A 114608-nucleotide genomic window follows, 5' to 3' on the forward strand; every position below is an offset into this window, starting at 1 on the left:
AGCAAGCTCGGTTAAGCGGAGACTGCGCAGCCCTCATCGCGGGGCAAGCCCGCTCCCACGCAGTTCATCCATGCAGGTCATGGCGAGTTATCGATGCAGGTCATGGCGTGGGAGCGGGCTTGCCCCGCGATAGCAGGCTCAAACCTTGCGCAGACTTCGCCATAACGCTGCAGTCATCAAAACACTGACCCCCGCCCAGACCCAAGCCTGCTGATTGTGCAACCCTTCCCGGAACAACTGCGGCGCAACCCCTGCGCCGACGATAAACGCCAGCAAAGCCACCTCAGCCCGCCGCGCTGGCACGGGTCGCAGCAGATAGACCAAAGCGGGTAGCAGCAATGCCGCACTGGGAAAACTGCGATAGCGCGGATCAACCACCATCGCCAACATGCTCACCGCCGCAGCGAACCCTGCCGCCAGTAGCCACCAGCCAGCCCGCGCCTCAAGCCAGGTGAACAGCCGCTGGCGCCAGCCGTTACGCTGCGCCAAGGTCAGCGCAGCATGCGCCAGCACCAGCAGATTCAGCCCTGCCAGCAACACCGCCCACAGCCACTCGCCAGCAAATCGCGCGTTGGTGCGCATCAGCTCGCCCCATAGCCCCAGACTGCTGGCACCTATCGCTGCCAACAACGGCAGCAACAAGGCTGCACGCGGATCGGCCGGCCGACCAGCCAGTAGCAGCACCGCGATCAGCAACGACACACTCGCCAGCAACCACTGCGGCCACAGCGCCAGGTTACTCACAGGCCCTTCCAGCACACCTTTGTCCTGGCGATCGGCGTCATACAGCCCCCAGTAGCCACCCACCGCGCCCTCGCTGGCGCGCTTCCACGGTTGGTCGAAGGCTTCGATCAGGTTGTAGCTCCAGCCATTGCGCTCGGCCATGGCGACAAAACCACGAATGAACAGTGCTTCATTGACCCGGCTCGGCACTGCCGTCTCGCGCTGGCGCCCCTCGCTGGGCCAGCCGGTTTCGCCGATCATCACGTCCTTGGGCGCAAAACGTGTGCCGAACACCCGCCGTACCTCGGCGACATGCGCCAGGGCCTGGTCGATCCCGCTGGGGTCATCTTCCCAGTAGGGCAGCAGGTGGATGGTCAGAAAGTCCACCGCAGGTGCCACTTGTGGGTGCTGCAACCAGAACTCCCAGACATCGGCATAGGTCACCGGCACCGTCACACGACTTTTCACCCGGGCGATCAGTTCAGCCAAGCGATCTCCCGTAACTTCCTTGCGCAGCAGCGCCTCGTTGCCGACGATCACCGCCGTGACCACATCCGGGTTGGCGTTGGCCGAGGCGATCAGCAGCTCGACTTCCTTGTCGGTGTCGGCGACGTTGGCATTGACCCAGGCGCCGATCATCAGCTTCAGCCCATGCTTGCGCGCCAACGCCGGAATCGCCTCAAGACCGGTCATCGAATAGGTGCGGATGCACTGAAAGCGCTCAGCCAGCAGCGCCAGGTCGGCGTCCATGCGCGCCGGGCGCAGGCGGAACGGCTGGTCGAACGGGGATTGGTCTTTATCGAACGGGGTGTAGGAGGCGCATTGCAGTTTATGCGTGGGGCTGGCCGCATCGGGCAGCAGCACCGGCTTGCCCAGCCCGTACCAGAGCGCCCCGAGCCCGAGCAAGGCGAGCAGGCAGGCGAGGAGGTAAAGGGGCAGTAGCAAGCGGGCGGAACTGGGCATCAGGCGGTCCATCGTCAGGCGCAAAGGGCTAGATGATAGCCGCAAATGCCTGGCGCCAATGCATTGGCATGCAAGGATCGCGCAGGGCAGGGCGGGCCGATCACGCTAATGGCCAAGTGCTGTCGCATCTGGTTGGGGTGGAGGTCGCTGATAGAGCAGGTCGACCTGTGTGGCAGGTTGATGATGCAATCTCCAAGACCTGACGAGGGGATGCTTTGATGAATATGCGACGTTTCCTGGGCGTGGGATCCGCCCTGGTGTTGGCCATGAGCGCTGCGCAGGCAATGGCCAAAGAAGTGAGCATTGGTTACGTAGATGGTTGGGCCGACAGTGTGGCGACCACTAACGTGGCCGCCGAAGTAATCAAGCAGAAGCTCGGTTATGACGTGAAACTGCAGGCGGTGGCCGCCGGCATCATGTGGCAGGGGGTTGCCACCGGCAAACTCGACGCCATGCTCTCGGCCTGGCTGCCGGTTACCCATGGTGAGTACTGGACCAAGAACAAGGACAAGGTGGTCGACTACGGCCCCAACTTCAAGGATGCCAAGATTGGCCTGATCGTCCCTGAGTACGTCAAAGCCACCAGCATCGAAGACCTCAAGACCGACGACACCTTCAAGCAGAAGATCGTCGGCATCGACGCCGGCTCCGGGGTGATGATCAAGACCGAACAGGCCATCAAGGACTACGACCTGACGGGTTACAAGTTGCAGGCCAGCTCCGGCGCGGGCATGACCGCCGAACTGGGCCGGGCCTATCCCAAGCAGCAGTCGATCGCGGTGACCGGTTGGGTGCCGCATTGGATGTTCGCCAAATGGAAACTCAAGTTCCTGGAAGACCCTAAGGGCGTGTATGGCGCGGCTGAGACCGTCAACAGCATCGGTAGCAAGGAGCTGGACAAGAAGGCGCCGGAAGTGGCGGCATTCCTGAAGAAATTCCAGTGGCAGTCCAAGGATGAGATCGGTGAGGTGATGCTGGCGATTCAAGATGGTGCCAAGCCTGACCAGGCGGCCAAGGACTGGGTGGCCAAGCATCCGGAGCGGGTGGCCGAGTGGACTGGCAAATGAGGGAGTAAGGCTCAGCGGCCAATGCGCTTTCTTCGCGGGCAAGCCCGCTCCCACAGGGCCTCAATCGAGCCTTGTGGCAGCATCTTGAGCGGGTTGCCGAGTGGACTGTGAGGCTCAGCGGCCAATGCGCTTTCTTCGCGGGCAAGCCCGCTCCCACAGGGCCTGTATCGAGCCTTGTGGGAGCATCCTGAGCGGGTTCCCGAGTGGATTATGAGGCTCAGCGGCCAATGCGCTTTCTGCGCGGGCAAGCCCGCTCCCACAGGGCCTGTATCGAGCCTTGTGGGAGCATCTTGAGCGGGTTGCCGAGTGGATTGTGAGGCTTAGCGGTCAATGCGCTTTCTTCGCGGGCAAGCCCGCTCCCACAGGGCCTGTATCGAGCCTTGTGGGAGCATCTTGAGCGGGTTGCCGAGTGGATTGTGAGGCTCAGCGGCCAATGCGCTTTCTTCGCGGGCAAGCCCGCTCCCACAGGGCCTGTATCGAGCCTTGTGGGATCATCCTGAGCGGGTTGCCGAGTGGATTATGAGGCTCAGCGGCCAATGCGCTTTCTTCGCGGGCAAGACCGCTCTACAGGGCCTCCATCGAACCCTGTGGGAGCGGGCTTGCCCGCGAAAAGGGCGACTCAGGCTTATCTGTTGTTACCAAATCTGCAAAACACCGTTGCATCTAAGACTAAGGTCGTCTGGTTGGCGTCCAACGGCAGCATAAAGTTACAGGCGGGTTATCCCTAATCTGTGCTGCTAGGACAAAAACAATGAACGACAGCATTTACCTCTCGATACAGAACAGTCCGCGCTTCAAGGAACTGGTCACCAAACGCGAACGCTTCGCCTGGATTCTCTCGGCGATCATGCTCGGCCTCTACTGCGGCTTCATCCTCCTCATCGCCTATGGCCCGCAAATTCTCGGTGCCAAGCTGAGCCCGGACTCGTCGATTACCTGGGGTATTCCCCTCGGTGTCGGCCTGATCCTCTCGGCCTTCATCCTCACCGCCATCTATGTGCGTCGTGCCAACGGCGAGTTCGATGAGTTGAACAAGGCAATCCTCGAGGAGGCCAAGCAATGATCCGTCAAGCCAAAGCCCTGGCCGTCCTGGCCTGCGGCGTTTTTGCACCCGCTGTGTGGGCCGCTGATGCGCTCACCGGCGAGGTGCAGAAACAGCCGCTCAACATGTCTGCCATCGTCATGTTCCTGGCCTTCGTCCTGTTCACCCTGGGGATTACCTACTGGGCGTCCAAACGCAACAAATCAGCCTCCGACTACTATGCCGCCGGCGGCAAGATCACCGGTTTCCAGAACGGTCTGGCAATTGCCGGTGACTACATGTCGGCAGCCTCGTTCCTGGGGATTTCCGCCCTGGTGTTCACCTCCGGCTACGATGGCCTGATCTACTCGATCGGCTTCTTGGTCGGCTGGCCGATCATTCTCTTCCTGATCGCCGAGCGCCTGCGCAACCTGGGTAAATACACCTTCGCCGACGTGGCCTCGTATCGCCTCGGGCAAAAGGAAATCCGCACCCTGTCGGCGTCCGGCTCGCTGGTGGTAGTGGCCTTCTACCTGATCGCGCAGATGGTCGGCGCGGGCAAGCTGATCGAGCTGCTGTTCGGCCTGGACTACCACGTCGCGGTGATCCTGGTCGGCATCCTGATGTGCATGTACGTGCTGTTCGGCGGCATGCTCGCCACCACCTGGGTACAGATCATCAAGGCCGTGCTGCTGCTGTCGGGTGCCAGCTTCATGGCGCTGATGGTGATGAAGCACGTGGGCTTTGATTTCAACACCCTGTTCACCGAAGCGATCAAGGTGCACGCCAAAGGTGAGGCGATCATGAGCCCGGGCGGTTTGGTCAAAGACCCGATCTCGGCGTTCTCCCTGGGCCTGGCACTGATGTTCGGTACCGCTGGCCTGCCGCACATCCTGATGCGCTTCTTCACCGTCAGCGATGCCAAGGAAGCGCGCAAGAGCGTGCTGTACGCCACCGGTTTCATCGGCTACTTCTACATCCTGACCTTCATCATCGGCTTCGGCGCGATCCTGCTGGTCAGCACCAACCCAGACTTCAAGGACGCCGCGGGCGCGCTGCTGGGCGGCAACAACATGGCGGCGGTGCACCTGGCCGATGCCGTGGGTGGCAGTATCTTCCTCGGCTTCATCTCAGCGGTGGCCTTCGCCACTATCCTGGCGGTGGTCGCTGGCCTGACCCTGGCCGGTGCCTCGGCGGTATCCCATGACCTGTACGCCAGCGTCTGGCGCAAAGGCAAGGCCAACGACAAGGACGAGATCCGCGTCTCGAAGATCACCACCATCGCTCTGGGCGTGCTGGCGATCGGCCTGGGCATTCTGTTCGAGAAGCAGAACATCGCCTTCATGGTCGGCCTGGCCTTCTCCATTGCCGCCAGCTGCAACTTCCCGGTACTGCTGCTCTCGATGTACTGGAAGAAACTCACCACCCGCGGCGCCATGATCGGCGGCTGGTTGGGCCTGGTCAGTGCGGTTGGCCTGATGATCCTTGGCCCAACCATCTGGGTGCAGATCCTCGGTCATGAGAAAGCCATCTACCCGTATGAGTACCCAGCGCTGTTCTCGATGATCATCGCCTTCGTCGGTATCTGGTTCTTCTCGGTCACCGACAAGTCCAAGGCAGCTGAAAACGAGCGTGCGTTGTTCTTCCCGCAGTTCGTCCGTTCGCAGACTGGCCTGGGTGCCAGTGGCGCGGTTTCTCACTAATCCTTGCCTGTAATGCCACAACGCCCCGCTAGTCGGGGCGTTGTCGTTGGTGAATAGCTGATCCGCCTTGCAAGCCAGTTTGATGGCGTTTTGAGGTCGCTGGGAAATTTCCGAAGCCCGCTCGGAACGGTCTTACTCATCGCGACGAATCGACCCTGAATAATCTCCTTGCTGACCGGGAACCCCCGGCAGGCATTAGCCCTTCAAGGAGATCAGATTCGTGAAACGTACGTTATTCGCCCTTCCCCTGGCCATGTGCTGCGCCACCTCGGCTTTTGCCATTGACCCGATTGAGAAGCAGGTCCAGGTCACCGCTCAGATCCCGACTGGAGCGTTCTTTGTCGAGCCTGTGGGCGGCAACTGGATGAACGACCCGCAAGAGATGACCTGGAACTCCTATCAATCCAAGCTAGAACCGATTCGCAAGGAGTTGCAGGTCAAGAGCACCGTGGGGCCGATTACCGCCTACCTGGTGTCGCCTGCGGTCATTGCCAGCGGCGTCAACAACATCGGCCTGGATGTCATGGTTGCCGGCACCGTGCTCAAGACCACGCCGACCGAAGTGGTCAGTGCGGCCCTGGCTGCCACCGGCACCACCGTTGGCTTTGAAGTGCATGCCCAGGCCGCGCCTACCACCGGTTATGTGCCAGGCAGCTACCAAGGCTTGGTCAGCATGATGTTTGAAACCGCTGCGCCTTGAAGCGGGCAGTTATCGGTTAACCCATTCGTTGTTGCCCTCCTTGTCCTCCACGCCTGTCGAGGGGAGGGAGGGTATTGCCTGTAAGCGACGCTCATGCCAATCAAATACACCTCGATCGCCGTCCTGTGCTGTTGGCTGCCATTGGCTGTCTGCCTGGCCACCTTGCCCTGTGGGGCAAATGCTGCGGCGACGGCGCTGGGGCGCATCGACGGTCTGCCGCGTGAATTCGAGGCGCATTTCTTCGACGTGCCGTTGGCGGTCCGGGTCGACCTGGATGGCCGCTACCTGGGCGATGCCATGGTCGTGCTCAGCCGCGACCAACGTGTACAGCTGATCGAATTCACCGATACCCAAGAGAGCCGCGAGCCCGAGCGCGTACGTCGTCTGTGGCGTGAGCGCCTGAGCAATGCCCGGCCATTGGGAGACTGTCAGTCCGATTGTCCTGATGGGTTACGCGCCGTGCACTACAGCCTGGTCAATTCCCAGTTGTCGTTATTGACCAATCAGGCTGAAGTGCAAGCAGGGGTTGAACGCTTTCATCAACTCCCGGCACAGGGCAGTTATGGCCTGCTGTTGCGCAATCAGCTCAATCTGGTGGGGGATGGACGTGGCACTACGGGGCGCTACGCCATGCAGGGGCAAGGCAGTATCGGCAACTGGACCGCCTTGGCCGACGGCCAGTTCGACCGTGGCAGCGACAGCGAGCAAGGCACCCGTTACCGCATCGACCAGCTATACGCCGAGCGCGTGGTCGAAGCTAACTTCTACCGCCTGGGCTACTTTACCCCCAGCGCCCAAGGCCTGACCCGCCAGCCACGGCTGATGGGTACCAGCCCCGATACCACCCTCGGCCTGATGTTTGGCAGCAGCGACAGCCTGGCCATCGATAACGGCGCGCCCAGCGCCACGCCGATCTATGTCACCCCCGATCGCCCAGCGGTGGCCGAGATCTACCGCAACGGCGTGCTGATCAACAGTCAGCCTGTCCAGCCGGGCTTGCAGACGCTCGATACCAAAGTGCTGCCCGGTGGCATCTATGAAATCGAAGTGCGCCTGGTCGAGGACGGCCAGGTCACCTCGCGCAGCCAGGCATTCATCTACAAACCCAGCAACTGGCGCAGCACCGATGCGCCGTGGCGCTACAACGTCTATCTAGGCCGGCAGAGCAGCCTGCTGAGCAACTGGGAGCGCGAGCATGACGACAGCCTCAGCGCTGGCGTGTTGGCCAACTACCTGCTGCACCCACGGGCGATTGTCGGTCTGTCGGCCCAGCGTATCGACCAGATGATGCAATACGGCACCTCGCTGGACTGGGACGTGTTCGACCGCTTCAAGCTCTACTCCAATGTCTACCAGGCCCAGGACTACGGCAGTGGCTATGACCTGCAGGCGATCCACACCTATGACAGCGGTTCGTTGGTCGCCAGCCACAGCCGTTCTTGGCTGTCGCGCCCGCAGCAAGCGCGCAGCGCGGCGTTCGTACAGAGGCAGACGCAATCCTCGCTGTCGCTCAACCATCGCCTCGATCCGCGCAACACTGCCAGCCTGCGCATCTCCCACAGCAGTGGCGCCAGCGAAGGTATGGGGGTCGACCTGGGATGGTCGTATTTCGGCCGGGTGCTGGGGTCGGACGCCAACTGGCGCCTGTCACTGTTCGACCGCCCAGGCACCGTCGGCACCGGCGATGCGCGCAGCCGCGGGGTCAACCTGAGCTTGAGCATGAGCCTGGGTGGGGGCGGGCGGCGGGTGTCGGCCAGTCTAGGTACACGTACCTCACGCGACGGCGGGCGCGACGTCAACGCTACCCTGGCCTACCAGCAAGATGTCGACATCGGCCCACTGCGCAGCCTCGGCATGACCGCCAGCGCTGACCGTTATGGGGTAGGGCTGGGCGGTGACACGCAGTTTGAAAACCAGGTAGTGCATGGCGATGCCTATGTTCAGCGATCCTCTTACAACGGCGAGTTCACGGGTGGCTTGAACATGGAAAGCCTGCTTGCCGTAGGCGAAGGCAAGGCGGCCTTGAGTGGCCAGTACCTGCCGCATCAGGCCGGTTTGATCGTCGATGTCGAGACCGATCTGGATGGCCTGGAGCTGCGCGCCGACGACCCCAATGGCAGCACCGCCAACCTGCGCCCTGGGCGCAACGTGATTCCGGTAGCGGCCTACAAGGCTGGCCATGTGCAGTTCGATTTTGAAGGCAGCGAGGCGACAGCGGCAGTGATCCAACCCTCGAGCCTCGATTACCACCTCAACCGCGGTGGGATTGCCTATCGACAGTTGCGTGTGCTGCGCACGGTTACCGTGATTGGCCGCTTGATCGACGTCAAAGGTAGGCCGTTGCGGGGGGCTCAGGTGATCAATCACGCCAGCCGCACGGTGAGTGAAGCCGATGGCTTCTTCGCCGTAGAGATGAGCGAAGCGACCCCGAGCCTGGAGGTTCACCAGCATGGCGCGGCGGCTTGCCTGCTCAGCCTCGACCTGCTGGCACTGGAGCGTGAAGGCGATGTGGTGCTGGCCGGAGATCAGACCTGTAGCCCCGCGAGCCTGGCTGGGGTGGGCGATGTTGCGAGTAACCGGCGCGGTTGAGTCAGTGCCGGCCCTATCGCGGGACAAGCAACGAAAAACCCGTGGGAGCGGGCTTGCCCCGCGATGAGACCGGCACTGGCGCCCCATTCACTCAATGCAATCACCAACTTCAGAACAGTGCTTGGGAAATTTCCGAACTGGTTTTAGGACCAATCCCGCGACCTAGGCCATAGCCATCAACGCCACGGTATCAATACTCTCGTTATGTCGAAAAAGAGACCTATAAACATGACCCTTCCCAGGCTGATCCTGTTGACCCTGCTGCTCACCCCGCTGGCATCACACGCCGCGCCCGAGCTCAATGTCGGCGCCCTGTACGACTACCTCGACAGCGGCAAGAGCACCCTGCTCAAGCGCGTGCGCAACAGTGGCGACACCACCGCGTTCGTCAAGATCAGCGTCGCCGAGTTGGTCTATGACGCCAATGGCGAGCCCCGCGAGATCGATACCGATGGCCTGCCCTTGGAGCAGCGCGGCCTGGTCGCCAGCCCTGCACGGCTGATCGTACCGGCCCAGGGGATGCAGGCGGTGCGCCTGCTGTATCGCGGCGCGCGTGAGCAGGAGCGCTACTTCCGCCTGCGTTTCGTGCCAGTACTGCCGGAAAGCGGCGATGGTTTTGCGTTGAACGAGCAGGAGGCCGAGCAGTATCGCGACAGCCTCAAGGCCGGGGTCAACCTGCTGGCCGGGTATGGCTCGATCCTGTTCGTGCGCCCCGCCCAAACCCGCTTCCATACCCCTGTGCAGCGTAAAGGCGGCCGCCTCACCGTGGTCAACCAAGGCAACAGCACCGTGGTGCTCGATCATTTTCGTCAGTGCCAGGCTGCCGGGCAGGGGTGCGAGCCTGCCACCAAACATCACCTGCTACCGGGGCGCAGTCGCGACTTCGACGGGCAGTTAGGCAAGGTGCATCAGTTCGAGCTGCATGAAGGCAGTGAGCACAAAGAAATGGTGGTAGAGGGATGAGCATCTCGAACGCTTGGCAAAAGCGCCTGCGCCGTTACTGCGGCGGTTTGGTGCTGGCAATGACTGCGCTTTCGGCCTGCGCCGTGGAAACAACGCTGACGGCGGAGTATCGCGGCGGTGGTTCCGGGCGATTTGAAAACACCACGCCGCCCGCGTCCTTTTGCCTAATCTGGGCACGGCTGTGCAGAGAACGCATGACTGTAGACCTGCCGATCACCTACGCCAAACGCACGGTGCAGTCAGCACCAGACCCGCGAGACCAGTTTTACGTGAAACTCCCAGCAGCGAGGGTCGTTGATGTGTATCACGAGCAAACGGGTGAGTCGCGACGAATGAGCTTTCAGTTCAACTCCGTAGCTCAGCGGGTTGTCAGCACCATCTACAATCGCAACCCGGTGAACAGAACGACTGTCGATGGGCCATGCAGAAAAGGCGCGGGGTTGGGCTGGCAAACGTTGAAAACGTATTTCTATGTCTGGTACCTCAACGATCCGCTGTCACCGGGCGGATGCTGGTCTACCCATTACAGTCCAACGCCAGGCACGGTGGAAAACGTCCAGGTCGAGGTCACAGGGGTCACCTATACGCTCGATATTCCCCCCCCTTACCGCCTGCGAGCTGGCATCTACCGCGGCAGCGTCACTTACAGCATTGGCCCCGGTGGCGATTTCGACTTCGGTAACGACGTCTCGGCGCTCAGTGGCGATACGCTGACGATCAACTTCGAGCTGGATGTGCAGCATGCATTTCTCTTCGAGTTCGCCCCAGGCTCGGAGAAGGCCGTACTTGAGCCCAGAAACGGCTGGAGCGCCTGGCTCGCCGGGGGCCGAGCTCCAGGCCGGGTGTACCGTGACCTGCCATTTCGGCTGTGGTCGACTGGCCCGTTTAAAGTCTACAAGCTCTGCCAGTACCAGGCCGACGTGCGCTGCGCGATAGTCAATGACGCCAGCCACCAGGTGCCGGTGGAGGTCGCCTTGAGCCTGCCGCCTGGCATTCAATACCAAAGCCGACCGGTCGAACGCCTGGTCCTGCCGACCGGACCCGCCGCAGCCCTGCAACTGGATGCCGCGCAACCCACCCTCAATCGTCCCGGGCATTTGCATTTCGAGGTGGCCAAGGACGATGTCAGCACTATGCTTGCCCACCCCGGCAGCACCTACAACGGCCAGGTCACGGTGGTGTTCGATGCCGAACTCTAGCCCGGCCTGCATCACTCGCGAGGTCGCCTATGTACACAGCCTTGGTGGTTGATGATCATCCGTTCATCCGCTCCACGGTATGCCTGTTGCTGCGCCAGGAACAGGTCGAGGTGGTCGGCCAGGCAGACAACGGTATCGATGCAGTTCGCCTGGTGCGCGAACACCGCCCGGATCTGGTGATTCTCGACATCACCATGCCTGGCCTCGATGGCCTGGATGTGATTGCCAGGATCCGCGGCTTGGAGCATCCGGCCAAGACTCTGGTGCTCACTTCACAGTTGGCTGAGGCCTACTCTCTGCGCTGCATGCAGGCCGGCGCTGCGGGGTTCGTGTCGAAAACCGACGACCTTTGCGAGTTGAACAAGGCGGTACGCGCGGTGATGTCCGGCTATACCTATTTTCCGGAAGTGGCCCTGAGCTCGGTTCATAGCCAGGACCTGAAGGCCACCGAAGCCCAGTGCATCGCCAGCCTCTCCGACCGCGAGCTGATGGTGTTGCAGCAGCTGGCGCGGGGCTTGAGCAACAAAGCCATTGGCGAAGCGATGCTGCTGAGCAACAAGACCATCAGTACCTACAAGGCTCGCCTGCTGGAGAAGCTGCGGGTCAACTCGCTGATCGACCTGGCGGACTTCGCCCGCCGCAATCTGCTCATCTGAATGCCTTACTGGTGCGCCTGAATGTCCTGTTCCTGGCGGTGTGGTGTGCCTGGGTGTGGTTGCCGGTCGCCGCTGCCCCGGTATTGCATGCCCGCGCCAGCCTCGATGGCCCCCGGCCGGAACCCGACAACAGCCAACTGCGCTGGCTGTGGGAGCGGCGCCAGCTGCGTTTGGGCGTGCTCAATCGGGAGAACCCGCCATACGACATACTCGGTACCGGTCAGGTTTATGAGGGCATCAGCGCCGATTACGCAGGGCTGTTGGCCGAGCAGATGAACCTTGAGGTGAGCGTGCAGGTGTTCGCCTCGTTCGCCGAGGCGGTCACAGCATTACGCGACGGCCAGATCGATCTGCTCGCCTCGGTGACCGCCCAGCAGGCGTTGCAGGCGAACCTGCGCCTGTCGCGGCCGTATGGTGAAGACCGGCCATTGTTGATGGCCCTGGAAGAGGACTTGCGCGCCCGCATCCGTCGCGCCGAGCCCTTCGATCTGGTGATGGTCGAGGGCTATCGGACCCAGGAGCAAGTCAGTGCGCATTACCCACTGGCCCGGGTTCATCCGCATCCAAGCCCATTCAGCGCACTGACTGCGTTGGCCTTCGGTCAGGCCGACCTGTACCTGGGTAATGGCTTAGGCGCGCGCTATGTGCTGGGGCGCAGTCAATTGAGCGGGATCGAGGAAATCGGCCACGCTGCCTTGGGGCGCCAGGGCATCGGCTTTGCCATGCTGGAAGATGACTCACCCTTGCCGCACTTGGTCGATGCAGGCTTGGCGGCGCTGTCCGAGCGCCAGCATGCACGCATCCGTGAACGCTGGAGCCCGGTGTCGGCCAATGCGCATAAAGCTCAACCGCTGCAACTGAACGAGCGCGAGCTGCGTTGGCTGAGCGAAAATCCCTCGGTCAAAGTATTGCTCGATGAACAACTGCTGCCGTTGAGCTACCGCGATGCCAAAGCACAATGGCGCGGTTTGAGCCTGGATATCCTGCAGCTGATCAGCCGCCGTACCGGCCTGCGTTTCGAGGTGGAGGCGGGCGGCAGCGTGGCGCGCATGCTCGACCAGGTGCGCCAGGGCCAGGCGCAGCTGATCGCCGGCATCCCCCGCAGTGCTGCGCTGGAGCAGTACCTGGGGTTCAGCCGTGCCTATCTGAGTGCGTCACGGGTGCTGGTGACCCGTGACGATCCGCGCGCGCCGAGCAGCCTGGCGCAGTTGGCTGGAAGGCCGTTGGCAGCGGTGTGGGGGAGCGATGTGCTGGAGGAGCTCAAGCAGCATTACCCCTTGGTTGAGCCGCTGATCGTACCCGGCCCGGTGGCGGCCTTGCAGGCAGTGGCGCGCGGTCAGGCGGCCGCAGCGGTATTGACCCTTGATGACGCGCGTCCGCTGATTGCCCGCTGGTACCCAGGGCGTTTGCGCATCAGTGCCAGCTTGCCGATGTCGCCAGCGCACTTTGCCCTGGCCAGCGCCCGAGGTTCAGTTGAGTTGCAGGGCATCCTTAACAAGGCCTTGCTCAGCCTCGCCCCGCGCGAGACCGATGTACTGGTGCGGCGCTGGCGCAACCCGATGATCGTCGCCGACGGCGTCTGGCCACGTTATCGCGGCAAGATCCTGCTCGGCTTCGGCCTGGCGCTGGGGTTGCTGCTGCTGGCGCTGATGTGGATTCGCTACCTGCGCCGACTGCAAGTTCAGTTGCGCCGGGCCACCCAGCAGGCCGATGCGGCCAACCAGGCCAAGACACGTTTTCTGACCACCATGAGCCATGAGATCCGCACCCCGCTGCATGCGGTGCTGGGCATGCTCGAGCTAGCCCAGCACAAGGCCGAACAAGGCGTGCTCGACCGCCTGGCGATCGAAGTGGCAACCGATGCCGCGCGGGGTTTGCTGGAGTTGATCGGCGATATTCTCGACATTACCCGTATCGAGGCGGGTCACCTGCACCTGGCGCCACAGCGGGTGTGTCTGCGCGAGCAGGTGGCGCGGGTGGTGCAGTTGTTCGAGCAGCAGGCGCGTGGCAAGGGCCTGGAGCTGCGCTTGCAGATGCACGGCGAGGTGGATGCGCAGGTGATGCTTGACCCGCTGCGCTTCAAACAGGTGCTGGCCAACCTCTTGAGCAATGCCATCAAGTTCACCCGTCAAGGCTATGTGGCGGTCCGCCTCAACGCCGTGCCGCGAGATGGCCGGCTGGCGGTGGAGTTGCAGATCAAGGATACCGGGGTCGGCATTGCCGAGGCCGAGTTGGCTGGGCTCGGTCAGCCGTTTCGTCAGGCCAGCAACCAGCAGCAGTCGCCGCGGTGCAGTGCCGGCCTGGGTCTTGGCATCAGTCGTAGCCTGTGCGAGATGATGGGGGGGCACTTAAGCCTGCGCAGCGTGTTGGGCCAGGGCACCGAGGTGGATATCCGTTTGAGTTTGGCAGTGTTGCCCGCCGAGCCCTGCCTGGAGCCGGTGGTGCTGCCGTTTCCCGCCGACAGCGAGCGCCTGCGAGTGCTGGTGGTCGACGACTATCCTGCCAACCGGTTGTTGCTGGCCCAGCAGCTGGACTACCTCGGTCACCAGGCGCGGGTCGCCGAAGATGGCGCCCAGGCGCTGCGCCTGTGGCTCAAGGAACACTTCGACGTGGTGATCAGTGACTGCTCCATGCCGCGCCTTAACGGCCACGCCCTGGCCCGAGCGATTCGCGAGCATGAGCGGCGCAGTCGCAGGCCTGCATGTCGCCTGATCGGCCTGACGGCCAACGCCCAGGAACAAGAACGCCGGCGCTGCCGAATGGCAGGCATGGACGATTGTCTGTTCAAACCCTTGGGGCTGGAAGAACTGGTGCAAGCCCTGGCCAGTTGCCGGGCAACGGCTAGGGATGACGACCCCTTGATGCTGGATATGGACCATCTTCAACGTTTGGTGGGCAAGGATGAAGCGGCGCTCAAGGCGTTGCTCGGCGATTTGCGCACCAGTAACCGAGAAGACCTGCAACGCCTGGAACGGGTCGCTGAAGATACCTTGGAACTGGCTCAGCTGGCCCATCGGGTCAAGGGCGGCGCGAGAATCGCTCGCGTCCTGCACCTGGTGGCCCTGTGCGAGCGGGTCGAGCACAGTTGCGCTAGCCGGCCTTTGGCCCGTGAGCGCTTGAGCAGCGATGTGCAGGCGTTGCGCAAGGCCATGCAACACCTTGAGCGGCAACTGGACAACCAGGCCGCTCGCAGTGTCTGAAAGGACGGCCCCCTGGCTGAGGCCAGGGGGCTGGGTCATATCATGCCAAGCAACAACAGCACCAGCAGGATCACCAGCACCACGCCAATGATGCCGGATGGGCCATAGCCCCAGCTGCGCGAGTGTGGGAAGACGGGTAAGCCACCAATCAACAGCAGGATCAGGATGATGATGAGGATCGTGGTCATGGGCGTAATCCTTGCGTTGTTCTAGGGGAAGGGGCCTAGGAATGCTGGCCGCTTACAATTCCGACCTGCGCCGCTTGGCAAAGATTCAATTGGCGTTGCGGGCAGTGGATGTTGTTGTGTCAGTACTGGCTCTATCGCGGGGCAAGCCCGCTCCCACGGAGATCGTGCGCGGCCATGCCGGCCCATTCAGCAGCCTGATAGCGCACCAACTCGATGCAGGCCTTGGCTAGACTCGGCCCATTGCCCACCGAACAAGGCCTGCACCATGCACAACCGAATGATGATCACTGGCGCAGGTTCCGGCCTTGGCCGCGAAATCGCCCTACGCTGGGCGCGCGAGGGCTGGCGCCTGGCCCTGGCCGATGTCAACGATGCCGGCCTGCGCGAAACTCTCGAGCGGGTGCGCGCAGCAGGCGGCGATGGTTTCACTCAGCGCTGCGATGTGCGCGACTACAGCCAGCTGACTGCCCTGGCCCAGGCCTGCGAAGAGAAGTTTGCCGGCATCGATGTGATCGTCAACAACGCCGGGGTCGCCGCGGGCGGGTTCTTCGCCGAGCTGTCGCTGGAAGACTGGGACTGGCAGATCGCGGTCAACCTGATGGGCGTGGTCAAGGGCTGCAAGGCGTTCTTGCCGTTGCTTGAACGCAGCAAGGGGCGGATCGTCAACATCGCCTCGATGGCGGCGCTGATGCAGGGGCCGGGGATGAGCAACTACAACGTGGCCAAGGCCGGCGTGCTGGCGTTGTCGGAGAGCCTGCTGGTCGAATTGCGCCAGCTGGAAGTGGCGGTGCATGTGGTGTGCCCATCGTTCTTCCAGACCAACTTGCTCGACTCGTTCCGTGGGCCGAATCCGGCGATGAAGGCGCAGGTGGGCAAGCTGTTGCAGGGCTCGCCGATCAGTGCGGCGGATATCGCCGAGTACATGCATGAGCGGATTGGCGCCGGCGAGTTTCTGATTCTGCCGCATGAGGCCGGGCGCGAGGCGTGGAAGCTCAAGTGCCAGGCGCCAGAGCGGCTGTATGACGAGATGGCCGAGATGGCGGTGAAGATGCGCGCCAAGGCGGGCAGTCGGGGCTAGCGTGTGTGATGACAATGTTGCCCCGCGATGAGGCTAGCACTGTCGCCCAGTTATCCCAGATCAATCAGGTATCCTATGCGCCTTTTTCATGGGCCAAGGAGCTTGGCGTGATCAACTACTTCTGGTTCTTCCTGGCCGCACTGTTCGAGATCGGCGGCTGCTACGCCTTCTACCTGTGGCTACGCCTGGGCAAGAGCGCCTGGTGGATCGTACCGGCGCTGCTCAGCTTGACGCTGTTCGGCCTGATCCTCACCCGTGTCGAGGCCGCCTACGCGGGCCGCGCCTATGCAGCCTACGGCGGCATCTACATCGTTTCGTCATTGCTCTGGCTGGCGCTGGTAGAGCGCATACGGCCGCTGGGCAGCGACTGGCTCGGCGCACTGCTGTGCGTGCTCGGGGCAACCATCATCGTCTTCGGGCCACGCTTGCAGCAGGGCTAAAGCCAGGTATTTCTGTAGGGCGAATTACCTTTGCTAGTGGGACTCGTCTCTTTCGCTGGCGCAATATTGTGGAGCCAGATAGACCTGAAGCAGGCTCCGGTTTTCCCTTAGCGGCGAGGATCGGAGCATGCTGGTAATTGGACGCGATGTTGGCGAAGTCATCACCGTCGGCGATGACATCGAGATCAAGGTGATGGCGGTGGGCAACGGGCTGGTGCGCTTTGGCATCAGCGCGCCGCGTGACGTACCGGTGCACCGCAGCGAGGTGTACAAGCGGATCAAGGCGAAGGAGAAACAGCAGCGGGACATGTAAGCGGGGCTGCACGGGGCAACCCCGGTTGATCACTCGAGCAGTTCTCTAGGCACTTCATGCTTGGCCAGCAGCTGGCACTGTTGACTGTCCAGGTCGAACAGTATGAACGCCTGGCCCTTGGCCAGTGCCTGGCGCACGCGCAGCACGCGCGTCTCCAGCGGCGTGTCATCGCCATTGTCGGTGCCTTCGCGGGTGACGAAGTCTTCGATCAGGCGGGTCAGGGTTTCGGCTTCGAGTTGGTCGTAGGGGATCAGCATACGCAGGGACGGTCTGTAGTCGGGAGTGGCCCCATGCTACGCGAAACCCGCCACCTGCGTGTAGGCATCAGCTCTTGTTGCCGACCAGGCTGTCCACGGCCGGCACGCGGGTATCGCTTTCCATTTGCGCATCATGCTCCAGCTGGTGACTGAAGCGTTCGAGCGAAGCGCTGGCCGGGTTGGAATCGCTGGCAAATACTGGCGGGCTGAGCAGGTAACCGGCCAGCAGCCGGCTGAGGGTCGACAGGCTGTCGATATGGGTGCGCTCGTAGCCATGGGTAGCATCGCAGCCAAAAGCCACCAGCGCGGTGCGGATATCGTGGCCGGCGGTGACGGCCGAATGCGCATCGCTGAAGTAGTAGCGAAACAGGTCGCGGCGCACCGGCAGGTCTTGCTCACCTGCCAGTTTCAGCAGGTGGCGCGACAGGTGGTAGTCGTAGGGGCCTGAGGAATCCTGCATGGCCACGCTTACCGCGTGTTCGCTGGAGGCCTGCCCAGGTGCTACCGGGGCGATGTCGATGCCGACGAACTCGCTGACATCCCAGGGTAATGCACCGGCCGCGCCAGAGCCGGTTTCTTCGGTGATGGTGAACAGCGGATGACAGTCGATCGGCGGCTGCTGGCCGCTTTCCACTACTGCCTTGAGTGCGGCAAGCAATGCCGCTACGCCGGCTTTGTCATCCAGGTGGCGGGCGCTGATATGGCCGCTCTCGGTGAACTCCGGCAGCGGATCGAAGGCGACGAAATCACCAATCGAGATGCCCAGCGTCTCGCAGTCGGCACGGGTTGCGCAGTAGGCGTCCAGGCGCACTTCGACGTGGTCCCAGCTGATCGGCATCTGGTCGATCGCGGTATTGAAGGCGTGCCCGCTGGCCATCAGCGGCAGCACACTGCCGCGCAGTACACCGGTGTCGGTGAACACGCTGACCCGGCTGCCTTCGGCAAAACGACTCGACCAGCAACCGACCGGGGCCAGGGCCAGGCGGCCGTTGTCTTGCAGTTGGCGCACGCTGGCGCCAATGGTGTCCAGGTGTGCCGAGACGGCGCGGTCGGGCGAGCTTTGGCGGCCCTTGAGGGTGGCGCGGATGGTGCCGCGGCGGGTCAGTTCGAAGGGGATACCCAGTTCATCCAGGCGTTCGGCGACATAGCGCACGATGGTGTCGGTGAAGCCGGTCGGGCTGGGGATGGCGAGCATCTCCAGCAGGACGCGTTTGAGGTATTCCAGATCCGGTTCGGGGTGGTGTTTGGACATGTGCACTCCTCGGCGGGTGGGTGGTTGTCCTTGTGGGCCTGATCGCGGGGCAAGCCCGCTCCCACGTTGAGTGCTTTACCTCAAAAGAGGGCACAGCGTGGGAGCGGGCTTGCCCCGCGATGAGGCCCGCCAGGACAACACATCATTCAGGCAGGCGACCGGCTATGGGGAAACAGCAGGTCGACAAATCGTTCAGCGGTCGGTTGCGGCTCATGGTTGGCCAGCCCGACCCGCTCATTGGCCTCGATAATCACGTAGTCAGGCTGCTCGGCGTCACGCACCATCAGGTCCAGGCCCACTACCGGGATATCCAGCGCCCGCGCCGCACGCACGGCGGCATCGGCCAGGATCGGGTGCAGACGCTCGGTGACATCTTCCAGGGTGCCACCGGTGTGCAGGTTGGCCGCGCGGCGCACCGCCAGGCGCTGACCGGCAGGCAGGATATCGCTGTATTGCAGGCCGGCAGCGCGCACCGTGCGCTCGGTTTCCTCGTCCAGCGGGATACGGCTTTCACCCCCGGTGGCGGCTTGGCGACGACGGCTCTGCGCCTCGATCAGCGCCTTGACGCTGTGCTTGCCATCGCCGATCACCTGGGCCGGATGGCGAATCGCGGCGGCGACCACTTCATGGCCAATCACCACGATGCGCAGGTCGAAACCTGGGTGGTAGCTTTCCAGCAGCACCCGGCTGTCGAACCGCCGCGCCTGTTCGACCGCCTGGCTGATCTCTTCCAGGGTGGTCAGGTTGACCGCCACGCCCTGGCCTTGTTCGCCATCCACCGGCTTGACCACCACCGCGCCATGCTCTTCGAGAAACGCCAGGTTGTCGTCGGCATTGCCCGCCAGTTGCTGCACCGGCACGTGCAGCCCGGCATTGTGCAGGGCGTGCTGGGTCAGGCGCTTGTCCTGGCAGAGGGTCATGCTCACGGCGCTGGTCAAGTCGCTGAGCGATTCCCGGCAGCGCACCCGGCGCCCACCAAGGCTGAGGGTGAACAGGCCGGCAGCGGCGTCGTCGACCTGCACCTCGATGCCGCGGCGAAAGGCCTCGTCGACGATGATTCGCGCATACGGGTTGAGCCCAGCCTCGGGGCCGGGGCCAAGGAACAGCGGCTGGTTGATGCCATTTTTGCGCTTGACCGCAAAGGTTGGCAGGTTGCGAAAGCCAAGCTTCTTGTACAAACGCTTGGCCTGGCGATTGTCGTGCATGACCGACAGATCGAGGTAGGCCAGCTCTCGGCTCATGAAGTGCTCGATCAAATGCCGCACCAGCACTTCGCCGACGCCGGGGCGGCTGCAATGCGGATCGACCGCCAGGCACCACAGGCTACAGCCGTGCTCTGGGTCATCGAACGCCTTGCTGTGATTCAGGCCCATGACGCTGCCGATCACTGCCCCGGTATCTTCGTCTTCGGCCAGCCAGTAGACCGGGCCGCCCTGATGGCGCGGGGTGAGCAGTTCGGCGTTGACCGGCAGCATGGCGCGGGTCTGGTACAGACTGTTGATCGCTTGCCAGTCGGCTTCGGTCTGCGCCCGACGGATACGAAAACCGCGAAAAACCCGCTGCGCCGGACGGTAGTCGGTGAACCACAGGCGCAGGGTGTCGGACGGATCGAGAAACAGCTGCTGCGGCGCATGCGCCAGCACCTGCTGTGGCGCCGCCACGTAGAGGGCGATATCACGCTCGCCAGGGGCCTCTTCAAGCAGCGCTTGGGCCAGATCGCTGGGGTCTGGGTAGGTATGCCCGATCAGCAATCGACCCCAGCCGCAGTGTACCGCGCGCGGCTGGTTGTGGGGCTCGCTGCCGTCACCGGCCAGACGCGCTTGCAGGCGCTCGTAGGAGGGCGCCTGGCCGCGCAGCAGGCGCTGGCCATAGGCGATTTCGTGGGCTTTCATCGATCAGATTCCTTGTTCGCTGAGCCACAGGTTCAGGGCCGCCAGCTGCCACAGCTTGGAGCCGCGCAGGGGCGTGAGCTGGCCGTGCGGATTGCTCAGCAGCTTGTCGATCATCGCCGGGTTGAACAGGCCACGGTCCTGGCTTGGGTCGGTCAGCAGCTGGCGTACCCAATCGAGGGTCGCGCCTTCCAGGTGCTTGAGGCCCGGGACCGGGAAGTAGCCCTTCTTGCGGTCGATCACCTCATGAGGGATGACCCGGCGCGCCGCCGACTTGAGCACCTGTTTGCCGCCATCGGGCAGCTTGAAGCGTGCTGGAATGCGCGCCGACAGCTCGGCCAGGCGGTAGTCGAGGAATGGCGTACGCGCCTCCAGGCCCCAGGCCATGGTCATGTTGTCGACGCGTTTGACCGGGTCGTCGACCAGCATCACCGTGCTGTCCAGACGCAGCGCTTTGTCTACCGCATCGGGAGCGCCGGGGCGGGCGAAGTGCTCGCGGACGAACTCGCCTGCGGCATCGGTCTCCAGCAGCCACGGCGCTTGTACCGTGTCGCGGTACTCGGCGTGGCTGCGGTCGAAGAACGCCTCACGGTAGGCTGTGTAGGGATCTTCGGCGCCATCGACCTGCGGGTACCAGTGATAGCCGGCGAACAGCTCATCCGCGCCCTGGCCGCTTTGCACGCCCTTGCAGTGCTTGGCTACCTCGCGCGAGAGCAGATAGAAGGCGATGCAATCGTGGCTGACCATCGGCTCGCTCATGGCGCGGAACGCGGCCGGCAACTGCTCGATGATCTCGCGCTCATCGATGCGCAGCTGGTGATGGCGGGTGCCGTAGTGACGGGCGATCAGGTCGGAGTACTGGAACTCATCGCCGCGTTCGCCGCCGGCATCCTGAAAACCGATGGAGAAGGTCGACAGGTCGTCCACGCCGACTTCGCGCAGCAGGCCGACCAGCAAGCTCGAATCGACCCCGCCAGAGAGCAGCACGCCTACGTCGACCGCTGCCCGTTGGCGGATCGCCACGGCGTCGCGGGTGGCGTCGAGTACGCGGGTGGTCCAGTCTTCGAGGTCGAGCTTGTGCTCGTCCGGGTTAGGCCCGTATTGCAGCTGCCACCAGGTCTGGCGCTCGACTTCGCCGTGCCGGTCGATGCGCATCCAGGTGCCGGGTTCGAGCTTTTGCACGTTGGCCAGCAGGGTGCGCGGCGCGGGAACCACGGCGTGGAAATTAAGGTAGTGGTTGAGTGCGACCGGGTCGATCATCGGGTCGATATCGCCGCCCTTGAGCAGTGCCGGCAAGGTCGAGGCGAAGCGCAGGCGCTCGCCATTGCGCGACAGGTACAGCGGCTTGACGCCGAGGCGGTCGCGGGCGAGGAACAGGCGCTGGTTGTCGCGCTCCCAGATGGCCAGGGCGAACATGCCGTTGAGCTTGGGCAACAAGGCTGCGCCCCAGGCGTGATAGCCCTTGAGCAGCACCTCGGTGTCGCCGTCGGACCAGAAGGTGTAGCCCAGCGCTTGCAGTTCCTGACGCAGCTCGGGGAAGTTGTAGATGGCGCCGTTGAACGCCAGCGACAGGCCGAGGTTGTTGTCGACCATCGGTTGGGCCGAGCCATCGGACAGGTCCATGATCTTCAGCCGGCGGTGGCCGAGGGCGATCGGGCCCTGGCTATGGAAGCCCCAGGCATCCGGGCCACGCGGCGCCAGATGATGGGTGATGCGCTCGACCGCGGCGAGGTCCGCCGGGCGCGGGGCTTGGTTGATCGGGGTGAAGCGTAACTCTCCTGCTAATCCGCACATAAGTCCTTACCGGTTTTGCCGTTGGGGAGGGGTGCCCAAAAGTAGGGCACTTAGGAACTGACCTGTGCGGTTTGTGAGAGTTTTAGATCAATCTGTTATATGGGTGGGCGGTATTGGGGCCGCTTTGCTGCGCAGCTGCCCGAAAAATTCATGCCTTGCCGCGAATCAAAGCGCGCAAGCCAAACCGATTCGGATGACAGGCTTCGGCCACCGCCCGAGGCACCGGCAACGGCTCGCCACAGACCCAAGCAGCAATCATCTCGCCGCTCAAGGGCGCTGTGATCAACCCCCGCGAGCCATGCCCACTGTTCACATACAACCCATCCAGCCAAGGACACTCCACCGCCGGCAGCTGCCGTGCATCCTTGCGCAACATGGCATACGCTTGCGCGAACGCCTGCGCATCGGCCAGCGGCCCGACAATCGGCAAATAATCCGGGCTGGTACACCTGAACGCCGCCCGCCCTTGCAGCGCTGCCGGATCCATCCCGGCCGTGCCCAGCCGCTGCGCCAGGTCAGTGGAAATCTCATCGAGCAACGTCAAGTTGCCTTGGTGTTCGGCAGTGCTCGGCGTCAGGTCTTCATTATGAAAATCAAAGCTGGCGCCCAGGGTGTGCTCATCCCCGCGCACCGGTGCCACATACCCTTCTGCACAGACCACGGTGCTCAGCTCACGGCTACTCGCGGTGGCCGGCAAACGGGTGATCTGCCCGCGGATACGCTTGAGTGGCAGGTCGGCGCAGGGGGCAAAGCGGCGCACATCTGCCGCGCCCGCCAGCACCACCAGTGGCGCGCTGGCCAGCAGCTGTTCGCCGTCCCAGGCGTGCCAAAGCCCATCGGCCTTGCGCAGTTCGATAACGTTCTGGTGCGTCAGCAACTGAATCAGCGGATGCTGCAGTTGCGCAGTGCACAGCGCGGGTGGATGAACCCAGCCACCCTCGGGATAGAACAAGCCGCCGCTGGCCAATTGCACACCGGCGACGGCCTCAGCCTGAGCCCGATCGAGCGAGTGCAGCAGGCTGCTGTCGAAGGCCGCTGCCAGCTTGGCCTGGCGTTCGGCCTCTTTAGCATCGAAGGCCAGTTGCAGCACGCCACAGCCATCCCAGTCCTGGCCGCGCTGCAACCGCTCGAGCCAGCGACGGGTGTAGCCGAAACCCGCCAGGATCATCTGCGACAGAGCAGTGCCATGGGCCGACAACTTCAGGTACAGGACACCTTGGGGATTGCCCGAGGCTTCCTGCGCCGGGGCTTGATGGCGCTCCAGCACATTGACCTGCCAGCCACGCGCGGCAAGGCTGGCGGCCGTGGCGCTACCGGCCAGGCCGGCGCCAATCACCAGGGCCCGGCGCGGCCCTTCGAGTGCCGGTGGGCGGGCGTACCAGGGCGCTACCTTCGTACTGGCTTGGCCAGTGAACTGGCCATGCATCACCTCCCACTTCTTACCCAGCCCTGGCACCTTTTTCATGCTGAACCCGGCTTCGATCAACCCACGGCGAACCCAGCCGGTGGTGGTGAAGGTGCCTAGGGTGGTGGCCGGGTGCGATAGGCGCGCAAGCTGGGCAAACAGCGCTGGGGTCCACATGTCGGGGTTTTTCGCCGGCGCGAAACCGTCGAGGAACCAGGCGTCGATCCGCGCATCGAGTTGCGGCAGTTGTTCCAGTACATCACCGATCATCAGCGTCAGGGTGACCCGGCCGCCGTCGAAACTGAACTGCTGGAAGCCCTGGTGCACGGCTATGTACTGCTCCAGTAGCGGCTGCCAGTAAGGCGCCAGATCCGGCCATAACTGCACGGCGCGGCTCAGATCGTCGTAGCTCAGCGGGTACTTCTCGACGCTGACGAAGTGCAGCCGCGCCTGGGCAGGAGCCTGCTCGGCGAACAGCTGCCAGGCGCAGAAGAAGTTCATACCGGTGCCAAAACCGGTTTCGCCGATGACCATGCAGCTGTGCACGGCCAATGCCGCGAAGCGCTCGCGCAGACGATTGCCTTCGATGAACACGTACTGGGTCTCGTTGACGCCCTCGTTGATCGAGAAGTACACGTCGTCGTAGTGCCGCGAATGCGGGCGGCCCTGGTCGTCCCAATCGATCTGGGCATGGCGGGGGAGGTGGGTGTCGGGCATGGTCGAATTCAGCTTCAAGTTGCAAGCGACAAGCTGCAAGAAAAAGCAGATGGTGGCACGGTTCGGTTTTTCTTGCAGCTTGTCGCTTGCAACTTGTAGCTGCGTTTCCGCTAGTCTTGTCATTCCATTGAAGGAGCCAGGCAAAGCCATGTTCGAATCTGCGGAAATCGGTCACAGCATCGACAAGGAGACCTTTGAAGCCGAAGTGCCCGCCCTGCGCGAGGCACTGCTCGAGGCTCAGTACGAACTCAAGCAGCAGTCGCGCTTTCCGGTGATCGTACTGATCAACGGCATCGAGGGCGCCGGCAAGGGCGAGACGGTCAAGCTGCTCAACGAGTGGATGGACCCGCGCCTGATCGATGTGCTGACCTTCGATCAGCAGACCGACGAGGAACTGGCCCGGCCGCCGGCCTGGCGCTATTGGCGCGCATTGCCGCCCAAGGGGCGGATGGGGGTGTTCTTCGGCAACTGGTACAGCCAGATGATCCAGGGCCGGGTGCATGGCCAGTTCAAGGATGCCGTGCTCGACCAGGCCATCGCTGGCGCCGAGCGGCTGGAGGAGATGCTTTGCGATGAAGGCGCGCTGATCATCAAGTTCTGGTTCCACCTCTCCAAGAAACAGATGAAAGCGCGCCTCAAGGCCCTGCGCGACGACCCGCTGCACAGCTGGCGGATCAGCCCGCTGGACTGGCAGCAGTCAGAAACCTACGACCGCTTCGTGCGCTTCGGCGAGCGGGTGCTGCGCCGCACCAGCCGCGACTTTGCTCCCTGGCATGTGATCGAAGGCTCCGACCCTCACTACCGTAGCCTGGCCGTGGGGCGCATCTTGCTCGAAAGCCTGCAAGCGGCGCTGGCAGTCGACCCCAAGGCCAAGCACAAGAGCAACGTCGCACCGCTTGGGCGCAGTATCGACAACCTCAACCTGATCGGCGCGCTGGACATGACCCGGCGCCTGGACAAGAAGGACTACCAGGAACAGTTGGTCACCGAACAAGCACGCCTGGCCGGGCTGTTGCGTGACAAGCACATGCGTCGGCATGCGTTGGTGGCGGTGTTCGAAGGTAACGACGCGGCGGGCAAGGGTGGGGCGATTCGCCGGGTAGCAGCGGCGCTCGACCCGCGCCAGTACCGCATCGTGCCGATTGCCGCGCCGACCGAGGAAGAGCGCGCCCAGCCGTATCTGTGGCGGTTCTGGCGGCATGTTCCGGCGCGGGGCAAGTTCACTATCTTCGATCGCTCCTGGTATGGGCGGGTATTGGTCGAGCGGGTCGAGGGCTTCTGCAGCCCAGCTGACTGGATGCGCGCCTATAGCGAGATCAACGACTTCGAAGAGCAGTTGAGCAACGCCGGCGTGGTGGTGGTCAAGTTCTGGCTGGCGATCGATCAGCAGACCCAGTTGGAGCGCTTCGAAGAGCGCGAGCAGATCCCGTTCAAGCGCTACAAGATCACCGAGGAAGACTGGCGCAACCGCGACAAGTGGGATGCCTATACCGAGGCGGTGGGCGATATGGTCGACCGCACCAGTACCGAGATCGCGCCGTGGACGCTGGTCGAGGCCAATGACAAGCGCTGGGCGCGGGTCAAGGTGCTGCGTACCATTAATGATGCGTTGGAGGCAGCGTTCGCCAAGGACAAGAAGTGATGGTGTCAGCGCTGGCCTCATCGCGGGGCAAGCCCGCTCCCACGCTGACGACCTCGGCAACGTGACATCGCGTGGGAGCGGGCTTGCCCCGCGATGAGGCCGTCACGAGCAGCCATGCCCTGTGGGAATGACCTGATGAATTCTTTTCCCGCCACTTTCCCCCAGCCACGCAGTCCAAGCCCTTAGAATCCACAGACCCGAACCAAGGGCTTGAACGAGGACGCTATGCATATCACTTCCGGACGCTGGGTCCATGGCCTGCTTTTGGCACTATTGACCGCGCTGCTCTGGGGCATCTTGCCGATCAAGCTCAAGCAAGTCCTGCAGGTCATGGATCCGGTGACCGTCACCTGGTATCGCCTGCTGGTATCAGGCGGCCTGCTGTTCGCCTGGCTAGCGGCCAATCGACGGCTGCCAACCTTTGCAGGCCTTGGCCGCAAGCGTCTGGGCTTGGTGGGCGTGGCCATCTGCGGCCTGTTGGGGAACTACGTGCTGTACCTGATCGGGCTGAAGCTGCTCAGCCCCGGCACCGCGCAACTGGTGGTGCAACTTGGCCCGGTGCTGCTGCTGGTGGCCAGCGTGTTCGTCTTCAAAGAGCGATTCAGCCTAGGGCAGGGCTTGGGTTTGCTGGTGCTGCTGATGGGCTTTGGCTTGTTCTTCAATCAGCGCCTGGAAGAACTGCTGACCTCGCTGGGTGCCTACACCACAGGTGTATTGACCATTTTGCTAGCGACCAGCATCTGGGTGTTTTATGCCCTGAGCCAGAAGCAGTTGCTCACTGTGTGGAACTCGCAGCAGGTGATGATGGTGATCTACCTGGGCTGCGCCGGCTTGCTGATGCCCTGGGTGCATCCGCTGGAGGCGCTGCAGTTGAGTCCGCTGCAGGGTTGGCTGTTGTTGGCCTGCTGCCTGAACACCCTGGTGGCCTACGGCGCGTTTGCCGAGGCGTTGGCCCACTGGGAGGCCTCGCGGGTGAGTGCGACCTTGGCCTTGACGCCGTTGGTGACCTTCGTTGCCGTGGCGCTGGCTGCGTGGCTGTGGCCGGACTACGTGCATGCCGAGGACATCAATGCCCTGGGTTATGTAGGGGCGGTGACGGTGGTGGCGGGGTCGGCGATGGTCGCCCTGGGGCCGTCGTTGGTGGCCGGCTGGCGGGCACGGCGGGCGCGTTTGGCTCAGGTGCATTGATTGCCTCGCCGGCCCTATCGCGGGGCAAGCCCGCTCCCACGAATTTTGTGTGATCCCCGTGGGAGCGGGCTTGTCCCGCGATAGCGCCAGTACAGGCAATACAGCTCTTTAGCCCTTGGCCCCCGGCGCCAGCATGTTTTCCGGCCGCACCCACTCATCGAACTGCTCGTTGCTCAGGTACTTCAACTCCAAGGCCGCCTCACGCAAGGTCTTGCCCTCGCTGTAAGCCTTCTTGGCGATCTCTGCCGCCCTGTCATAGCCAATATGCGGATTGAGCGCTGTCACCAGCATCAACCCGCGCTCCAGATGCGCCGCCATCTGCTCGGCATCCGGCTCGATCCCGGCCACGCAGTGCTGCTGGAAGTTGCGACAGCCATCGGCCAGCAACTCGATCGATTGCAACAGGTTATGAATGATCACCGGCTTGAACACGTTCAACTGCAGATGCCCTTGGCTGGCGGCAAAGCCAATCGCCGCGTCGTTGCCCAGCACCTGGCAGGCGAGCATCGACAACGCCTCGCATTGGGTTGGGTTGACCTTGCCGGGCATGATCGAACTGCCCGGCTCATTGGCCGGCAAGCGTACTTCGGCAAGCCCGGCACGTGGCCCAGAGCCGAGCAGGCGCAGGTCGTTGGCGATCTTCATCAAGGCCACCGCCAAGGTCTTCAGCGCGCCAGCCAGGCTGGTCAGCGGCTCGTGGCCGGCAAGGGCGGCAAACTTGTTCGGCGCCGTGACGAACGGCAGGCCGGACAGCGCCGCCAGTTCAGCTGCCACCGCCTCGGCAAAACCGTGCGGGGCGTTCAGGCCGGTGCCCACCGCCGTGCCGCCCTGGGCCAGTTCGCACACCGCCGGCAAGGTGGCGCGGATGGCGCGCTGGGCGTAGTCGAGCTGGGCGACGAAGGCCGATACCTCCTGGCCAAAGGTGATCGGCGTGGCGTCCATCATGTGCGTGCGGCCGGTCTTGACCAGATTGATGTGGCGCGCCGCCAGCTCGGCCAGCCCTGCGGACAATTCGGCAATCGCCGGCAGCAGCTTGTCGTGCACAGCCTGCGCCGCGGCGATGTTCATCGCGGTAGGGAAGCAGTCGTTGGAACTCTGCGAGCGGTTGACGTGATCGTTTGGGTGTACTGGCACTTTGCCGCCGCGGCCCTTGCCGGCCAGTTCGTTGCCGCGCCCGGCGATCACTTCGTTGACGTTCATGTTGCTCTGGGTGCCGCTGCCGGTCTGCCAGACGACCAGCGGAAACTGCTCGTCATGCTCGCCAGCGAGCACTTCGTCAGCGGCTTGCTCGATCAGCCGGGCGATGTCGGCCGGCAGGTCGCCATTGCGGTCGTTGACCCGCGCCGCGGCTTTCTTGATCAGCGCCAGGGCGTGCAACACGGCAAGCGGCATGCGCTCTTTACCGATGGCGAAGTTGATCAGCGAACGCTGGGTCTGTGCGCCCCAGTAAGCGTCCTCAGGAACTTCGACCTGACCCAGGCTGTCTGTCTCGATACGGCTCATGCTGCGTTCACTCCTTTGTCGTCTGAATCCGCAGTTTAGGCCCTGATTCGAAAGAGCGGTTCAATCGCTCGTCGTGCCACTTGAGTACAGCGCCCAGCGCGGCGCAGAATGCTCTACTCTGAGGTATCCGCCTCCCTCTCTTGAAGGATTTGCAATGACCCGTCTCCGTGTCCTCTGTGCCGCCGTCGCGCTGGCCTGTGCCAGCGGCCAGGTACTCGCCGCCACCCCTGCTCACAACCAAGCCGCCGAGAAATTCCTGACCCTGGCCAACGCTGACAAGTTGGGCACTCCGGTGTACATGCAGGTCCAGCAGATGTTTGCCCAGCGCTTCGAGCAGACCAAGGCGCCGGCGTCCAAGAAGTCCGTGCTCGACAGCTACCAGGCCAAGGCCAACGCCGCCCTGGACAACGCCATCGGTTGGAAAAAGCTGCAGCCGAAGATGGTCAGCCTGTACACCGCGACCTTCACCGAAAGCGAGCTCAAGGACCTGGTCAAGTTCTACGAGTCGCCGCTGGGTAAGAAAGTCCTGCGCGAAATGCCGAAGGTCACCCAGCAGTCGGCCCAGCTGACCCAGCAGAGCCTCGAGCCTGCGGTGCCTGTGGTCAACAAGCTGCTCGAAGACATGACCAAGGAGCTCGACCCCAACGCTGGCAAAGCGGCTCCCGCGAAAAAGTGAGTAACACCCGATGAGCATGCAGCAACGCATCGAGCAGCAACTGGCGCCGTTGGGCACCCAGCACCTTGAGGTGTTCAACGAGAGCCACATGCACAGCCGCGGCCAGGAAAGCCACTACAAGGCGGTGCTGGTCAGCGAGCAGTTCGCCGGCCTCAACAGCGTCAAGCGCCACCAGAAGGTCTACGCGACCATGGGCGACTTGATGGGCCAGATTCATGCCCTGGCGATTCATACCTACACCCCTGAAGAATGGGCCCAGGTTGGCGCTGCGCCAGCCTCGCCGGTCTGCGCGGGCGGCGGTCACTGAATCCTTGCGGTCATTCTGGTAAACTGCGCATCACCCGTGGGAGCGGGCTTGCCCGGCAATAGCGCCAATCGACGCTATCGCCGGGCAAGCCCGCTCCCACGTGCATTTATGATTCATCGTCAAATTGTCATTCCGGTCCGCCCCTTACGAGGGTGACCACCTGGAGAGAAGTGTTCATGTCCCAAGCTATCGTCGTGGCGGCGCTGTACAAGTTCGTCACCCTGGAAGACTACGTCGAGCTGCGCGAGCCGCTGCTCAAGGCCATGCTGGACAACGGCGTCAAAGGCACCTTGCTGCTGGCCCTAGAAGGCATCAACGGCACCGTGTCGAGCACCCGCGAAGGCATCGACGGCCTGCTCGCCTGGCTGCGCAACGATCCGCGCCTGATCGACGTTGACCACAAAGAATCCTACTGCGACGAGCAGCCGTTCTACCGCACCAAGGTCAAGCTGAAAAAAGAGATCGTCACCCTCGGCGTGCCGGGCGTGGACCCCAACCACAGGGTTGGCACCTACGTCGAGCCCAAAGACTGGAACGCGCTGATCAGCGACCCCGAAGTGCTGCTGATCGACACCCGCAACGACTACGAAGTGGCCATTGGCACCTTCAAGGGCGCGATCGACCCGAAGACCGAGACCTTCCGCGAGTTTCCCGACTACATCAAGGCCAACTTCGACCCCAGCAAGCACAAGAAGGTGGCGATGTTCTGCACCGGTGGCATCCGCTGCGAAAAAGCCTCCAGCTATATGCTCGGTGAAGGCTTCGAGGAGGTCTATCATCTTAAAGGTGGCGTGCTGAAGTACTTCGAGGAAGTGCCTCAGGAACAAAGCCTGTGGGACGGTGACTGCTTCGTCTTCGACAACCGGGTCACGGTGCGTCATGACCTGACCGAGGGCGAGTACGACCAGTGCCACGCTTGCCGCCATCCGATCAACGTGGAAGACCGTGCGTCCGAACACTACTCGCCAGGTGTCAGCTGCCCGCATTGCTGGGACAGCCTCAGCGAGAAGACCCGACGCAGCGCCATCGACCGGCAGAAACAGATCGAACTGGCCAAGGCGCGCAATCTGCCCCACCCGATCGGCTACAACTACAAAGCCGAGGCTTGATGCATGTCTGCACGCCTGCTGTATGTGATGGACCCGATGTGCTCCTGGTGCTGGGGCTTTGCGCCAGTGGCGCAGGCCCTGATCGCCCAGGCGCAAGACGCCGGCGTGCCGACCCGCCTGGTAGCCGGCGGTTTGCGCACTGGCAGCAGCGCGCTGGATGCCTCGACCCGTCGCTATATCCTTGAGCACTGGCAGGCCGTGGCCGAAGCGACGGGTCAGGCGTTTCGCTTCGACGGGGCGATGCCTGACGGCTTTGTCTACGACACCGAGCCTGCCTGCCGTGCCCTGGTCGCTGGGCGCGAGCTCGATGCCGAGCGGGCTTGGGGCCTGCTGGCGCTGATGCAGCGCGGCTTCTACGAGCACGGCCTGGACGTCACCCGTGCCCCGCAGTTGCTCGAGCTGGCCGAACAGGCCGGCTTTGACCGCGAACAGTTCTCTGCCAGCCTAGTCAGCAGCGAAACCCGCGCCGCTACCGCTGCCGACTTCAGTTGGGTGCAGGACCTGGGCATTGCTGGCTTCCCGACCCTGCTGGCCGAGCGCAATGGCCAGCTGGCACTGCTGACCAACGGCTACCAGCCGCTGGAGCGCTTGCAACCCTTGCTCGGCCGCTGGCTGCAGCAGGCCGCTTGTGCTTGATCTGCCAGGGTCGCCCGACCCTGTGCCGGGGAAACCTCACGCTGTGGCCGATCGACTGAGCTGGGCGGAAATCCGCCGCCTGGCCCTGCATCACCGCAAAGCCTTGTGGAGCGCCAACCTGGTGGCGGTGCTCGCAGCCTTGTGCAGCGTGCCGATCCCTTTGCTGCTGCCGCTGTTGGTCGACGAGGTGCTGCTGGGTAACGGTGACGCCGCGCTCAAGTGGATGAACAACCTGTTGCCGACCAACTGGCAGGTAGCGGCTGGTTACATCGGCCTGATGCTGGTGGCTACGTTGTGCCTGCGCCTGGCGGCGCTGGCGTTCAACGTGGTGCAGGCCAAGCTGTTTGCCGGCTTGGCCAAGGACATCGTCTACCGCCTGCGCATTCGCCTGATCGAGCGGCTCAAACGGATCTCGCTCAAGGAATACGAAAGCCTGGGTAGCGGCACCGTGACCACCCATCTGGTCACCGACCTGGATACCCTGGACAAGTTCGTCGGCGAGACCCTCAGTCGCTTCCTGGTAGCGGTGCTGACCTTGACCGGTACAGCAGCGATCCTGATCTGGATGCACTGGCAGCTGGCCTTGCTGATTCTGCTGTTCAACCCGCTGGTGATCTACTTCACTGTGCAGCTGGGCAAGCGGGTCAAGCACCTGAAGAAGCTGGAAAACGACAGCACCGCACGCTTTACCCAGGCGCTGACCGAAACCCTCGATGCCATCCAGGAAATCCGCGCTGGCAACCGCCAGGGCTATTTTCTCGGGCGTCTTGGCCTGCGCGCTCGGGAAGTGCGCGACTACGCGGTGGCCTCGCAATGGAAAAGCGACGCCAGCGGGCGGGCCAGCGGCTTGTTGTTCCAGTTCGGTATCGACATCTTCCGCGCCGCGGCGATGCTCACGGTGCTGTTCTCGGACCTGTCGATCGGGCAGATGCTGGCCGTGTTCAGCTACCTGTGGTTCATGATTGGCCCGGTCGAGCAGTTGCTCAACCTGCAGTACGCCTACTATGCCGCAGGCGGCGCGCTGAGCCGGCTCAACGAACTGCTGGCGCGCGATGACGAGCCGCAGTACCCGGCTGCCACTGACCCGTTCAGCGGCCGCGAAACCGTGGCAATCGAGGTGCGCGACCTGCGCTTTGCCTATGCCGACGAGCCGGTGCTGGAGCATCTGGACTTATCCATTGCCCCCGGCGAGAAGGTCGCCATCGTCGGTGCCAGCGGCGGCGGCAAGAGCACCCTGGTGCAGTTGCTGCTGGGCCTGTATACCGCGCAAGCCGGCACCATCCGCTTTGGCGGCGCGAGCTTGCAGGAGATCGGTCTGGAGACCCTGCGGGAGAACGTCGCAGTCGTGCTGCAGCATCCTTCGCTGTTCAACGACACGGTGCGCGCCAACCTGACCATGGGCCGCGAATGCAGTGATGAGGCCTGCTGGCAGGCGCTGCGCATTGCCCAGCTCGACACCACCATCGCCGCCTTGCCGCAAGGGCTGGACAGCGTAGTAGGGCGTTCAGGCGTGCGCTTGTCGGGAGGTCAGCGCCAGCGTCTGGCGATTGCCCGGATGGTCTTGGCCGAACCTAAGGTGGTGATCCTCGACGAAGCGACCTCGGCGCTGGATGCCGCAACCGAGTACAACTTGCACCAGGCGTTGGCGCGCTTCCTCAGTGGCCGCACCACGCTGATCATCGCTCACCGCCTCTCTGCGGTGAAACAAGCCGATCGGGTATTGGTATTCGATGGCGGGCATGTGGCCGAGGATGGCGATCATCAGCAACTGATTGCCGAAGGTGGGTTGTATGCCAAGTTGTACGGGCATTTGCAGCAGACCTGAGTTTTTCTGTGGTTAGTTTGGCCTCATCGCACCGCGGTGACTTGTCGCGAGGAGGCCCGACTAGACGCTACAAATCTCTGTTATGGCGTTACTAAAATCCCTCCACGCAGATGGCAAATGGCCTACGCTAGTGCTTGTCTGGGTTGATTCGTGCCTTATCTGCCGCAGTGACAGGGAATCCATGAAGGGAATTCGTACTCTAGAAGCGCCAAAGCTATTGGGCATCATCTGGCCCTTTGTCGCGGTTGTCATTTTCCAGGTCTTGCTGGGCAGCCTCAGCCTCTACACGCTTTCGGCGGTACGCGCCTATGTGGCAGGGGAGAGCCTCTGGTCCAAGGCGCAAAAAGACGCCATCTATTACCTCAACCTGTACGCCGAAAGCCCAAGCGAACGCATTTTCCAACGCTATCGCCAGGCCATTGCCGTGCCACAGGGCGACCACGAGCTGCGCCTGGCGCTCGACCAGCTTAATCCTGACCTCGATGCTGCGCGGGCGGGCATCCTGCAGGGCGGCAATCACCCTGATGACGTCACCCGGATCATCTGGTTCTATCGCAACTTTCGTCACATCAGCTACATGGAAACGGCCATTTCCTATTGGGATATCGGCGATGACTACTTGCGCCAACTGGATATCCTCGCCAATGAGATGCGTACAGGGTTCGCCAGTGGTCAGCCAGATCCTGAGCAGATAAGTGCCTGGAAGGCGCGCATCGTCAATATCAACGAGGGCGTGACGCCAGCGGCCAAGGCCTTCAGTGATGCCCTGGGTGAAGGCTCGCGGGTGCTGCTCAAGGTCCTGCTGATCACCAACCTGCTCACCGCGTTGTTTCTCATCACCATGGCTTGGCGCCGTTCAAGCAAACTGCTGGCCCAGCGCCAGGCTTTCGCCAGTGCCTTGCAGGCCGAGCGCGAACGGGCGCAGATCACCTTGGAGTCGATTGGCGATGCGGTGATCACGGCCGATGTCGAAGGCAATATCGTCTTCATGAACCCGGCCGCCGAGCAGTTGACCCACTGGCAGGCCGAGCCGGCCCATGGCCTGCCGTTGACAGCCTTGTTCAGCCTGGTCGATGAACACAGCGTTGACGACGCCCGCAGTCTGGTCGAGCAAGTGCTCAGCGGTAGCCTCAAAGGCGGTGCCGAACACGCCCGTTTGATCCAGCGCCTGGATGGCAGCACCGTGTCGATCAACCTGGTCGGCTCGCCGATCGTCAGTGCTGGCAAAGTCAGCGGCATCGTGCTGGTGCTGCACGACATGACCCAGGAGCGCCAATACATCGCCAACCTGTCCTGGCAGGCGACCCACGACGCCCTGACCGGTCTGGCCAACCGCCGCGAATTCGAATACCGCCTGGAACAAGCGCTCAATAGCTTGGCGCGCCAGGCTGGGCGGCATTCGCTGATGTTCCTCGATCTGGATCAGTTCAAGCTGGTCAACGACACCTGCGGCCATGCTGCTGGCGATGAGCTGCTGCGGCACATCTGCGCCGTGTTGCAGTCGGGTTTGCGCGAGGGCGATACCCTGGCGCGCCTGGGGGGTGACGAGTTTGGTGTGTTGCTGGAAAACTGCCCGGCGGAGCAGGCCGAGCGCATCGCCGAGCATCTGCGCCAGCTGGTCCAGAGCCTGCATTTTGTCTGGAAAGGCCGCCCGTTCATTACCACCGTGAGTATTGGCCTGGTGCACATGGCCCAGGCGCCGAGCACCCTGGAAGCTTCGCTACGGGCCGCCGACATGGCTTGCTACATGGCCAAGGAGAAGGGGCGCAACCGGGTGCAGGTCTATCACGCCGATGACAGCGAGTTGTCCATGCGCTTTGGCGAAATGGCCTGGATCCAGCGCCTGCACGTTGCCTTGGAAGAAAACCGCTTCTGCCTGTATGCCCAGGAAATCGCGCCTTTGAGCTACCAGGAAGGGCCGGGGCATATCGAGATTCTGCTCAGGTTGCACGACGAGAGCGGACGCACGGTGATGCCGGATAGCTTCATCCCGGCGGCTGAGCGTTATGGGCTGATGACCGCGCTGGATCGCTGGGTGGTGCGCAATGTGTTCCAGATTATTCGCCAGTGCCTGGACGAGGACCGCGGCGGGCCGCTGGCCATGTGCGCGATCAACCTGTCCGGTTCGAGCATTGGCGATGACAAATTCCTTGAATATTTGCAGCGGCTGTTCGGCGAGTTCGACATCCCGCCGCGGCTGATTTGCTTTGAAATTACCGAAACCAGCGCGATTGCCAATCTGGGTAGCGCGATTCGCTTCATCAACGAATTGAAGGGATTGGGCTGCCGGTTCTCCTTGGATGACTTCTGCGCCGGAATGTCGTCATTCGCTTATTTGAAGCATTTACCCGTCGACTTCCTGAAGATCGACGGAAGTTTCGTAAAAGATATGCTGGACGATCCGATCAATCGCGCTATGGTGGAGGTGATCAACCACATCGGCCACGTCATGGGTAAACGGACGATTGCCGAGTTTGTCGAGACTCCATTGATCGAGCAGGCCCTGCAGGAAATCGGCGTGGACTACGCCCAGGGCTACTTGATCGAGCGGCCGCAGGTATTCACCTGCGACAGCCTGCAACGCCAGCGGATTGCTGCAAGGCCACTGCTGCAAAGGGCACCAGGAACGTTTCGCTGAAGGTCGTTCGAAAAATCACAAGGAATCAAGGAGCTGACAGTGATTGATACATTCGTTCGGATCGGGCCATTGATGGATCCCGCCAGTTACCCGCAGTGGGCGCAACAAATGATCGAAGACTGCCGTGAAAGCAAGCGGCGGGTGGTCGAGCACGAATTCTATCAGCGCCTGCGCGATGGCCAACTCAGGCCGGCGACCATTCGCCAGTACCTGATTGGCGGCTGGCCGGTGGTCGAGCAATTCTCCTTGTACATGGCGCACAACCTGACCAAGACCCGCTTCGCCCGCCATCCCGGCGAAGACATGGCGCGGCGTTGGTTGATGCGCAATATCCGCGTCGAGCTCAACCATGCTGATTACTGGGTGCACTGGTGCCACGCCCATGGCGTCACCCTGAGTGATCTGCAGGCGCAGGACGTGCCGCCTGAGCTCAATGGCCTGAACGATTGGTGCTGGCGGGTGTGCGCCACCGAGTCGCTGGCCATTGCCATGGCGGCGACCAACTATGCCATCGAGGGTGCGACCGGGGAGTGGTCGGCGGTGGTGTGTGCGGGCGATACCTATGCCCAGGGCTTCCCTGAAGAGACCCGCAAGCGCGCCATGAAGTGGCTGAAGATGCATGCCCAGTATGACGATGCGCATCCGTGGGAGGCGCTGGAGATCATTTGCACGCTGGTCGGGGAGAATCCCACCCCGCTGTTACGCGCCGAGCTGAGGCGGGCGGTGTGCAAGAGCTATGACTGCATGTACCTGTTCCTGGAGCGCTGCATGCAGCTGGAGCAGCGTCAGGCAGGGCGGACTCGGTTGGGCTTGGCGGCGGGCTGAAGGATTGCTGTTGCCTGTATAGGCCTCTTCGCGGGCAAGCCCGCTCCCACAGGGCTTTGTTGCGTAACAACAATCCTAGGAGTGTCGCCTGCGGCCCTCTCACAGGCACAGCGCAGCCAAATGGGCTGCTCGCTATCCCTGTGGGGAGCGGGCTTGCCCGCGAAGAGGCCAGTGAAGGTAGCCGAGATTACTGGGCGTTCAGCGCCTGCCCATTCACATCCTTGCTATCTGGCCCCATCAGGTACAGATATACCGGCATGATCTCTTCAGGCAGCGGATTATCCTGCGGATTCTCGCTCGGATAGGCCAGCGCGCGCATGGCGGTGCGGGTCGCCCCTGGGTTGATGCTGTTGGAGCGTACCGGCGCCACGTTTTCCAGCTCGTCGGCCAAGGTCTGCATCAGCCCTTCGGTAGCGAACTTCGACACCCCGTACGCACCCCAGTAAGCCCGGCCCTTGCGGCCAACGCTGCTGGAGGTGAACACCACCGAAGCATCTTCGGACAGCTTGAGCAGCGGCAGCAGGGTGCTGGTGAGCATGAACGTGGCATTGACGTTGATGTGCATCACGCGCATGAAGTTGTCACCCGACAGCTGCTCGAGCGGGGTGCGCGGGCCGATGATCGAGGCATTGTTGAGCAGGCCGTCGAGGCGACCAAACTCTTTCTCGATCATCACCGCCAGCTCGTCGTACTGGTGGGGCAGGGCAGTTTCCAGGTTGAACGGGACCACTACGGGCTCAGGGTGGCCGGCGGCGACGATTTCATCATAGACCTGGTTGAGATTGGCTTCGGTCTTGCCCAGCAGCAGGACGGTGGCGCCAAGGGCGGCGTAGGCCTTGGCGGCAGCGGCTCCGATGCCACGGCCAGCGCCGGTGACCAGGATGACCCGGCCTTTGAGCAGGTCGGGGCGGGCGGTGTAGTCGAACATGAGGTCTGTCCTTCGAATTCAGTAAGGCCGCACATCTGCGTGGGAGCGGGCTTGCCCGGCGATAGCATCCTGGCGGACAAGCCCGCTCCCATCCAGCTCGCGAATCCCTTTAAGAGTAATCAGCAGCCGCAAAGCGCGCTGTCGAGCACCTTGCGCAGCTCCAGCGGGTGGTCCACCACCACGTCTGCACCCCAGTTGTTGGGGTTGTCCTGAGGATGAATATAGCCATAGCGCACTGCCGCCGTACGGGTACCGGCGTCGCGGCCAGACTCGATGTCGCGCAGGTCATCGCCGACGAACAAGACGCTGGCCGGGTCCAGGTCCAGGGTCTTGCAGGCCAGGATCAGCGGCTCAGGGTCAGGCTTGCTGTTCTTCACATGGTCCGGGCAGATCAACAACGCCGAACGCTCGGCCAGGCCCAGGCGCTGCATGATCGGCTCGGCGAAGCGCACCGGCTTGTTGGTCACCACACCCCAGATAAGGCCGCCTTTTTCGATGTCGGCCAACAGTTCGCCCATGCCATCGAACAGCTTGCTGTGCACGGCACAATCTCGCTGATAGCGCTCGAGGAACTCCAGGCGCAGGGCCTCGAAGCCTTCTTCTTGCGGGTCCATGGCGAACGTCGCAGCGACCATCGCCCGGGCGCCGCCGGAGATCACGTCGCGGATCAGTTTGTCGTCAATGGCAGGCAGCCCGCGCTCGGCGAGCATGGCCTGGCAGATGGCGATGAAGTCCGGCGCGGTGTCCAGCAGCGTGCCGTCCATGTCGAAGAGTACTGCTCGCAAACGCATGCTCATTCCTCGCGCAGGGTCTGGATCATGTAGTTGACGTCAACGTCGCTGCTCAGCTTGTAGTGCTTGGTCAGCGGGTTGTAGGTCAGGCCGATGATGTCTTTGACTTCCAGGCCGGCCACGCGGCTCCAGGCGCCGAGCTCCGACGGGCGGATGAATTTCTTGAAGTCGTGGGTGCCGCGCGGGAGCATCTTGAGGATGTACTCGGCGCCGATGATCGCCAGCAGGTAGGCCTTGGGGTTGCGGTTGATGGTGGAGAAGAACACCTGGCCGCCCGGCTTGACCATGCGGTAGCAGGCGCGGATTACCGACGATGGGTCGGGCACGTGCTCGAGCATCTCAAGGCAGGTGACCACGTCGAACTGCTCGGGCATTTCTTCTGCCAGGGCCTCGGCGGTGATCTGCCGGTATTCGACTTCGACGCCCGATTCCAGCTGGTGCAGCTGGGCCACGGCCAGCGGTGCTTCGCCCATGTCGATGCCAGTCACAGTGGCGCCGCGCTGGGCCATGGCTTCGCTGAGGATGCCGCCGCCGCAGCCGACGTCGAGTACCTTCTTGCCGGCCAGGCTGACGCGTTCATCGATCCAGTTCACGCGCAGCGGGTTGATGTCGTGCAGCGGCTTGAACTCGCTCTCGCGGTCCCACCAGCGGTGAGCCAGGGCCTCGAATTTGGCGATTTCGGCGTGGTCGACGTTGCTCATTGAACAAATCCTCTGAATCTTCGATGAAAGGTGTCACATTGCGGCAGCCGCAGCTGCCGGCCAGTCATTCTTTGCCTGCGATGCGCGCGCCCCAGGTGCGGGCCATGGCGGTCAGCGCCGCTTCGTCCATGCGCGTCAGGCGGCGCTCGTCGAGCAGTTGCTCGCCGGCCACCCAGACATGCCGCGCGCAGTCGCGGCTGGTGGCGTAGATCAATTGTGAAACCGGGTCGTGGACCGGCTGCTGGGCCAGCCCCGACAGGTCGAAGGCCACCAGGTCTGCAGCCTTGCCCACCTCCAGCGAACCGATGCGCGCCTCCAGTCCCAGGGCGCGGGCGCCGTTGAGGGTGGCCATGCGCAGCGCGCGGTGGGCATCCAGCGCCGCTGCAGAGCCAGCGACCGCCTTGGCCAGCAGGGCGGCGGTGCGGGTTTCGCCCAGCAGGTCCAGATCGTTGTTGCTGGCCGCGCCATCGGTGCCTACCGCGACATTGACCCCAGCCTGCCACAGGCGCTCGACCGGGCAGAAGCCGCTGGCCAGCTTGAGGTTGGACTCCGGGCAGTGGATCACGCTGGTGTTGCTTTCTACCAGTAGCGCCAGATCGTCGTCGCTGATCTGGGTCATGTGCACCGTTTGCAGGTTGGGGCCCAGCAGGCCCAGCCGAGCCAGCCGGGCCAGCGGCCGCTCGCCATGCTCGGCCACGGCCTGCTCGACCTCGCTGGCGGTTTCGTGGATATGCATGTGCAGCGGCGCATCCAATTGGTCGGCGATCACCCGGATCTTCTCCAGGTTCTGGTCGTTGACCGTATACGGAGCGTGCGGGCCGAGGGCGATGGTGATGCGCGGGTGATGGCGCAAATCGCCGAACAGCTCGATGGCCAGGTGCAGGCCTTCGTCCGGCGTGCGCGCGCCAGGGATCGGGAAGTCCAGCAGCGGCACCGCCACCTGGGCACGGATGCCACTACGGTGGACCCGGTCGCAGGCCTCGCGGGGGTAGAAATACATGTCGGCGAAGCAGGTGACGCCGCCTTTGAGCTGCTCGGCGATGGCCAGGTCCGTGCCATCACGGACGAACCCTTCATCGACCCAGCGCCCCTCGGCGGGCCAGATGTGTTCGTGCAGCCAGGTCATCAAGGGCAAGTCGTCAGCCAGGCCACGGAACAAAGTCATGGCGGCGTGGCCATGGGCGTTGACCAGGCCAGGGCAGAGCAGGCAATCGGGCAGCTCGCGCACCTCGTTGGCCGCCGGTGCGCGCTCGCGCGGGCCGATCCAGGCGATCAGGCCGTCGCGCAGGCCCAGGGCATGGCCTTCCAGTACTACCCCGGCCGGTTCCACAGGTACCAGCCAAGCCGGCACCAGCAGCAGGTCGAGGGGAGTGGAGGGCGTGGGCATGCGTGGGCTACCTGCAACGTTTGGGCGGAACGCGCAGTATACCCGAGCGCCCGCGGCTGAGGCTCGCTATAATCGCCGCCTTTTGATCACCGAACGACGGGGAGAGGCGATGCGCGAGCGACTTTTGGCGGCGGAGAAGGTGACCGGCATCCAGTGGCGTGACGGCACCCTGCATCTGCTCGACCAGCGCCTGTTGCCGTCGCAAGAGCACTGGCTGGCTTGCGCCGATGTAGCCGACGTGGTCAAGGCGATCCAGGGTATGGCGGTGCGTGGCGCGCCAGCGATTGGCATCAGCGCCGCCTACGGCCTGGTGCTGGCCCTGCGCGATCGGCTGGCCGAGGATGACGACTGGGAAATGGCCCTGGAGGAGGATTTTCTCGCCCTGGCCGAGTCGCGCCCGACCGCCGCCAACTTGTTCTGGTCGCTCAACCGCATGCGTGATCGCCTGCAGCGCCTGCGCCCGGATGAAGATGTGCTGGCGGTAATGGAGGCCGAAGCCGTGGCGATCCATGAAAGCGACCGTGAAGCCAACCTGACCATGGCCCAGTACGGCATCGAGCAGATCCGCCGCCATCAGGGCAACGAGCAGACCCTGCTCACCCACGGCAATGCCGGGGCCTTGGCCAGCGGCGGCTTTGGCACGGCGCTGGGGGTGATTCGTGCAGCCTTCCTCGAAGGGATGGTCGAGCGCGTGTATGTCGGCGAAACCCGCCCTTGGTTGCAGGGTTCGCGCCTGACTACCTGGGAGCTGGCCCACGAAGGCATCCCGGCGACGCTCTGCGCGGATTCGGCGATGGCCCACCTGATGAAGGTCAAGGGCATCACCTGGGTGGTGGTTGGCGCCGACTGCATCGCTGCCAATGGCGATGTGGCCAGCAAGATCGGCACTTACCAGATGGCGGTGGCGGCAATGCACCACGGTGTGCGCTTCATGGTCGTGGCGCCGAGCACCAGTATCGACCTGAACCTGGCGACGGGTGATGACATTCCACTGGAAGAGCGCGATGCCGACGAGTTGCTGGATGTCGCGGCCAGCCGCTTCGCCGCGGAGGTGGAGGTGTTCAATCCGGTGTTCGACGTGACCCCGGCGGATCTGGTCGATGTGATCGTGACCGAAAAAGGCATCGTCGAGCGGCCAGACACCGCCAAGCTTGCCCAATTGATGTGCCGTAAGCGCCTGCATTGATCAGGTAATTGTTGTGGAGGGGGCTGCTTTGCAGCCCTTCGCGGGCAAGCCCGCTCCCACAGGGATAGCGCCGTTCTGTGCGACAGCGATATGCCTGTGGGAGCGGGTTTGCCCGCGAAGGGCCGCAAAGCGGCCCCCAGGTTTATCAAGGCACATCTTCTTGTCACTTGACGCTTCAAGCCTGTCGCTCGCTTTTGGCCTTTGTGATACCATCCGGCAGTTTCCAAGGCCGCCCATTGAGGTGGTCTTCATTGCGCAGATCCAAGGCACAACCTATTGATTTGTCGTAAGTCGTCGCACCACTGTGCGCTGCGGCGACGAGCTTCGTTCGTCCTTGATGGACTTGGACGAGGTTTCACCAGAAAAAGGAATCAGGCTTCTCATGGGCGAACTGGCCAAAGAAATCCTCCCGGTCAATATCGAAGACGAACTGAGACAGTCTTACCTCGACTACGCGATGAGCGTGATTGTCGGGCGTGCACTGCCCGATGCGCGTGACGGCTTGAAACCCGTGCATCGCCGCGTTCTCTATGCGATGAGCGAGCTGGGCAACGACTGGAACAAACCGTACAAGAAGTCCGCCCGTGTGGTCGGTGACGTCATCGGTAAGTACCACCCGCACGGCGACACTGCGGTCTACGACACTATCGTGCGTATGGCCCAGCCGTTCTCGCTGCGCTACCTGCTGGTCGACGGTCAGGGCAACTTCGGTTCGGTCGACGGCGATAACGCCGCAGCGATGCGATACACCGAAGTGCGCATGACCAAGCTGGCCCACGAGCTGCTGGCCGACCTGCATAAAGAAACGGTCGACTGGGTGCCCAACTATGACGGCACCGAGCAGATCCCGGCGGTCATGCCAACGCGGATTCCAAACCTGCTGGTCAACGGTTCCAGCGGTATTGCCGTGGGCATGGCGACCAACATCCCGCCGCACAACCTCGGCGAGGTCATCGACGGCTGCCTGGCGCTGATCGACAACTCGGAAATCACCGTCGATGAGCTGATGCAGTTCATCCCTGGCCCTGACTTCCCAACGGCTGGCCTGATCAATGGTCGGTCCGGCATCATCGAGGCCTATCGCACCGGCCGTGGCCGCATCTATATGCGCGCCCGCTCCGAGATCGAGGACATCGACAAGGTCGGTGGTCGCCAGCAGATCGTCATCACCGAGCTGCCGTACCAGCTGAACAAGGCCCGTCTGATCGAGAAGATCGCCGAGCTGGTCAAAGAGAAAAAACTCGAAGGTATCACCGAGCTGCGCGATGAGTCCGACAAGGACGGCATGCGCATCGTCATCGAGCTGCGTCGCGGCGAAGTGCCAGAGGTGATCCTCAACAACCTCTATGCCCAGACCCAGCTGCAAAGCGTATTCGGCATCAACATCGTCGCCCTGATCGACGGTCGTCCGCGCCTGCTCAACCTCAAGGACTTGCTCGAAGCGTTCGTCCGTCACCGCCGTGAAGTGGTGACCCGTCGTACCGTGTTCGAGCTGCGCAAGGCCCGTGAACGTGGCCATATCCTTGAAGGCCAGGCGGTTGCGCTGTCCAACATCGATCCGGTCATCGCCCTGATCAAGGCCTCGCCGACCCCGTCCGAAGCCAAGGAAGCCCTGGTTACCACGCCTTGGGAGTCCAGCGCCGTACAGGTCATGGTCGAGCGCGCCGGCGCCGATGCCTGCCGTCCGGAAGACCTCGATCCGCAATACGGCATGCGCGACGGCAAGTACTTCCTGTCGCCGGAACAGGCCCAGGCCATTCTTGACCTGCGTCTGCACCGCCTGACCGGTCTCGAGCACGAGAAGCTGCTGGCCGAGTACCAAGAGATTCTCGACCAGATCGGCGAGCTGATCCGCATCCTCAGCAGCGCCGAGCGCCTGATGGAAGTGATCCGCGAAGAGCTCGAAGCGATCCGCGCCGAGTACGGCGATGTGCGCCGCACCGAAATCCTCGATGCCCGTCACGACCTCAGCTACGGCGACATGATCCCGGAAGAAGAGCGCGTGGTGACCATCTCCCACGGTGGTTATGCCAAGACCCAGCCGTTGTCCGCCTACCAGGCCCAGCGCCGTGGCGGCAAAGGCAAGTCGGCTACCGGCGTCAAGGACGAGGACTACATCGAGCACCTGCTGGTCGCCAACAGCCACGCCACCCTGTTGCTGTTCTCCAGCAAGGGCAAGGTGTACTGGCTCAAGACCTACGACATTCCCGAAGCGTCCCGCGCTGCCCGGGGTCGTCCGCTGGTCAACCTGCTGCCGCTGGAGGAGGGTGAAGGTATCACCGCCATGCTGCAGATCGACCTCGAAGCGCTGCAGCAGAGCGCTGGCGTCGATGAAGACATCGACGATGCCGACGACACCGTGCTCGAAGGCGAGGTGGTCGAGCCAGAAGAAATCGACGAAGAAGACGGCGATACGCCGGAACTGGTCGCCGAACCGACTGGCGCCTACATCTTCATGGCTACCGCTTCGGGTACCGTCAAGAAGACCCCGCTGGTGCAGTTCGCCCGTCCGCGCTCCAATGGCCTGATCGCCCTGAAGCTCAAGGAAGGTGACACCCTGATCGCCGCGGCCATCACCGACGGCGCCAAGGAAGTCATGATGTTCTCCGACGCTGGCAAGGTGATTCGCTTCGCCGAGAGCGTGGTCCGTGAAATGGGCCGTACCGCACGCGGCGTACGCGGCATGAAGCTGGGCAAAGGCCAGCGGATCATCTCGATGCTGATCCCAGAGTCCGGCGCGCAGATTCTCACCGCCTCCGAGCGTGGCTTCGGCAAGCGCACACCGCTGTCCAAGTTCCCACGTCGCGGCCGTGGTGGCCAGGGCGTGATCGCCATGGGTACCAAGGGGCGCAACGGTCTGTTGATCGGGGCGATCCAGGTCCAGGACGGTGAAGAGATCATGCTGATCTCCGACCAGGGTACGTTGGTGCGTACCCGGGTGGGCGAGGTCTCCAGCCTGGGTCGTAACACCCAGGGTGTGACCCTGATCAAGCTGGCCAGCGACGAGACCCTGGTGGGGCTCGAGCGGATCCAGGAGCCTTCCGAAGACCTCGATGAACTGATCGAGGGCGAAGAGGGCGTCGAGATCGGCGCGGTGGACGCGGCAGATGACGATGCCGGCGCCGCCGAAGAGGCGCCTCAGGAATAACACAGCGCAACAACCCGGCGGGGCGACCATGGTCGCCCCGCTTACTGAACAGAGCAGAGCGAGAGTGGATGTGAGCAAACGAGCCTTTAACTTCTGCGCAGGCCCTGCTGCGCTTCCTGACGCTGTCCTGCAGCGCGCCCAGGCTGAAATGCTGGACTGGCGTGGCAAGGGCTTGTCGGTGATGGAGATGAGCCATCGCAGCGACGACTACGTGGCCATCGCTGAAAAGGCCGAGCAAGACCTGCGTGACCTGCTGTCCGTCCCCTCCAACTATAAAGTCCTGTTCCTGCAGGGTGGTGCCAGCCAGCAGTTTGCCGAGATCCCGCTGAACCTGCTGCCGGAAACCGGCACTGCCGACTACATCGAAACCGGCATCTGGTCGAAAAAAGCCATCGAAGAAGCGCGCCGCTTCGGCAACATCAATGTCGCTGCCAGCGCCAAGGGCTACGACTACCTGGCCATTCCAGGCCAGAACGAATGGAACCTGACCAAGAACGCCGCATACGTCCACTATGCCTCCAACGAAACCATCGGCGGCCTGCAGTTTGACTGGGTGCCGGCGACCGGTGACGTGCCGTTGGTGGTCGACATGTCGTCCGACATCCTCTCGCGTCCGATCAACGTTGCCGACTACGGACTGATCTACGCCGGTGCGCAGAAGAACATCGGCCCAAGCGGCCTGGTGGTGGTGATCGTGCGCGAAGACCTGCTCGGTCGCGCCCGCAGCAGCTGCCCGACCATGCTCGACTACAAGGTTTCGGCCGACAACGGCTCGATGTACAACACCCCGGCTACTTACTCCTGGTACCTCTCGGGCCTGGTGTTCGAGTGGCTCAAGGAGCAGGGTGGCGTCGAGGCCATGGAAGCACGCAACCGCGCCAAGAAAGACCGTCTGTACGGTTTCATCGATGCCAGCGACTTCTACACCAACCCGATCAGCGTCAACGCCCGTTCGTGGATGAACGTACCGTTCCGCCTGGCTGACGAGCGCCTGGACAAGGCCTTCCTCGCCGGTGCTGACGCGCGCGGCCTGCTCAACCTCAAGGGGCACCGTTCGGTCGGCGGCATGCGTGCCTCGATCTACAACGCCCTGGGTCTGGACGCCGTTGAAGCGCTGGTCGGCTACATGGCCGAATTCGAGAAGGAGCACGCTTGATGGCCGAGCAGGAACTCAAGGCGCTGCGCGTACGCATCGACAGCCTCGACGAGAAGATCCTCGAGCTGATCAGCGAGCGTGCCCGCTGCGCCCAGGAAGTGGCCAAGGTCAAGACCGCCACCCTGGCAGAAGGCGAGAAGCCGGTGTTCTATCGCCCTGAGCGCGAAGCTGCTGTGCTCAAGCGCGTCATGGAGCGCAACAAGGGGCCGCTGGGTAACGAAGAGATGGCGCGGCTGTTCCGCGAAATCATGTCCTCGTGCCTGGCCCTGGAAGAGCCGCTCAAGGTCGCCTACCTCGGCCCTGAAGGTACCTTCACCCAGGCAGCGGCGATGAAGCACTTTGGTCACGCCGTGATCAGCAAGCCGATGGCAGCGATCGACGAGGTGTTCCGCGAAGTGGCAGCTGGCGCGGTCAACTTCGGCGTCGTGCCGGTGGAGAACTCCACCGAAGGTGCGGTCAGCCACACCCTCGACAGCTTCCTCGAGCACGACATGGTCATCTGCGGTGAAGTCGAGCTGCGTATTCACCACCACCTGTTGGTGGGTGAGAACACCAAGACCGACAGCATCACCCGCATCTACTCCCACGCCCAATCGCTGGCCCAGTGCCGCAAGTGGCTGGACGCCCATTACCCGAATGTCGAGCGCGTGGCGGTATCAAGCAACGCCGAGGCGGCCAAGCGGGTCAAGGGTGAGTGGAATTCGGCAGCGATCGCCGGTGACATGGCGGCCAACCTGTATGGTTTGACCCGCCTGGCGGAGAAGATCGAAGACCGTCCGGACAACTCCACCCGGTTCTTGATGATCGGCAGCCAGGAAGTCCCGCCGACCGGCGACGACAAGACCTCGATCATTGTCTCGATGAGCAACAAGCCCGGTGCGCTGCATGAGCTGCTGGTGCCGTTCCATGACAATGGCATCGACCTGACTCGCATCGAGACTCGTCCGTCGCGTAGCGGCAAGTGGACGTACGTGTTCTTCATCGACTTCGTGGGTCATCACCGCGATCCGCTGATCAAGGCGGTGCTGGAGAAGATCAGTCAGGAAGCCGTTGCGCTGAAAGTGCTGGGCTCGTATCCGAAGGCGGTACTCTGAGGTTGAAACGGGTCTGTGAGGGTGATAGGGCCGCTGCGCGCCCCTTCGCGGCGGTTCGGCGCCCCGACAAGCCCGCTCCCGCAGGGTTCTGTGCTGTACCTGATCTTGTGCACGACACAAATCCCTGTGGGAGCGGGCTTGTCGGGGCGCCGAACCGCCGCGAAGGGGCGCGCAGCGGCCCCAGCCCCTCAAATTACCTGCATGGTTTCATCCGGCAGCAGGCTGCCGTTCTGAACAGGGTTCGCACTCGTGGTTGATGTGGTAGCAAACAAATCCGCGCCGATTATCGGTCGCCTGGTAGTCGTCGGCCTCGGCCTGATCGGCGGCTCGTTCGCCAAGGGCCTGCGCGAAAGCGGCCTGTGCCGCGAAGTGGTCGGTGTCGATCTCGACGCACCCTCACGCAAACAGGCAGTAGCGCTAGGCGTGGTCGACCGCTGCGAAGAAGACTTGGCGGCCGCCTGCGTCGGCGCCGACGTCATCCAGCTGGCCGTGCCAATCCTGGCCATGGAAAAAGTCCTCGCGCGCCTGGCCCAGCTCGATCTCGGCGACGCAGTCATCACCGATGTCGGCAGCGCCAAGTGCAACGTGGTACGCGCCGCCCGCGAAGTGCTCGGTGCGTCCCTGCCGCGCTTCGTCCCCGGTCACCCGATAGCCGGCTCCGAGCAGAGCGGGGTGGAGGCGTCCAATGCGACGCTGTTCCGCCGCCATAAAGTCATCCTCACGCCTCTGGCTGAAACCGACCCTGCCGCGCTGGCGCTGGTCGATCGCCTGTGGCGCGCGCTGGATGCAGATGTCGAGCACATGCCGGTGGAGCGCCACGACGAAGTGCTGGCCGCCACCAGTCACCTGCCGCACCTGCTGGCGTTTGGTCTGGTCGACTCGCTGGCCAAGCGCAATGAAAACCTCGAGATCTTCCGGTACGCTGCGGGAGGCTTCCGCGATTTCACGAGAATCGCCGGTAGCGACCCGATCATGTGGCACGACATCTTCCTCGCCAACCGCGAAGCTGTCCTGCGCACCCTTGATACATTTCGTAGCGACCTCGACGCCTTGCGCGACGCGGTCGATGCAGGGGACGGGCACCAGTTGCTGGGTGTATTCACCCGCGCTCGGGTTGCCCGCGAGCATTTCAGTAAAATCTTGGCCCGTCGGGCCTATGTGGACGCTATGAACGCCAACGATCTGATTTTCCTGGCCCAACCTGGTGGCCGCGTGTCCGGACGGATCCGCGTTCCAGGCGACAAGTCGATTTCCCATCGCTCGATCATGCTCGGCTCGCTGGCCGAAGGCACCACCGAGGTCGAAGGCTTCCTTGAAGGCGAGGACGCCCTGGCGACCCTGCAGGCCTTCCGCGACATGGGTGTGGTCATCGAAGGCCCCAACCATGGTCGGGTGACCATTCATGGCGTCGGCCTGCATGGCCTCAAGCCGCCGCCTGGGCCAATCTATGTTGGCAACTCCGGCACCTCGATGCGCCTGCTCTCTGGCCTGCTCGCCGGCCAGCCGTTCGACGTGACCATGACCGGTGATGCTTCGCTGTCCAAGCGCCCGATGAACCGCGTGGCCAACCCGCTGCGGGAAATGGGCGCCGTGGTCGAGACCGGCCCGGACGGCCGTCCACCGCTGACCATTCGCGGTGGGCAAAAGCTCAAGGCGCTGACCTACACGCTGCCGATGGCCAGTGCCCAGGTCAAATCCTGCCTGCTGCTGGCAGGGCTGTACGCCGAAGGCAAAACCACCGTCACTGAGCCTGCGCCGACCCGTGACCATACCGAGCGCATGCTGCGCGGCTTTGGCTATGCCGTTGAGTCCGACGGCCCGGTCGCCTCGCTGCAGGCTGGCGGCAAGCTGACGGCAACCCGTATCGAAGTCCCGGCAGATATCTCTTCGGCGGCGTTCTTCCTGGTCGCGGCGTCGATTGCCGAGGGTTCCGAGCTGGTGCTGGAGCACGTTGGCATCAACCCGACCCGTACCGGCGTGATCGACATCCTGCGCTTGATGGGCGGCGACATCACCCTGGAAAACCAGCGTGAAGTCGGCGGTGAGCCAGTGGCTGACCTGCGCGTGCGCGGGGCCAAGCTCAAAGGTATCGAGATCCCTGAAGAACTGGTGCCGCTGGCCATCGACGAATTCCCCGTGCTGTTCGTCGCCGCTGCCTGCGCCGAAGGGCGCACCATCCTGCGTGGCGCCGAAGAGCTGCGGGTCAAGGAATCGGACCGTATCCAAGTCATGGCTGACGGCCTGATCACCCTGGGCGTGAAGTGCCAACCGACCCCGGACGGCATCATCATCGACGGCGGCCCGATCGGCGGCGGCGAAGTGCATGGCCACGGCGACCACCGTATCGCCATGGCCTTCAGCGTTGCCTCGCTGCGCGCCACTGCGCCGGTACGCATCCATGACTGCGCCAACGTCGCCACCTCGTTCCCGAACTTCCTCGCCCTGTGCGCCGAAGTTGGCATCCGCGTCGCGCAAGAGGCTCAATCGTGAATTCGCAAGCCCCCGTCATCACCATCGACGGACCTAGCGGTTCGGGTAAAGGTACCGTAGCCGGACTGCTCGCCCGCGAGCTCGGCTGGCGCCTGCTCGACTCCGGCGCGCTGTACCGTTTGCTGGCGTTCAACGCCAGCAACCATGGCGTCGACCTGACCAACGAAGAGCTGCTCAAGGCCCTGGCCGCCCATCTGGATGTGCAGTTCATCGCGGCTGAACCCGGTAAGCTGCAACAGATCATCCTTGAGGGTGAAGACGTCAGCAATGTCATCCGCACCGAGACAGTTGGCGCCGGCGCCTCGATGGTGGCTTCGCTGCCGGCAGTGCGTGAAGCCTTGCTGCAGCGTCAGCGCGCCTTCCGCGAAGCCCCCGGGTTGATCGCCGATGGCCGTGACATGGGCACCGTGGTGTTCCCCGATGCGCCCTTGAAAGTGTTCCTCACCGCCAGCGCGGAGGAACGCGCTCGACGCCGTTATTTGCAGTTGAAGGGCAAGGGCGAAGATGTTAGTCTGGCGAGTCTCCTGGATGAGATACGTGCGCGCGATGAGCGTGACACCCAGCGTGCAGTGGCCCCGCTCAAGCCGGCGGCCGATGCGATTCAGCTGGACTCGACAGAGTTGTCCATCGAGCAGGTGTTGCAACGCATCAGAAGTGAGCTCGCCCTTCGCGACCTCATTTGATGACAGGAAAGCAGGCAGGGGCACCAGTCAACGTCCTGCCCGCTTTCCTTTACATAACGAAACCCACATTGTCTGGAATGTGGCTAGGGGCGTTTCCTTCGCCCAAATCTACAGGAATTAAAATGAGCGAAAGCTTTGCAGAACTCTTTGAAGAAAGCCTGAAAACCCTCAATCTTCAGCCGGGTGCGATCATCACCGGTATCGTTGTCGACATCGACGGCGACTGGGTTACCGTACACGCTGGCCTGAAGTCCGAGGGCGTCATCCCGCTCGAGCAGTTCTACAACGAAGCTGGCGAGCTGACCATCAAGGTCGGTGACGAAGTTCACGTTGCGCTGGACGCGGTCGAAGACGGCTTTGGCGAAACCAAACTGTCCCGTGAAAAAGCCAAGCGCGCCGAGTGCTGGATTGTTCTGGAAGCAGCTTTCGCCGCCGAAGAAGTGGTCAAGGGCGTTATCAACGGTAAGGTTAAAGGCGGCTTCACTGTCGACGTTAACGGTATCCGTGCGTTCCTGCCAGGTTCGCTGGTTGATGTCCGCCCAGTGCGCGACACCACCCACCTCGAAGGCAAAGAGCTGGAATTCAAGGTCATCAAGCTGGACCAGAAGCGCAACAACGTCGTTGTTTCGCGTCGCAGCGTCCTGGAAGCCGAGAACAGCGCCGAGCGCGAAGCCCTGCTGGAAACCCTGCAGGAAGGCCAACAAGTCAAAGGTATCGTCAAGAACCTCACCGACTACGGCGCATTCGTGGACCTGGGCGGTATCGACGGCCTGCTGCACATCACCGACATGGCTTGGAAGCGTATCAAGCACCCGTCGGAAATTGTCAACGTTGGCGATGAAGTTGATGTTCGCGTCCTGAAGTTCGACCGTGAGCGCAACCGCGTTTCCCTGGGTCTGAAGCAAATGGGCGAAGATCCGTGGGTCGCTATCACTGCACGCTACCCAGAAGGTACTCGCGTACAGGCTCGCGTTACCAACCTGACCGACTACGGCTGCTTCGCTGAGCTGGAAGAAGGCGTTGAAGGTCTGGTACACGTTTCCGAAATGGACTGGACCAACAAAAACATCCACCCGTCGAAAGTCGTTCAGGTTGGCGACGAAGTGGAAGTTATGGTTCTGGACATCGACGAAGAGCGTCGTCGTATCTCCCTGGGCATCAAACAGTGCAAGTCCAACCCATGGGAAGACTTCTCCGGCCAGTTCAACAAGGGTGACAAGATCACCGGTACCATCAAGTCGATCACCGACTTCGGTATCTTCATTGGTCTGGACGGCGGCATCGACGGTCTGGTTCACCTGTCCGACATCTCCTGGAACGAAACCGGCGAAGAAGCCGTACGTCGTTTCAAGAAGGGCGACGAGCTGGAAACCGTCATCCTGTCGGTCGATCCAGAGCGCGAGCGCATCTCCCTGGGTATCAAGCAACTGGAAGACGATCCGTTCTCCAACTTCGTTGCTGTGAACGACAAGGGTGCAATCGTTAAGGGTATCGTCAAAGAAGTTGACGCCAAAGGCGCCATCGTTACCCTGGCCGACGACATCGAAGCCACTCTGAAAGCTTCCGAAATCAGCCGTGACCGCGTCGAAGACGCCCGTAACGTCCTGAAGGAAGGCGAAGAGATCGAAGCTAAGATCATCAGCGTCGACCGTAAGTCCCGCGTTATCAGCCTGTCGATCAAATCGAAAGACGACGCTGAAGAGCGCGAAGCTATCCAGAGCCTGAAAGCGGCTCCAGAAGCTGCTGCCGACACCACCATGGCTGCGCTGCTGCGCGAAGCAATGGCCAAACAGAACTGAGTTCTGTTTGATCGGTAAAAGAAGGGCGACTTAGGTCGCCCTTTTTTATTGTCCGCCTTTTAAGCCCCTCTCTCCCGCCGAGTACTGGCACTCATCGCCTAGGAGATCACTTAGCCCTTGCGGGCTGCGCTGCCGCGCAGGGAGCAGGTTCCAGCGTGGGAGCGGGCTTGCCCCGCGATAGCGCTTAATCAGGCAATGATGTCGACCCTGCTAATGCCAGCGCCGGCCAGGCTCGCCTACAGCAGTTGTATATGCCTAAAGCGCGCTGTAGGCATTGCCTTGGCTGCGATGGGCTGCAAAGCAGCCCCAGAGGCCCTAACCCCTCCATCCCCGTGTGGCACCCCACGCCCCAGCACTGTGCGCACCCTCATCTCCCACTGCACCAATCTTGAATTTTTTTATTAAGTCAAGAACCGCCCTGTTCAAATCCCCCAGAGCGTGCTACAAACTGGTTAAGCAATGATCTAGCTGCTTGATAACGAAGGGAAAAATATGACGAAGTCGGAGCTGATCGAACGTATTGTCACCCATCAAGGGCTGCTCTCGTCCAAGGACGTCGAGCTGGCCATCAAGACCATGCTTGAGCAGATGTCGCAATGCCTGGCCACTGGCGATCGCATCGAGATCCGTGGATTTGGCAGCTTCTCTCTGCACTATCGCGCTCCCCGGGTAGGGCGCAACCCCAAGACCGGCCAGTCGGTGAGCCTCGAAGGCAAGTTCGTGCCGCACTTCAAACCGGGTAAAGAGCTGCGTGACCGGGTCAATGAAGAAGAGCATGAGGTCCACACCTGATTAGGGAAGGAACAGACTGATGCGTAATCTCAAGCGCGCCCTGGCGGCGTTGTTCGTTCTGCTGCTGGCGGCCGTGGTGCTGTTCTTCGTACTGGAAAACCAGCAAGCGGTCTCACTGGTATTGTTCGGTTGGGCGGCGCCTGCGGTGCCGGTTGCGGTACTGGTACTGGCTGCCCTGGTCGTCGGCCTGGCGGTCGGGCCTTTGCTCGGTGCCTATGGGGTCATGCGCAGCAAGCGCAAAATCCGCGCTTCGGCCCGTCAGGCGGCCGTGGCAGGCAACTAACAGGCGATTCCTACAAGTGCAGCCAATTTTTTCGATTGGCAGGCCGCGCCCAGAATGAAGTAATAGCGCCCTTCATTTTTCTGGCCCGCAAAGGTGTCGCTCGCATGGAATATCCTTTCCTGTCGCACCACGGTGGCACCCGAGGCGTCACCGGCTCCTGCCACCAGCTGCAACTTGATCCCCATACCAGCCTGTTGGTCGATTGTGGGCTCGAGCAAGGTAGTGATGCAGCCCCAGGCGCCGAATTAGCGCCGCTGGGGTTTTCCATCGAGGGTATTCAAGCCCTCATCGTCACGCACGTACACCTGGATCACGTCGGCCGAATCCCTGCCTTATTGGCTGCCGGCTATCGCGGCCCATTCCTGTGTAGCGAGCCCTCTGCAAAACTGCTCCCCCTGATCCTGGAGGATGCCTACAGGCTCGCCGTCAGCAGCGAGCCTGTTCAAGTTGCGCGATACCTGGCGCTACTCGAGAGTCTCGTTACGCCCTTGTCATTTGCTCAGTGGCACAACCTGGTCGAAACTGATGACATGGTGTGTCGCATCCGCCTGCAGCGCGCTGGGCATCTGCTTGGTTCCGCTTATGTCGAATGCGATGTTCAGCGGGCAGGTCAAGCGGGCAGCACGCGTATCGTGTTCTCGGGCGATCTCGGTGCGCCCGACAACCCGCTGTTACGGCCTGTTCAACCACCTGAGCGCGCAGACCTGTTGGTGCTGGAAAGCACCTATGGCGACCGCCTGCACCCTGATCGTAGTGAGCGACAGCAACGTTTGGAAGCCGCGATCGATCGCGCGCTCGCCGATCAAGGCACCATCCTCATACCCGCGTTCAGTCTTGGCCGTACACAGGAACTGCTGTATGAGCTAGAAGACATTCTGCATTGCAAAGGTTTGCTCAGTGCTGAGGGCGAGATCACGGGTAATGACGCCCTCATCTGGTCGCGGCTGCCGATCATCCTCGACTCGCCACTGGCCCTGCGCATGACTCAAGCCTATCGGGAGCTGCATCGGTTCTGGAGCGATGAGGCCAGGCAGCGGTTGAGCGAAGGGCGCAAGCCGCTGGCGTTCGAGCAACTGCTGTGCATCGATAGCCATGCCAAGCATCAGCAGGTGGTCAATTACCTCAAGAGCACCGGGCGGCCGGCGATTGTTATTGCCGGCAACGGCATGTGCTCGGGTGGGCGGATCGTCAATTACCTCAAGGCTATGCTTGGGGATTCGCGGCATGAGGTGATGTTCGTCGGGTATCAGGGGAGGGGGACGCCTGGGGCGGTGATACAGGCTAGTTCAGTGGGGAGCGAATGTGCTTGGGTTGATCTGGATGGAGAAAGGTTTGAAATTCATGCCAAGGTAATGACGCTGGGTGGCTACTCAGCGCATGCAGATCAAGAAGGATTGATCAGGTTCGCGTTGGGTTCAGCGAGCGCGGCCAAGCAGGTCGTGCTAGTGCACGGAGAGCGCGAAAGCAAGAACGTGTTGGCGAAGGCTCTGGCGCACAGGTTTGCGCAGCTTGGAAATGAGGTAAATGTCACAGTTCCGCCATGACCGGCTGGCGGAGTGGCGAGCGTTAGTCGAAAAAGGAGGAACTTTCCTGCGAGAGGCCCTCTCTATTACTGATTAACGCTTTTGGAGTGAAGAGTGGCGAGCATATTGGCAAATTGCCGCTACGCTTCATCAGGGCAGGCGACACGCCACGGAGTGGCTCAGTCGGGCCTGTTCAGGAATGTACGTAACCAGACGGACCCAAGGAATATTAGAATAAATGCGCAATGAACCTGAGCGCCGCTATGGTGATGATGAGATTGATCTGTTCGAGCTGGTTGAGGGGTTGTGGAAGCAGAAGGTACTGATCATTTTAACGACGGTCATCGTGACCGCGGCAGCCGTGGCTTACGCGCTGCTTGCTACACCGATCTATGAAGCCAAGGTCTTCGTTCAGCCGCCTTCGCAGAATGATGTGGCTCAGCTGAATTATGGGCGCGGCGGTGACTCTGGGCTTTCGATGCTGGGGGTCAAGGATGTGTACGAGATCTACCTGCGCCATCTGCAATCGGAATCGCTGCGTAGGGAATTCTTCCGATCGATTTATCTGCCCAGTCTTCCGGAAGATGAACGGAAAGGCTCGCAAGACGTTTTGTATGGCCGATTTGAGAATGTCCTAGCGGTTAGTGTCGCAGCGAAGGATACACCAAGTCGTTTTGTTGTGAGGGCGAATGGGCCTGACCCACAGCAAGCTGCTGAATGGGTAGTGCGTTATGTCGAAATGGCCGGGCAACGCGGTGTTCGGGAGGTGATCAAGGACGTAAAGGCAGATGCTACGATCAAGGCGAACAATTTGGAGCAGCGAATTAGCGCTGCTAGAGAAAGCGCACGAAAGCAGCGTGAAGACCAAATCGCCCAGTTGACTGAAGCATTGCGCGTCGCTAAGTCAATCGGACTGGAGAAACCCCCCATCATATCCAACAATCTTTCACGGGAAGTATCTGCCGGGATGGATGGGGCGTTGACCTATATGAGGGGAAGCAAGGCTATTGAGGCAGAAATCAATAACCTACGTACACGGGGATCTGATGACCCGTTTGTACACAACCTGCGTCAGCAAGAGGAAGCGGCTGCCTTTTATCGTGGGTTAGACATCGGTCAGGGTGTGGTGCAGGTCTTTCGTCAGGATGGTGCGATCGAGCTGCCAGACAAGCCTATCAAGCCTCGACGACTGATTATTGTATTGCTTGGCTCTCTAGCTGGCGGCGTGCTGGGGGTGGGGCTGGCGTTGATCCTGCACTTACGAAGCAAGGTCAAAGCGCGACCGAAACTCTAAAAATAGTAGAGAAACCAGCATCTAGATGCTGGAGAGTTGAGGCCTATACTGCCACAATGATATGTTATTGCGCGCATCGGAGGAGCGTGGGAACTCAATTCCCATCGGATGGATGTGATTGACCTGATTGGTTGTCTAGGTTAGGGAAAGGTCGTAGCCTCGCTATCGGTTGTTCCGGGGCAAGCACGGTGTGATGGCTGCCCTTGATCCAAGATCCTTGAGTTGATTCCAGTCGATCAAGCGTACTTTAAAGAGCTATCTCGTCCACGGGAGCAATACATAAAATTTGTTAAGCAGATTAGAGAGATGACCGTTGAGCCTTTTAAAAGGCAGTAGTCGTTAAGCATAGCTAGTTTTATTATTAATATTTAAGTGTGCAGTGAGCGCTATTTTTTAAGTGTGTAAAATTAAATTGCTTTGGCACTGATCACGTGTGAGTGATTGGATTCAACATAAGTGTGATCAGCCTGGGCTGATGGTGCCGATTTGAGGGTTTCATAATGATAGGCTATAAAGAACAAATAATCGATAAATTCAAGTCGAAGCAGGCCGTTATTGGTATCGTCGGGTTGGGGTATGTTGGGCTTCCACTGATGCTGCGTTATAGCGCAGTTGGCTATAGAGTGATCGGCCTGGATATTGACTCAGCTAAAGTACAAAAGCTCAATTCGGGTAGAAGTTATATTGAACATATTTCTTCGGAAAATATTGCTGTTGCTTTGAAGTCCGGATTTGAGGCGGCAGATAACTTTGAAAGGGTATCTGAATGTGACGCGTTGATTCTTTGTGTTCCCACGCCGCTGAATAAATACCGAGAGCCGGATATGACATATGTGGTCGGTACAATGGAGGCTATAAGGCCTCATCTGCGTGCTGGCCAAGTGGTTTCCCTAGAGAGTACTACTTATCCAGGAACTACTGAGGAAGAGCTGCTGCCGAGGATCACTCAGCAAGGATTCGATGTTGGCAGCGATATATTTTTAGTCTACTCTCCCGAGCGAGAAGATCCTGGAAACAAACATTTCGAAACTAGGACTATTCCAAAAGTTGTTGGTGGTCACACTAAAGATTGCTTGGCGGTAGGGGTTGCATTATACGAGCAAGCTATTGATCATCTTGTTGAAGTTAGCTCAACGAAGGCGGCTGAACTAACAAAGTTGCTGGAGAATATTCATAGAGCGGTGAATATTGGGCTTGTGAATGAGATGAAGATAGTTGCCGATCGCATGAATATAGATATATTCGAGGTGATCGATGCGGCTGCTACCAAGCCTTTTGGATTTACTGCATATTACCCCGGTCCTGGGTTAGGTGGTCATTGTATCCCAATCGATCCTTTTTATCTCACCTGGAAGGCTCGGGAGTATGGTGTGCATACTCGATTTATCGAGCTGGCCGGTGAAGTGAATTGCGCAATGCCCGAATATGTACTTGCAAAACTAATGACGGGCTTGAATGAGCACGGCAAGGCATTGAAGGGAAGTAAAGTTCTCGTTCTGGGTATCGCATATAAGAAGAATGTTGATGATATGCGGGAGTCGCCTTCTGTTGAAATTATGGAATTGATTGAGCAGAAGGGCGGGTTGGTGTCTTATAGTGATCCGCATGTGCCAGTTTTCCCTCTCATGCGCGAACATAGTTTTGATCTTAGCAGTGAGTTAATTGATGAGGAAAATTTAGCGCGTTATGATGCTGTAGTGCTGGCGACGGATCATGAGAAGTTTGATTACGATTTGATATATAAACACTCTAAGCTGATCATTGATACTCGTGGTAAATTTAGGGATGGTGGTGCGCATATAATTAGAGCCTAGTTTTAACAAGGTGGTGCACATCATAGTTTGAACCTTGATAGAGGCAGCTTTTTCAGCTGCCTTTGTCAATTGATAGGGGCGCATTTACCTATCTGCTAGGGAGTTATAGATTTGTCTGGATGCAGAATTTTACACTTGATACTTCTCGATAAGTTTATCCCGCCATTCATTGATCTACTTAATCGTAGGGCAAATGTTGAGGGTCATGTTTTTTGGCTTAGAGGCGACCTTGAAAAATATAAGGTTTCCCCTGATAAGAGAGCAGTTGCAGCTGAAGGGTATTCGGCTTTAGCTGGATTTATCAAATTGTTAAGAATGGCTTACACATCTGAAAAAATTATACTTCACGGACTTTTTAGTAACTATTATCTAATTTTTTTATTCTTTCAGCCATGGCTCCTGAAGAAATGTTATTGGTTTGTCTGGGGTGGTGATTTGTATGTGCATGAATTAGGTAGCAAGAATTTAAAGTGGAGAATTAAAGAGTTTGTTCGGCGCGCTGTCATAGGAAGAATCGGGCATATTGTTACGTATGTTTCAGGGGATATCGACAACGCGGAAAGGTGGTACAAGTGGCGAGGGACGCGTCACGAATGCATTTTGTATACAAGTAATATATATGCAGGGGGAGAGGTTGCTTCAACGCCTTCCACTGTCATCCGCATTCAAGTGGGTAACTCGGCCGACCCAAGTAATAATCATCTAGAAGTATTGAACCTACTCAAGGATTGTAAGGATCAGAATTTCTGTATTTATATGCCGCTGGCATATGGTGATGAGGACTATGCTAAAGTAATTGCAGATCAAGGAAGAGAGATGTTTGGGAGTAGGTTTGTCCCCATGCATGACTTCATGTCTTATGATAAGTATCTCGAGTTTCTAGCAGATATTGATATTGCTATTTTTCACCATAAGCGTCAACAAGGTATGGGTAACATTATCAATCTGCTCGGAGCAGGTAAGAAAGTGTATGTTCGGAGAGGCACAAGCAGTGAGGTTGCCCTACAAAATCTAGGATTGACTACGCACACATTGGAAAGCTTTTCCTTTGAATTAGACTCTGACGTTGATCGAAGGAAAAATGCTCGGTTAGTACGCGAGTATTTTTCTGAAGACAATTTAATTAGGCAGTTGTATAATATTTTTGCCTAGTTGTAGATGCTGCAAAATACCCATTAGCTCTCAGGAATTTAGTAAAGGTCCAATATGATAACTTTCAATCGCCCTCCCTATACCGGTAACGAAGATAAGTATGTATTGGACTCGATGCGTAGCTCAAAAATTTCTGGGGATGGCGAGTATAGTAAACGTTGTCAACATTGGTTCGAAGAAAAACTTGGATGTCAGAAAGCTTTACTGACACCATCTTGTACGCACGCGCTTGAAATGGCGGCAATGCTAATTGATATTCGTCCTGGTGACGAAGTCATTATGCCAAGTTACACATTTGTAAGTACTGCAAATGCGTTTGCGCTTAGGGGAGCGAGAATCGTCTTTGTAGATGTTCGTCCGGATACGATGAATTTGGATGAGAAGCTTGTTGAGGCTGCTATAAGTTCTCAAACTAAAGCAATTGTAGTTGTGCATTATGCGGGTGTTTCATGTGAAATGGATGCTATTATGTCTCTTGCTGAGAGATATAACCTATACGTTGTAGAAGACGCAGCGCAAGGTATGATGGCTACTTATAAAAAGCGTGCTCTCGGTACTATAGGTCACATAGGTGCATATAGCTTTCATGAAACCAAAAATTATACGAGCGCAGGTGAGGGTGGCTTGCTCTTAATTAATGATGAAAGGTTTGCTAATCGTGCTGAAATCATAAGAGAAAAAGGAACTAATCGTAGCTTGTTCTTTCGCGGCATGGTGGATAAGTATAGTTGGGTGGATCTTGGTAGTAGCTACCTGCCTAGTGATGTTCAGTCTGCGTTTCTATGGGGACAGTTGGAGAAGGCAGATGAGATTCTGAGTGCTAGGATATCGATTTGGAATCAATATCGTGAGGGCTTGACTCCCTTGCTGAATTCTGGGGTGATTGAACTACCAACAATTCCTACAGATTGCGCTCATAATGCACACATGTTTTATATAAAAGTCAAAGACCTTGAGGTGCGGACCAGCCTGCTAGAACATTTAAAAGAGTGTGGAGTAATGGGCGTGTTTCATTACATTCCTCTCCATTCTGCGCCTGCGGGGTTGGTATATAGTAAGTTTGTTGGTGAAGATCGCTTCACTACAGTTGAGAGCGAACGTTTGATCAGATTACCAATTTGGTTTGGTCTAACACGGGAGCAATGCGCATACGTGATTGAATCTGTCAAAGGCTTCTTTAAGTGAATAGGAAAACTGTCGGTGCTTTCGCCATCGGCCCGATTGGAAGCGCCGTTATTGGGTTCATAACGCTACCTATAATGACTTGGATCTATCCGGCTGATGAAGTGGGTAGGATAGCGATGCTGCAAATAGCATCAAGTTTTTTTGTGCTTGTTTTTTGTCTTGGATTAGATCAGGCGTTTGTTCGGGATTTTCATGAGTGCAAGGATAAGCCTAAGTTATTATTGAATAGCATGGTGCCAGGGCTCTTTCTGGTCTCATTTATGGTATTGGCGCTATTCGTAATTGGGGGGCAATATCTATCCGGATGGCTGTTCGGCATTGCTAACTCTTCATTAGGTCTTATTGCTGTTGCATGTTTGATTTCGGTATTCCTATCTCGCTTCCTTTCTTTAATCTTGAGAATGGAAGAGAAAGGTGTGGCTTACTCAGTAAGTCAAGTTCTCCCTAAAGCGATTTTTTTGCTGTTCCTATTAATTAATTATCTAACCATCCAGTCGGACAGTTTTTTGTTTCTTTTAGGAGCTTACTCCCTATCTCTTGTTGTTGTGATGCTGCTGTTTGCTTGGAATACAAGGCACATGATTTTATCTGCACTTGCAGCATCCATAGATTTCCGCCAAATCCGAACGCTACTTCAATATGGGTCGCCTCTAATATTGGGGGGGGCCGCATTTTGGGCGTTGACAACGTTGGATAGGATGTTTTTGAGAAACTTCTCATCTTTTACAGAGTTGGGATTTTACTCTGTTGCATCGAATTTTGCAGCCGCCGCGATCGTGTTTCAAAGCGTATTTTCTACGGTATGGGTTCCTACCGTATATCGATGGCTAAATGATGGGGATTATGAAGCTAAAATCGATACCGTTACTGAAAAAGTTCTTGTGGTAACATTTTTTTTGTTTGTTCTGACTGGTTTGTTTTCTTGGCTAGTTACTTACATCCTTCCTCCCGAATATAATGCCGTACAGTATATTGTTATTGCCTGTATGGCTTATCCTCTGTTCTATACCTTATCAGAAACTACAGTTGTAGGCATAAATGTCTCTAAAAAAAGTATTTATGCCATGCTGGCTGCGATAATAGCCATGCTGTTCAGTGCGCTCGGTAATTACGTTTTTGTTCCTGAGTTTGGAGCAAAAGGAGCTGCAGTTTCAACCGCCTCGGCTTTTTGGATTTTCCTGGTTTGTCGGACAGAGTTTTCATGTCATGTATGGCGGGCTGTGCCAAGGGTACGGTTATACTGTTCGACTTTGATATGTCTGATTGCTTCAGTTTGTAGTGCTTTGCTTGGTGCGTCTTATAAGTATCATATGATCACTGGCTGGTTCATTCTTGGAGTAGTAGGCGGAATATATTTTAGCGGCACACTTAAAAAGATTTACTGTGAAGATATTTCGCGGAGTGCACAGTCTTGAATTTTACTACTGCTCAAGTAGATGGGCATAGGGTTGATGATATGGAACCTATTAACTTTGTTTGTATTCCTTTTCATGACATAAAACTCGCACAGTTGGAGGGCTTTAGGACTCGAGATTCACACCTGTATCGGTTTTTCGCACAACATGAGCATGTAATGAAAACGGTGGTTCTTAATAGGCCAACCATGCTTTTAGAGCTGCTCCTTAAGCGAAAAACGCTTAAGTCTAGAGGTGAGGTTCTTTATGCTAAAAATGGGTTGTACATTACTAAAATAAATGACCGACTCTTTGCTGTTGATATCCTAGATCTATCATTTTTCCGTCCAGTAGTACATGGCAAAGCGTTTATTCCAACGCTTTATTCAAAGCATGTAAGAAAATATTTAAAAGCCTTGAGTTTCTTGAAGGTGCAGGATTATGTGACGTATGAATCTTCTCCTTTAACAGTTTCATTGTGCGATGAGTTGAAACCTAAGTACAAGGTTTTCGATGGCGTAGATAATCTTTGTAAGCATTCAACATATGCTCGAATCTCACAACAGTTAAGGGAGCTTTACACTCGCGTTATTGATACATACCCTATGATTTTCTTTAACTCTCGCGACTCTGTTCGTTACTTCGGTGCAGATGATAAAAATAATGTAGAATTTTTGGCAAATGGCGTAGATTTTAATATGTTTCGAGGGGAAGCCACACTTCGACCAACTATCATGGAAGGCATTTCTGGTCCCGTTGTTATTTATGCTGGGAAAATGCAAGAGATGTTGGATACAGAGCTTATTAGAGCTTGTGCCGAGCGGTTGCCTCAGGTGACTTTTTTGCTTCTTGGCAAGGTACTGGATGCGCAAGTAAAAGCTGAACTATCTAACATAGCTAATGTGAAGTTTACTGGTGATATTGCCTATCCAGATTTGCCGGATTATATCCGTAATGCTGACGTATGTTTTATTCCCTACAGGGTAGATAAACAGCATGGCGGGGATCCTATAAAGTTTTATGAGTACATGGCTGCAAACAAAAAAACGCTATCTACTCCGATTGGGGAAATTGAAAAGTATCATAATGGAGAATCTGTAATTGTCTGTGCGAGAGATAAATTTGTTGAAAGCTTAGAGCGGTTGTTACAATTGGATACCATAGTTGATAACGACTTGCCGGAATCTATGACGTGGTCTTATAAAGCGGATTACATGGTCAAGAAGGCGATTTCACGATGAGCCAAATGTTTAGAGGGCTTATTTCTTTTCTTATAAGATTGGTTAAAAACGATCCAAGTTATATTGTAGACGCCGATTTAGATTCTAGATCAATACTCCTGGTTCTAGCTGAAAAGGCAATCATGGCACTCCGAGGGGCCGCCATGTACCCGTTCTTGCACGCCACTGGTTTTCCTATATTTATAGGGAGGTCTGTAAGACTAGAGCACAAGCATCGCATCACCGCGGGCAGAGGGTGCGTCATAGGTGACAATGTCACTATTGATGCTCTTTCCACGCGAGGTGTTAAACTTGGCAGAAACGTTTCGATACCTGAGAATACATTTATAAGATGCACCGGTATCTTAGGTGATTTAGGTGTAGGGCTCGAGATCGGAGATAATACTGGCTTAGGTCATTTCAATTTTATCAACGCTCAAGGTGGTGTGAAGATAGGTAGTAACGTAATTATTGGGCCTTCCGTGCATGTTTTGTCTGAGAATCATAACTTTGAGGATTCAAGCATACTAATAAAAAATCAAGGTGTTAATAGGCGCGGTATAGTCATCGAAGATGATGTATGGATAGGTGCTTCTGTATGTATTCTTGATGGAGTGACTGTCGGTCAAGGCGCAGTAATTGCTGCAGGTGCTGTTGTTAATCGGGATGTGCCGAAATATGCGGTGGTCGCCGGTTGTCCAGCAAAGGTAATAAAATGGAGAATCACGCCGACTAGTGGTGAGTAATAATGAATATCATTGTTGGGAATAAAAATAGTTATTGTCCGGTATCTCTTATTGTTTTCAGTGGGTTGGTTTTTTTTGTCGGCTTTATAATCCAGATGGTTGGCATCTTATCAATTACAGCGACTAATTGTGCTGCGTTGTTGTCTTTGGTGTGGCTCCTCTTGTTTAATAGAGGGGTTGATGCTAGGTTCAAAAAGCATACACTTGCATATTTGGCGCTTTTAGCTTCCTTTTTTATCATTGGTTTGATCAACGGAAGTGATTGGTTAGGTTTTTTAGTTTATCTCTATTACTTTGTTTCCCCACTCATAGTGTTGATGTCATGTACGTTGTGTGTAAATAAATACTACATAACTGATTTCCATGTTTATCGTTGGGCTCCATACTATCTATTATTGCAAATATTTCTAGGTGGTTTTCAGCGGGTTTTCCCTCAAGACATTGTTGGGTTTTCTAAGACCCAGCTTTCTTTGGAAGATACCGTCTCAGGTTCATTTTATTTAGCTTCCGATGCGAGCTTGGCATTCTTTTGTATGCTCCTGAGCATATTTTGTTTATCTGCGTCGCGGATGACGTTGCGTAAGCTTATTATTGTATTGCTTGGTTCTGTAGTCGTGTTTATGACCAATTCTAAAGCGATGCAACTATTGCACGTAATGGTCGTGATTTCAGTTTCAGCTTGTCATGCACTGTCGCGGGATAGCGTTAAAAAAGTCTCGGTGTATTTGTGTTTGGTTTTGTCTGTGATTTGCGTTTTCTTGTTTTTTCATGCTGAAATACTTAGCATATATCAAAACTTCCTGGATATGCTTCAGTATGCATATGATAAGCGGTTGGCTGGAAGTGCAGCGCATAGATTGGCGCCTGTGGGGGAATTATTGTTTGGTGAGTTAAGCTTTTTCGGTAACGGGTTTCTCACCTATTTCAATCCTCTATCGAAGGAATGGCTGTACTACTCTGGATTCAGTTTGCTTTACTCGCTCTACTTAGATTGCGGTTTAGTTGGGGTGCTATTAGTAAACCTATGGTTTTTATGGTTTATAGTAAAAAACTCTAAATCGATTTCTGTAGCTCTGATAACATACGGGGCTTTCTTTGCGTTTTCACTGTTTAATTTCACGCTAACAGACCTATCTGTTTTGTTCTCTATGTTCTTGCTTTTGCTTTTGTTAAGGGATGAAGAATGTCACATCTAAATATCCTCGGTATCAGAGGGGTTCCGGCGATGCATGGGGGATTCGAAACTTTTGCCGAACGGCTATCACTTTATCTCGTGGGGCGTGGTTGGACCGTTACGGTTTACTGCCAAGAGAATGGAATAGAATCTGATAAATCTTGGACATCTGAATGGCGTGGTATTCAGAGAATACATATCCCAGTTAAGAGGACGGGTGCACTTGGGACGGTTGTATTCGATTTTCTTGCTGCACGTCATGCATTAACTCAGCCAGGACTGTTCTTAACACTGGGTTATAACACTGCTATATTTAATGTCTTGCAGCGTGCCAAGGGACAAGTAAACTTGTTTAATATGGATGGAATCGAATGGCGCCGAGAAAAATGGAGTTTAGTAGCCAAGGCCTGGTTCTGGCTAAATGAAAGGTTTGGGTGCTGGGTGGGTAATCATCTCATTGCTGACCATCCTGAAATCAAAGCACACCTTCAGACGAGAGTTAGTGCTTCCAAAATCACGATGATTCCATATGGAGGAGAGAACGTAATCGAGGCTGATCGGGAAATTATAGCCTCCTATGGTTTAATTCAAAATCAGTATTCAATTGTGATTGCCAGACCTGAGCCTGAGAACTCTATCTTGGAAATGGTGCGAGCTTTTAGTCGTAAAAGGCGAAATCATTCTCTAGTAATACTTGGAGCCTATGATAAGTCTGCGAACCAATATCATAAAAAAATCCTCGATGCTGCAAGTGATGAGGTTCTTTTCTTGGGTGCGATTTATGACTCTCAAGTAGTTCAAGCCCTTCGCTTCTATTCAAGATGCTATCTCCACGGCCATAAAGTTGGTGGAACGAATCCGTCCTTGGTTGAGGCTCTGGGGGCAGGGTGCGCCGTCATCGCCCATGACAACAAGTTTAATAGATGGGTTGCAGGCGACTCGGCAGAATACTTTCAGGATGAGGATGGCTTTAGTAACTCTTTCGATAAAATTCTCAGTGATAACGCTCTGCTTGAGAAGATGAAATTGGGTAGCAAATCAATGTTTATGGATAAATTCACTTGGAATGATATTTTGGGGCAATATGAAAAGCTTCTATGTAAGTGGTTATAATTGTTGAGAGCTCGCGAAATGTTTATTTCCAACAAAGTCACTTTGCTAGTGATGACTGAAAAAGGATTGGCTTTTTTAACTGAGGCCCTGGAAAATTATCGCTCGGTGATTGAGGCAGTGATTATTGGTCAGGACTCTTCGGTGATAAATGATTTTTCCGCTGATATCTACGAGCTGTGTACAAGATATGGCGTACCCGCCTGTTACCGATCCGGTGAATTCGAAATAAAAACAGAGTATGCCATGGCTATCTCATGGCGTTGGCTGATAGAGCATCCGGAAAATAAGCTAATTGTATTCCACGATTCGCTGCTGCCTCGTTATAGGGGATTTGCCCCCTTGGTTAATGCGTTGATTAATGGCGAGCCGAAGGTTGGTGTCACTGCTTTATTCGGTGCTGCTGATTATGATAGGGGCGATATAATTGCTCAAGCTTCTATTTCTGTAGATTATCCGGCCACAATTAATGAGATGATTGGCAAAATTACAGCTTGCTATGTCGATTTAGGAAAAATAGTTTTAAAAAGTATAATGGCCGGAAAGTCTCCAATAGCGCATGCTCAGGACTCAGACAAAGCTACTTATAGCCTTTGGCTCGATGAGAATGATTACAAGATTAATTGGGGTAGTTCCGCCTCAGAAATTCGAAGAAAAATTGACGCTGTAGGTTTCCCCTATAAGGGGGCATATTGCTTTGTGGATGACGTCAAGTATCGAATTTTCAGTGCTGAAGAGATACCTGACGTAGCTATTGAGAATAGGGATGCGGGTAAGGTTATTTTTATTGAACAGGGCTCACCAGTTGTGGTGTGCGGTTCGGGTTTGCTGTTAATTAAAGCCTGTACTTCCGAGGAGGGGGTATCACTATTGCCTTTGAAAAAATTTCGCTTGCGGTTCACATGAGCATTAATGTTGCTCCCTGTCTGGGAGCAACATATCTATCTATCTTGAATCAGATTTATCAGGCTGTCTTCGGGCAATTTATTTTGCTAGGGACTGCAAGTAATATTGCTATCGGAAGCCAAAATACTGTCCAATAATCGCCAGGTCTGGTGAATATGCGTTCGACATCAGTGATCATCGCTACAAGTCCGTAAATTAGAGCCGGCAATGCAAGCTTAACCCAATAGTTTTCTCGTAGCGACCATGCTTTGACTAGCAGTATGACAATCCCTGCTGACATAGTGGAAAGTGCAATCAACCCGCTGTCGTATATCTGTTGCAGGTAGAGACTATGAGCATGTGGGGATATTGCATGTCCATCAGGCCAGTGATACTCAAAGGGCGTGCCTAATCCATGCCCAAGTAACCACTTCCCTTGCATCTGTTCAAAAAAATACTGCCATATGGGCCCACGACCTGACAATTGTCTGGTATGGAGTTCAACCATTAAATTAGGCCAAAATATTGTTACAAGAATCCCAGCAGTTAGAGCTCCAAGTGCCAGGGCAAGCCACCCTTTACGAGAGCGCTGTAATACGATGGTTGCGATAGAGCCTACAAACAAAGCGATCCAGGCTCCTCGTGTGTAGGTTAGTAAAACATAGCTTGCGAGTATTAAAAAAATCGCACCCCAAAATACACTCTTGCCCAGCCGTTGGTCTTTTTCGATGGCAGCATACAATGCGTACATCGCCGCTGCTCCATGGAAAATACCAGCCGCCACTGGCCATCCATAGTCAGCGAACTCCCCAATGTCAAGGCGATAAAGTCGGTGGGTCCGATAGCCTAACGGTATTTCAAGAACTGCGAACTGATAGACTATAGTTGCTAGTGCACCAATAGCGATGATCGCAATTCCTGAAAATATAGCCCTACGAAGAAGCTGCTCATTAATGCGCATTGTGTAATGAATTGCCGCAAGGTATAGGGCGATATACATCCCTCGTTTTGCAAGTGCTAATGGATCGGTAGGTGAGTTCGTTGCCCACAGAGTGCTCAAGGCAATCCATATTAAGAACAGTATCCAGATAGAATAATGCAACGAGAGCTGTAATTTTCTTTGGGCTATCTTACACAAAGTGATAAGAAGGGCTGGGAGAAGTAAAAATATATAAATCTGAGTATTTCGTCCGCTCCCAGATTCTATCCAAACCTTTCCAGAAATCTGTATGAAGATTCCTATTGCGATGAGCCAGGACAAAATCAATGTGCTGACTTGTATCGATTTTCTCAGGGTGCTGGCAGATGGCATTTCTAATGGTTTGTCAGAATGCATTTTTATGAATAAAGCCTTTGTACATAGTTAAAAAAATGATTTTCAAATCGATCCAGAGCGACCAGTTATCGATATACCAGAGGTCATGCTCGACTCTCTTTTGCATTTTCTCTAGTGTGTCGGTTTCTCCTCGATAGCCACTGACCTGGGCCCATCCTGTAATTCCAGGTTTTACTTTGTGGCGCTGCATGTACGATTCAACGAGGTCTTTGTAATATTCGTTATGCGTTAGGGCGTGCGGTCTAGGCCCAACTATAGACATTCTTCCTTGAAGTACATTAAAAAACTGGGGCAGTTCGTCGAGGCTAGTTCTTCGGAGGAATGCGCCTACTTTAGTGATTCGAGAGTCGTTTCGCGATGCTTGTGTTACTCGACAGTCGTCATGTAAGTGCATGGAGCGAAATTTATAGACTTTAAATTTTTTTCCGTTAATTCCGGTTCTATGCTGTTTGAATAGAATGGGGCCAGGTGAAGTGGTTCTAATGGCGATGGCAATGACAATGCAAAGTGGCAGAATACAAAGGCTGATAATGCTTCCGATTACGAGATCCTCCAGCCGCTTTATAACCCTTGCAGGACTATCCATTGGGCTGCAGCTCAAGTCGAGCGAGTATAGGCCTGCGATATAGCTAACTCTGTGATTAAGCAAACGGATATCGCCAAGTTCTGGTATAAACCTGATGGCAACGGTGTGGTGGCGTAATGCATACATTACTGAACGTACTCTTCCGCCTTCACTGAGCGGGAGGGAAAGCCAGACTTCGTGAATTTTCAGTTCTTCAATTTGAGCAATTAGGTTTTCAGTCCACTCTTGACCTACATCAAATTTTACCTTCGCGACAATGATAAATCCATCTTCTTTCAGGTTTTCATTTGTATTGAATTGAGTTTCAGTGCTGTCAGTGGAGTAGATGACCAGCACACTCTTAAGGTTCATTCCGGAGTTTCGGATTTTACGTAGTAGAACGTATACGACAAGGCGCAGCATTACGCACAAAAAACCGCCTGTTATAATTGTCGTACTAAACCAGATGCGAGAGTAATCTTCGGAGACCTTTAAGAAGAATGATACGGATAGAAGCATTCCAGCGGCTGAAGCCCAGCATGCTATAAGGAGGCTAAGCTGTCTCCAAAACGAGTAGCCTCTTTGAGAACCATAGGCGCCACCTAGGGCAAGGCAAATAACCACAACTATTGCAGTTGTTCCAAGCGCGAGGCTGTATTTTGCCGGCAAGTCGACATTGTGAAAGCGGTAAAAAAAAGCCGCGAGACCAGATGCAAAAACTAACAATATGTCGGTAATTGCAAAAAAAAGAGGTACTGGGTAACGCTCGGCAAAGGTGGGTTGATATTTTGGTTTGAGCTGCATGCTGTATTTATTTCACTCCCGCATGTGAAAACTGCGTAATTTTTATTACCACTCCGTGGTATGGAGTATGCTTCTATTCAGTCACTGTCAGTCTGCCGAGTATTAAGGCCTTGCACGACCACCGCCCGATGGCCTCACCCTACTGACAACGAGTATGTCGCCGATTGTACCCGAAATTCTAGTCAGGTGGCTTTCTCCTTGCGCGCTCTAGGCTCTACCCCCATTTCCGGGCGCTACAGGTGAAGGGAGTACGGGATGGGTGAGGTTGCGAGGGCATCAGATGCGTGGGGATGACAGCCTCTCTAGAGGAGGCAGTACGAGTGTGGAGCCGGGCGGATGCGTTCTCAGCTAGGTGCGATTTGGTAAAATTTCCCCTATAGTGTGAGGCATGATTGGGGTCCCCATCACATCTTAACCTTGCTATGCTTATGTCAGGACTAATGCCGCAATCATTGATGTGGATAACTGCTAAACTGCCAAAAGAAGGTTTTTCGAGTGGACGCGACTAAGTTGGCTATTCACGATGTCGTTTTGTTTGACCCCAAACTCTATGGAGATGAGCGCGGTTTCTTCTTTGAAAGCTTTAATCATAAAGATTTTTGTAATGCAATCGGCAAGGATGTGAAATTTGTTCAGGACAATCATTCGCGATCAGTGAAAAATGTGCTTAGAGGGCTGCACTATCAAATTCAAAGACCACAAGGGAAGTTAGTGCGCGTTATTGCTGGGGAAGTGTTTGATGTTGCTGTTGACTTGCGTAAGAGTTCTCCAAGTTTTGGTCGTTGGGTTGGGGCGTACTTATCGGCAAATAATAGAAAGCAAATGTGGATACCTGAAGGCTTCGCTCATGGCTTTTTAGTGCTTAGTGATGCAGCTGAGTTTTTATATAAAACCACCGATTATTATGCTCCGGAGCACGAACGCTGTTTGGCATGGGATGATCCTGCGTTAGACATAATTTGGCCGCTATCGGGGGAGCCAGTATTGTCTGAAAAGGACAAGAAAGGTAAGGTTCTTGGCCATGTTGAGTGTTTTGAGTGATTTTGCTGAGTTCAGGCTCACAAAGCTGCGAAATCCTCGATAAACATGGTATTTATCGGGGCTTTCCTTGTGTATCGGCCTAGACATACGAGCTAGAGCGGCACCAGCTTTTCAAGATGCTCCAGTTTTTCGCAAGATTCAGTCCTTTTTCATTATCTTACTGAAAAGATCGCAGATATGACTATCTTAGTAACCGGCGGAGCCGGCTTCATCGGCGCCAACTTTGTCCTGGACTGGGTAGCTCAAGCAGATGAGCTGGTCATCAACCTGGATAAGCTGACCTACGCGGGCAACCTGCAGAGCCTGGCGTCCATCGATGGCAACCCCAAGCACCTGTTCGTCCACGGCGATATCGCCGACTCGGCGCTGGTCGAGAAGTTGCTGGCCGAGCATCAGCCGCGTGCGGTGATCAATTTCGCCGCCGAGTCGCATGTCGATCGTTCGATTCATGGCCCGGAAGACTTCATCCAGACCAACATCGTTGGCACTTTCCGCCTGCTCGAAGCGGTGCGCGCCTACTGGAAAGCCCTACCGGGCGATGCGCAGCAAACGTTCCGTTTCCTGCATGTATCCACCGACGAAGTCTATGGCTCCTTGGCGCCTGATGCTCCGGCGTTCACCGAGACGCACCAGTACGAGCCAAACAGCCCTTACTCGGCGAGCAAGGCGGCCAGCGATCACTTGGTGCGCTCCTACCATCACACCTATGGTCTTCCGGTTCTCACCACCAACTGCTCCAACAACTACGGCCCGTACCACTTCCCGGAAAAGCTCATCCCGCTGATGATCGTCAACGCGTTGGGTGGCAAAGGGCTGCCGGTCTACGGTGACGGTCAGCAAATCCGCGACTGGCTGTACGTAAAAGATCACTGCAGCGCGATTCGCCGGGTGCTTGAGGCAGGCACGGTGGGCGAGGTCTACAATGTTGGCGGCTGGAACGAGAAGCCAAATCTGGAGATCGTTAACCGTATCTGCGCTTTGCTCGATGAGCTGCGCCCTCGCGCTGATGGCAAGTCCTACAGCGAGCAGATCACCTTCGTTACCGACCGCCCAGGCCATGACCGCCGTTACGCCATCGATGCGCGCAAACTCGAGCGTGAGCTGGGCTGGAAGCCAGCGGAAACCTTCGAAACCGGCATCCGCAAGACGGTCGAGTGGTACCTGAGCAACTGGCAGTGGGTTGAAAACGTGCAGTCGGGCAACTATCGCGAGTGGGTCGAGAAGAACTACGGCGAGCGCAGCGAATGAAGATTCTGCTGCTTGGTAAGGACGGTCAGGTCGGCTGGGAGCTGCAGCGCAGCCTGGCGCCGCTGGGCGAGGTGCTGGCCCTTAACTCCAAGAGCCAGGATTACTGCGGTGATCTCGCCAATCTGCAAAGTTTGGCGCAGACCGTCCAGGCCTGGGCGCCAGATGTGATTGTCAATGCGGCGGCTTACACCGCAGTAGATAAGGCCGAGTCCGAGCAGGGGCAAGCCCATCGCATCAACGCCGAGGCGCTCGAGGTGCTCGCGCAGGCCGCTGCACGTTCAGGTGCGCTGCTGGTGCATTACTCCACTGACTATGTCTTCCCAGGGGAGGGTCAAACGCCCTGGCGCGAAGAAGACGTGGTGGGGCCGCTGAATGTCTATGGTCTGAGCAAGTTGGCTGGAGAGCAGGCTATTCAGGCCTCGGCGTGCTCGCACCTGATCTTCCGCACCTCGTGGGTGTACGCGGCGCGCGGCAATAATTTTGCCAAGACCATGCTGCGCCTGGCTGGCGAGCGAGACACCCTTGGGGTAATCGATGATCAGTTCGGCGCACCAACCGGTGCTGAGTTGATCGCAGATGTGACGGCGCACGCGATCGTCGCCTGGCGCGCCAAGCCTGAACTGTGTGGGCTCTACCATCTTGCGGCAGCGGGTGAAACCACCTGGTGTGGCTATGCGCGGTACGTTCTCGAGCGGGCTGAGCAGATGGGCATTGAGCTGAAGGTCAAGCCGCAGGCGGTTTCGGCGTTGACCACCGACGCTTATCCCACGCCTGCGCGGCGGCCGGCCAATTCGCGACTCGACACGCAAAAACTTGAAAAGGCTTTTGGTTTGCAGCTTCCTGATTGGCGCCTGGGCGTTGCGCGGATGCTGACGGAAATACAAGGGAAATAACCGCATGAAACGTAAAGGTATTATTCTGGCAGGCGGCTCGGGTACTCGACTGCACCCTGCAACGTTGGCGATCTCCAAGCAGCTCTTACCGGTCTACGACAAGCCGATGATCTATTACCCGCTGACTACGCTGATGCTGGCGGGTATCCGCGACATCCTGATCATTTCCACCCCGCAGGACACGCCGCGTTTCGAGCAGTTGTTGGGCGACGGTAATCAGTGGGGCCTGAATATTTCCTACGCCGTGCAACCCTCTCCGGATGGCCTGGCGCAGGCGTTCATCATTGGTGAGCAGTTCATTGGCAATGATCCGTCGGCGTTGGTGTTGGGCGACAACATCTACTACGGCCACGACTTCCAGCACCTGCTGAGCAACGCCAACAGTCGTGCCACTGGTGCTAGCGTGTTCGCCTACCACGTGCACGATCCTGAACGCTATGGCGTGGTTGAATTCGACGCCCAGGGCACCGCGATCAGCCTTGAAGAGAAGCCGCTGCAACCCAAGTCCAGCTACGCGGTAACCGGCCTGTATTTCTACGATCAGGATGTGGTCGAGATCGCCAAGGCCATCAAGCCCTCGCCACGTGGCGAGCTTGAGATCACCGACGTCAACCGCGCCTACCTTGAGCGTAACAAGCTGTCGGTAGAAATCATGGGCCGCGGCTACGCCTGGCTGGATACCGGCACCCACGATTCGCTGCTCGAAGCCAGCCAATACATCGCGACCATCGAGCGCCGCCAGGGTTTGAAAGTGGCGTGCCCGGAAGAGGTTTCGTACCGCCAGGGTTGGATCAGTGCAGAGCAACTTGAAAAACTTGCCGCCCCTCTTGCGAAGAATGGGTACGGTCAGTATTTGAAACGGTTGTTGCAGGATAAGGTTTATTAATAGGTAAGTTTTAGGTCCTCTTCTTGTGCGACTTTTTGCCCGAGAAGAGGACATAAAATGTGACGTCTAATTCAGTAAAGATTCTCGCCCTTCGCGTACTTTCATCGGCACTTCAGAAGCGCTAGGTTTGTTTGGCAGCTACGGAAACGCTGCCCTGCAATTCTCGTCTCAATGGAGTGTGCCAAATGCGTAATACCGTCCTTTCCTACCTGTTCCTTCCGCTGTTCGCGGGCCTGTCCTTTTCCCTCAGTGCAGCGCCCAATCCCGCTTCAGCACCTGCTGAACTAACCGCTAACGCAGTGGCCACACCGGCAACGGTTGCCCACACGACTCGCGTCAATCTCAACGCTGCCGATGCGCCAACCTTGCAAAAGGAGCTGAACGGGATTGGTAAAGCAAAAGCCGAAGCGATCGTGGCCTACCGTGACGCACACGGGCCATTCACTTCGGTCGATGAATTGCTGGAAATCAAAGGCATCGGCAACGCGATCCTGGATCGCAACCGTGACAAATTAACTGTGGAGTAAGCCCAGCCGTCGATGGCCGATCAACTCATGGTCGGCCATCCAGGCTTTAGCGATCTTTGGCTTCCTTGGCATCCATTTCTGCATTGCGCTCATGAACTTTCTTCAGCTGCTCTTCGGTCAGCGGCAATTTCTTCGCCGTATCGCGCAGCAGCATCAGCCCGCCTACAATCGAGCCAAGCGCTACGATGAGGATCAACCAGGCATACCAGGGCATTGTCTTTCTCCTGCAAAAACGGAAGGCACCGCTTGTATGATTTTTGAGCTAATACTCGTGCCGATGGTTCAATTATAGAGCGCGCCCATACTTGTAGTTCACTTAAGATTTTGGGGCCGCTTTGCGCCCCTTCGCGGGCGACAGGGGCCTTAAGTGAACAGCATCACGCCCACACTTGGGCCAATTCTCATGACCCGCGGGCCCCCATGGCCACGTCACTTCGTTTACAATGCGCGCCGTTTACGACTTGCCAAGAGACTCCGACCATGTCCGCCTGCCAGACGCCCCTGATCGTCGCCCTCGATTTTCCTACCCGTGAGGCCGCTCTGAAGCTGGCTGACCAGCTCGATCCGGCGCTGTGCCGTGTGAAGGTTGGCAAGGAGCTGTTCACCAGCAGCGCTTCGGGCATCGTCGAGACCCTGTGTGCCAAGGGCTTCGAAGTATTCCTCGACCTCAAGTTCCACGATATCCCCAACACCACGGCGATGGCGGTAAAGGCTGCCGCCGAGATGGGCGTGTGGATGGTCAACGTGCATTGCTCCGGCGGCCTGCGCATGATGGCGGCCTGCCGTGAAGAGCTGGCCAAGCGCAGTGGTCCTCAGCCGCTGCTGATCGGTGTAACCGTACTGACCAGCATGGAGCGTGAAGACTTGGCGGGCATCGGCCTGGACATCGAGCCGCAAGAGCAGGTGCTGCGGCTGGCAGCCTTGGCCGAGAAGGCCGGGATGGACGGTCTGGTGTGCTCGGCGCTGGAAGCGCCGGCGCTCATGGCGGCGCATCCGTCGCTGCAGTTGGTCACTCCAGGCATCCGCCCGGCTGGTAGCGCCCAAGACGATCAACGCCGCATTCTGACCCCGCGTCAGGCGCTGGATGCCGGCTCCGACTATCTGGTAATCGGGCGTCCTATCAGTCAGGCGGCCAATCCCGCCCAAGCTTTAGCAGCGGTGGTCGCGGAAATTCGCGGCTGATTAGGGGGCAGGGCTAAGGTCGATCAGTTATGGCCAATGAGGCCGCTGCGCCGCCCAAGTACAGGCCCCGTGCCTTAGCTGACTGACATTCGGGCAAGGGCTGACTGGAATGCGCCCTTGCTTTGTCAGAGAAGTCGTACGCAGTTCCGATTTGTCCTACACGTTCGATGTATAATCGCTCCCGCGTCTGATAACCGGGTAGGCAACGTGGAAGCTGTTGGCGTTAAAGATCGCACCAGGCAATTATCGATAAAGGATTTCGCAAGTTCTCAAAATATTGCGAAAGGGCCTGTGTTCATCGTTGCGTCTGGTGCCTCGGCCAAGGACTTTCCACTCGAACGATTTGCTGATGTGCCAATGATCACAATGAACGGCGCAATTTCGTTGTTCAAGGACACCGGCATCAGGCCGTTCTTCTATGTTTGTTCGGATATCGGATTTCCACGACAGCAGCCGGATCTGTATGCCCAAGCGCTGCTGCTCAGTCATCGTTTGGCCATCCGGCCGGATGAGGTAGATTCACTACCGCAAGCGACATGCGCTGAAATTTTCCCGCTACGCAAGGCCAGCAGGACGACATTGTTCCAGGCTGTATTCAATGCGCAGCCTCAAATGGTCCGCAAGCGCACCTTCTGGAAAAACAGTACGCGAACCATTGGCTTTAGCAAGGACCTGTCCTACGGCTTTTTCGATGCGCGTACGGTTGCCTATGTCGCCCTTCAGATTGCCTACCATCTTGGTTTCAATAAGGTTTTTCTAGTAGGGGTAGACCTCAACCAGAATGCAGGGCGATTTTACGAAAATGGCGGTCGCGCGATTTCGCCGTGTGGGCTGGATGGTCACTATGAGCGCCGCATCCTGCCGTCTTTCGAGTTGATGTCAAAGCGCGTGATGGGCGAAAGATTTACGGTTTACAACCTCTCGCAGGATTCGAGAATACCCCATTCGGTTGTTCCGAAAATCACTGTCGATCAGGCGGAATCGATCATTCTTTCCAGCCGGTAAGCGTGCTATCCATCCTCGTTGAATTTTTTCAACCAGCTTTCGGCCGAAAGATAGACTGCTGCCCGTTGCAGTTGCCTCGGAAGTTAAAAGTTGTTGGGGCGCTCATACGACAGAGCGCCCTAATTTACAAATCAGACCTTCAATACCAACTTGCCAAAGTTCTCGCCGCTGAACAGCTTGAGCAGCGTCTCCGGGAAGGTGTCCAGCCCGTCCACCACATCTTCCTTGCTCTTGACCTTGCCACTGGCCAACCAGCCGGCGATCTCCTGCGCCGCCTTGCCGTATTCCTTGACGTGGTCCATCACCACGAAGCCTTCCATACGCGCGCGATTGACCAGCAGCGACAGGTAGTTGGCCGGCCCTTTGACCGCTTCTTTGTTGTTGTACTGGCTGATCGCCCCGCAAATCACCACGCGCGCCTTGAAGTTCAAGCGGCTCAGTACGGCATCGAGGATATCCCCGCCGACGTTGTCGAAGTACACATCCACGCCCTTGGGGCACTCGCGCTTGAGGCCCGCCAGCACGTCTTCGGCCTTGTAGTCGATCACCCCGTCAAAACCCAGCTCATCCTTGAGGTACTGGCACTTCTGCGCGCCGCCGGCAATGCCGACCACCCGGCAGCCTTTGATCTTGGCGATCTGCCCGGCGATGCTGCCCACTGCGCCCGCGGCACCGGAGATCACTACGGTTTCCCCTTCCTTAGGCTGACCCACGTCGAGCAGGGCAAAGTAGGCGGTCATGCCGGTCATGCCCAGGGCCGAGAGATAGCGGGGCAGGGGGGCGAGCTTGGGGTCGATCTTGTGCAGGCCCTGCGGTTCGCCAGTGAAGTAATCCTGCACGCCGAGCGCGCCGCTGACGTGGTCGCCGGGTTGGAAACCTGGGTGCTTGGAGGCGACCACTTCACCCACGCCCAGGGCGCGCATCACCTGGCCCAGGCCCACCGGCGGGATGTAGGACTTGCCTTCATTCATCCAGCCGCGCATTGCAGGGTCAAGCGACAGGTACAGGTTCTTGACCTGGATCTGGCCCTCGGCCGGCTCACTGGCGGGGACTTGTTCGTAGGTGAAATCGTCACGGGTAACGGCGCCGACCGGGCGTTTGGCAAGCAGGAAGCGGCGGTTGGTCTGGGTCATGGCGAATCTCGCTGATAGTAGGCAAAGCCTGTTGATAGTGGTTGGCGCGCGGCGCGGCAAGGTTTACCGGTGTGGCGAATGCCGGGCGATCCACGCGGATGATCGGGAGCTACAGGCACAATCACTGGCAACGATGGTAGCTCAACCGTTGGCCTAATGATGCTGCCCCTGGCAGCGGTCGCCTGACTAGACTCAGGCTCGACTTCAATTTCTGTTGCAGGAGCGAGCGATGAGCATGACCTTTTCCGGCCAGGTCGCCCTGGTCACCGGGGGCGCGGCGGGTATCGGCCGGGCGACGGCACTGGCCTTCGCTGCCGAGGGGCTGAAGGTGGTAGTGGCCGACCGCGATGCGCGGGGTGGTGAGGCCACCGTGAGCCTGATTCGTAAGGCAGGGGGCGAGGCGCTGTTCCTGCCCTGCGATGTGACTCAGGACCGCGACGTGCGCCAACTGCACCAGGGCGTTATCGACGCCTATGGCCGGTTGGACTATGCGTTCAATAACGCCGGGATCGAGATCGAGAAGGGCCGCCTGGCGGAGGGCAGCGAGGCAGAGTTCGACGCGATCATGGGCGTCAACGTCAAGGGCGTGTGGTTGTGCATGAAGTACCAGCTGCCGCTGCTGCTGGCCCAGGGCGGTGGGGCGATCGTCAATACCGCGTCGGTGGCAGGCCTGTCGGCCGCGCCGAAGATGAGTATCTATGCTGCCTCCAAGCATGCAGTCATCGGCCTGACCAAGTCGGCGGCAATCGAGTATGCCAAGAAGGGCATTCGGGTTAACGCGGTGTGCCCGGCGGTGATCGACACCGATATGTTCCGCCGCGCCTATGAAGCCGACCCGCGCAAGGCCGAGTTCGCCGCAGCGATGCACCCGGTGGGGCGCATTGGCAAGGTCGAGGAAATTGCCAGTGCGGTGCTGTATCTGTGCAGTGACGGTGCGGCATTCACCACCGGCCACTCGCTGACCGTGGACGGTGGTGCGTTGGCGATCTGAGGAAGGGTTATCCCGCGTTTGGTACTGTCCCTTTGAGGAAGATCTCGCGGCGCTCCAGGCGCCCGATATCTTCATGCTTGGCGATGGCATACACCCGGTCGAACGCGGGCCGGTCGATGGCAGGGAAGTACCGCTGTAGCGCCTGGTCCACGCACGCGTCGAAGTCTGCTTCGGTGATGTAGCGATAGATTTCCCGCAGGTACAGGAAGCCTAACTGAAAGCCCAGGGTTTCACTGAAAAACGCCGTCGGCACGCAGAAACTGTTTTCCAGGTCGATGGCCAGCGGTTGGCGGGTGTCGTCTCGCGGCAGCATGACATTGGCGGCCCACAGGTCCATGTGGCTGATACCACGCTGGTGTAGATCGTGGAGCAATTCAAAAGCCGCTTCGATCACCCTGTGCACTGCGCTCGGGTCGTTGCGAACCTTGCTCAAACCATCATCATGGGCATCCAGAAATTCGGTGATCAGGTACAGGTCCTGCACCAAGCCAAACTTGGAGCGGCTGTAACCAAAGCCGACCAGTCCAGCTACCCGCGCGCCACGTCGGGTGGCTTCGCGGGTGTTGATCAGTTCCTCGATGGTCCAGTCGTAGAGTCCCTTACTTCTAGGATTGCCGCGCTGCACCCGCCATTTCTTTTTCAGCGAATCGAGTTGCTCACGCTTGGTGAACAACCCGCTTTCGCTACAGGCCAGTGGTGCGCTGACGCGTTTGGCGCTAGGCGCCTGTTCGATCAGGTGCTGGAGCGCGCAGCGGGTGTTGGCTGCCAGGGGCGACTGAAAATGTAGCGTGGTATGGCTGTGGCTTAGTACATGGGGGTACTCACTGCGCCAGGTGGGGGAATTCGGGTGCACGCTACATCCTTGGTGGTGTCAAAGTGCTATTGCTTGCTTTCGGTTATCTTACATTTTTTCACAAAATTCCTACAAATCTTTCATCTAATTCTGATCATGAGCATGCGGCTTCGACACGTTCTTTACGCGCGCTGAGGTGAAGCATCGCCGCAACAATCAAGCAGCCCGCTATCAGCCCTGCGCCAAACATCATCAGCGCTACTCGTGTCCCCAGCGCATCACTGAGCAACCCGGTAAAAATCACTGGCAGGCTGAACCCCATGTACGCAAGGAGGAAGAACCCGGCACTGGCCCGGGTCTTTTCGCTGCCGGCCAATTGGTTCACCGCCGCCAACCCGCCGAGATAGATGAAGCCATAGCAAGCGCTGCTCGCGGCCACCGCGCCAAGCAGCACAGCGAGCAGTGCGCCGCTGTCAGCGCCCCAGGCCAACAGGGCATAACTGCAAGGCAAGATGGCCAGCCCCAGCAGGGTCGCTTGGGCACTTGGCAAGCGCCGGGCCATAGGCTGGAACAGCAGGCCGCAGCTGATCACGCAGAAGGTGGAAAAGCCTGACCAGTCGCTCAAGCCGTGCTGACGCAGAATCCCGGGCAGCAACGCGATCACCAGGCCCACGCAGGCCCAGGCCAGGAGGATGGCGAAGCCATAGGCGAGGCTGCCGGCCGGGTAGCAGGGCAAGCGCAGCATGGCTGTGCGCTGTGCCGGGCGTGGATCGGGCAAGCGCCACACCAAAACGATGGCGATGAACGCCAGCAGCAGTTGCAGATGGAAGCTACCTGGGGTCAGGCTCGGTCCGGCTAGGAGGAACAGGCTGGTCAAGGCCGCGCCCAGACCAAAGCCCAGCGAGGTGCTGGCAGTGACCCAGTTGGCGGCGCGGCTGTTGTCGCTGCCGGTCATCAACTCGCCCATGTAGGCGGTGGCCGTGGCTGAAGCCAGGCCGGTGCCCAGGCCGAGGAACAGGCGCGCGACGCCGAGGGTTTCCAGGCTAGGGGCCAGCAGTATCAGCAGGGTGGCGATCATCGACAGGCCTAGGGCGGCGAGGATCAGTGGCCGCCGGCCGACCCTATCTGCAAGGCCGCCCAGGGCCAGGAGTACTGGCAGTACGCCGAGCACGTAACCGGAGAAGGCCACGGCAGTGGCGGCGGCGCCGCGGCCGGAGAGGTCGGCGTAGGTGATGTAGAGCGGCGCTTGCAGGTTCACCGCGAGGGTGATGATGCACAGGGCGAAGGCCAGCAGGGCGGGGGCGTGGCGATTGGGCATTTCGGGGTGGTCCGTTGGTCTGTGGGTGTTTGTGCTGGCTCTATCGCGGGGCAAGCCCGCTCCCACGGGCGTCGATGACAGCGGCCTCGTGGGAGCGGGCTTGCCCCGCGATAGCTATCGCGGGGCAAGCCCGCTCCCACGCAACTCGCTCCCACGCAATCGCTGGATTTGCTTTATGTCAAAAATGGAATAAACAAATGAAAAAATATGATTTATAGATATATGTGATGTGCTGTTAATGTCACTCCATCAGCGGGGCCGTACAACTGCAAAGCCCCGGCAACGAATCCAAGGAAGCGCGTCAATGCTGGTTGTTTCGGTCGGTGGAAGCCCAAGTACCCGTTCACGCTCCGGCGTGCTGCTAGAGCGTTCACGCCAGTGGCTGCAGGATCGCGGGGTCGAAGTGGTGACCTTTCAGGTACGTGAGTTCCCCGCCGAAGACCTGCTGCATGCCCGCTTCGACAGCCCGCAGGTGCGCCACTTCCAGGACCTGGTCGCCCAGGCCGATGGCCTGGTGGTTTCCACCCCGGTGTACAAGGCATCGTTTGCTGGCGCCTTGAAGACCTTGCTCGACCTGCTGCCGGAGCGCGCGCTGGAACACAAGGTGGTCCTGCCGATTGCAACCGGCGGTAGCATCGCCCACATGCTGGCGGTGGATTACGCACTCAAACCCGTGCTGTCGGCACTCAAGGCGCAGGAGACCCTGCAAGGGATCTTCGCCGACGACAGCCAGATCGCCTACGGCGAAGGCAACAACCCGGCGCAGTTGGCCGACGCGCTGCAAGCGCGACTGCTCGATTCGCTGGAAACGTTTCACAGCGCCTTGGCCCGCCGGCCGAAACCGGTGGCTCCAGGCGAGCTCAACGAACGCCTGATCAGTGCTCGCTGGAGTATCTGAACTCGTCCAACCGCTTCACTGTTTTTCCACCTTACTCGCCCGTCAACGAGGCAAGCAGGTGCAACCCGAACCTCATTCGCACAGGAGAGCGCCATGCGCACAGTCTTCTTGCGTCGCGGTCTGGTCGCCCTGTTTGCGGCGGCTGTGTCCTTCGGCGCCATCACCCAAGCCCAGGCCGAGAGCCTGCGCATCGGTTACCAGAAATACGGCACCCTGGTGCTGCTCAAGGCCAAGGGTACGCTGGAGAAGCGCCTAGCCGATCAGGGCATCCAGGTGCAATGGACCGAGTTTCCTGGTGGCCCGCAGCTGCTCGAAGGCTTGAACGTCGGCTCGATCGACTTCGGCGTCACCGGCGAAACCCCGCCAGTGTTCGCTCAGGCCGCCGGCGCCGATCTGCTGTATGTGGCCTATGAGCCGCCTGCCCCGCACAGCGAAGCGATCCTGGTGCCCAAGGGCTCGACGATCCAGTCGGTAAAAGAGCTCAAGGGCAAGAAGGTTGCGCTGAACAAAGGCTCCAACGTGCATTACCTGCTGGTCCGCGCGCTGCAAGACGCTGGCCTGAAATACGCCGACATCCAACCGGTGTACCTGCCGCCAGCCGATGCCCGCGCCGCGTTCGAGCGTGGCAGCGTCGATGCCTGGGTAATCTGGGACCCGTACCAGGCCGCCGCCGAACAGCAACTGCAAGCGCGCACCTTGCGTGATGGCAAGGATCTGGTCGACAACCACCAGTTCTACCTGGCAACCCGCAATTACGCCACCCAGCATCCGGCGGTGATCAACACCCTGATCGAAGAAGTCCGCGCCGTTGGCGAGTGGTCGCAGGCCAACCCGCAGCAAGTCACCGACCAGGTTGCACCCCTGCTCGGTCTGCCCGCCGACATCACCCTGACCTCGGTCAAGCGCCAAGGCTACGGTGCCGCGCCGCTGACCCCTGAAGTGGTGGCCGCCCAGCAGAAGATCGCCGACACCTTCCAGGCGCTCAAGCTGATTCCCAAGCCGCTGAGCATCAAGGACGTGATCTGGACACCCCCGGCCAAGGTCGCTAGCGCGCCTTGATTGATTCGCCTGTGCCGGGGCGTCGCTCCGGCTTGAGCCCCCCTTGAGGAGACAACTCCAATGAGCCTTAATATTTTCTGGTTCCTTCCCACCCACGGTGACGGCAAGTACCTGGGCACCTCCGACGGCGCCCGCGCGGTCGACCACGGTTACCTGCAACAGATCGCCCAGGCCGCCGACCGCCTTGGCTTTGGCGGGGTGCTGATCCCGACCGGACGTTCTTGCGAGGACTCCTGGCTGGTCGCTGCCTCGCTGATCCCGGTGACGCAGAACCTGAAATTCCTGGTCGCCCTGCGCCCAGGCATCATCTCGCCGACCGTGGCCGCTCGCCAGGCCGCGACCCTCGATCGCCTGTCCAATGGTCGCGCGCTGTTCAACCTGGTGACCGGCGGTGACCCGGACGAGTTGGCGGGCGACGGCCTGCACTTGAACCATCAGGAGCGCTACGAAGCGTCGGTCGAATTCACCCGCATCTGGCGCAAGGTGCTCGAAGGTGAAAACGTCGACTACGATGGCAAGCACATCCAGGTGAAGGGCGCCAAGCTGCTCTATCCGCCGATCCAGCAACCGCGTCCGCCGCTGTACTTCGGTGGATCGTCAGAAGCGGCCCAGGACCTGGCCGCCGAGCAGGTCGAGCTGTACCTGACCTGGGGCGAGCCGCCATCGGCCGTGGCCGAAAAGATCGCCCAGGTGCGTGAGAAAGCCGCCGCCCAAGGCCGCGAAGTACGCTTCGGTATTCGTCTGCACGTGATCGTGCGGGAAACCAACGAAGAGGCCTGGGCTGCTGCCGATCGCCTGATCTCGCACCTGGACGATGACACCATCGCCCGTGCCCAGGCTTCGCTGGCGCGCTTCGACTCGGTTGGCCAGCAACGCATGGCTGCCCTGCACGGCGGCAAGCGCGACAACCTCGAAGTCAGCCCCAACCTGTGGGCCGGCGTTGGCCTAGTGCGAGGTGGTGCCGGCACTGCGCTGGTGGGCGATGGCCCGACCGTTGCGGCGCGGGTCAAGGAATACGCAGACCTGGGTATCGATACCTTCATCTTCTCCGGTTATCCACACCTGGAAGAGTCCTACCGGGTGGCTGAACTGCTGTTCCCGCATCTGGACGTGCAGCGCCCAGAGCAGCCGAAGTCCGGCGGCTACGTGAGCCCGTTCGGCGAGATGGTGGCCAACGACATCCTGCCCAAGTCCGTGTCGCAGAGCTGAGGACGTAGGCCATGAGTCGTGCAACCTCCTCCAACCTGTCGCAACGCCTGGCGCCGTGGGCCTTGCCTGTGCTGCTGCTGGCGGTGTGGCAACTGGCAGTCAGCGCAGGCTGGCTATCGACCCGCATCCTGCCGGCGCCGAGCGCGGTGATCAGCGCGGGCGTCGAGCTGGTGCGCAGCGGCGAGATCTGGAGCCACCTGGCGATCAGTGGCTGGCGCGCAGGCGTCGGCTTCTTGATCGGCGGCAGCATCGGTCTGTTGCTGGGCTTCATCACTGGCCTGTCGAACTGGGGCGAACGCCTGCTCGACAGCTCGGTGCAGATGATTCGCAACGTACCGCACCTGGCGCTGATCCCACTGGTGATCCTGTGGTTCGGTATCGATGAGTCGGCCAAGATCTTCCTGGTCGCGCTGGGTACGCTGTTCCCGATCTACCTGAACACCTACCACGGTATTCGTAATGTCGATCCGGCGTTGGTGGAAATGGCGCGCAGCTACGGCCTGTCCGGCTTTGGCCTGTTTCGCCAGGTGATCCTGCCCGGTGCGCTGCCGTCGATCCTGGTCGGTGTGCGTTTCGCCCTGGGCTTCATGTGGCTGACCTTGATCGTCGCTGAGACCATTTCGGCCAACGCCGGCATCGGTTACCTGGCAATGAATGCGCGTGAGTTCCTGCAGACCGACGTGGTGGTCCTGGCCATCGTCATGTATGCCGTGCTCGGCAAGCTCGCCGACCTCGCCGCGCGTGGCCTGGAGCGTGTCTGGCTGCGCTGGCACCCGGCCTACCAACCGGCGAAGAAGGAGGGCGCATGACCGTGCTCAAGGAACAACCGCCGCGCTTGCTGCGTGGCATCCCCCTGGCGTCCCAGGGCCTGCGCAAGACCTTCGGTCAGCGCGAAGTGCTGCGCGGTATCGACCTGCACATCCCGGCCGGTCAGTTCGTCGCCATCGTGGGGCGCAGCGGCTGCGGCAAGAGCACCTTGCTGCGCTTGCTGGCCGGGCTCGACAAACCCAGTGCTGGTGAACTGCTGGCCGGTGCCGCGCCGTTGGCCGAGGCTCGTGAGGAAACCCGCTTGATGTTCCAGGATGCACGTTTGCTGCCCTGGAAAAAAGTGATCGACAACGTTGGCCTGGGTTTGTCCGGCGACTGGCGGCCGAAGGCGCTGCAAGCCTTGGAAGCGGTGGGCCTGGCCGATCGCGCCAATGAGTGGCCGGCGGCTTTGTCCGGTGGCCAGAAGCAACGTGTGGCCTTGGCCCGTGCGTTGATTCACCAGCCGCGCCTGCTGCTGTTGGATGAGCCGCTCGGTGCTCTGGATGCGCTGACCCGGATCGAGATGCAGCAACTGATCGAACGTCTGTGGCGCCAGCATGGCTTCACCGTGTTGCTGGTCACCCATGACGTCAGCGAGGCCGTTGCGGTGGCCGACCGGGTGATCCTGATCGAGGACGGCGAAGTCGGCCTGGACCTTAACGTCGACCTGGCCAGGCCTCGGGCGCGTGGTTCGCACCGCCTGGCGGCGCTGGAAAGCGAAGTGCTCAACCGTGTTCTTTCCGTCCCGGGCACACCGCCCGAGCCGGACCCTGTAGCCCCTTTGCCCACGCAACTGCGTTGGGCCCACTGAACCCCAGAAGCCAGAAAGAAGGAATCAAGCCATGACTATCAAAGCCATCAACGTCCGTAACCAGTTCAAAGGCACTGTGAAAGAAATCCTCGAAGGTCCGGTACTGTCGGAAATCGACGTGCAGACCGCTTCCGGCGTCGTCACCTCGGTGATCACCACCCGTTCCGTGCGTGAGCTGGAGCTGCAGGTCGGCAGCGAAGTGATTGCCTTCGTCAAATCGACCGAGGTGTCCATCGCCAAGCTGTGATGACCCTTGTTGTATTGGGGCCGCTTTGCGGCCCTTCGCGGGCAAGCCCGCGAAGGGCTGCAAAGCAGCCCCAAAGTTATCAGCGTTTCGGCAGGAACGGCGGCAGGTACAAGCCCAGGTATGCCTCGAACACCCGCTTGCCTTCCTCGGCCATGCGCGGGGTGATCTGCTCATGCAACTGCACCGAGCGGGCATACACCCGGTCGCTCAGTTCCATGGCCAGGGCGAACACATCGACGTCGCTCGGCACCGCTGGCAACTGGAAGTGCTGGTCGAACAGCTTGTGCATCAGCTCGCCCAATTCCATGTCGTGCTGCCGGTCGGCTTGCACCACTTCGCTCAGACCATGTTGCGCCAGGATCAACTGACGCGCCGCGGCATCGCCGTTGTAGATGTCGAGCATGCGTTGCTCGATCAGCCGCGACAGGTCATGCCAGGTCACCAGCGTGGCGGCGTCAATCGGCGCCCGCAATGCTTCGCGAAAGGCCCGGTGCACATCGGCGGTGAGCGCTTCAAGCAGCGCCGGAACGCTGGCGAAGAAGTGATACACCGAGGACGGCGGGATCTGCGCCCGCTCGGCAACGCTGTACACCGACAGCCCAGCCACACCTTGCTCAGCCAGCAGTTCGCGTGCCGCCGCCAGGATCGCTTCGATCCTGGCCTGGCTGCTTGCGCGTGGCTTGCGTGGCGTGGCTGCGCGGGTCATCAGTTGCTGATCGCCAGGATGCTCGCCTGGTAGGCGCCGACGAACACATCGAAATCGCCGACTTCTTCCTGCTCAAGCTTGGCTTGCTCGGCCAGCGAGTTGCGCGCCAGGGTCTCGAAGGCCTGTTGGCGCTCCGGGCTCAGCGGCTGCTCGCGGAACGTTGCGGCGTGTAACTGGCTCTGGCGCAGGGAGAACTGCACGAAGGTTTCGTCGTGTTCGGTCATGCGTGCCAGGACCTGGGCCGATGGCGTCAGCTCAGGATCATCGATCTTGGCCTGCTGGGCGCGTAGCGCCCGAACGTGCTCCTCACCGCCGTTGGCCTGGTCGAGCAGCTCGGCCAGAGGCGTGATGCGCTCGATCAACTCAGAGGCCCAGGCCTTGAGCGCGATCGGCTGACCGCCCCGCTGCAGCTCCAGCCCTGGGCGGCGGCCTTCCTTGACCACGGTCAGGAAGTTGTTGGTGCATTGGCCACATTCGCCGTTGTCCAGTTGCGGGCTGTCGTCGAGCGCGCAGAGCAGCAGGAAGGCATCGAGGAAGCGCGCCTGCGCCAGGTCGATACCCACCGGCAGGAACGGGTTGATGTCCAGGCAGCGTACTTCGACGTACTGCACGCCACGGGCCATCAGCGCCTGGATCGGCCGCTCACCGGTGTAGGTGACGCGCTTGGGGCGAATGTTCGAGTAATACTCGTTTTCGATCTGCAGGATGTTGGTGTTCAGCTGCACCCACTCGCCATCCTTGTGCGTGCCGACCTCGACGTAGGGCGGGTAGGGCGTGCCCACCGCCTTGCGCAGGCTGTCGGTGTAGCTGGCGAGGTTGTTGTAGCACGGCGTCAGGCCGGCCTGGGCGCTGCTCTGGTAACCCAGGTCGCTCATGCGCAGGCTGGTGGCGTAGGGCAGGTACAGGGTTTCGGCGTCGAGGTGCTCGAGCTGATGCGCACGGCCCCGCAGGAAGCCGGCGTCCAGCGCCGGCGAGGCGCCGAACAGGTACATCAGCAGCCAGCTGTAGCGGCGGAAGTTACGGATCAGGGCGATGTACGCCGACGACTGGTAGTCGCGGTCGCTCTCGGTGCCGCCTTCGGTTTGGCGCAGCAGCGGCCAAAGCGCTTCAGGCAGCGAGAAGTTGTAATGAATACCGGCAATGCACTGCATGGTGCGGCCATAGCGCAGGGCCAGGCCCTTGCGGTAGACGTACTTGAGCTGGCCGATATTGGAGGTGCCGTAATAGGCGATCGGAATGTCTTCTTCGGCCGGCAATGCGCAGGGCATCGACGGGCTCCACAGGTATTCGTTGCCAAGCTTGGACTGAACGAAGCGGTGGACCTCCTCGAGGTTCTCCAGCACTTGCGCAGGATCGGCCAGGGCTGGGGTGATGAACTCCAGCAGCGACTCGGAATAATCGGTGGTGATCTGCTCGTTGGTCAGCGCCGATCCCAGGGCTTGCGGGTGCGGGGTCTGGGCCAGGCGACCTTCGTCGGTCACGCGCAAGCATTCGCGCTCAATACCGTGCAGGCACTGCTTGAGCAAGGGGAGGTTGGCACTGAGCAGGCTCAGGCGGCTTTTGAGGAGGTCGCTCAAGATGTATTCCTTCACGCGTCAGTCGCCCCAATATGGGGGTAGATATGACGGTCTACAAGGGTAGGGACAAAGGAACTGGCGTTGTCGCCTGGTTTAGCTGGGTTTTCGGTAATGCCAACGCCGATTCAGGGCCGCTACACAGCCCATCGCAGGCTGCGCCAGCTCCCCCAGATACGGCATGAAACCTGTGGGAGCTGATGCAGCCTGCGATGGGACACGTAGCGGCCCCACCGTTCAATACTGCCGAAAATACCGCAGATACCTGTTTGGGAGCTAGAGAACCGCGAAGGTTCCTTGCGCTTTGGCCACCAGTTTGTCGCCTTGGACTACGTCGGCGTCGACAACCAGGGTGCGCCGCCCAGCGTGCAGCACGCGGGCGGTGCACAGCACTTCACCGTCGCTGACCGCGCGCATGTAGTTGATCTTGCACTCGATGGTCACGCTCTGCTGGTCAAAGCCATGGCTGGCCGAGCAGGCCAGGCCCATGGCGATGTCGACCAGGCTGAAGATCGCCCCGCCATGCAGCTTCTGGCCACGGTTGCGCAGGTGCGGCTCAAGCGCCAGGGCGACCGTGGCGACACCTTGTTCAAGGTGTTGCAGTCGGCAGCCCAGCAGCTGGCTGAAGGCGCTCTCGACGTACTCCTTGGGCACGTCCATCACTTTTTCTTCAACTGCTTGGCGTTGGCGAACAGCGCCGCCATGGCGTTATTGGCCGGGGCGGCAGGCGTGGTTTCACGCGGGCGTGGCGCCTGCTGCGGACGGTTGCCGCCATTGCCACGGCCACCGCCACGGTTGCCTTCGACCTTCTCGCCAGGGGTATCGCCCATGCGCATGGACAGGCCGATGCGCTTGCGCGGGATATCCACCTCCATGACCTTGACCTTGACCACGTCGCCGGCCTTGACCGCCTCACGCGGATCCTTGATGAACTTCTCCGACAGCGAGGAAATGTGCACCAGGCCGTCCTGGTGCACGCCGATGTCGACGAAGGCACCGAAGTTGGTGACGTTGGTCACCACGCCTTCGAGGATCATCCCCGGCTCAAGGTCCTTGAGGTCTTCAACGCCGTCCTGGAACGAGGCGGTCTTGAACTCGGGGCGCGGGTCGCGGCCAGGTTTGTCCAGCTCCTGGAGGATGTCGGTGACGGTCGGCAGGCCGAAGGTCTCGTCGGTGAACTTCTTCGGGTCCAGGCGCTTGAGAAAACCGCTGTCGCCGATCAGCGAGCGGATATCACGGTCAGTGTCGGCCGCGATGCGCTGCACCAGCGGGTAGGCCTCCGGGTGCACCGCCGAGGCGTCCAGCGGGTTGTCACCGTTCATTACCCGCAGGAAGCCTGCGGCCTGCTCGAAGGTCTTCTCGCCGAGGCGGCTGACCTTTTTCAGCGCGGCACGGGTGGCGAACGGGCCGTTGGCGTCGCGGTGGGCAACGATGTTCTGCGCCAGGGTCGCGTTGAGGCCGGAGATGCGCGTCAGCAGCGCCACCGAGGCGGTGTTGACGTCGACGCCGACGGCGTTCACGCAGTCCTCGACTACGGCGTCCAGGCCACGCGCCAGTTTCAGCTGCGAGACGTCGTGCTGGTACTGGCCGACGCCAATCGATTTTGGATCGATCTTCACCAGCTCGGCCAGCGGATCCTGCAGGCGGCGGGCGATGGAGACGGCGCCACGGATCGACACGTCCAGGTCAGGGAATTCGCGTGCGGCCAGTTCCGAGGCCGAGTACACCGACGCGCCGGCTTCGGAGACCATGATCTTGGTGATCTTCAGGGCAGGGTATTTTTTCACCAGTTCAGCAATCAGCTTGTCGCTCTCGCGGCTGGCGGTACCGTTGCCGATGGCGATCAGCTCCACCGAGTGCTTGGCGCACAGCGCGGCGAGCACGGCAATGGTGCGGTCCCAGTCGTTTTTCGGCGCGTGCGGGTAGACCGTGGTGTAGTCGAGCAGCTTGCCGGTGGCGTCGACCACCGCGACCTTGCAGCCGGTACGCAGGCCCGGGTCGAAGCCCAGGGTCGCCCGCGGGCCAGCCGGAGCAGCCAGCAGCAGGTCGTGCAGGTTGTGGGCGAAGACGTTGATCGCCTCGCCTTCGGCATTGTCGCGCAGCTCGCCGAACAGATCGGTTTCCAGGTGGGTGTAGAGCTTGACCTTCCAGGTCCAGCGCACCACTTCGCCCAGCCACTTGTCAGCTGGGCGGTCACGGTTCTCGATGCCGACATGGCTGGCGATCATCAGCTCGCACGGATGCAGGGTGCCTGGCAGCTCTTCGCCGACCTTCAGCGAGGCGCTGAGAATGCCTTCGTTACGGCCGCGGAAGATCGCCAGGGCGCGGTGCGAAGGCGTGGTGCGCAGGAGTTCGTCATGGGCGAAGTAGTCGCGGAACTTGGCGCCTTCCTCTTCCTTGCCGGCCACCAGGCGGGCACTGAGCACGGCCTCCTGCTTGAGGAAGTTACGCAGTTTTTCCAGCAGGCCTGCGTCTTCGGCGAAACGCTCCATGAGGATGTACTTGGCGCCTTCCAGCGCAGCCTTGACGTCGGCTACGCCTTTATCGGCATCGACAAAGCGTGCAGCCTCGGTTTCCGGGCTCAGTTGCGGGTCGTTGAACAGACCGTCGGCCAGCTCGCCAAGGCCGGCTTCCAGGGCGATCTGGCCCTTGGTGCGGCGCTTTTGCTTGTACGGCAGGTAAAGGTCTTCGAGGCGGGTCTTGGTGTCGGCCAGCTTTATGTCGCGGGCCAGTTCCGGGGTCAGTTTGCCCTGCTCCTCGATGCTGGCCAGGATGCTTGCGCGACGGTCGTCCAACTCGCGCAGGTAGCGCAGGCGCTCATCCAGGTGGCGCAATTGGGTGTCGTCCAGGCTGCCGGTCACTTCCTTACGGTAGCGGGCGATGAAGGGCACCGTCGAGCCTTCGTCCAACAGGGCCACGGCCGCCTCGACCTGTTGCGGGCGAACGCCCAGTTCCTGGGCGATACGGCTGTTGATGCTGTCCATGAGAACCACCTGACAATATGTGAATACTGGAGGCCGCAGGTGGGCATTCGAGCCCGGCGGCGCTGGGTGAAAGCCGCGCATTATACTCATCACGCCAGGCTTGCGGTGATGGCGCTGAGCCAGCCGGGATCTGCACGGAAGTGGCGCCCCGGGAAAAATCTGCTAACAATGCACACGGCACGCGCCGCAATGGCTACGCCATAATACGCGGCGATATCAGAGGAGTTATTGATGACCAGCACCGCAAATACCGCTGAAGGCGACAAGATTCTCATCGTCGACGACGATCCAGGGCTCAGCAGCCTGCTGGAACGTTTCTTCACCAGCAAGGGCTTTCGCGCCCGTGCGGTGCCCAACGTCGAACAGATGGATCGGCTGCTGGCGCGTGAAGTGTTCAACCTGGTGGTGCTCGACCTGATGCTGCCTGGCGAGGACGGGCTATCCGCCTGCCGCCGGCTGCGTGCGGCGAACAACCAGATCCCGATCATCATGCTCACCGCCAAAGGCGACGAGTCGAGCCGCATCAAGGGCCTGGAACTGGGCGCCGACGATTACCTGGCAAAGCCGTTCAACCCCGACGAGCTGGTAGCCCGAGTCAAGGCAGTACTGCGTCGGCAGGCGCCAAGCGTACCGGGTGCTCCGGGTAGCGAAGACGAGACCGTCACCTTTGGCGACTACGAGCTGTCGCTGGCTACCCGCGAGCTCAAGCGTGGCGAAGAAGTGCACATGCTCACCACCGGTGAGTTCGCCGTGCTCAAGGCGCTGGTCATGCACGCCCGTGAGCCGCTGACCCGCGACAAGCTGATGAACCTGGCCCGTGGCCGTGAGTGGGACGCCCTGGAGCGCTCCATCGACGTGCAGATCTCGCGCCTGCGGCGCATGATCGAGCCGGATCCGTCCAAGCCACGCTACATCCAGACCGTCTGGGGCGTGGGCTACGTGTTCGTGCCGGATGGAAACGCCGGCAAATGAGCCTGCAGGCTTGCCAGGACGCGGCAGGGCGACCCGAACGGGCCGCCCTGTTTTCGTCTGTGGCCGGCCGGCAACCCTGGCGAGCCCTGCTCGCGGCTGTCTTGCAATAGTTGTCTTCGATGAAAACGCCCCTGTGGTTCCCGCAAAGCTTCTTCGCCCGCACGCTGTGGTTGGTGCTGATCGTCGTCCTGTTCTCCAAGGCGCTGACCTTGGTGTACCTGTTGATGAACGAGGACGTACTGGTCGACCGCCAGTACAGCCATGGTGTGGCACTGACCTTGCGCGCCTACTGGGCGGCCGACGAGGAGAATCGCGACAAGATCGCCGAGGCAGCTGGCTTGATCCGAGTCACCGGCTCCGGTGTGCCGGAAGGCGAGCAGCACTGGCCGTACAGCGAGATCTACCAGCGCCAGATGCAGGCCGAACTGGGCGAAGACACTGAAGTGCGCCTGCGCGTGCACGCCCCGCCGGCGCTGTGGGTGAATGCCCCTAGCCTGGGGCCGGGCTGGCTCAAGGTGCCGCTGTATCCGCACCCGCTGCGTGGCCAGAAAATCTGGAACGTGCTGGGCTGGTTCCTGGCGATCGGCCTGTTGTCCACAGCCTCTGCCTGGATTTTCGTCCGCCAGCTCAACCAACCGCTCAAGCGCCTGGTGTTTGCCGCGCGTCAACTGGGGCAGGGGCGTAGCGTACGCTTGCCGATCAGCGACACGCCGAGCGAGATGGCCGAGGTGTACCGCTCGTTCAACCAGATGGCCGAAGACGTCGAACAGGCCGCGCGTGAGCGTGAGTTGATGCTGGCCGGGGTGTCGCATGACCTGCGCACACCGCTGACACGCCTGCGATTGTCGCTGTCGCTGATGGCCAATGACAACGACCTGACCGATGACATGGTGCGGGATATCGAGGATATGGACGCCATCCTTGACCAGTTCCTGGCCTTCATTCGCGATGGCCGTGATGAGCCGGTGGAGGAGGTCGACCTCGGTGATCTGGTGCGTGAAGTGGTGGCGCCGTACAACCAGCCACAGGAGCGTGTGCGCCTGTGCCTGGAGCCAATCCCGCCATTCCCGCTGCGCCGGGTTTCACTCAAGCGCATGCTGGGTAACTTGATTGGCAACGCGCTGCATCACGCCGGCAAAGGCGTCGAGGTGGCTGCCTATGTGTCGGGCGACGAGAGTGCGCCATATGTGGTGCTCAGCGTGCTCGACCGCGGGGCGGGGATCGATGAGTCGGAGCTGGAGACGATCTTCAACCCATTCATTCGCGGAGACCGGGCGCGTGGCGGCAAGGGCACCGGGCTGGGGCTGGCGATCGTCAAGCGGATCGCGGCCCAGCATGGCGGCAATGTTGAATTGCGTAATCGATCTGGCGGTGGGATCGAGGCGCGGGTGCGTTTGCCGTTGGGGCTGTTGTTGCCGCGTAATGCTGTTTGATCGTTAGCGGCTGTACTGGCCTCATCGCGGGGCAAGCCCGCTCCCACGCCGAAATTTCGTCATGCTGGAAGTTGGCGTGGGAGCGGGCTTGCCCCGCGATGAGGCCAGGATCAACAGCATCAGCCTTTGCCTTTGGTCCGGGTTTGATTCGGCCCGCCATTCTTCTCCAGATGCTCGATGATCATCCCCGCGACATCCTTGCTGGTGGTCACCTCGATACCCTCCAGCCCAGGCGATGAATTCACCTCCATCACCAATGGCCCGTGATTGGAGCGCAGGATATCCACCCCGGCCACGCTCAAGCCCATGACCTTGGCCGCACGGATAGCGGTGATCCGTTCTTCCGGGGTGATCTTGATCAGGCTGGCGACCCCGCCGCGATGCAGGTTGGAGCGAAACTCGCCTGGCTTGGCCTGGCGCTTCATCGAGGCGATCACCTTGTCACCCACCACGAAGCAGCGGATGTCGGCGCCGCCAGCCTCCTTGATGTACTCCTGGACCATGATGTTCTGCTTCAGGCCCATGAACGCCTCGATCACCGATTCTGCCGCCTGGGTCGTCTCGCACAGCACCACGCCGATGCCTTGCGTGCCTTCCAGTACTTTGATCACCAAGGGTGCGCCGTTGACCATCTGGATCAGGTCGGGGATGTCGTCCGGAGAATGGGCAAAGCCGGTAATCGGCAGGCCGATACCCCGGCGCGACAGCAGCTGCAACGAGCGCAGCTTGTCGCGCGAGCGGGCGATGGCCACCGACTCGTTGAGCGGATACACGCCCATCATCTCAAACTGGCGCAGCACCGCGCAGCCATAGAAGGTCACCGATGCGCCGATGCGAGGGATCACCGCATCGAAACCTTCCAGCGGCTTGCCGCGATAGTGGATCTGCGGCTTGTGGCTGGCGATGTTCATGTAGGCGCGCAGGGTATCGATCACAACCATCTCATGGCCGCGCTGGGTACCGGCTTCGACCAGGCGGCGGGTGGAATACAGACGCGGATTGCGCGACAGCACAGCGATCTTCATGCAGCACCTGTGACAGGGGAAAGGGTGGCCAGGAAGGCCGGTTTGTCTTGCACGTATTTCAAACCTGGGTTGACCACCAGTTGGCCGTGGATCAACGCCTTGGAACCGAGCAGCAGGCGGTAACGCATGGCCTTGCGACAGGCCAGGGTGAATTCGACCTCCCAGACCCGGTCACCGAGGGCCAGCGCGGTGCGGATCACATAGCGTACCTGGGCCTGGCCATTGGAGCTCTTGATGGTCTTCATGGTCACCAGCGGCGCTTCGCAGCGACGATGGCGCAACTGCACCACGGTACCCAGGTGCGCAGTGAAGCGCACCCATGGCTCACCGTCACGCTCGAATGTTTCCACATCGGTGGCGTGCAGGCTGGAGGTGCTGGCACCGGTGTCGATCTTGGCGCGCAGCCCCGCGACACCGAGGTCGGGCAGGGCGACCCACTCACGCAGGCCGATCACACTCAGATGGTCAAATGTCTTCACTAATCACACCCTGCGGATAAGGTGGTGAACTGTAAGCATCGCGCAGTTTTTTTGCATCCGTCAGTCACGGTAGTACAGTTCCGTGAAAGACAGAATTCGAGGAAATGAGATGGCACAAAAGCCTGAAGATGACGACAAGGTGCGCCTGGACAAATGGCTGTGGGCGGCGCGTTTCTACAAGACCCGTGCCTTGGCCAAGGCCGCCATCGAAAGTGGCAAGGTGCATTGCCGGGGCGAGCGCTGCAAGCCGGGCAAGGAGCCGCGCCTGGGCGATGAGTTCGTTTTGCGCACCGGGTTTGACGAACGCACCGTGGTGGTCAAGGCACTGTCAGTGGTACGCCGGGGCGCGCCAGAGGCGCAGCTGTTGTATGCCGAGACCGAAGAGAGCATTCGTCGTCGTGAGCAAGCGGCGCAGCAGCGCAAGGATGGGGCGCTGGGCATGACCACCGATGGGCGGCCGAACAAGAAGCAGCGGCGGCAGATTCATCAGCTGCATGGCAGTTTTGATTGAGGAGTGACTGCTGGGGCTGCTTTGCAGCCCTTCGCGGGCAAGCCCGCTCCCACAGGGACCGCGCCGCTATTGGGCTCAGCGCTGTCATTGTGGGAGCGGGCTTGCCCGCGAAGGGCCGCAAAGCGGCCCCACAATCGATCAGGCGCCGCGCACCACAGCCAACCTGCCGACCAACGGCAATCGCTCAACCACACCGAACAATGGCGCAGTCCAGCGCAGCAAGGCCGCGCTGCCTTTAGCCGCCAACGGCGTATAACAGCTCCAGCCCAACGCCAGCACCGCCATCAGCAATCCGCCGATGTAGTCGTCCTGCCCCCAATGCGCACCAGCCACCAGGCGCGGCAGCATGAACACGCCAGCCAGCCCCCAGATCACCAGTCGTTGCAGCAAACGGCGACTGAACAGGTTCATGAACAGCGCCCAGACCAGCAACACCGAGGCATGGTCACCGGGGAAACTCTTGCTGGAACGGTCTTTAAGCTCCCAATGAGCTTCAAGGTGTGGGTAGAAATCGCTCAGGCGTATGGCATCGCCAAACACCATCGATGGACTATCGTGTTGCCATCCGGATGCATCCACCCACTTGGAAAACAGCGCGCGAATCACCACTAAGAGGATAAGCGTGATCAAAAAGCCAAAAAACGCCTCGCGCACTTGGCTGGCCTTGAACACCCATTCGCCACGGATCAGCAGCGTCAGCAGGATCAGGCCGACGACGATGTCGAACGGTCGCAGGCTGCCGAGGGTCCAGATGTAACGCCAGGCGCTATTGTCGGCCAGCGGCCCATTGAGGCTGTGGAATAGCCACTCGTCGAAAGTCAGGCACAGGATCTGGCCAAATGGCCATAACCAGAAACACAGTAGAGCGATGGGCAGCAGCGTGCAGGCTGCCAAGGGTCCCCAGGACCACTTCGCTTGGAACAGTGGTCGATTGTCCATAAGATACCTCTATTACCAACAGGATATGGAGCGCCTCGTGAGCGCTCTGCATCGGGCCTTTTGTAAGGGCTGTAAACATTTTGACATCATTTTCAGATAGCCAGAACCTATGAGCAATTTTCCAGATACCGATTTCACCCAACGTTTCATCTTCGACGACCGCGACGTGCGCGGCGAAATGGTCGGGCTGGAGCGCAGCTACGCCGAGGTGCTGGCCAAGCATCCCTACCCACAGCCGGTCGCGCAGTTGCTTGGCGAGCTGATGGCCGCCGCTGCCCTGCTGGTCGGCACGCTTAAGTTCGATGGCTTGCTGATTCTTCAGGCGCGCTCCGACGGGCCGGTGCCGCTGCTGATGATCGAATGCTCCAGCGAGCACGAGATCCGTGGCCTGGCGCGCTATGAGGCGAGCCAAATCGCAGCCGATGCGACCCTGGCAGACTTGATGCCCGACGGCGTGCTCGCCCTGACCATCGACCCGATCAACGGCCAGCGTTACCAGGGCATGGTCGACCTGCATGGCAAGGACCTGTCGGAGTGCTTCACCAATTACTTCGTCATGTCCCAGCAGATCAACACCTGCATTTCCCTCACCGCCGACGGCACTCGCGCCCGTGGCTTGCTGGTGCAGCAACTGCCGGCTGATCGCCACAAAGACAGCGAGGAGCGTGACGAGAGCTGGAACCACGTCAAGGCCTTGGCCAACACCGTAAAAGCTGAAGAGCTGCTGGGCCTGGACAACGAAACCGTGCTGCACCGTCTGTATCACGAAGACGCTGTGCGCCTGTTCGATATCCAGCCGCTACAGTTCCGTTGCAGCTGCTCTCGGGAACGTTCCGGCAATGCTCTGGTCAGTCTTGGCCAGGACGACGCCCAACAATTGGTAGCCGAACATGGCGGGCAGATCGAGGTGGATTGCCAGTTCTGCAATCAACGCTATCTGTTCGACGCCGCCGATGTGGCGCAATTGTTTGCCGGTGGCGGCACAGGCGGGGCAGCAGAAACACGTCACTAAAACGTTTAATCGTAGTGAATTCTCCTGTCTAAATGCGATAAACCGCAGTTCTGACAGGAGGGGCCTACTTTTTTTGGGCGTTTCTGGCATAATCCGGCCACTTTTTTCGCTGTAGTAGTTTGAAACAGACAACTACAAAACGTTTGGAGCACTCGGCCTCGGGCCGGATGGGGTATCTCATGACGCAAGCCAACAACACCGTGTACACCGACCTGAGCGTCGATGAGCTGGTAAAAGAAGCGCTGTCCCGCGGTGAAGGCGTGCTGGCCGATACTGGCGCACTGGTCGTGGAAACCGGTCACCGTACCGGCCGTTCGCCAGCTGACCGTTTCATCGTCGACGAACCCAGCACCACTGCGGCAATCGCGTGGGGCCCGATCAACCGCAAGTTCCCGGCCGACAAGTTCGATGCCCTGTGGGCTCGCGTCGAGGCGTTCAACAACGCTCAGGAACACTTCGTTTCCCACGTTCACGTAGGGGCTGCCGAAGATCACTACCTGCCGGTTAAGATGACCACCCAGACTGCCTGGCAGAACCTGTTCGGCCGTTGCCTGTTCATCAACCCTGCCCAGTACAACCCAGCGGGTCGTGATGAGTGGCAGGTGCTGAACGTGGCCAACTTCGAGTGCGTGCCTGAGCGTGACGGCACCAACTCCGACGGCTGCGTGATCATCAACTTCGCCCAGAAGAAGGTGCTGATCGCTGGCATGCGCTACGCCGGTGAAATGAAGAAAGCCATGTTCTCGGTGCAGAACTTCTTGCTGCCGGCCGCCGACGTGCTGCCAATGCACTGCGCTGCCAACATCGGCGAAGCGGGCGATGTCACCCTGTTCTTCGGTCTGTCCGGCACTGGCAAGACCACCCTGTCGGCCGACGAAAGCCGTTACCTGATCGGTGACGACGAGCACGGTTGGGGCGAAGGCGTTGTCTTCAACATCGAAGGCGGCTGCTACGCCAAGTGCATCGACCTGTCCGAGAAGAACGAGCCGGTCATCTGGAAAGCCATCAAGCACGGCGCCGTGCTGGAAAACGTCGTTATCGACGATGCCAAGCACGCCGACTACACCGATGTCAGCCTGACCCAGAACAGCCGCGCCGCCTACCCGCTGGAGCACGTTGCCAAGCGTTCTGAGAAGAACCTGGGCGGCGAGCCGAATGCGGTCATCTTCCTGACCTGCGACCTGACCGGCGTACTGCCGCCAGTGTCGATCCTGAACAACGAGCAGGCGGCCTATCACTTCCTGTCCGGTTACACGGCGCTGGTCGGTTCGACCGAAATGGGTTCCGGTGGCGGCATCAAGTCGACCTTCTCCACCTGCTTCGGCGCACCGTTCTTCCCGCGTCCGGCTGGCGAGTACGCTGAGCTGCTGATCAAGCGCATCAAGGGCTTCAACTCCAAGGTCTACCTGGTCAACACCGGCTGGACCGGCGGTGGCTACGGCGTTGGCAAGCGTTTCAGCATCCCGACCACCCGTGCAGTGATCGCAGCGATCCAGAGCGGCGCGTTGGTAGGTACCGAGACCGAGCACCTGGACATCATCAACCTGGACGTGCCTAAGGCTGTTCCAGGCGTCGAGACCAACCTGCTCAACCCCCGCACCAACTGGGAAGACAAGGCGGCCTACGACGAAGCAGCTAAAGGCCTGGCCAAGCTGTTCATCGAGAACTTCAAGAAGTTCGAGGTTTCCGACGCCATCAAGGCGGCTGGCCCACAGCTGTAAGCTGTAGCTAGCGTGGAATGAAAAAGCCGCCCTTTGGGGCGGTTTTTTCGTTCATGGGACATGGTTTATGGCCACAGCCGTCGCGCATGAATGATGCGTAAGATCTCTACGCTGTCCTGCAAGATGCGGTAGACCATCACGTAGTTTGGCCGAATCACGATTTCCCGGGTGCCTGGATACCGACCTTGTTTATAAATGCGGGGGTTCTGGGCTGCTCTTCTTGCCTTGTCTCTAAAGTCTTCGTCTAACGCAATGGCGGCGTCAGGGTTATCGTCAGCGATGGCATCCATGATTCGCAAGCGGTCTTTCTGAGCGTTGGTGTGCCAAAGCAAATGCATCAACGGGTTTTACCCTTCAACGCGAGGCGGCGCGCGGCGAATTCTTTTTCTATTTGTTCATCATCCATCGCAGGGGTTGGGTCGTTCAGGCTTGCCTCGACTTGTTCGATAAACCAGGCGTCATATGCGGCGGCCTGATGTGCACGCTTCAGGGCCGATGCACGATCAGGTCGTTGATAGGTGCTCATTTGAAGTGGGTCGTAGGTCGAGCTATCCACCTGGAAGTGGTCGATGCCTAGTTCGTGCAGGTAGCTGACCAAGGTTTCAAGCTTCTTGAACAGCCTGGTGTTGCCGCTTCGTTGCGCCGTCAGGACATGTTCGTCATGGTTGATATTGACCTGTATGGCCCAGCCACCAGGCTGCCCCACAATGTGGGTTCCATTGATACGTCCGGTTTCAGCCATGCGCCTTAGTTCGGCGTGATCGAGTTGATGGGTCGGCACGGGTGTATGTCTCGGTTTCATCGGGATGCACTATGCTATGCAATCTACAGTTGATTGCGACTATATGACTTCCTAACTCTTTGTGGGAAGCTTCTCTCTCATGTAACCAACATTTGTGGTATTCCATGACCGGATCCCCCCAACGCTCCGACTTCAGCCACTTCCACCCCATCCTCACCCGCCCGCAAGACAACGACCTCAACGGTCATATCGCTGGTGCCACGGTGCACGGCTTCTTCGAAACCGCGATCCAGGCGTTTCTCGTCGAACAGGCCGAACTGGACGTGCGCGAAGGTGCGCTGGCCGGCTTTGTGATCAGCTCGGCGGCGGAGTTCTACGCATTGCCTGCCTTCCCCGACGTACTCGAAGTGGGCCTGGGCGTCACCCGCCTGGGTGGCAGCACAGTGGAGTACCGATTGGCGCTGTTCCGTCCCGCAGAGCCGGATGCCTGTGCGGCAGGCACGTTGGTGCAGGTGTTCGTCGAACGCGCCTCTGGCGAGCCGGTGGCACTGCCAGAAGCGTTGCAGATCATCCTCGCAGGCCTGCAGCTCAATCGTTGAGGCGGATGATCCCCTCGCGCACGGCAAACAGCACCAGGCCGGCGACGTCATGAATCTGTAGGCGATGCATGATCTGCGAGCGATGAGCTTCTACGGTCTTCACGCTCAGGCTCAGGCCTTCGGCTATCGAACGGGTGGTTTCACCGCGGGCGATCAGTCGCAGGATTTCCAGCTGGCGGGTGGTCAGCGGTGCAGACAGGCTGGCAGCGGTGCGTTTGCGGCTATGTCTGAGGGCCTGGCCGATGACCATCGGCAAGACGCTCGAGGACAGGTACTGGCCGCCTTGGCGCAGGGTCAGCAGCGCCTGCTCCAACTCGGCCACCGTGGCGTTCTTGAGCAAAAAACCGTGGGCGCCCAGCTGTAGGCAGCTCAACACATGCTCCAGTTCCGAGCGCGGCGAGAGCATCAGCACACGGCTGCTCGGGGCGCGAATGAACAGTTCTTGCAGCGCCTGCTGGCCGTCCAACTCGCCACTCATGTCCAGTACGACCACGTGCGGCTTGAGCTTTTCGGCCAGGGCCACGGCGTTCATCGCATCGCCGGTGTCGGCAACCACGGCATATTGTTTTTTCTGTTCGAGCAGGGCGCGCAGGCCTGCGCGGAACAGCGGCGAGTCATCGGCAAGCAGTATTCGACAAGGCATGGATCAGGGCCTGTTTCGCAAGAGAAGAGGGGCGGCATGCCTGCTCGATCCACAAGCGCCCAGCGGCACGGGGGCGCATTCAGTCCCTGTCTGCCGATCACTGCGGCAGTGCTGCTCATCATAGGCGCGCGAACACCGAGGGCAGTAGTGGCCGCAAGGGTAGGTCGAGGTCGTGGATGCTTTCGCTGTGGCCGATCATCAACAGACCGCCTGGGGTCAGATGCTCGACCACACGCTGCAGCACGTCGAGCTTGTACCGTGGGGCAAAGCTTGAGAGCAGGTTGCGCAGCAAGATCACATCGAAGCGGCCCAGGTGCGCGGGGAACGGCTCGATCAGGTTGATCGTCTCGAACATCACCTGCGCGCGTAAAGCTGGGGCAATGCGCAGGCGTCCGGCCATTTCGCCGACACCGCACAGACAATGCCGGCTCAGCCAGCCTTCGGGAAAATAGCGCGCCTGGCTGACGTCATAGATGCCCGCGCGCGCCTGCTCCAGCAAGGCTGCGTCGCGATCACTGGCAAGCACCTGCCAGCCAGCGCCAGGGTGCTGCTCGGCGGCCACCATGGCCAGGCTCCAGGCTTCTTCGCCGCTCGCGCAGGCGGCGCTCCACAGCCGGGGCGGGTGAGCGAGCTCGGCCAGCCAATGGTTGAGGAACTCGAAGTGACGGTGCTCACGGAAAAAATAACTGTCTCGGGGCACCAGCAGGCCCAGCACGTGCCTGTATTCGCTATCGTCCTGAGCGTTGCTGAGCAGCGCCAGGTAGGCGTCGAAGTCGGACAGTTGATGCAGCTTCAGGCGCTTGTGCAGGCGCGCCGCGACCACAGCGCGACGGTCATCGGCCAAGTGCACGCCGCTGGCCTGTTCGACCAGTAGACGGATCTGTTGGTAGTTGGCTTGATCGAGCAGTGGCGGGCGGGAGCGACTGGGCATGGTTCAGCTGGCCCAGGTCGTGATCTGACCTATGGTATCGACGATGATCGTGCGCATTCCCCGCGTCCTGTGCGTAATTATTCAATAGGGGATGATAGCTAGTGGCACCTTGCCTCCATATCGGGGCCACCCTTAATCCTGTTGTGCGCGGGACAAATGAAAAGGCCCCGCCGATAGGAGCGGGGCCTTAGGTGCCTGGCTTAGGGTTGCACGCCTGAGCGTTCAGGCATCAGTGACGCCAGTGGCGCTTGTGTTTGTTCTTGCGATGGCCGTAGTGGTGGCCGCGGTCGTAGTGGCGACGGTCGTCGTCGTAGCCACGGCGATAGCGGCGTTCATGGCGCTCGTCTTCATCGGCCTTGTTGCCCATGTAGTTACCCAGGGCGCCACCTGCGCCGCCGCCAGCGGCTGCACCGATGTAGCTACCGTTGGTGCCGCCGACGCTGCGGCCGAGCACGTTACCGCCAGCCGCGCCCAGGGCGCCGCCGATTGCCGCTTCGCCGCGCTGGCGTTTGTCGGCACCGACTGCACTACCGGCCGCACCGCCCAGGCCTGCGCCGATGGCGCCGCCGGTGCTGCCACCGATTTGCTGGCCGACCACTGAGCCGAGTACCCCACCCAATGCGCCGCCAATACCGGCTTCGGTGGTGCCGCCCGCCATGGCAACGCCGCTGAGCAGGCCAAGAGACAACAACAGAATCGAGGAGTACTTCTTCATCAAGAGAGCCTCATAGGGATGACGAGGGCGAATTTGAGGCTAGGCAGGGCGTCTGGCAATCGAAATCCGACGAGTAGCACGAGTTGTACACAATTCTTTAAGTTACTGTTTTTTCGGTGAAACTTTCTCGATTTTCGGCGGTCATAGGTTACTTGAGACAAAGCCCTGGCCATTGCGGACAGGGCTTTTTTTTGGCTTCTACGCCCGGGTGAGGCTTAGATGATGCGGCCGCTATCGCTAGCGCGCTCAAGCTTGATGGCGACGAATTTCGAGGTCGGCGTATGGCTGCCGTCGCCGATGCTCTCCAGCGGCACCAGTGGGTTCACTTCTGGATAGTAAGCCGCTGCCTGACCTGCCGGGATGTCATAGGCCAACAGTGTAAAGCCCTGCACCCGACGTTCAAGCCCATCGTCCCACAGCGAGACGATATCCACCTTCTGCCCTGGCGCAAAGCCAAGACGAATGATGTCGGCCTCATTGACGAACAGCACATCGCGCTGCGCTTTGACGCCGCGATAGCGATCGTCCAAGCCATAGATGGTGGTGTTGTACTGATCATGCGAGCGCATCGATTGCATGATCAGGTCCGGTAGCTGGCCGCTGGCGCGCACGCGTGGGTCGAGCAAGCTGTCGGGCAACAGGTTGGCCTTGAAGTTGGCGCGCTTGGTCGCGGTTTGCCATTGGCGGCTGCCGGCGCTGTTGCCCAGGTAGAAACCACCAGGATGGCGCAGGCGTTGGTTGAAATCGGCAAAGCCTGGAATGGTGTCGGCGATCAGCTCGCGAATGCGGTCGTAGTCGGCTACCAACCAGTTCCAGTCGACCGGCTGCTTGCCCAGCGTGGCGGCAGCGATACCAGCGACCACCGAAGGCTCCGAGCGCATTTGCTTTGACAGCGGGTGCAGTTGGCCATTGGAGGCATGCACCATGCTGAACGAATCTTCCACCGTCACCGCTTGCGGGCCTTCGGCTTGCAGGTCGATATCGGTACGCCCCAGGCACGGCAGGATCAGTGCCTGCTTGCCATGGACCAAATGGCTGCGGTTGAGCTTGGTGCTGATGTGCACGGTCAGCTCGCAATTGCGCAGGGCACGAGCCGTACGCTCGCTGTCCGGGGTCGCCTGGGCGAAGTTACCGCCCAGGCCGATGAAGACCTTGGCCCGACCTTCGAGCATGGCGTGGATCGCCTCGACCGTGTTGTGGCCGTTGTGGCGCGGCACGGCGAAGTCGAAGCGCTTTTGCAGGGCGTCGAGCAGCAATGCCGGTGGCCGCTCGTTGATGCCCATGGTGCGGTCGCCCTGCACGTTGCTGTGGCCACGCACCGGGCACAAACCTGCACCTGGCAGGCCAATGTTGCCGCGCAGCAGCATCAGGTTGACGATTTCCTGGATGGTCGGCACCGAGTGACGGTGCTGGGTGATGCCCATCGCCCAGCACATGATCACCCGCTTGCCTTTGCAGTACATGCGCGCCGCTTGTTCGATCTCGTCCAAGGTCAGGCCAGATTGGGCCTGCAATTGCTCCCAGGGGGTGGCATCGACCACGGCCAGGTATTCATTGATGCCGTGGCCATGCTCAGCGATGAACACATGATCGAAGATCGCTGGCTCACCCTTGGCCTGGGCCTCGCGTTCCCACTGCAAGAGGAACTTGGCCATGCCGCGCAGCAATGCCATGTCGCCACCCAGGGCTGGGCGGAAATAGGCGGTATTGGTCGGCCGGTCGCTGTTGGTGAGCATCTCCAACGGGTTCTGCGGGTGCTGGAAGCGCTCCAGGCCACGCTCCTTGAGCGGGTTGACGCAAACCACCTGGGCACCGCGTTTTACCGCATCGCGCAGCGGATCGAGCATGCGCGGGTGGTTGGTACCCGGGTTCTGGCCCCAGACGAAGATCGCGTCGGCGTGCTCGAAATCATCGAACGTCACCGTGCCTTTGCCGACCCCGACGCTTTGGCCCAAGGCGACCCCGCTGGCCTCGTGACACATGTTCGAGCAGTCAGGGAAGTTGTTGGTGCCATAGGCACGGACGAACAGCTGATAGAGGAACGCCGCCTCATTGCTGGCCCGGCCGGAGGTGTAGAACTCAGCTTGGTCGGGGTTGGCCAAGTTGTTCAGATGGCGGGCGATCAAGGCGAACGCGCTGTCCCAGTCGATCGGCTGGTAGCGGTCGCTGGCTGGGTCATAGACCATCGGCTCGGTGAGCCTGCCCTGGTACTCCAGCCAGTAGTCGCTCTGCTCGAGCAACGAAGTGACGCTATGCCGGGCGAAGAACGCGGCATCGACGCGGCGCTTGGTGGCTTCCCAGTTGACTGCCTTGGCGCCGTTCTCGCAGAACTTGACCATGCCGCTTTCCGGCGAGTCGCCCCAGGCGCAGCCCGGGCAGTCGAAGCCGCCGTTCTGGTTGGTCTTGAGCAGCGCGCGGATGTTCTTCAGCGCGTTGTCGCTGGCGACCCAGGCCTTGGCCACGCTGCGCAAGGCGCCCCAGCCTCCGGCGGCGCCGTGGTAGGGCTTGTAGCGGGGAGTGATTTGTTCTTGTGGGAGTTGCTGATGCGAGGTCACGTCTACGACTACTCCGCCACAGGGCTGAACACCCGTGGTGCACTGTGTTTAGGCAGGTGAATAAGATTGAGGTTGTGCTTGCGCGCCCATTGCAGGGCAAGACCGGTGGGCGCCGACAGGCTGACCAGGGTTTGAATGCCCGCGCGCAGGACCTTCTGGATCAACTCCAGGCTGCAGCGGCTGGTAACGATGGCCAGGCCGCCGCGGGTATCGATCTGCTGGCGCAGCAGGGCGCCGATCAGCTTGTCCAGGGCGTTGTGCCGGCCGATGTCCTCACGGCCCATCAACAGCTCGCCGTTGCTGTCCATGTACAGCGCGGCGTGCACCGCGCCGCAGTGCTGGCCCAGCGGCTGGAACTGGTCGATGCGTTGCCGCAGGTCCTTCAGCCAATGGGCGGGTGGCAGCGGCGCCCCAGGCAGTTTGTCGAGCTCTGGCAGCGCCTGCTCCAAGGCTTCGACACCGCACAGGCCGCAGCCGCTGGTGCCGGCCAACTGGCGGCGTTGGTTCTTCAGGTTCCAGAAGGCGCGGCTGGAGATCTCCAGGTCGGCATACAACGCCGAGCCTGAGCCTGAGAACTTCATGTCATAGATTTCCGCCGTGCCCTCGACGATCCCGCTGCCGACGCTGAAGCCGACCGCAAAGTCTTCCATATCGGTAGGGCTGACCAGCATCACGGCCTGATTGAGACCGTTATAGGCGATGGCCAAGGCGACTTCCTCGGCGAGCGGCGTGCTGGCGCGCGCGTCATCGCTGAGTTGGAGATAGTCGTAGGTATTGCTGGCGGCAGGCAGGGACAAAGGCGTGGACGCCGAGCAGACCGGAGGTTTGCTGTTCATCAGGGCGGATCACTGGCAGCTTTTTACCAGCACAAGCCTAGGCCCGTGGGCTGGCGCCGTCTAATCGCTAGGGTCTATGCCTTGATAGAGCGCGTCGATGGGTCGCAGCAGGGCGAGGTTGGCAAACCTGGCCTAGACTCGTGCTTCCGAGGATTCATCAACAAGGAGCGCGTCATGAGCCTGTTCAGTTTCGTCAAGGAAGCCGGCGAGAAGTTGATCGACCTGCTGTCCCCTGGCAATGCCAATGCCGATGAGCAACTCAAAGAGCATGTAAGCAAGGTCGGCCTGGGTAATCCGAACATCACCGCCACTGTAGAGGGCGACAAGATCATCCTCAAGGGCGAGGTGGCCAGCCAGGAGGAGAAAGAAAAGATCATTCTCGCAGCGGGCAACATAAGTGGTGTGGCCAGCGTCGATGACCAGATCACCGTGACCGGACCGATCGCCCAGGCGGCGAAATTCGTCACGGTCGAGAAGGGCGACACCCTGAGCGCTATTTCCAAACGGGTGTATGGCGACCCGAACAAGTACCAGAAGATCTTCGAGGCCAACAAGCCGCTGCTGTCGCATCCGGACAAAATTTATCCAGGGCAGGTGCTGCGGATTCCGGATTGAAGGCTATTCATCGTTTGTTTTAACCCCTTCGCGGGGGCCCAGCAGTTCTGTAGGACGGGGTTACCCGCGAAGAGGCCAGGGCGATCAAGCTCTATGTACGGGCAAGGACTGCGCCCTTGTTCGCGGGCAAACCCGCTCCCACAGGATCCTGTGCAATCCATGAGTGTTTGTTTCGCTTACTCGATCCCCACCAGCAATTCCCGATAATCCTCAACCGCTGCGAACTCCTGGGTATCGCGTGGCGCTGCCTTGCTGTCCGGCTGGCGCACCGCCAGCAGATGCCCTACGCCAAAGCGCTGCGCGCTGCGCAGGATCGCCAGGGTGTCGTCGATAAACAGGCTGCGCGCAGGCTCAAAGCCGATATCTGCCTGCAATGCGTCCCAGAAATGAGGGCTCTCCTTAGGATAGCCATAATCATGCGAGCTGATCAGCCGCTCGAAGTACGGCGCTAGTTCGACGCGCTCCAGCTTCAGCGACAGCGAATCGCGATGGGCATTGGTGATCATCACCACCCGCTTGCCCGCCTTGCGCAGGCCGGCCAGGAAGGTGTCGGCGTCCGGTCGCAGGGCGATCAGCTCAGCGATTTCCTGCTTCAATTGGCGAATCGGTAACTTCAGCTCGCGGCTCCAGAAATCCAGGCAGTACCAGTTGAGCGTACCGGCATTACGCTCGAACAGCGGCTGTAGCTCCATTTCCGCCATCGCCCGGCTCACGCCATGCAGCTCGGCGTAGCGCTGGGGCAGATGCTGCAGCCAGAACTGGTTGTCGTAATGCAGGTCGAGCAGGGTGCCATCCATGTCCAGCAGGACGGTATCGATATCGGACCATTGAATTTGCGGCATGGGAAACTCTCGATCAGTCGGCAAGCCACGGTATAGTAACCCGTTCACGCCAAGGAGCCGCCCCATGCGCCAGAAACCCACCGTCCTCAGCCGCGAAATCGTCGCCAGTAGCCGCCTGTTCCGGGTCGAAGCGGTACAGCTGCGCTTCTCCAACGGCACCGAGCGGACCTACGAACGGCTGGTCGGGCGGGGGAATGGCTACGGTGCGGTGATGATCGTGGCGATGCTCGATGCCGAGCATGCGGTGCTGGTCGAAGAATACTGCGGCGGCACCGACGAGTATGAGCTGTCGCTGCCCAAAGGCCTGATCGAACCGGGCGAGGATGTGCTGGCCGCGGCCAACCGCGAACTCAAGGAAGAAGCCGGTTTCGGCGCACGCCAGCTGGAACATCTGACCGAGTTGTCGCTCTCGCCCGGCTACATGAGTCAAAAGATCCAGGTGGTGTTGGCCACCGACCTCTATGAAGAACGCCTGGAAGGCGATGAGCCTGAGCCGATGCGGGTCGACAAGGTCAACTTGCGCGAGCTGTCGGCCTTGGCCATGCATCCGCAATTCACTGAAGGCCGAGCCTTGGCGGCGCTGTACCTGGTGCGTGACATGCTGACTCAACGTGGGCTGCTCAGCGCATGAACGACCAACAGCTGATGCACGAAGTGGTGAAGCTCGCCCTGGTTGCTGGCGAGGCGATCTTGCCGTACTGGCGCGCAGACGTGGCGGTCACCGCCAAAGCCGACGATTCACCGGTCACCGCAGCTGACTTGGCCGCTCACCGGGTCATTGCCGACGGTCTGCAAGCGTTGGCGCCTGAGATCCCGGTGCTGTCCGAGGAAGATTGCGAGATCTCCCTGGCCGAGCGGCAAAGCTGGAGCCGCTGGTGGCTGGTCGATCCGTTGGATGGCACCAAGGAATTCATCGCCGGCAGTGAAGAGTTTACCGTCAACATCGCCCTGATCGACAACGGTGCAGTGGTGTTCGGTGTGGTGGCGATGCCGACCAATGGCCGCTGTTACTTCGGCGGTCGTGAGCTGGGCGCCTGGCGCGTGGATCGAGGCGCTCACGCTGAACGGATCCAGGTGCGCAACACGCCGCCAGCCGATGGCCAGTTCACCGTAGTCGCCAGTCGCCGCCATTCCAGCCCTCAGCAGGAAGCCTTGCTAGCCGGCCTGAGGGGTGCCGTGGGCGAGTTGGCACTGGCCAATATCGGCAGCTCGCTGAAGTTCTGCCTGCTGGCCGAAGGCGCCGCCGATTGCTATCCACGCCTGGCACCGACCTCGCAGTGGGACACTGCGGCCGCCCAGGGCGTGCTGGAAGGGGCAGGCGGCGAGGTGATCGGCCTGGACGCCCAGCCGTTTCGCTATCCACCGCGTGAATCGTTGCTCAATCCATTTTTCCTCGCCCTGCCCAGCGCCGCGCAGTGGCGCCAGGCGTTGATCCAGCTCGCCTCAGCGATGTAGCACGTACTGCCCGCTGAAGTTGACCGCGGGCTCGTCGCTGCCACTGTTGCTCACCACCGTTGCCAGCGTCAGGCGGGCGCGGCCACGGCGCTGGTACATCGTCACGAAGCGCTGCCAGGTGCTGTCGTCCGGCGCCTGGCAGCGAGCGACCGCCGCGCCGGTGACCGGCAGTGGATAACTGATCTGCCCCTCTTGAATGACGATGTGCCCATCGTCGATGCCGGCCTCGCGCAAGCGCAGGTGTAGCCAGCCCCAGCCCACCAGCACCGCCGCGCAGTACAGGCTGCCGCCGAACATGGTGCTCTTGTGGTTGACGTTGGCTTGCAGCGGCAGTTGCAGCTGCAAGCAGTGGTCTTGCCAGCTGAGCACTTTCAGGCCCATTTCGCGGGTCAGCGGGATGTCGCTGTGCAACACCCCTTGCAGGTATTGGCTGTCGCTGCTCATGGGCGGTTGTCCTCGTGGTCGTCAGGCCCGCTGCCATTGCTGTCGGCGAAGCTCAGGCCGTGCTTGCGCAGTTTGTCGTGCAGGGTTTTACGGGGGATGCCCAGCGCTTCGGCGAGGCTGCGCATGGAGCTGTGTGGCTGGGTCAGCTCAGCGGCGATCAGCGAGCGCTCGAACTGCTCGACCTGTTCGCTGAGGTTGCCGCTGAGCACGGGCGCAGTCACCTGCGGGGCAGCCGCCACCTGACCATCGAGCGCAAGCTCCAGGCCCAAGGCGAAGCGTTCGGCGGCGTTTTGCAGCTCACGCACGTTGCCTGGCCAGTCGTGGCGCAGCAGCACCGCCCGTTGCGCCGGTTGCAGGGTGTGCGGCGCCAGGCCGTGGCGCTGGCTGGCGGCATCGGCGAAATGCTGGAACAGCACCAGGATGTCGTCGCCGCGTTCGCGCAGGGCCGGAATGCGCAGCGGGGCCACGTTCAGGCGGTAGTACAAGTCGGCGCGAAAACGCCCTTGATCGGCGGCCTGGCGCAGGTCTTCCTTGGTCGCGGCGATGATGCGGATATCCAGCGGGATCAGCTGATTGCCACCCAGGCGCTCGACTACCCGCTCCTGCAACAGGCGCAGCAGCTTGACCTGCACGTCCAGGCTCATGCTCTCGATCTCGTCGAGGAACAAGGTGCCGCCGTTGGCGAATTCGAACTTGCCGATGCGGCGCTTCTGCGCGCCGGTGAAGGCGCCGGGCTCATGGCCGAACAGCTCGCTCTCGACCACCGATTCGGCCAGGGCACCGGCGTTGATCGCCACGAACGGGCCGTCACGGCGGCTGGACAGGTCGTGCAGGGCACGGGCCACCACTTCCTTGCCGGCGCCGGTTTCGCCGAGGATCAGCACGTCGGCGCGGGTTGCGGCCAGGGCACCGATCTGCTCGCGCAGACGCTGCATGGCCGGCGACTGGCCGACCAGGCGGGTGGACAGCTCGTGGCGGTCGCTCAAGGCCAGGCGCAGGCTGCGGTTGTCCAGCACCAGCCGACGCAGGGCCAGGGCACGGCGTACGCTGTCGAGCAGGGCATCGCTGGCGAAGGGTTTTTCCAGGAAGTCATAGGCCCCCGCGCGCATCGCCTGCACCGCCAGCGGCACGTCGCCGTGACCGGTGATCAGTAACACCGGCAACTCGTGGTCACGCCCGCGCAGGTGCTCCAGCAGTTGCAGGCCATCGATGCCGGGCATGCGGATATCGCTGACGACTACGCCGGGCCAGTCCGCCTCGATGCGTTCGGCCAGGCCTTGGGCGTCGGCCAGGGTCACCACCTTGAGCCCGGCCAGGTCCAGCGTCTGGCCCAGCGCCTGGCGCAGGTGTGGGTCGTCGTCGACCAGGATCACCTGGGTACGGCTGTCGATCAATGTCTCGGACGTCATGCCGAGGGGTCCTCCGAAGTGGGCAAGGTCGCGCCAGGCTTGGCGACGCGCATCTGCAACGTGAGCAGGGCGCCACCTTCCGGGTGGTTGCCGAGCAGCAGTTCGCCGCCGAGGGTGCGCATCAGGCTTTCGCAGATGGCCAGCCCCAGGCCCAAGCCCTGGGTACGGGTCTTGGTGGTGAAGAACGGCTCTTTGGCGTGCTCCAGGGCTTGGCGGGTAAAGCCAGGGCCATTGTCGCGAATGTACAGGTAGACGTACTCATCGCGCCGTTCGGCACTCAGCCACAGCCGGCGCGGGTTGGCTTTTTCGGTGAGCGCGTCGAGGGCGTTGGCCAGCAGGTTGCCGAGCACCTGGCGCAGGCGGGTTTCGCCGGCCTGGACCCACAGCGGCGCATCGGGCAAGTCGCGGATCAGCTCCACCGCCATCGCTCGGCGACGCTTGGCCAGCAGGGCCAGAGCGTCATCCAGGGCTGGCTGCAAGGCCACGCTCTCGGGGGCATGGCGGTCGCGGCGGGCGAAGGCGCGCAGGTGGGCGATGATCGAGGCCATGCGTCCGGTCAGCTCACCGATCAGCTTGAGGTTGCCGCGCGCCTCTTCGGTGCGCTCGTGGTCAAGCAGGATCTCAGCGTTTTCGGCATAGCTGCGGATCGCCGCCAGCGGCTGGTTGAGTTCGTGGCTGATGCTCGCCGACATGGTGCCGAGCACCGACAGCTTGCCCGCCTGGACCAGTTCGTCCTGGGCGCGCACCAGCTCCTGCTGGGCATTTTCGCGTTCCAACACGGCGCTCTTGAGCCGGGTATTGAGCCCTTCGAGGTCGGCGGTACGCTCGGCCACACGCTTTTCCAACTGCTGGCGGCCCCGGGCTTCGAAATCGATCCGGTCGATGTAGTGGCGCCGCCGCTGCATCACCAGACCCGTCAGCAGAATCAGTACCAACAACGCGCCGCCACCGATGGCCATGACCGTCTGCACCGAGCGATCGATGAGGATGTGAGGCGCGAGGATGCTCACCTGCCAACCGGTTTCCTTGATGTCGCGGGTCTGGATCAGCCAGGCATCCGGATTGAGGTTCAACGGCTGTGGGGCCTGGGTCGGGTAAGGCTGGATGGCGAGCATGGCGGCCCGTTCGGCGTCGGTCAGGGCGCGGGTGGCACGGAAGCGCCAGTCGGGGCGCGAGGTCAGCACCACCACGCCGTTCTGGTCGGTCAGCAACAGTTGTTCGGGGGTGCGCCCCCACAGCGTTTCGGTGTGGTCCAGGTCGACTTTCACCACCAGCACGCCGATCACCTTGTCGCGATCATGCACGGCGGCTGCGAAGAAGTAACCACGCTTGGCCGAGGTGGTGCCCTGGCCGAAGAAGCGCCCCAGGCGGCCCTCCATCGCTTCGATGAAGTACGGGCGGAAGGCGAAGTTACGGCCCAGGAAGCTGTCGTGCTTGTCCCAGTTGGAGGCGGCCAGGGTGTTGCCGCTGACATCCATCAGGTACATCACCTCGGCGCCGGTCTGCTGGGTGATGCCCTTGAGCAGGCGGTTGGCGTTGGTCACCGCCTCCAGCTTGAACGGATCGGCCAGCACCTGGCGCAGCGCCGGCAGGTCGCCGAGGATCTGCGGCAAGGTCTCGTAGCGGTGCAGGGTGCCGAGCAGGTTGGCCACGTAGAGGTCGAGGGTCTGGCGATTCTGCGAAGCCAGTTCGTCCTGGTAGTAGCGCTCGGCCAGGTGATGCAGCGGCCAGAGCAGCGGTGCCAGGCACACGGCAAGTATCGCCAGGCTGCGCCAGCGGGGGCGCCGAGGTGGGGTGGAAATCTGCATCATCGCCAGTCATGCCAGAAGAGTCTGCGGCAATTATGCGCTACTTGGGGCCTTCCTTGGGCGCTCGCGGATTGTGCGGGTTCAGGTGCTCCGTCGTCTTTACGCACACGCCTCTTGAATATCGCCCGCAGCAGTGGCGATATAAGCGACAAAAAAACCGAGGTCACTTGCACATGCCCCTCAGCACCCTGATTCAACGTTCCAGCCAGCCCAGTCCTTCGCTGAGCGAAGCCCAGGCGCATGCCTTGCTGAGGGCGCACTACGACCTTGAGGGCAGCCTGCAATCATTGGGTAGCCAGCAGGACCTGAATTTCCGTGTCGACAGCGGTCACGCGCGCTACGTGCTCAAGGTGTGCCATGGCAGCTATGCCGAGGTCGAGTTGCAGGCCCAGCATGCCGCCCTGGCCTACCTGGGTGAGCAGGGGTTGCCGGTGCCGGTGGTGCGTCCCGCGCGCAATGGTTCAGCCTTGCTGGCGCTGGACAGCGAAGGCCAACCGCTGCGCGTGCGCCTGCTCGACTACATCGACGGCCAGCCGTTGACCCGCCTCAAGCACCTGCCAGCCAGGCTGATGGCCGAGCTCGGCGCACTCTGTGCCCGGGTCGACCAGGCCCTGGCCGACTTCGACCATCCGGGGCTTGAGCGCACCTTGCAGTGGGACCCGCGCCATGCCCAGGCACTGATCGCGCATCTGCTGCCAGTGTTGCGTGATGAACCCCGCCGCGAGCAGGTCGCACGGGTGGCGAGTGAGGCCGGGCAAACCTTGGCAACCCTGGTCGATCAACTGCCGACCCAGGCCGTGCATCTGGATATCACCGACGACAACGTGGTCTGGAGCCGCGACGCCCAGCGCCAATGGCAGCTGCAAGGGGTGATCGATTTCGGCGACCTGCTGCGTACCTGGCGCATTGCCGATCTATCGGTGACCTGTGCGGCGTTGCTGCACCATGCCGAGGGCGATCCGCTGCGCATCCTGCCAGCGGTCAGCGCTTATCAGGCGGTCAATCCGCTCAGTGATGCAGAGTTGCGTGCCCTCTGGCCGCTGGTACGGATGCGCGCTGCGGTGTTGGTGCTGAGCAGTGAACAGCAGCTGGCGGTCGATCCGGACAACCAGTACACCCGCGACAACATCGCCCATGAATGGCAAATCTTCGACACCGCCAATGCCGTGCCCGCGGCGCTGATGGAAGCGGCGATTGTGCAAGCCGCCGGTCGCCAACTGCCACCTGTTCAGCTATCGGGCTGCGCGCCTTTGCTGCCGGAGTTGGCAGGTCAGGCGGTGACCAAGGTCGATCTTGGCGTGCTCAGCCCGCATTGCGAGGCGGGTAACTGGGAGCAGGCCGGCTTTGACCAGGCCGTACTGGCCGCGCAGCTCGGCGCTGCGTGCAGCCTGCATGGCCAGTATCGCTTGTCGCAGACCCATATCGATCGGCCCGACGAGCCCGCCACCTGCGCGCTTGGCGTGGAGTTGAAAGTGCCATCTGGCAGTCTGGTGCAAGCGCCGCAGGACGGCATCTGGCAGCGCACTGGCGAGGGTCGTGGACGCTTGCGCACGGCCGATTGGAGCCTGTGGCTCAAGGGCCTGGAAGACACTCCGGCCGATGGCCAGGCGGTGACACAGGGGCAGACGCTGGGTACGGCCTGTGGCTTTTTGAGTGTGCAGCTGTGTCGCGAAGATGCGCTGCAGCCGCCGTTCTTCGCCAAGCCGTCGGCAGCCGCCGCCTGGTTGGCCCTGTGCCCGTCGCCGCAGCCTTTGCTCGGCTTTGCCTGCGATGCCGAGCCATTGCCCGACGCCCAAGCGCTGCTGGCCCGTCGCGACGCCAGCTTTGCCCGTTCGCAGAAGCACTACTATGCCCAGCCGCCGCATATCGAGCGGGGCTGGCGCAACTACCTGATCGACATGCATGGCCGCTCGTACTTGGACATGCTCAATAACGTGGCGGTGCTCGGCCATGGTCACCCGCGTATGGCCGCAGAGTCGGCGCGCCAGTGGTCGCTGCTCAACACCAACTCGCGCTTTCACTACGCGGCCATCGCCGAGTTCTCCGAGCGCCTGCTGGCCCTGGCGCCGCCTGGCTTTGACCGGGTGTTTCTGGTCAACAGCGGCACCGAGGCCAACGACCTGGCAATTCGCCTGGCCTGGGCCTACAGCGGCGGGCGCGACCTGCTCAGCGTGCTGGAGGCCTATCACGGCTGGTCGGTGGCCACCGATGCTATTTCCACCTCCATCGCCGATAACCCGCAAGCGCTGGAAACCCGGCCGGATTGGGTCCACCCGGTCGAGGCGCCGAACACCTTCCGTGGCCGTTATCGCGGGCCGGACAGCGCCGCCGACTACCTGCGTGACGTCGATGCCAAGCTTGCCGACCTCGATGCGCGCGGGCGCCAGCTGGCCGGCATGATCTGCGAGCCGGTGTACGGCAACGCCGGGGGGATCTCGTTGCCGGCAGGTTATCTGCGCGATGCCTACGCCAAGGTGCGCGCCCGTGGCGGGGTGTGCATCGCC

101 protein-coding genes (1 of these 101 running past the window's edge) are annotated in these 114608 nt (G+C 59.9%); 65 read left to right on the top strand and 36 right to left on the bottom strand.

Annotated elements, in window-relative coordinates; genetic code table 11:
• Positions 1–138: 138 nt before the first annotated feature.
• Complete coding sequence (locus OIU19_RS11780) at positions 139–1698, bottom strand: beta (1-6) glucans synthase (RefSeq protein WP_264235140.1); 1560 nt, start codon at positions 1696–1698, stop codon at positions 139–141.
• 206 nt (positions 1699–1904) lie between these two features.
• Between OIU19_RS11780 and OIU19_RS11785 the strand changes: the two genes are divergently transcribed.
• The 9 genes from OIU19_RS11785 (at position 1905) to OIU19_RS11825 (ending at position 14784) form a co-directional block, all read left to right on the top strand.
• On the top strand, positions 1905–2753 hold the full coding sequence (locus tag OIU19_RS11785) for a glycine betaine ABC transporter substrate-binding protein (protein WP_186554722.1): 849 nt from the start codon (positions 1905–1907) through the stop codon (positions 2751–2753).
• Positions 2754–3504: 751 nt separating this feature from the next.
• Complete coding sequence (locus OIU19_RS11790) at positions 3505–3816, top strand: DUF485 domain-containing protein (RefSeq protein ID WP_186554723.1); 312 nt, start codon at positions 3505–3507, stop codon at positions 3814–3816.
• On the top strand, positions 3813–5477 hold the full coding sequence (locus OIU19_RS11795; protein WP_186554724.1) for a cation acetate symporter: 1665 nt from the start codon (positions 3813–3815) through the stop codon (positions 5475–5477). The genes OIU19_RS11790 and OIU19_RS11795 overlap by 4 nt, the downstream gene beginning before the upstream one ends.
• 220 nt (positions 5478–5697) lie before the next feature.
• Complete coding sequence (locus OIU19_RS11800; protein ID WP_264235142.1) at positions 5698–6177, top strand: fimbrial protein; 480 nt, start codon at positions 5698–5700, stop codon at positions 6175–6177.
• A gap of 93 nt (positions 6178–6270) precedes the next feature.
• Positions 6271–8766 carry a CS1-pili formation C-terminal domain-containing protein gene (locus OIU19_RS11805; protein ID WP_264235143.1) on the top strand — a complete coding sequence of 832 codons (2496 nt, stop codon included), beginning with the start codon at positions 6271–6273 and terminating at the stop codon, positions 8764–8766.
• A 228-nt stretch (positions 8767–8994) separates the two neighbouring features.
• Positions 8995–9729: a molecular chaperone gene (locus OIU19_RS11810; RefSeq protein WP_264235144.1), complete on the top strand. Its 735-nt coding sequence runs from the start codon at positions 8995–8997 to the stop codon at positions 9727–9729.
• The gene (locus OIU19_RS11815; RefSeq protein WP_264235145.1) at positions 9726–10928 is read left to right on the top strand and encodes a hypothetical protein; all 1203 of its coding nucleotides are present in this window, start codon (positions 9726–9728) and stop codon (positions 10926–10928) included. The genes OIU19_RS11810 and OIU19_RS11815 overlap by 4 nt, the downstream gene beginning before the upstream one ends.
• Before the next feature lie 29 nt (positions 10929–10957).
• Positions 10958–11584: a response regulator transcription factor gene (locus OIU19_RS11820; protein ID WP_264235147.1), complete on the top strand. Its 627-nt coding sequence runs from the start codon at positions 10958–10960 to the stop codon at positions 11582–11584.
• An 11-nt stretch (positions 11585–11595) separates the two neighbouring features.
• On the top strand, positions 11596–14784 hold the full coding sequence (locus OIU19_RS11825; RefSeq protein ID WP_264235149.1) for a transporter substrate-binding domain-containing protein: 3189 nt from the start codon (positions 11596–11598) through the stop codon (positions 14782–14784).
• A gap of 35 nt (positions 14785–14819) precedes the next feature.
• Here OIU19_RS11825 and OIU19_RS11830 read toward each other — a convergent pair whose 3' ends face one another.
• Positions 14820–14972, bottom strand: coding sequence for a DUF3309 family protein (locus OIU19_RS11830; protein ID WP_003252624.1), 153 nt, complete (start codon positions 14970–14972; stop codon positions 14820–14822).
• A gap of 265 nt (positions 14973–15237) precedes the next feature.
• Here OIU19_RS11830 and OIU19_RS11835 point away from each other — a divergent pair, with 265 nt between their 5' ends.
• The 3 genes from OIU19_RS11835 to csrA all read left to right on the top strand — a co-directional run bounded on the left by OIU19_RS11835 (position 15238) and on the right by csrA (position 16803).
• The gene (locus tag OIU19_RS11835; protein WP_264235150.1) at positions 15238–16050 is read left to right on the top strand and encodes an SDR family oxidoreductase; all 813 of its coding nucleotides are present in this window, start codon (positions 15238–15240) and stop codon (positions 16048–16050) included.
• Positions 16051–16157: 107 nt separating this feature from the next.
• The gene (locus OIU19_RS11840) at positions 16158–16490 is read left to right on the top strand and encodes a YnfA family protein (protein WP_264235152.1); all 333 of its coding nucleotides are present in this window, start codon (positions 16158–16160) and stop codon (positions 16488–16490) included.
• Between the two features lie 127 nt (positions 16491–16617).
• The gene (gene csrA / locus OIU19_RS11845; RefSeq protein WP_264235153.1) at positions 16618–16803 is read left to right on the top strand and encodes a carbon storage regulator CsrA; all 186 of its coding nucleotides are present in this window, start codon (positions 16618–16620) and stop codon (positions 16801–16803) included.
• Between the two features lie 29 nt (positions 16804–16832).
• Here the strand turns inward: csrA and OIU19_RS11850 are convergent, their stop codons facing one another.
• The 5 genes from OIU19_RS11850 to mnmC form a co-directional block, all read right to left on the bottom strand.
• Complete coding sequence (locus OIU19_RS11850) at positions 16833–17060, bottom strand: YheU family protein (RefSeq protein WP_186554735.1); 228 nt, start codon at positions 17058–17060, stop codon at positions 16833–16835.
• A gap of 67 nt (positions 17061–17127) precedes the next feature.
• Complete coding sequence (locus tag OIU19_RS11855) at positions 17128–18312, bottom strand: osmoprotectant NAGGN system M42 family peptidase (RefSeq protein WP_264235154.1); 1185 nt, start codon at positions 18310–18312, stop codon at positions 17128–17130.
• 146 nt (positions 18313–18458) lie between these two features.
• Positions 18459–20204, bottom strand: a complete 1746-nt coding sequence (gene ngg, locus OIU19_RS11860; RefSeq protein ID WP_264235155.1) for an N-acetylglutaminylglutamine synthetase — start codon at positions 20202–20204, stop codon at positions 18459–18461.
• Between the two features lie 3 nt (positions 20205–20207).
• A complete protein-coding gene (locus OIU19_RS11865; protein WP_264235156.1) occupies positions 20208–21995 on the bottom strand; it encodes an N-acetylglutaminylglutamine amidotransferase in 1788 nt (595 codons plus the stop codon).
• A 148-nt stretch (positions 21996–22143) separates the two neighbouring features.
• Positions 22144–24117 (bottom strand): bifunctional tRNA (5-methylaminomethyl-2-thiouridine)(34)-methyltransferase MnmD/FAD-dependent 5-carboxymethylaminomethyl-2-thiouridine(34) oxidoreductase MnmC, encoded by a 1974-nt coding sequence (mnmC, locus tag OIU19_RS11870; protein WP_264235157.1) that lies wholly within the window; start codon positions 24115–24117, stop codon positions 22144–22146.
• A 148-nt stretch (positions 24118–24265) separates the two neighbouring features.
• On the opposite strand from mnmC, the gene pap reads away from it, so the two are divergent.
• Together pap and OIU19_RS11880 are read left to right on the top strand one after the other, a co-directional pair.
• Positions 24266–25759 (top strand): polyphosphate:AMP phosphotransferase, encoded by a 1494-nt coding sequence (pap, locus tag OIU19_RS11875; protein ID WP_264235158.1) that lies wholly within the window; start codon positions 24266–24268, stop codon positions 25757–25759.
• A gap of 225 nt (positions 25760–25984) precedes the next feature.
• The gene (locus OIU19_RS11880) at positions 25985–26947 is read left to right on the top strand and encodes a DMT family transporter (RefSeq protein WP_264235159.1); all 963 of its coding nucleotides are present in this window, start codon (positions 25985–25987) and stop codon (positions 26945–26947) included.
• A 108-nt stretch (positions 26948–27055) separates the two neighbouring features.
• On the opposite strand, the gene OIU19_RS11885 is transcribed toward OIU19_RS11880, so the two are convergent.
• Positions 27056–28450 carry a class II fumarate hydratase gene (locus OIU19_RS11885; protein ID WP_264235161.1) on the bottom strand — a complete coding sequence of 465 codons (1395 nt, stop codon included), beginning with the start codon at positions 28448–28450 and terminating at the stop codon, positions 27056–27058.
• A gap of 154 nt (positions 28451–28604) precedes the next feature.
• Here OIU19_RS11885 and OIU19_RS11890 point away from each other — a divergent pair, with 154 nt between their 5' ends.
• The 7 genes from OIU19_RS11890 (at position 28605) to OIU19_RS11920 (ending at position 36466) form a co-directional block, all read left to right on the top strand.
• Positions 28605–29126: a DUF2059 domain-containing protein gene (locus OIU19_RS11890; protein WP_264235162.1), complete on the top strand. Its 522-nt coding sequence runs from the start codon at positions 28605–28607 to the stop codon at positions 29124–29126.
• Positions 29127–29136: 10 nt separating this feature from the next.
• Entirely contained in the window at positions 29137–29433 is a 297-nt protein-coding gene (locus OIU19_RS11895; RefSeq protein WP_186554744.1) for a BolA family transcriptional regulator, read from the top strand.
• Positions 29434–29609: 176 nt separating this feature from the next.
• Positions 29610–30542: a rhodanese-related sulfurtransferase gene (locus OIU19_RS11900; protein ID WP_264235163.1), complete on the top strand. Its 933-nt coding sequence runs from the start codon at positions 29610–29612 to the stop codon at positions 30540–30542.
• A gap of 3 nt (positions 30543–30545) precedes the next feature.
• A complete protein-coding gene (locus tag OIU19_RS11905) occupies positions 30546–31178 on the top strand; it encodes a DsbA family protein (RefSeq protein WP_264235164.1) in 633 nt (210 codons plus the stop codon).
• A complete protein-coding gene (locus OIU19_RS11910; RefSeq protein ID WP_264235165.1) occupies positions 31171–33003 on the top strand; it encodes an ABC transporter ATP-binding protein in 1833 nt (610 codons plus the stop codon). Before OIU19_RS11905 ends, OIU19_RS11910 begins: the two co-directional genes overlap by 8 nt.
• Before the next feature lie 181 nt (positions 33004–33184).
• On the top strand, positions 33185–35641 hold the full coding sequence (locus OIU19_RS11915) for an EAL domain-containing protein (RefSeq protein WP_264235166.1): 2457 nt from the start codon (positions 33185–33187) through the stop codon (positions 35639–35641).
• A gap of 39 nt (positions 35642–35680) precedes the next feature.
• Positions 35681–36466 carry a TenA family transcriptional regulator gene (locus tag OIU19_RS11920; RefSeq protein ID WP_264235167.1) on the top strand — a complete coding sequence of 262 codons (786 nt, stop codon included), beginning with the start codon at positions 35681–35683 and terminating at the stop codon, positions 36464–36466.
• A 187-nt stretch (positions 36467–36653) separates the two neighbouring features.
• On the opposite strand, the gene OIU19_RS11925 is transcribed toward OIU19_RS11920, so the two are convergent.
• The 4 genes from OIU19_RS11925 to OIU19_RS11940 form a co-directional block, all read right to left on the bottom strand.
• Positions 36654–37394, bottom strand: a complete 741-nt coding sequence (locus OIU19_RS11925) for a YciK family oxidoreductase (protein ID WP_264235168.1) — start codon at positions 37392–37394, stop codon at positions 36654–36656.
• Positions 37395–37513: 119 nt separating this feature from the next.
• A complete protein-coding gene (mupP, locus tag OIU19_RS11930; protein WP_264235169.1) occupies positions 37514–38185 on the bottom strand; it encodes an N-acetylmuramic acid 6-phosphate phosphatase MupP in 672 nt (223 codons plus the stop codon).
• 2 nt (positions 38186–38187) lie between these two features.
• Entirely contained in the window at positions 38188–38886 is a 699-nt protein-coding gene (ubiG, locus tag OIU19_RS11935) for a bifunctional 2-polyprenyl-6-hydroxyphenol methylase/3-demethylubiquinol 3-O-methyltransferase UbiG (protein WP_264235171.1), read from the bottom strand.
• Between the two features lie 64 nt (positions 38887–38950).
• Entirely contained in the window at positions 38951–40273 is a 1323-nt protein-coding gene (locus OIU19_RS11940) for a TRZ/ATZ family hydrolase (RefSeq protein WP_264235172.1), read from the bottom strand.
• A gap of 109 nt (positions 40274–40382) precedes the next feature.
• Here OIU19_RS11940 and mtnA point away from each other — a divergent pair, with 109 nt between their 5' ends.
• The 20 genes from mtnA to OIU19_RS12040 all read left to right on the top strand — a co-directional run bounded on the left by mtnA (position 40383) and on the right by OIU19_RS12040 (position 66422).
• Positions 40383–41459 carry an S-methyl-5-thioribose-1-phosphate isomerase gene (gene mtnA / locus OIU19_RS11945; protein WP_264235173.1) on the top strand — a complete coding sequence of 359 codons (1077 nt, stop codon included), beginning with the start codon at positions 40383–40385 and terminating at the stop codon, positions 41457–41459.
• A gap of 382 nt (positions 41460–41841) precedes the next feature.
• The gene (gene gyrA / locus OIU19_RS11950) at positions 41842–44607 is read left to right on the top strand and encodes a DNA gyrase subunit A (RefSeq protein ID WP_264235174.1); all 2766 of its coding nucleotides are present in this window, start codon (positions 41842–41844) and stop codon (positions 44605–44607) included.
• A gap of 70 nt (positions 44608–44677) precedes the next feature.
• The gene (serC, locus tag OIU19_RS11955; protein WP_264235175.1) at positions 44678–45763 is read left to right on the top strand and encodes a 3-phosphoserine/phosphohydroxythreonine transaminase; all 1086 of its coding nucleotides are present in this window, start codon (positions 44678–44680) and stop codon (positions 45761–45763) included.
• Complete coding sequence (gene pheA, locus OIU19_RS11960) at positions 45763–46857, top strand: prephenate dehydratase (RefSeq protein WP_186554757.1); 1095 nt, start codon at positions 45763–45765, stop codon at positions 46855–46857. The genes serC and pheA overlap by 1 nt, the downstream gene beginning before the upstream one ends.
• A 282-nt stretch (positions 46858–47139) precedes the next feature.
• Positions 47140–49347: a bifunctional prephenate dehydrogenase/3-phosphoshikimate 1-carboxyvinyltransferase gene (locus OIU19_RS11965; protein WP_264235377.1), complete on the top strand. Its 2208-nt coding sequence runs from the start codon at positions 47140–47142 to the stop codon at positions 49345–49347.
• The gene (gene cmk / locus OIU19_RS11970; RefSeq protein ID WP_186554759.1) at positions 49344–50030 is read left to right on the top strand and encodes a (d)CMP kinase; all 687 of its coding nucleotides are present in this window, start codon (positions 49344–49346) and stop codon (positions 50028–50030) included. The genes OIU19_RS11965 and cmk overlap by 4 nt, the downstream gene beginning before the upstream one ends.
• A 122-nt stretch (positions 50031–50152) precedes the next feature.
• A complete protein-coding gene (gene rpsA / locus OIU19_RS11975) occupies positions 50153–51829 on the top strand; it encodes a 30S ribosomal protein S1 (protein ID WP_186554760.1) in 1677 nt (558 codons plus the stop codon).
• A gap of 492 nt (positions 51830–52321) precedes the next feature.
• Entirely contained in the window at positions 52322–52621 is a 300-nt protein-coding gene (gene ihfB / locus OIU19_RS11980) for an integration host factor subunit beta (protein ID WP_186554761.1), read from the top strand.
• Positions 52622–52640: 19 nt separating this feature from the next.
• On the top strand, positions 52641–52904 hold the full coding sequence (locus OIU19_RS11985; protein WP_186554762.1) for a lipopolysaccharide assembly protein LapA domain-containing protein: 264 nt from the start codon (positions 52641–52643) through the stop codon (positions 52902–52904).
• Positions 52905–53008: 104 nt separating this feature from the next.
• Positions 53009–54448 (top strand): MBL fold metallo-hydrolase, encoded by a 1440-nt coding sequence (locus OIU19_RS11990; RefSeq protein WP_264235176.1) that lies wholly within the window; start codon positions 53009–53011, stop codon positions 54446–54448.
• Between the two features lie 217 nt (positions 54449–54665).
• A complete protein-coding gene (locus OIU19_RS11995) occupies positions 54666–55721 on the top strand; it encodes an LPS O-antigen chain length determinant protein WzzB (protein ID WP_264235177.1) in 1056 nt (351 codons plus the stop codon).
• 500 nt (positions 55722–56221) lie between these two features.
• Positions 56222–57535: a nucleotide sugar dehydrogenase gene (locus OIU19_RS12000; RefSeq protein WP_264235178.1), complete on the top strand. Its 1314-nt coding sequence runs from the start codon at positions 56222–56224 to the stop codon at positions 57533–57535.
• A gap of 135 nt (positions 57536–57670) precedes the next feature.
• Entirely contained in the window at positions 57671–58687 is a 1017-nt protein-coding gene (locus OIU19_RS12005; protein WP_264235179.1) for a TDP-N-acetylfucosamine:lipid II N-acetylfucosaminyltransferase, read from the top strand.
• Positions 58688–58741: 54 nt separating this feature from the next.
• Entirely contained in the window at positions 58742–59872 is a 1131-nt protein-coding gene (gene rffA / locus OIU19_RS12010; protein ID WP_264235180.1) for a dTDP-4-amino-4,6-dideoxygalactose transaminase, read from the top strand.
• Positions 59869–61287: a lipopolysaccharide biosynthesis protein gene (locus tag OIU19_RS12015; RefSeq protein WP_264235181.1), complete on the top strand. Its 1419-nt coding sequence runs from the start codon at positions 59869–59871 to the stop codon at positions 61285–61287. Before rffA ends, OIU19_RS12015 begins: the two co-directional genes overlap by 4 nt.
• Positions 61284–62507 carry a glycosyltransferase gene (locus OIU19_RS12020; protein WP_264235182.1) on the top strand — a complete coding sequence of 408 codons (1224 nt, stop codon included), beginning with the start codon at positions 61284–61286 and terminating at the stop codon, positions 62505–62507. The genes OIU19_RS12015 and OIU19_RS12020 overlap by 4 nt, the downstream gene beginning before the upstream one ends.
• On the top strand, positions 62504–63232 hold the full coding sequence (locus tag OIU19_RS12025; protein ID WP_264235183.1) for a DapH/DapD/GlmU-related protein: 729 nt from the start codon (positions 62504–62506) through the stop codon (positions 63230–63232). Before OIU19_RS12020 ends, OIU19_RS12025 begins: the two co-directional genes overlap by 4 nt.
• A gap of 2 nt (positions 63233–63234) precedes the next feature.
• Complete coding sequence (locus OIU19_RS12030) at positions 63235–64428, top strand: hypothetical protein (RefSeq protein ID WP_264235184.1); 1194 nt, start codon at positions 63235–63237, stop codon at positions 64426–64428.
• Positions 64416–65519, top strand: a complete 1104-nt coding sequence (locus OIU19_RS12035; protein ID WP_264235185.1) for a DUF1972 domain-containing protein — start codon at positions 64416–64418, stop codon at positions 65517–65519. The genes OIU19_RS12030 and OIU19_RS12035 overlap by 13 nt, the downstream gene beginning before the upstream one ends.
• 18 nt (positions 65520–65537) lie before the next feature.
• Positions 65538–66422, top strand: a complete 885-nt coding sequence (locus OIU19_RS12040; protein ID WP_264235186.1) for a methionyl-tRNA formyltransferase — start codon at positions 65538–65540, stop codon at positions 66420–66422.
• Between the two features lie 58 nt (positions 66423–66480).
• On the opposite strand, the gene OIU19_RS12045 is transcribed toward OIU19_RS12040, so the two are convergent.
• Positions 66481–67737, bottom strand: coding sequence for an O-antigen ligase (locus tag OIU19_RS12045; RefSeq protein WP_264235187.1), 1257 nt, complete (start codon positions 67735–67737; stop codon positions 66481–66483).
• Positions 67727–69106, bottom strand: coding sequence for an undecaprenyl-phosphate glucose phosphotransferase (locus OIU19_RS12050; RefSeq protein ID WP_264235188.1), 1380 nt, complete (start codon positions 69104–69106; stop codon positions 67727–67729). Before OIU19_RS12050 ends, OIU19_RS12045 begins: the two co-directional genes overlap by 11 nt.
• A 495-nt stretch (positions 69107–69601) precedes the next feature.
• Between OIU19_RS12050 and rfbC the strand changes: the two genes are divergently transcribed.
• From rfbC to OIU19_RS12075, 5 genes are all read left to right on the top strand, one after another.
• Positions 69602–70147, top strand: a complete 546-nt coding sequence (gene rfbC, locus OIU19_RS12055; protein WP_264235189.1) for a dTDP-4-dehydrorhamnose 3,5-epimerase — start codon at positions 69602–69604, stop codon at positions 70145–70147.
• A gap of 177 nt (positions 70148–70324) precedes the next feature.
• Entirely contained in the window at positions 70325–71395 is a 1071-nt protein-coding gene (gene rfbB / locus OIU19_RS12060; RefSeq protein WP_264235190.1) for a dTDP-glucose 4,6-dehydratase, read from the top strand.
• A complete protein-coding gene (rfbD, locus tag OIU19_RS12065) occupies positions 71392–72288 on the top strand; it encodes a dTDP-4-dehydrorhamnose reductase (protein WP_264235191.1) in 897 nt (298 codons plus the stop codon). Before rfbB ends, rfbD begins: the two co-directional genes overlap by 4 nt.
• A 4-nt stretch (positions 72289–72292) precedes the next feature.
• Complete coding sequence (gene rfbA / locus OIU19_RS12070) at positions 72293–73174, top strand: glucose-1-phosphate thymidylyltransferase RfbA (RefSeq protein WP_264235192.1); 882 nt, start codon at positions 72293–72295, stop codon at positions 73172–73174.
• Positions 73175–73359: 185 nt separating this feature from the next.
• Positions 73360–73701 carry a ComEA family DNA-binding protein gene (locus OIU19_RS12075; RefSeq protein ID WP_264235193.1) on the top strand — a complete coding sequence of 114 codons (342 nt, stop codon included), beginning with the start codon at positions 73360–73362 and terminating at the stop codon, positions 73699–73701.
• Positions 73702–73747: 46 nt separating this feature from the next.
• Here the strand turns inward: OIU19_RS12075 and OIU19_RS12080 are convergent, their stop codons facing one another.
• The gene (locus OIU19_RS12080; protein ID WP_186554781.1) at positions 73748–73915 is read right to left on the bottom strand and encodes a DUF2897 family protein; all 168 of its coding nucleotides are present in this window, start codon (positions 73913–73915) and stop codon (positions 73748–73750) included.
• Between the two features lie 266 nt (positions 73916–74181).
• Here OIU19_RS12080 and pyrF point away from each other — a divergent pair, with 266 nt between their 5' ends.
• On the top strand, positions 74182–74883 hold the full coding sequence (pyrF, locus tag OIU19_RS12085; RefSeq protein ID WP_264235194.1) for an orotidine-5'-phosphate decarboxylase: 702 nt from the start codon (positions 74182–74184) through the stop codon (positions 74881–74883).
• A 207-nt stretch (positions 74884–75090) separates the two neighbouring features.
• Positions 75091–75888, top strand: coding sequence for a lipopolysaccharide biosynthesis protein (locus OIU19_RS12090; protein WP_264235195.1), 798 nt, complete (start codon positions 75091–75093; stop codon positions 75886–75888).
• A 131-nt stretch (positions 75889–76019) separates the two neighbouring features.
• Here OIU19_RS12090 and OIU19_RS12095 read toward each other — a convergent pair whose 3' ends face one another.
• Entirely contained in the window at positions 76020–77021 is a 1002-nt protein-coding gene (locus tag OIU19_RS12095) for an NADP-dependent oxidoreductase (RefSeq protein ID WP_264235196.1), read from the bottom strand.
• A 229-nt stretch (positions 77022–77250) separates the two neighbouring features.
• On the opposite strand from OIU19_RS12095, the gene OIU19_RS12100 reads away from it, so the two are divergent.
• Positions 77251–78012 carry an SDR family oxidoreductase gene (locus tag OIU19_RS12100; protein WP_264235197.1) on the top strand — a complete coding sequence of 254 codons (762 nt, stop codon included), beginning with the start codon at positions 77251–77253 and terminating at the stop codon, positions 78010–78012.
• A 7-nt stretch (positions 78013–78019) separates the two neighbouring features.
• Here OIU19_RS12100 and OIU19_RS12105 read toward each other — a convergent pair whose 3' ends face one another.
• Entirely contained in the window at positions 78020–78865 is an 846-nt protein-coding gene (locus OIU19_RS12105) for a lipopolysaccharide kinase InaA family protein (RefSeq protein ID WP_264235198.1), read from the bottom strand.
• 94 nt (positions 78866–78959) lie between these two features.
• Positions 78960–80123: an MFS transporter gene (locus tag OIU19_RS12110; protein WP_264235199.1), complete on the bottom strand. Its 1164-nt coding sequence runs from the start codon at positions 80121–80123 to the stop codon at positions 78960–78962.
• Between the two features lie 304 nt (positions 80124–80427).
• Here OIU19_RS12110 and ssuE point away from each other — a divergent pair, with 304 nt between their 5' ends.
• The 6 genes from ssuE (at position 80428) to OIU19_RS12140 (ending at position 85154) form a co-directional block, all read left to right on the top strand.
• A complete protein-coding gene (gene ssuE / locus OIU19_RS12115) occupies positions 80428–81021 on the top strand; it encodes an NADPH-dependent FMN reductase (protein WP_186552876.1) in 594 nt (197 codons plus the stop codon).
• Positions 81022–81114: 93 nt separating this feature from the next.
• Entirely contained in the window at positions 81115–82080 is a 966-nt protein-coding gene (locus OIU19_RS12120; RefSeq protein WP_264235200.1) for a sulfonate ABC transporter substrate-binding protein, read from the top strand.
• 60 nt (positions 82081–82140) lie between these two features.
• Entirely contained in the window at positions 82141–83289 is a 1149-nt protein-coding gene (ssuD, locus tag OIU19_RS12125) for an FMNH2-dependent alkanesulfonate monooxygenase (RefSeq protein ID WP_264235201.1), read from the top strand.
• Between the two features lie 11 nt (positions 83290–83300).
• On the top strand, positions 83301–84098 hold the full coding sequence (ssuC, locus tag OIU19_RS12130; protein ID WP_186552873.1) for an aliphatic sulfonate ABC transporter permease SsuC: 798 nt from the start codon (positions 83301–83303) through the stop codon (positions 84096–84098).
• A complete protein-coding gene (ssuB, locus tag OIU19_RS12135) occupies positions 84095–84907 on the top strand; it encodes an aliphatic sulfonates ABC transporter ATP-binding protein (protein WP_186552872.1) in 813 nt (270 codons plus the stop codon). The genes ssuC and ssuB overlap by 4 nt, the downstream gene beginning before the upstream one ends.
• 31 nt (positions 84908–84938) lie before the next feature.
• Complete coding sequence (locus OIU19_RS12140) at positions 84939–85154, top strand: molybdopterin-binding protein (protein ID WP_027595183.1); 216 nt, start codon at positions 84939–84941, stop codon at positions 85152–85154.
• A gap of 79 nt (positions 85155–85233) precedes the next feature.
• On the opposite strand, the gene OIU19_RS12145 is transcribed toward OIU19_RS12140, so the two are convergent.
• The 4 genes from OIU19_RS12145 to OIU19_RS12160 form a co-directional block, all read right to left on the bottom strand.
• Positions 85234–85860, bottom strand: coding sequence for a TetR/AcrR family transcriptional regulator (locus OIU19_RS12145; RefSeq protein ID WP_264235202.1), 627 nt, complete (start codon positions 85858–85860; stop codon positions 85234–85236).
• Entirely contained in the window at positions 85860–87437 is a 1578-nt protein-coding gene (gene gshA, locus OIU19_RS12150; RefSeq protein WP_372353307.1) for a glutamate--cysteine ligase, read from the bottom strand. Before gshA ends, OIU19_RS12145 begins: the two co-directional genes overlap by 1 nt.
• 273 nt (positions 87438–87710) lie before the next feature.
• Entirely contained in the window at positions 87711–88094 is a 384-nt protein-coding gene (locus tag OIU19_RS12155) for a PaaI family thioesterase (protein WP_186552869.1), read from the bottom strand.
• Positions 88094–90418, bottom strand: coding sequence for a Tex family protein (locus OIU19_RS12160; RefSeq protein ID WP_264235204.1), 2325 nt, complete (start codon positions 90416–90418; stop codon positions 88094–88096). Before OIU19_RS12160 ends, OIU19_RS12155 begins: the two co-directional genes overlap by 1 nt.
• A 231-nt stretch (positions 90419–90649) precedes the next feature.
• On the opposite strand from OIU19_RS12160, the gene ompR reads away from it, so the two are divergent.
• A complete protein-coding gene (gene ompR / locus OIU19_RS12165) occupies positions 90650–91390 on the top strand; it encodes a two-component system response regulator OmpR (protein ID WP_264235205.1) in 741 nt (246 codons plus the stop codon).
• Between the two features lie 119 nt (positions 91391–91509).
• Positions 91510–92823, top strand: a complete 1314-nt coding sequence (locus OIU19_RS12170) for an ATP-binding protein (RefSeq protein WP_186552866.1) — start codon at positions 91510–91512, stop codon at positions 92821–92823.
• Between the two features lie 119 nt (positions 92824–92942).
• Here OIU19_RS12170 and rimK read toward each other — a convergent pair whose 3' ends face one another.
• Together rimK and OIU19_RS12180 are read right to left on the bottom strand one after the other, a co-directional pair.
• Positions 92943–93848: a 30S ribosomal protein S6--L-glutamate ligase gene (gene rimK / locus OIU19_RS12175; protein ID WP_119137413.1), complete on the bottom strand. Its 906-nt coding sequence runs from the start codon at positions 93846–93848 to the stop codon at positions 92943–92945.
• Entirely contained in the window at positions 93845–94294 is a 450-nt protein-coding gene (locus OIU19_RS12180; protein ID WP_264235378.1) for an ATP-dependent zinc protease, read from the bottom strand. The genes rimK and OIU19_RS12180 overlap by 4 nt, the downstream gene beginning before the upstream one ends.
• Positions 94295–94436: 142 nt before the next feature.
• Between OIU19_RS12180 and OIU19_RS12185 the strand changes: the two genes are divergently transcribed.
• Positions 94437–94838: an RNA-binding S4 domain-containing protein gene (locus OIU19_RS12185; RefSeq protein WP_264235206.1), complete on the top strand. Its 402-nt coding sequence runs from the start codon at positions 94437–94439 to the stop codon at positions 94836–94838.
• A 138-nt stretch (positions 94839–94976) separates the two neighbouring features.
• Here the strand turns inward: OIU19_RS12185 and OIU19_RS12190 are convergent, their stop codons facing one another.
• Positions 94977–95777 carry a phosphatase PAP2 family protein gene (locus OIU19_RS12190; RefSeq protein ID WP_264235207.1) on the bottom strand — a complete coding sequence of 267 codons (801 nt, stop codon included), beginning with the start codon at positions 95775–95777 and terminating at the stop codon, positions 94977–94979.
• A 109-nt stretch (positions 95778–95886) separates the two neighbouring features.
• Here OIU19_RS12190 and hslO point away from each other — a divergent pair, with 109 nt between their 5' ends.
• Together hslO and OIU19_RS12200 are read left to right on the top strand one after the other, a co-directional pair.
• Positions 95887–96789 carry an Hsp33 family molecular chaperone HslO gene (gene hslO, locus OIU19_RS12195; RefSeq protein ID WP_264235208.1) on the top strand — a complete coding sequence of 301 codons (903 nt, stop codon included), beginning with the start codon at positions 95887–95889 and terminating at the stop codon, positions 96787–96789.
• Positions 96790–96968: 179 nt separating this feature from the next.
• Positions 96969–98510 carry a phosphoenolpyruvate carboxykinase gene (locus OIU19_RS12200; RefSeq protein ID WP_264235209.1) on the top strand — a complete coding sequence of 514 codons (1542 nt, stop codon included), beginning with the start codon at positions 96969–96971 and terminating at the stop codon, positions 98508–98510.
• 65 nt (positions 98511–98575) lie between these two features.
• On the opposite strand, the gene OIU19_RS12205 is transcribed toward OIU19_RS12200, so the two are convergent.
• Both OIU19_RS12205 and OIU19_RS12210 read right to left on the bottom strand, forming a co-directional pair.
• Complete coding sequence (locus OIU19_RS12205) at positions 98576–98848, bottom strand: type II toxin-antitoxin system RelE/ParE family toxin (RefSeq protein ID WP_186553222.1); 273 nt, start codon at positions 98846–98848, stop codon at positions 98576–98578.
• Complete coding sequence (locus OIU19_RS12210) at positions 98848–99291, bottom strand: hypothetical protein (RefSeq protein WP_264235210.1); 444 nt, start codon at positions 99289–99291, stop codon at positions 98848–98850. Before OIU19_RS12210 ends, OIU19_RS12205 begins: the two co-directional genes overlap by 1 nt.
• Positions 99292–99416: 125 nt before the next feature.
• Here OIU19_RS12210 and OIU19_RS12215 point away from each other — a divergent pair, with 125 nt between their 5' ends.
• The gene (locus OIU19_RS12215; protein ID WP_264235212.1) at positions 99417–99851 is read left to right on the top strand and encodes a thioesterase family protein; all 435 of its coding nucleotides are present in this window, start codon (positions 99417–99419) and stop codon (positions 99849–99851) included.
• Here the strand turns inward: OIU19_RS12215 and OIU19_RS12220 are convergent.
• The 5 genes from OIU19_RS12220 to fdhD form a co-directional block, all read right to left on the bottom strand.
• Positions 99841–100494: a response regulator transcription factor gene (locus OIU19_RS12220; protein ID WP_264235213.1), complete on the bottom strand. Its 654-nt coding sequence runs from the start codon at positions 100492–100494 to the stop codon at positions 99841–99843. The genes OIU19_RS12215 and OIU19_RS12220 overlap by 11 nt on opposite strands.
• 118 nt (positions 100495–100612) lie before the next feature.
• A complete protein-coding gene (locus OIU19_RS12225) occupies positions 100613–101425 on the bottom strand; it encodes a protein-glutamate O-methyltransferase CheR (RefSeq protein ID WP_264235214.1) in 813 nt (270 codons plus the stop codon).
• Positions 101426–101654: 229 nt separating this feature from the next.
• Positions 101655–102140 carry a glycine zipper domain-containing protein gene (locus OIU19_RS12230; RefSeq protein WP_186552858.1) on the bottom strand — a complete coding sequence of 162 codons (486 nt, stop codon included), beginning with the start codon at positions 102138–102140 and terminating at the stop codon, positions 101655–101657.
• Positions 102141–102355: 215 nt separating this feature from the next.
• On the bottom strand, positions 102356–104695 hold the full coding sequence (locus tag OIU19_RS12235; RefSeq protein WP_264235215.1) for an FdhF/YdeP family oxidoreductase: 2340 nt from the start codon (positions 104693–104695) through the stop codon (positions 102356–102358).
• An 8-nt stretch (positions 104696–104703) separates the two neighbouring features.
• Entirely contained in the window at positions 104704–105531 is an 828-nt protein-coding gene (gene fdhD, locus OIU19_RS12240; RefSeq protein ID WP_186552856.1) for a formate dehydrogenase accessory sulfurtransferase FdhD, read from the bottom strand.
• Positions 105532–105705: 174 nt separating this feature from the next.
• On the opposite strand from fdhD, the gene lysM reads away from it, so the two are divergent.
• Positions 105706–106146 carry a peptidoglycan-binding protein LysM gene (gene lysM / locus OIU19_RS12245; protein ID WP_264235216.1) on the top strand — a complete coding sequence of 147 codons (441 nt, stop codon included), beginning with the start codon at positions 105706–105708 and terminating at the stop codon, positions 106144–106146.
• Between the two features lie 176 nt (positions 106147–106322).
• On the opposite strand, the gene yrfG is transcribed toward lysM, so the two are convergent.
• The gene (gene yrfG / locus OIU19_RS12250; RefSeq protein WP_264235217.1) at positions 106323–106988 is read right to left on the bottom strand and encodes a GMP/IMP nucleotidase; all 666 of its coding nucleotides are present in this window, start codon (positions 106986–106988) and stop codon (positions 106323–106325) included.
• Between the two features lie 64 nt (positions 106989–107052).
• Here yrfG and nudE point away from each other — a divergent pair, with 64 nt between their 5' ends.
• Both nudE and cysQ read left to right on the top strand, forming a co-directional pair.
• Positions 107053–107619 carry an ADP compounds hydrolase NudE gene (nudE, locus tag OIU19_RS12255; RefSeq protein WP_186552853.1) on the top strand — a complete coding sequence of 189 codons (567 nt, stop codon included), beginning with the start codon at positions 107053–107055 and terminating at the stop codon, positions 107617–107619.
• Positions 107616–108443 (top strand): 3'(2'),5'-bisphosphate nucleotidase CysQ, encoded by an 828-nt coding sequence (gene cysQ / locus OIU19_RS12260; RefSeq protein ID WP_264235218.1) that lies wholly within the window; start codon positions 107616–107618, stop codon positions 108441–108443. The genes nudE and cysQ overlap by 4 nt, the downstream gene beginning before the upstream one ends.
• Here cysQ and OIU19_RS12265 read toward each other — a convergent pair.
• From OIU19_RS12265 to OIU19_RS12275, 3 genes are read right to left on the bottom strand one after another with little or no spacing between them, the layout of a single operon-like run.
• Positions 108432–108887: a YiiD C-terminal domain-containing protein gene (locus OIU19_RS12265; RefSeq protein ID WP_264235219.1), complete on the bottom strand. Its 456-nt coding sequence runs from the start codon at positions 108885–108887 to the stop codon at positions 108432–108434. The genes cysQ and OIU19_RS12265 overlap by 12 nt on opposite strands.
• Complete coding sequence (locus OIU19_RS12270; RefSeq protein ID WP_264235220.1) at positions 108884–110296, bottom strand: sigma-54 dependent transcriptional regulator; 1413 nt, start codon at positions 110294–110296, stop codon at positions 108884–108886. The genes OIU19_RS12265 and OIU19_RS12270 overlap by 4 nt, the downstream gene beginning before the upstream one ends.
• A complete protein-coding gene (locus OIU19_RS12275) occupies positions 110293–112107 on the bottom strand; it encodes an ATP-binding protein (RefSeq protein WP_264235221.1) in 1815 nt (604 codons plus the stop codon). Before OIU19_RS12275 ends, OIU19_RS12270 begins: the two co-directional genes overlap by 4 nt.
• A 170-nt stretch (positions 112108–112277) precedes the next feature.
• Between OIU19_RS12275 and OIU19_RS12280 the strand changes: the two genes are divergently transcribed.
• On the top strand, positions 112278–114608 hold the 5' portion of the coding sequence (locus OIU19_RS12280; RefSeq protein WP_264235222.1) for an aminotransferase. It continues 570 nt past the right edge of the window; the window shows 2331 of its 2901 coding nt (coding positions 1–2331); the start codon lies at positions 112278–112280; its stop codon lies beyond the right edge, outside the window.

The sequence above is a fragment of the Pseudomonas sp. BT-42-2 genome (assembly GCF_025847435.2).
Classification (GTDB): domain Bacteria; phylum Pseudomonadota; class Gammaproteobacteria; order Pseudomonadales; family Pseudomonadaceae; genus Aquipseudomonas; species Aquipseudomonas urmiensis.

Excerpts from the sequence above, each read along its gene's own strand:
- OIU19_RS11780 (WP_264235140.1), bottom strand. The coding sequence starts at position 1,698 with ATGGACCGCCTGATGCCCAGTTCCGCCCGCTTGCTACTGCCCCTTTAC.
- OIU19_RS11785 (WP_186554722.1), top strand. The coding sequence starts at position 1,905 with ATGAATATGCGACGTTTCCTGGGCGTGGGATCCGCCCTGGTGTTGGCC.
- OIU19_RS11790 (WP_186554723.1), top strand. The coding sequence starts at position 3,505 with ATGAACGACAGCATTTACCTCTCGATACAGAACAGTCCGCGCTTCAAG.
- OIU19_RS11795 (WP_186554724.1), top strand. The coding sequence starts at position 3,813 with ATGATCCGTCAAGCCAAAGCCCTGGCCGTCCTGGCCTGCGGCGTTTTT.
- OIU19_RS11805 (WP_264235143.1), top strand. The coding sequence starts at position 6,271 with ATGCCAATCAAATACACCTCGATCGCCGTCCTGTGCTGTTGGCTGCCA.
- OIU19_RS11810 (WP_264235144.1), top strand. The coding sequence starts at position 8,995 with ATGACCCTTCCCAGGCTGATCCTGTTGACCCTGCTGCTCACCCCGCTG.
- OIU19_RS11815 (WP_264235145.1), top strand. The coding sequence starts at position 9,726 with ATGAGCATCTCGAACGCTTGGCAAAAGCGCCTGCGCCGTTACTGCGGC.
- OIU19_RS11820 (WP_264235147.1), top strand. The coding sequence starts at position 10,958 with ATGTACACAGCCTTGGTGGTTGATGATCATCCGTTCATCCGCTCCACG.
- OIU19_RS11830 (WP_003252624.1), bottom strand. The coding sequence starts at position 14,972 with ATGACCACGATCCTCATCATCATCCTGATCCTGCTGTTGATTGGTGGC.
- OIU19_RS11835 (WP_264235150.1), top strand. The coding sequence starts at position 15,238 with ATGCACAACCGAATGATGATCACTGGCGCAGGTTCCGGCCTTGGCCGC.
- csrA (WP_264235153.1), top strand. The coding sequence starts at position 16,618 with ATGCTGGTAATTGGACGCGATGTTGGCGAAGTCATCACCGTCGGCGAT.
- OIU19_RS11850 (WP_186554735.1), bottom strand. The coding sequence starts at position 17,060 with ATGCTGATCCCCTACGACCAACTCGAAGCCGAAACCCTGACCCGCCTG.
- OIU19_RS11855 (WP_264235154.1), bottom strand. The coding sequence starts at position 18,312 with ATGTCCAAACACCACCCCGAACCGGATCTGGAATACCTCAAACGCGTC.
- ngg (WP_264235155.1), bottom strand. The coding sequence starts at position 20,204 with ATGAAAGCCCACGAAATCGCCTATGGCCAGCGCCTGCTGCGCGGCCAG.
- OIU19_RS11865 (WP_264235156.1), bottom strand. The coding sequence starts at position 21,995 with ATGTGCGGATTAGCAGGAGAGTTACGCTTCACCCCGATCAACCAAGCC.
- mnmC (WP_264235157.1), bottom strand. The coding sequence starts at position 24,117 with ATGCCCGACACCCACCTCCCCCGCCATGCCCAGATCGATTGGGACGAC.
- pap (WP_264235158.1), top strand. The coding sequence starts at position 24,266 with ATGTTCGAATCTGCGGAAATCGGTCACAGCATCGACAAGGAGACCTTT.
- OIU19_RS11880 (WP_264235159.1), top strand. The coding sequence starts at position 25,985 with ATGCATATCACTTCCGGACGCTGGGTCCATGGCCTGCTTTTGGCACTA.
- OIU19_RS11885 (WP_264235161.1), bottom strand. The coding sequence starts at position 28,450 with ATGAGCCGTATCGAGACAGACAGCCTGGGTCAGGTCGAAGTTCCTGAG.
- OIU19_RS11890 (WP_264235162.1), top strand. The coding sequence starts at position 28,605 with ATGACCCGTCTCCGTGTCCTCTGTGCCGCCGTCGCGCTGGCCTGTGCC.
- OIU19_RS11895 (WP_186554744.1), top strand. The coding sequence starts at position 29,137 with ATGAGCATGCAGCAACGCATCGAGCAGCAACTGGCGCCGTTGGGCACC.
- OIU19_RS11900 (WP_264235163.1), top strand. The coding sequence starts at position 29,610 with ATGTCCCAAGCTATCGTCGTGGCGGCGCTGTACAAGTTCGTCACCCTG.
- OIU19_RS11905 (WP_264235164.1), top strand. The coding sequence starts at position 30,546 with ATGTCTGCACGCCTGCTGTATGTGATGGACCCGATGTGCTCCTGGTGC.
- OIU19_RS11915 (WP_264235166.1), top strand. The coding sequence starts at position 33,185 with ATGAAGGGAATTCGTACTCTAGAAGCGCCAAAGCTATTGGGCATCATC.
- OIU19_RS11925 (WP_264235168.1), bottom strand. The coding sequence starts at position 37,394 with ATGTTCGACTACACCGCCCGCCCCGACCTGCTCAAAGGCCGGGTCATC.
- mupP (WP_264235169.1), bottom strand. The coding sequence starts at position 38,185 with ATGCGTTTGCGAGCAGTACTCTTCGACATGGACGGCACGCTGCTGGAC.
- ubiG (WP_264235171.1), bottom strand. The coding sequence starts at position 38,886 with ATGAGCAACGTCGACCACGCCGAAATCGCCAAATTCGAGGCCCTGGCT.
- OIU19_RS11940 (WP_264235172.1), bottom strand. The coding sequence starts at position 40,273 with ATGCCCACGCCCTCCACTCCCCTCGACCTGCTGCTGGTGCCGGCTTGG.
- mtnA (WP_264235173.1), top strand. The coding sequence starts at position 40,383 with ATGCGCGAGCGACTTTTGGCGGCGGAGAAGGTGACCGGCATCCAGTGG.
- gyrA (WP_264235174.1), top strand. The coding sequence starts at position 41,842 with ATGGGCGAACTGGCCAAAGAAATCCTCCCGGTCAATATCGAAGACGAA.
- pheA (WP_186554757.1), top strand. The coding sequence starts at position 45,763 with ATGGCCGAGCAGGAACTCAAGGCGCTGCGCGTACGCATCGACAGCCTC.
- rpsA (WP_186554760.1), top strand. The coding sequence starts at position 50,153 with ATGAGCGAAAGCTTTGCAGAACTCTTTGAAGAAAGCCTGAAAACCCTC.
- ihfB (WP_186554761.1), top strand. The coding sequence starts at position 52,322 with ATGACGAAGTCGGAGCTGATCGAACGTATTGTCACCCATCAAGGGCTG.
- OIU19_RS11985 (WP_186554762.1), top strand. The coding sequence starts at position 52,641 with ATGCGTAATCTCAAGCGCGCCCTGGCGGCGTTGTTCGTTCTGCTGCTG.
- OIU19_RS11990 (WP_264235176.1), top strand. The coding sequence starts at position 53,009 with ATGGAATATCCTTTCCTGTCGCACCACGGTGGCACCCGAGGCGTCACC.
- OIU19_RS11995 (WP_264235177.1), top strand. The coding sequence starts at position 54,666 with ATGCGCAATGAACCTGAGCGCCGCTATGGTGATGATGAGATTGATCTG.
- OIU19_RS12000 (WP_264235178.1), top strand. The coding sequence starts at position 56,222 with ATGATAGGCTATAAAGAACAAATAATCGATAAATTCAAGTCGAAGCAG.
- rffA (WP_264235180.1), top strand. The coding sequence starts at position 58,742 with ATGATAACTTTCAATCGCCCTCCCTATACCGGTAACGAAGATAAGTAT.
- OIU19_RS12025 (WP_264235183.1), top strand. The coding sequence starts at position 62,504 with ATGAGCCAAATGTTTAGAGGGCTTATTTCTTTTCTTATAAGATTGGTT.
- OIU19_RS12030 (WP_264235184.1), top strand. The coding sequence starts at position 63,235 with ATGAATATCATTGTTGGGAATAAAAATAGTTATTGTCCGGTATCTCTT.
- OIU19_RS12035 (WP_264235185.1), top strand. The coding sequence starts at position 64,416 with ATGTCACATCTAAATATCCTCGGTATCAGAGGGGTTCCGGCGATGCAT.
- OIU19_RS12040 (WP_264235186.1), top strand. The coding sequence starts at position 65,538 with ATGTTTATTTCCAACAAAGTCACTTTGCTAGTGATGACTGAAAAAGGA.
- OIU19_RS12045 (WP_264235187.1), bottom strand. The coding sequence starts at position 67,737 with ATGCATTCTGACAAACCATTAGAAATGCCATCTGCCAGCACCCTGAGA.
- OIU19_RS12050 (WP_264235188.1), bottom strand. The coding sequence starts at position 69,106 with ATGCAGCTCAAACCAAAATATCAACCCACCTTTGCCGAGCGTTACCCA.
- rfbB (WP_264235190.1), top strand. The coding sequence starts at position 70,325 with ATGACTATCTTAGTAACCGGCGGAGCCGGCTTCATCGGCGCCAACTTT.
- rfbD (WP_264235191.1), top strand. The coding sequence starts at position 71,392 with ATGAAGATTCTGCTGCTTGGTAAGGACGGTCAGGTCGGCTGGGAGCTG.
- rfbA (WP_264235192.1), top strand. The coding sequence starts at position 72,293 with ATGAAACGTAAAGGTATTATTCTGGCAGGCGGCTCGGGTACTCGACTG.
- OIU19_RS12075 (WP_264235193.1), top strand. The coding sequence starts at position 73,360 with ATGCGTAATACCGTCCTTTCCTACCTGTTCCTTCCGCTGTTCGCGGGC.
- OIU19_RS12080 (WP_186554781.1), bottom strand. The coding sequence starts at position 73,915 with ATGCCCTGGTATGCCTGGTTGATCCTCATCGTAGCGCTTGGCTCGATT.
- pyrF (WP_264235194.1), top strand. The coding sequence starts at position 74,182 with ATGTCCGCCTGCCAGACGCCCCTGATCGTCGCCCTCGATTTTCCTACC.
- OIU19_RS12095 (WP_264235196.1), bottom strand. The coding sequence starts at position 77,021 with ATGACCCAGACCAACCGCCGCTTCCTGCTTGCCAAACGCCCGGTCGGC.
- OIU19_RS12100 (WP_264235197.1), top strand. The coding sequence starts at position 77,251 with ATGAGCATGACCTTTTCCGGCCAGGTCGCCCTGGTCACCGGGGGCGCG.
- OIU19_RS12110 (WP_264235199.1), bottom strand. The coding sequence starts at position 80,123 with ATGCCCAATCGCCACGCCCCCGCCCTGCTGGCCTTCGCCCTGTGCATC.
- ssuE (WP_186552876.1), top strand. The coding sequence starts at position 80,428 with ATGCTGGTTGTTTCGGTCGGTGGAAGCCCAAGTACCCGTTCACGCTCC.
- OIU19_RS12120 (WP_264235200.1), top strand. The coding sequence starts at position 81,115 with ATGCGCACAGTCTTCTTGCGTCGCGGTCTGGTCGCCCTGTTTGCGGCG.
- ssuD (WP_264235201.1), top strand. The coding sequence starts at position 82,141 with ATGAGCCTTAATATTTTCTGGTTCCTTCCCACCCACGGTGACGGCAAG.
- ssuC (WP_186552873.1), top strand. The coding sequence starts at position 83,301 with ATGAGTCGTGCAACCTCCTCCAACCTGTCGCAACGCCTGGCGCCGTGG.
- ssuB (WP_186552872.1), top strand. The coding sequence starts at position 84,095 with ATGACCGTGCTCAAGGAACAACCGCCGCGCTTGCTGCGTGGCATCCCC.
- OIU19_RS12140 (WP_027595183.1), top strand. The coding sequence starts at position 84,939 with ATGACTATCAAAGCCATCAACGTCCGTAACCAGTTCAAAGGCACTGTG.
- OIU19_RS12145 (WP_264235202.1), bottom strand. The coding sequence starts at position 85,860 with ATGACCCGCGCAGCCACGCCACGCAAGCCACGCGCAAGCAGCCAGGCC.
- OIU19_RS12155 (WP_186552869.1), bottom strand. The coding sequence starts at position 88,094 with ATGGACGTGCCCAAGGAGTACGTCGAGAGCGCCTTCAGCCAGCTGCTG.
- OIU19_RS12160 (WP_264235204.1), bottom strand. The coding sequence starts at position 90,418 with ATGGACAGCATCAACAGCCGTATCGCCCAGGAACTGGGCGTTCGCCCG.
- ompR (WP_264235205.1), top strand. The coding sequence starts at position 90,650 with ATGACCAGCACCGCAAATACCGCTGAAGGCGACAAGATTCTCATCGTC.
- OIU19_RS12170 (WP_186552866.1), top strand. The coding sequence starts at position 91,510 with ATGAAAACGCCCCTGTGGTTCCCGCAAAGCTTCTTCGCCCGCACGCTG.
- rimK (WP_119137413.1), bottom strand. The coding sequence starts at position 93,848 with ATGAAGATCGCTGTGCTGTCGCGCAATCCGCGTCTGTATTCCACCCGC.
- OIU19_RS12185 (WP_264235206.1), top strand. The coding sequence starts at position 94,437 with ATGGCACAAAAGCCTGAAGATGACGACAAGGTGCGCCTGGACAAATGG.
- OIU19_RS12190 (WP_264235207.1), bottom strand. The coding sequence starts at position 95,777 with ATGGACAATCGACCACTGTTCCAAGCGAAGTGGTCCTGGGGACCCTTG.
- hslO (WP_264235208.1), top strand. The coding sequence starts at position 95,887 with ATGAGCAATTTTCCAGATACCGATTTCACCCAACGTTTCATCTTCGAC.
- OIU19_RS12200 (WP_264235209.1), top strand. The coding sequence starts at position 96,969 with ATGACGCAAGCCAACAACACCGTGTACACCGACCTGAGCGTCGATGAG.
- OIU19_RS12205 (WP_186553222.1), bottom strand. The coding sequence starts at position 98,848 with ATGCATTTGCTTTGGCACACCAACGCTCAGAAAGACCGCTTGCGAATC.
- OIU19_RS12215 (WP_264235212.1), top strand. The coding sequence starts at position 99,417 with ATGACCGGATCCCCCCAACGCTCCGACTTCAGCCACTTCCACCCCATC.
- OIU19_RS12220 (WP_264235213.1), bottom strand. The coding sequence starts at position 100,494 with ATGCCTTGTCGAATACTGCTTGCCGATGACTCGCCGCTGTTCCGCGCA.
- OIU19_RS12225 (WP_264235214.1), bottom strand. The coding sequence starts at position 101,425 with ATGCCCAGTCGCTCCCGCCCGCCACTGCTCGATCAAGCCAACTACCAA.
- OIU19_RS12230 (WP_186552858.1), bottom strand. The coding sequence starts at position 102,140 with ATGAAGAAGTACTCCTCGATTCTGTTGTTGTCTCTTGGCCTGCTCAGC.
- fdhD (WP_186552856.1), bottom strand. The coding sequence starts at position 105,531 with ATGAACAGCAAACCTCCGGTCTGCTCGGCGTCCACGCCTTTGTCCCTG.
- lysM (WP_264235216.1), top strand. The coding sequence starts at position 105,706 with ATGAGCCTGTTCAGTTTCGTCAAGGAAGCCGGCGAGAAGTTGATCGAC.
- yrfG (WP_264235217.1), bottom strand. The coding sequence starts at position 106,988 with ATGCCGCAAATTCAATGGTCCGATATCGATACCGTCCTGCTGGACATG.
- nudE (WP_186552853.1), top strand. The coding sequence starts at position 107,053 with ATGCGCCAGAAACCCACCGTCCTCAGCCGCGAAATCGTCGCCAGTAGC.
- cysQ (WP_264235218.1), top strand. The coding sequence starts at position 107,616 with ATGAACGACCAACAGCTGATGCACGAAGTGGTGAAGCTCGCCCTGGTT.
- OIU19_RS12265 (WP_264235219.1), bottom strand. The coding sequence starts at position 108,887 with ATGAGCAGCGACAGCCAATACCTGCAAGGGGTGTTGCACAGCGACATC.
- OIU19_RS12270 (WP_264235220.1), bottom strand. The coding sequence starts at position 110,296 with ATGACGTCCGAGACATTGATCGACAGCCGTACCCAGGTGATCCTGGTC.
- OIU19_RS12275 (WP_264235221.1), bottom strand. The coding sequence starts at position 112,107 with ATGATGCAGATTTCCACCCCACCTCGGCGCCCCCGCTGGCGCAGCCTG.